Here is a 111422-nt window from a genome sequence, read left to right as displayed (position 1 = left end):
ACACTGGCAAGCTTCTCAATGTTACCGTCGCTGGCACGTTCATCTAACACAAGGTCAAACTGTCCCGCTATTACCTTTGAGAGAGACAGGATCAAAGGAGTCGAATAGCCTTGACCTACACCTGCTTCAAGAATTATGCGAGAGTCTGGAACATGTGAGCGGGCCTGTTCAAAGTAATCCAGGATAACGGCTGGAAACTCTCCCGATCTAACCTTCTCTCTAACCTTCTCAAGAACCTCACGAGGCCTCCTCCTCAAGGCAGTCCATAATCGAAGAACCTCCTCTACCTCTACGCCTGATTCACTTGCCACTTCAAGGACTTTTTTCTTTAACAGCTCCTCCTTGAAAAGTGTTGAACGTGAGTCCTTACTGACTCCTAAAACAGTCACACCACGCTTTACAGCTTGAGTTAAGAAGTCGCTGTAAGTTCTTACATATTCGAACATGAAGTCTTCGCGACCCTCGAGATCTAACTCCATTAGGACATGGATCATACGTCCATAGAGCGAGCCATCAATGAGGATAAATTCAGGTTCATCCTCTAGCGATTCAAGAGCAACAGCGTGCTCTATGTGTTCCCTCATAAGCCTCACATATTCCTCGAAATCCCTCGTGTTGCGAGGATAGAGAGCATCCACAATCAATTTCCTGAAACTTTTCGAGAAGGGTGCGAGGGCCATGCTTCTAGCAACAAGTACGACTCCTCCCCCTCTAACCTCGACTATACCAGTACTACTATCCACGGCAAAAATCTTATCGATTACCTCAAGTGGAAGTGGTAAAGGCCTCCATTTCTCTATGACCATGCGCTTATAGTTTTCAGATAGCTCTGAGATTTTTCCTGCTATTTCTTCAAGATAAGACTTCTTGAGACTAATCTCTTCTGCTAGCAGATCCAAGAATTCCGGCACGTATGCATAATCTATACAATGTGTATAAAATTGTGATGTAAAAGTTTGGTGAAAGTAAAACTATCAGATAAAAGAAGAAAAATTAGTTTTATTTTAGGCTTTCTTGTGGCAGAACCACCAGTCGTAGCACTCGATCTCTTTTTTCGCGGCCTTTTCCAATCTTTCCTTAGCTGTTTTCTCGTCGGCGGCAGGCGGAACTATTACGTGGTCACCTATTAGTTCATTGTTGGGCCAGTTCGCGGGTATCGTTACGCCGTGCTTGTCAGCAGTTTGCAGTCCTTTAATCATTCTGAGGATTTCGTCTATGTTCCTGCCTAACTCCTGTGGGTAGTACAGCATAGCTCTAAGTACACCGTTTGGGTCGATGATGAATACAGCTCGGACAGTGTTCGTGCCCTTGCCAGGGTGTATCATCCCAAACTTCTTGGCAACCTCACCTGTATCGTCAGCGATTATGGGGAACTTTATCTCGACGCCTAGCTTCTCCTTTATCCATTCAACCCACTTTATATGACTGAATACCTGGTCGATGCTTAGACCGATAAGCTGTACATTAAGCTTCTGGAATTCCTCAAATCTCTTCTGGAAGGCTACAAATTCCGTGGTGCAGACAGGCGTAAAGTCTGCTGGATGGCTGAATAACACTATCCATTTTCCTTTATAGTGATCAGGGAAAGTAATTGTTCCGTGAGTAGTCTTAACTTCCATCGAGGGTATCTTTTCTCCTAACAAGGGGATTCTTCCTTCTGACATTGTTTTCACCCTTTTTTGCTGTTCATAATACTTTTTTAGGTTTAAATAAATTTCGGTTAGGAAATCATACTTTAAAGATCGTGATCCTAATAGATAAAGGACTACCCAGTTGCAGGATTTGTTTTAAAAAAAGGAGATAGCTTAAAAGATTCCAAGGGACTGGAGAAGGTATAGAGTCGTGAAAGAGACGATAGGTACTGTTATATTGTCATCTAGCCTTACGCCTCCTATGTACTCAACTCTTTCAATAAAACTCGCCGCCAGAGCCGAAAGTACTCCTGAGAGTCCGAAATTTAAGGCGATAGCCATAGCAGCGCTCACTATGAACATTGCAAGATTTCCGCTCCAATGCTTTATCCTTCTCTTAAAGAGAGCATTCCTGACTATTCCCGTGACGCCGTCCCCTACGGCCATGAAAAGTAGCGGTAATGCACCGAACAAGAACGGGTGATTATATCCTAGCTGGTTGCCCGCAAACCAGCCTAGAGTTATAAAGATAGCCCACATGATGCAGAAATCCACTTCGTAGATATTGTCCGGGTCTTGGAACCAATACATGAGTTTACCAGTTTTATGCGGGATATACGTCAACAATGCGAGGAGAAGCCCTAAGGCGAATGGTAATGCTGGGGTTGAAAATAGGGGGTATAATGCGACAACGAGAGCCACTACTCCGCCTGCTAGTATGTGTATCACTTTTCTTGAATAATAAATGGCCACCTTATGGCTTTCTCCGCGCTTAGTAAAGAACTCATATGTTAGCTTCGCAATTACTGTTACTACGAACATTACCCAGACAAATAGTAGGGCTGCATACACTACCTCGTTTATATTTATCATAAGATGTATCAGTGTAAGATGAAAAGAACCCTCTATATAACGATTGCTTTCTAAAAATACGTCAATCGCCGAATAAACCAAATTACATTCTTAATTTCTTCCACATCACAAACACCTGGACAGATATTTATTTTAATTCCCTTAGGGTGAAAAGTCCTGGAAGATGAGACCGAAGACTCTGATCCTTAAAGTCGATCCTCAAAACCCTTCAATTAACGTGATTAGAGAAGCAGCCCGCATTCTTGCAGAGGGCGGACTTGTCGCCTTCCCCACAGAAACCGTCTACGGATTGGGGGCCGCAGCTGATATACGTGAAGCGGTACTCAAAATCTTCAAGGTTAAGAACAGACCACCAGATAACCCACTCATACTACATCTCGCTGACCCTGAGTGGTTGCCGAGAGTCTCCAGGAATATCCCCTCCTATGCCTACAAGCTTATTGAAAAGTTTTGGCCTGGACCACTAACACTGATCCTGCCAAAGGCGGAGCAGGTGCTTAGTGAGGTCACAGCCGGCCTGCCTAAAGTAGCTGTCAGGGTTCCAGCGCATCGCGTAGCACAATTACTGATCAAGGAATTAGGGAAACCCGTTGCAGCCCCTAGCGCGAATAGATCTGGAAGACCTTCTCCCACTCATGCCCGACATGTCATAGAAGATTTCAATGGCCAAATAGATGCAATAATTGATGCTGGTGAAACCCTCCATGGAGTTGAGTCAACAATACTTGACATCACCCTTTGGCCCCCCGTCCTGCTAAGACCAGGAGCCATACCTATCGAAGAAATAGAAATGACCTTGGGCGTAAAGGTAACGGTACCTGAGTTCGCTCGTGGGATACGGGAGTCAGAAGAAGCTATTGCTCCGGGAACAAAATACAGGCATTATGCTCCTATGGCTGAAATGATCCTGGTTGAAGCTGAAGATTATAAGAACCTTGATAAGCTAGTTGAAAAAGTAAAGGAGATAGCTCTCAAGAAAATTTCTAGAGGAGTCAAGGTCGGGATTTTATGCAGTGATGAGACAGCACACAGATATGAAGGACTCGGATTGGTGGTTAGTCTAGGTCCACGTAGCGACAGCTTTATCATTGCTAGGAATCTCTTTAAGGCTTTAAGATCTATGGACGAGTTAGGCGTCGAGTTTATTGTGGCTGAAGGCTTCGAGGAAAAAGGTTTGGGGTTGACGGTAATGAATAGGCTTAGAAAAGCCTCGGGTCATAACGTTGTAAATGCTGTGTAACAACAGGAATAATTTCTCGTTTTTAACTTGGCTGGAGATGTTTTAAGATGTCTACAACTTGTTCATCTGTAACTTCGCTAAAATCTTGGTAGTACATTCCTACTGCGTAGAGTAGAAGCGGCTTATGAACCCACACAAGCTCGTCACAGTATTCCCTAACAAGGCTCACTACGTCATCTGAAATTACAGGAGTAGCAATTATTACTCTTGAGGCACCCGCTCTACGTGCCGCGATCGCAGCCACTATTACTGTTGCACCTGTAGCAATCCCATCGTCAACAATAATCGCATCAAGCCCTGGTATCTGTAGCGCGAGACCACCTCTGAATTTAGCTACGTATTCCGATACACGTTTTCGTTGAAACGATATCTCCTGGTTCAAGTATTCCTCACTAATTCCTAGTTCCTCTACCAAACCCTGATTAATCCAGAGGGCGTCATACTCGCTTACAGCTCCGATTCCAAGCTCCGGGTTGCCGGGGGCTCGAAGCTTCCTCGAAACTATTGCGTTTAGGGGTACTCCTAGCTTCTCAGCTACTGCTTTCGCAGTTACAACCCCACCCCTAGGTATGCCCAGTACTATAGCTTTCTCCCAGGTTTTCCTAAGCGATAATAATTTTTCCCCTAGAAGCCTTCCGGCGTGAAGCCTATCTCGGAAAACCTCGACCATACCCAAATAATAGAAAAATCGAACTATATAGCTAATCTTAGCTAAAACCCTATCCTCTTCCTTAAACGAGCAAGATCTATTACACGTTCTCTCTTCTTTTCCTTTGTCTTCGCGAAATTCTTGTAGGCAAGCTCTAGTGACTCGAAGACCGCCTGTACAACATCCCAGCCAGAGGTAGACGCGGTATAAGAGCCTTTATCTAGCTTTATCGAAACCCGGACGTCATATCTCCGCCTCTCACCAGCTTTCTCGCGTGGCTTTAAGACTACCGAGAATTCTAGAAGATTAGCTCGCGCCGCAACGCTTTTCGCTATGTCGACAGTTTTTCTTGTGACAAGGTTTCTCTCTATAAAGTCTAGTTCATCTAACCCTTCGATTCTTATAGGTAGTTTGGCTTCCTCAACCTCCGGTAGGAGACGCCTTATAAACAGATAGGGGGATATAACACCCACAACATTTTGTTTAGGGTCCAAGACAATAGCTCCCTCGGCGATATCTTCAATGGTAGGTACACCGTCCACATTAACTGTTCTCTGAGGAGACATCATTATCTTGTGTACTGGTTGATCAAGGAAGTATTCTACCTCTCCCTTTACCTCGCCTAGCTTGTCCCTGCGAAGTGGCGTGTTGTATATAAAGTTCACAAGGTCGTATACCCTCACCGCGCCCACTAGTCTACCGTCATGGGCTACAGGAACGAGCCTAAGTCCGATCTCTGCTATAAGCTTCCTGGCTTTCTCAACGCTGTCATCGGGCTTGAGGGGCTCTATGGGGTACATTATGTGTCGTGCGGGCACCTTTGGAGCCAATTTAAGAGCATAGATTACTCGTCTTGCATGTACTACTCCAATAATGCTTCCCTTCTCGATGACTGCTAATCCTGGTAGACCTGTACGTGCAAAGATTTGTGCAATACTTACGGGGTCGGAGGGCCACTGGACGAGGGGGGCTTTCTCGACTAAATTCTTGAGCTTTGTCTCGCCGTGTGCACGAGACCTCAGGAGCGTGAAGATAGACACCACTCCCAGATATTTTTTCTCGTCGTCTACTACGGCTACAACGGGTATCTCGTTTTGCCACATCTTTTCCGCGGCTAGTGAGACTGTTCGGGCATGAGTGAGAGGTTCTAATCGGACTAGAAGATTATCGAGGGGAGGAGTAGATTCTACCATCAGTTATTAATAGGCTGAAGCTATATAAAAACCTCTTTTTAAGATAAGATATTACGTAGATAGGTATAATTTAGACGGTTTCATTAAGTTATTGTGACGAGGTTAACAGTTCAGGATGTAGACAAGTGTGTAGGCTGCATGTCCTGTATGTTTGCTTGTTCCCGAAGATTTGGGGAGGGAGGCCTTGCCAAGTCTGCCATTCATGTTTCGAGTATAGGGGGCGTTGAGAGGGGCTATAAGGTTGTTGTTTGTAGGGGGTGTGAGGAGCCGTCCTGTGAGGCTGCATGCCCTACAGGCGCACTTGTGAAACGTAAGGATGGGGGTGTTATTTTGAACTCTTCCAAGTGTATAGGCTGTGGAAACTGCCTGAGGGCCTGTCCAATTGGTGCCGTAATGTGGGATTACGAGATGAATAAGCCTATTATTTGCGTCCACTGCGGTTACTGCACGAACTATTGTCCTTATGGTGTCCTAACTCTAGCAAGGTGATCTGAATGCCAGTCCTCGGTACTCTTGGCAGGGTATTGTATATCGATCTAACCAGCAAGAAGTTCTGGACAGAGGATCGTAGCGATCTCTTCGAAGAATATCTAGGAGGAACCGGTGTCGCCGTAAAACTTCTCGAGGAAGAGCTCCCACGCAATACGCACCCCCTAGACCCTGAAAACGTCATCGTATTCGCAGTGGGCCCCTTTACCGCACTTTACCCCACAGCTTCAAAAACTGTAGCCGTTTTCAAGAGCCCACACACTGGAAACCTTGGTGAAAGCCATGCGGGCGGGAGAAGCGCTGTCGCCATAAGACTTGCCGGTTACGGGGCCATAGTGATAAAGGGAGCTAGCGATTTACCTGTTTGGGTCTCAGTTCAAGGAGATAAAGTCTATTTCAGAGATGCACGCGCGTTGTGGGGCATGTCGAGTAGCTACACGGTCGGCAGGATTATACGAGAAGTCGAGCCCGGTTCGGGCCTCAGAGCTATAATGCGTATCGGGAAGGCTGGTGAAAAAATGGTAAGCTATGCCAACGTTATAACAGAGACTTATCGGCATTTTGGTAGGCTCGGGCTAGGAGCCGTTTTTGGAAGTAAACGCCTGAAGGCTTTAGTGATCTCAGGAAAGTCGTCGATACAAGTCGCTGACAAAAGAGCCTACCGTGAAGCATATGACAAGATATTCCGCCTAATTGTAGAAAGCCCGCTCATGAAGAAGTACCATGATCTCGGAACACCGGTCAACGTCCTACAGTTAAACGCTATCAGAGCCTTGCCGTCATTTAACCTTCAACAAGCCAGCCTTGACACTGCCGAAAAGATATCGGGAGAATACCTAGCCGAAAAATATCTCGGAAGAAGAGTTTCATGCGCGCACTGCCCTGTTGCTTGCATACATCTCGCTGTACTCCGGGAACCTTACGAGGAGGAACCTTACTTCTATAAAACCACCTTTATAGGCTATGACTATGAACCTATCTATGCCCTTGGCTCGATGCTCGGCGCCCGTGAACCTGAGGGCCTATTAAGACTCATCGACACGGTAGAAGCCTACGGGCTTGATGCTATGACTACCGGAGTGGTACTTGCCTGGGCGACTGAGGCTTACAAAAGAGGTTTAATTAGCAAGGAAGATCTCGATGGCTTGGAACTCGATTGGGGGAACTACAACGTCTATATCGAGGCGGTTAAAAAGATAGCTGAACAGCCCACGGAACTATATAAAGCCATGGCTAGGGGTGTAAAGTTCGCATCAGAGCGTTTCGGCGGAAAAGAATTCGCGCTCGCTTTCTCCGGCAATGAGATGGCAGGCTATCATACTGGGCCTGCGGCATACCTAAACTACTCTTTCGGTGCTAGGCATAGCCACCTAGATAGTGCTGGCTACTCCTACGACCAGAAAACTCTCGGTAAACAGCCCTCTCCACGTGAAGTGGTCACAGCATTGTTGGAAGAAGAAGCCTGGAGACAAGTTCTAACAAGTCTCGTGATATGTCTCTTCGCCAGAGAAATATACAAGCCCAACATTATACTCGATGCCCTCAAACCACTAGGCTTTGAGCTCCAAGAAAAAGATCTAAGCGAACTTGGCAGGAAGATTTTAAGCGAAAAGTACAAGCTGAAGGTTCGTGAGGGCTTCGACCCGGAAAGTGTTGAGTTTCCAAAGAGAATATTTGAAACTCCTACACCACACGGGTTTCTGAGCGTAGATTTCATGGAAGAGGCAAAAAGAGAGTACGCCACGCTTATAAAGCAAATGCTGAGTACTTGAATACTATAAGACTATTTCCAGGCTACTTTTATCCAGAATTATCTTAGAAGTCTCTGGCTCATAGTAAACCGAGAAAGCCCTTATCCCCACCCCACTCTCATAAGCCATTTTTAAGAGCCTCGCCACCTCCGCGTCCCCCTCCACATAGGGTTTGAAAGCTGTAACTCCTCGTATACCGGCAACAAACACTATAAGCGCTTTATGGCCAATTCTGGCGAGCTCTATTAGTTCCCATATATGTCTTCTACCCCTTAAGGTTGGACAGTCGGGGTACATTGCATATCCGTCTTGCCTTAGAACCGCACTCTTAAGCTCTGTAAAAACCTTGTATCCTCCACACGAGAGGAGGTAGTCTAGTTTAGACGAGCCGACTCTTGGGGCTCTGGAAACAATTTCGCACTTAGCCCAATCAAGAAGTCCCCTTCTAACTGCTTCCTCAAAGCTCTTCATCTGTAGCTGCGTGTCTATGAGAGCCCCGCTCCCTTCTTCATCTACTGCTATCAAGCGAAACTCAGTCTTTCCCCTATGCGGTAGACAGTAAGCGGTTTTTCCCTCCTTGATGTATTCAAGTAGCCTTCCTGTATTGTTTATATGGGCTCGGGTAAGCTTCCAAGCGTGTTTAACCTCGACAACGAAGCGGTTAACGCGACGTACAATAGTGCAGATGCTTGGACTCTCAAGCTGTAAGAGCAATTTGTCACGCCTCTAAGGCGACTTTTACAAGAACACGCATCTTCTCAAGCACAATCTCCTCGTATTCACGCCCATTCAAAACTCCCCGCAAGCCGCCGAAGCCGCAGTCAGGCTTCAAAAAGAGAAGCATTTCCCCGTAAGTCTCCCTAGCCTCACGAGCAAGTTGAAGCACAGAAGAATAATCCTCTACACTGGGTTTAACAGGAGAGATAACACCGAAAGCTAGTCTCTTGGAATTTTTCGCGAGCTCGTCTCGCGTGTAATAAACCCTGTTTGAAGGAAAGTCGCTGTGCTCGTGATCTAAGAAGTCTGCATTATGGAGGCCGAGGAGAACCTTTTTCAGGAGAGGTGGTAGCCTCCCACAAACATGTACACCACGATGAACCCCACCAAGTCTGCTCAGGACGCTTTCTAAGGCTTGTTGAAGATACTCGAGAGTGAGATTATACATAACGTTTCTAGCGCCAACAATCACAGCGAGGACTGGTTCATCAACACAATAGACGTCTCCTCTTACCTCCTTGTCTAGTTTAGAGGCCAAGCCTGAAACATAGGAGACTACTTTTTCAAGCAAGTCCTTGTCAGTTAGAGCAGACCCCGATATATCGCCGACCCTTTCAAGTGACAAGGCTATTTTTGATGCTAGGGTGAATGGGCCAGTGACAGGGACTCTAAACCTCAAACCCAGTTCACGGGCAATATCCCTGGCGATAATGTAATCCGGTGGAACAATAGGCTCGGCTTCCTCTAAGTGACGCCTTAGTACATAGCCTCGCTTCTCATAGGAAACTACACCTTGCTTTACTAGTGGCTCTAAGAAGATGTATACGAAGTCTCTCAACTGCGGTAGAACTGGATATGTTATGCCGAGTTTTGCCTGATCTTCCAATGCTCGTCTAATATTTGGCTCCGAGAATTCTAGGGGAAAGCTACCTACGAGGGTAGTAGCTATCACAATGAAGTACCATAGATGGTTTTCAAAAAGTTTATTGTTTTTATGTTCTTTTAAAGCGACAGGGAAAGCTCTATTTTTCTGGGATTAGAGCTCACCCCCTTCAACGTAGAGATAAGCCCTAGCGTTACATTTTTGAATACATCCTGGACGAAGGGGTTTAATTCGACAGGCTCACCGTCAACCCTCAGGGATACCCTACTCTTGAGAACAGTGCACTCGGAAAGCGTTGCCTCGCCCCTAGAAATCGCTTCAGCCAGAGCTATACAGCTCTTGAATTTGCAGAAGCCACAGTCTAGACCGGGCGGCGGTTCGAAAGCTTTCTGCATCACTATATCAAGAAGTTTTTCAGGTTCCTTGGAGATATTGATTATAGGTGCATTTAACTCTCCCCCCATAGCTACTTCAGCTATCTTGCCAGTGTATGCTATGACGAGTGAACTTGTGAGCGCCCGTGCTTCCTCGACGCTTCTAGCCACTACTATTCTAGCTCCGGGGAAAGTGTTTTTGAAGCCTTCAACAACGAGATAATCATAGCTACGCATAGTGGAAAGATACTGCCAGAAGAGTGGAGGCTTACCTTTGATCTCGAGGCTTTCCTTCTCTGAAAGAGCAACTACATAATCAGCCCCGGCTTTGAAAAGCCTGCTCGAGTCATCATTATATAGCGTAATTCCTCCGTGTGCGTGCTTTAGGGCAGCTACCCTAAAGCCTTTCTGTTTCAATAATCTTATGAGGGTTTCAGCAACAGTAGTCTTCCCCGAGTCCTTGTAGCCAATAATTGCAACCGCTTTCATACTTTGAATGGGACAACTCAGACAACTAAATTAATTGATGTCAAATAATATACTAGTCATATGTTATCACGAGAAGAACTCGAAAGGTATGATAGACAATTACGTATCTGGGGTATTCAGGCTCAGGAAAAACTCAAGACTTCTACAGTTCTCATCGTGGGTTTAGGGGGGCTTGGATCGCCTGTAGCGGTTTACCTTACTGCAGCAGGAGTTGGCAAGCTAATAATTGTTGATTCGGAGAGAGTCGAGCTAAGCAATCTGAATAGACAGTTTCTCCATTGGACGCCTGACGTTGGATCGCTGAAAACCCAGAGCGCTCTAAAAAAATTGAAAACCCTCAACCCAAATGTGGAGATCGAACTTGTCGAAAAGCGCATAGCAACTCTAGAGGACGCCCTTGAACTCGTCAAAAAAGCTGACGTTGTCGTAGATTGTCTCGATAACTGGGATACCCGCTTCCTCTTAAACGAGGCTTGCGTCAAGCTCGGTAAGCCTCTCGTTCACGCTGCCGTTCGAGGGTTTTATGGCCAGCTAATGGTTGTAGTACCAGGTAAGGGGCCTTGTTTACGGTGCGTGTTTCCTGAAGGGCTTAAGGAGGAAAGACCCATCCCGATCGCAGGCCCTACAGCAGGAGTTCTAGGCTCTTTTGAAGCACTCGAAACGTTGAAAATTCTAACGGGGACAGGAGAGCCGCCAGTTGGAAAACTCTTTCTTTTCGATGGAACAAGGGAAGGCTTCGACACGTTAACTGTCCGGAGGAGGCCTGACTGTCCAGTCTGCTCGCGGTCCATTTAGAAGATTTTTCTCTTTTTCTTCTCTTCTTTGTCGACGCCCAGTTTCTCAGAAATTTTCTTCAATCCTTCCTCGGATTTTTCTTGAGATTCATCCTTCGAAGTTTCAGTGCTAGCCTCTTCCTTAATAATCGCTGCTGATTCCTTGATTGCTCTTGCAAGCTCAGGTATTTTCCTCGGCGCGAATAGTATTATAGCTAAAAGTATGAGCAAAAGAATTTCTGTAGGGCCGAGACCTATTGAGAACACTTCAGCAGTACCTACTGTTAATAGAAACATAAAAAGGGGAAAAACGTGCATATATAAATTTTTACCGGTTTAAAACTTTTTGAGGGAGGAAACCGAAGTGTATTGCGTCGTACATGCAAACGTCGTAACATCTTCCGCAAACTATGCATTCGGTTCGTGAAATCTCTCCTGTGCTCAAGCTATTTTCACTAATTGCTCATGTAGGACAAACACGAATACAAGCCCTGCACTTAACACACTTCTCTGTGTCTATCTTGAAGCCTAAAATCTTCTTGAAGCCAAGAGCTCCTATTACAGCACCCACGGGGCAGAAGTACTTACACCATGCCCTCTTCTCGGTGAATTCGAGGATCAAGGGAAACGTTGAAAGAGCTAATTCTGTAGCTCTAATGGTTCCAGGACCAGCTGTTGTGCATATTCCCCGGATAGGGCACATAGAGCAAAACAGAGGAGAGGCCGAAATATAGGATGCTACTGCGATGCCAGTCGCGAAAGCATACTTGTTATTCTTGTTATCAAGTCTTGGTTTTTTAAGAAGTTTGTTCTTTTAATTTTCCCTAAAGCGTCAAGTAACGTACCGATCGGACACATACCGGCTTGGGGTAAATGGAGTCCTTGGTATGGCGCAGTCCAGACCCCTTAAAAATATTTTTTTATAAAGTTTCTCGTGTCTTTATAGCCATAATCCCTGTTATAAGGGCGCTGACGCCAAATATTTTTAAGATTATTAACGGATCCCCTATAAATATACCTAGGCTTTGATATACAGCCACAGCGAGAAAACCCACCAGATTTACAAAGGCAAACGTAGTCCCTGAGAACTCGGGGGGATAAGCCTCCCGAGACATCGGCGAAATAACCATGTGTGTTGATGCTATAAGTCCCAATAGGAATGTAAAAGCGTAGAGCGTGCTTTTGGAAGGAGCTATGAGGGGTAGCAGTGCCGCGGTAAACCAAGCCAACGAGTGGAGGAGACATCCGACTATTAAGATAGGTTTTCTTTTTCGTAGCACAGTATCGCTAATAAAGCCTACTAAAGGAACGCTCAGCAGGAATGCAAGTGCCAGCAAGAATAGTGCTTGAGCAGCTTCTGATTTTGTAAGGTGAAAGTAAGTCTGCATATACTCGTATCCCCAATACGATTGGAAAGCTAGTATTGCTGAATATGTCCCGGTGTACGCTAAGGCGACAGCTATAGAGTGATAGGACCGAGCTACGACCTTTAATTGTCCGATAGCTTTCTTGAGCCCGTCCATAACTCCCTTGGTGCTGACCCCTTCATCCTCGATGCTAAATAGTGGACTTATTGAAAGAAACGCTGTGACAGCAGTTAGACCCAGGAAAAATACAGGAAGACCAAATGAGTCTATTAATGATCTGGCAGGCATAGTGGCAAAAAGTGCCCCAAGATTCCCTATTGAGAGAGCTAGACCTGTTAATGTTCCTCCACTGTTCTTGTCTGCATATACTCCTATCACTCTTTGTATGGAAATGTAAATTGCCGCTGCGCCAGCGCCTATCAGTATACGACCTATTATCATAAGTTGAGGATTCGTTGTCGAAAACAATAGTGCCCCAAGCGTCATTATACCTCCGCTTATGGCGGTATATCTCTTAACTCCTAAAGCGTCAGCTAGGACGCCTCCCGGGAGTTGCATCGACGAGTAAGCATAGAAATAAGCTGAAGCCATCGTTGAGGACAGTAAAGCAACATCTATACCATACTGGAGAGACACATGTTCAAATTCAGGCTTAAGCACGCCAGTTATGGTTCTATGTACATACACGACAAAGTAGAGAGCATAGAGTACAGCAAGTGCTGAAACGAGCCTCCTCTTCGACATGCCTCGCCTCGTCTAGAATAATTAAAAATTTTTTAATTTAACGGTCTAAAATGTCAATTCAATGCTCGTGTCTATGCCACTCCTCGGGCTCGTGTAGGTGGAAAAATGCCCGCTCAACAACCTCTGAGAGTGCAGGATGTATATGCATTCCCCTATAAATCGGCTCTGCAGACCTCGTGTCAGTATACATGAGACTGACTATCTCCTGTATTAAGAGTGATGCCTCAGGACCTATTATGTGTGCTCCTAGAATCTCAGATGTCTCCCTGTCTATAATAACTTTCACGAAGTAGTCCTCGGCCATCATAGCCTCACCTTTAGCTGTCTCTCCATATCGGGCATATCCCACGAGTATCCTGTGTTTCTTCACGGCTTCTTCTTCCCTGAGGCCAACGCTTGCCACCTCGGGCTCAGTAAAAACCGCATGAGGCACCGCGTGGTAATCGGCCTTGACCTGCTCTCCCTTGAACGCATTATAATATACGACAACACTCTCATAGTTGGCCTTGTGCTTAAACATTAGTTTGCCCGTTGCGTCTCCGAAAGCCCATATATCACTCTTGGTCGTCCTAAGATACTCATCAACTATTATCCAGCCTCCCTCGTCCGTCTTTACACCTGTTTTTTCGGGTCTCGTGACGTCGCTGTAAGAGGCTCTGCCAGAGGCGATGAGTATAGCGTCTGCCTGGATTTCTACATTATCTCCTGTAAGCTTGTTCTCAGCCACTACAATTTTTCTGTCACCTGATTTGCGGAACTCAACAACCGTGTGATTAGTACGTATATCCATGTAGTTCGATAATTCCTTCTTCATTAAGCTAGAGATTTCCGGCTCCTCTCCTGGCAAGATGCTAGGCAGCATTTCGAGAACAGTGACACTGCTACCCATCATCGCAAGGAAGAAGCCTAGTTCCAGTCCTACATACCCTCCTCCTACTACAACAGTATTCTTGGGAAGTTTCCTCAAATCCTTAAAGAAGTTGTCATTTGTGTAATAGTCAATCTCCTCTATACCGGGGATCCGCGGTATTTTAGGCTTAGACCCAGTTGATAGAAGTATTTTTTCACCCTCAATTTCACGACCTCCCACATCAACCGTGTAATCTCCTACGAAAACCCCATCAGTTAGATAAAGGTCGATCTGAGGATGATGCTTTAAGGAGTGCTCTATCTCCTTACTTTCCCGATATATCTTCTGCCAAACACGTTCCATTGTATAGGCGAAGTCGGGGGGCTCATAGGAAACCTTAATACCGAACTTTGATGCGTCTCGTATCCTCTTTATGTTCCTAGCGACTTCCAGGAGCATTTTAGATGGTATGCAGCCCCTTGTCAGACAAATACCACCAACAATGTTGTTCTCAATGATGGCAAACCTTCCCTCGTAACCCTGATTTATTAGCTCAGAAACAATATTCATTGCTGAACCTGTACCAAAAACTATAACTTCGTAGTGCTTCACCATAGCGTTAAAATAATTCCTCGTGCTATATATTAACTAATATGTTAACCCCACAAGCTAAATCATCAGTCAAACAAAAGCTGCCATTATTTTTCATCGTAGGAATCATCCTCGTAGGATTAGTCTTAGCAGTTTTTTCCCCAGGCAGTACTAGACCAAAATTCATACCTCAAGTAGCGATGATCGAGATTAGAGGAGCTTTAGACTATTCAAGCCAATCGCTTCTAGGGGTGTCAACTGGTATAGACCAGTATATCAAGCTTTTAGAGCAAGCCAGAGAAGATCCTTCAATTAAAGCTGTCATAATTGTTTATGACAGCCCTGGGGGGACGGTCTCCGCTTCCTATGATTTATACGTAGCTGTAAAGAAGCTCGCACGTGAAAAAGTGGTAGTTTCTTACGCTAGAGGAAGCATGGCTAGTGGCGCCTACATGGCTGCCAGCCCTTCAACAAAAATCTACGCAAGCCCCTCGGCTCTCGTAGGCTCGATAGGCGTATACGCGTCCACTATCAACGTTGAAGGCTTGCTTGGGAAACTTGGCATAAGAGTCTATACTTTTAAGTCTGGTGCTTTGAAAGACATAGGCTCTCCCTATAGGAACATGACATCAGAAGAGATGCAGGTAATGCAAGAAATCATTCAAGAATACTTTGCCTTATTCAAGAACATCGTCCTCGAGCACCGGAAGAATGTGGGAGAGAACGTGTTTAGTGGTAGACCCTACCCGCCCGAGGAAGCCTTAAAAGAAGGATTGATAGACGGTATAATGACGCTCGACGAAGCCATAAACAAGACAAAGGAGCTTGCCGGACTACCTCTGACTGCACCTGTTTATGAGCTGAAACCTCAGCCAACAGGGCTCCTAGGTCTTCTTTTTGGAGGATCTGGCACTAGAACCCCTATGAGTGTACCCAGTTTAATTTACCTTGCAATGTGGCCTCCACCTGAATACATTGTTCTTCCATGACCATATAACATTAGGGTTCTTTTTAACTTAAAGTTCTAGTCTGAGGAGACAGTAGAGCGAGGCAAGCATGAAGAGTAGTGACACGAACAGCGTGTAGAGATTACCTGTTATCATGGATGATGCGATTCCAAGACCAGACCATGCAGCAATCCATAGGGGACTCTTCTCCTTCGGACTAATCTTCTCCTTTTGCCCTTTTAGCGTCACCTCCCACTTTATCTTCCCCCTCAACAATCCTTTAAGCGCGTAGAACGAGAGATAAGGTGACAGAACTGCAAGTATCGCAGAAAACCTTCCCAGGTTTATAACATAGTATTTGAATAGTCCTTTAAGACGGTTTTTTTCCAGCTCGTAGAGGAGAAAGCCTTGCAATAGTCCTAGGATAGCTGCTGGTAGAAAAATACCTATAACATTCATAAACTGATAGCTGAAAGGTGTACTGGGACGCTCCAGGAGAGCCACAATAGGTGCCAACACTAGAACAAGGAAAGGTAGAAGCGTTTCAAGAGGCTGGAGCAGGTAAGCAAACATTTCCATTCTTTTATACAGAGGTAGTGGCGAGTCTAATATCCTTTTAAAGTTCCTTGAAAGAACTTCACTGGTCCCGAAAGCCCACCTGGCCTGTTGTTTTCTCAGGGAATAAAGCTTTGAAGGCACCAGTACTTGTATCTCTGAATTCTCAAGAAACCTTGTACTAAATCCGTTTGACGCTAGCTTGACTCCCATCAGAATGTCATCTTGAACAATATTGTCGCCCCATCCTCCAAGCCGAATTATGGCATCGCGATTGTATAGTGTTCCCGAACCCAGTGGGAAAACGAAAAAGCCAGCCTTAGACCTGAGTCTGTAAAGTATTAGGGATCCGAGATCTGTGAAGAAGGCCATCGTTTCGGCTACCCTGGTTTTGTCGAGTGAGTAGCCCTTCCAGGGAAGTACATAAGCTGCCTCTGAGCCACTAAGCATACATAGAGAATTTAGGGATTCTTTGTCTATAGTTCCATCGACGTCTAGTACTAGAATATAGTCGGAGGTCGAGTATGAGAAGTAATGGTCTAGCGCACCTGTCCTGCCTCCCTTAGGCTGGGAACGCCTCAAAACCTCTACTTTGCTGAATCCTTCAAGCTCACGCTTAAGTGTCTCAACGTATTGAACATCGTCGTCAGATAAGATAACCACTTTTTTCACGCATGGTGTTGACTCGTAGGCCTCCTTGTTACGTAGAAGAGTGTTTTTCACTATTTCGAGCGGTTCTCCTCGGACTGGTACAACTACCTCGATAGAAAAATCCCGTGCATCCTCTTTGACTACACTCTTATCTTTTGAGCGCGAAGCAAAGGCTATGATCATAAGGTAATAGAGCAGGACTACATAAATTGGCAAAGTCAACAAGAATACCAAGAGAAAACTTAAAGACATGTTCCCACACTATCACGGAGTGGCTCCTTCTTTGCTAGACCCTTCTCCTTCTTTCCCTTCATTAAATCTTTTTAAAGCTCTTAAAAGCTCCTCTATATAATCGCCGAAGAAGGCCCAGAGGGCAAATATTCCTATCAAGAAGCCGACCCCGAGAGCAAGACCAGCTGTAAGGGCTACCTTCACCTCGGAGCTTAAAGCTGCCAGATCCACAAAGAGTATTACTAGAATGAGCGCTGAGATCATGACGAAAAACCTCTCTGTTTTTCTCTCAAGCCCCATGGACTTGACGAGAGCATCAACCATCACGAAAGCAATTAAAGCAAGCACTACAACACTACCCGCCCTGGTTATGTAGCTTATGCTTTCCCGGTAGAAAGGCTCCCACACAGGCACATACACCCGAAGAATAAGTGCAGAAGCCGCTATAAGTATCGCAACATCAGCTAAAACTATTGAAAGGGTTGTAAGAGGCAAACGAGTACCTCCGGGAACCATCTCCCTTAATATTTCCTCAAATCTTCCAATTTTGATAAGCCAACGTATTACACCATTTACGATCTTCATTATTATGAAGGCAGCTACAAGGATTATAGCTACTAAGAAAATCTTAGGAATAGATGATGCCAGTTCATTGAGAATTAGGGTAAGCTGTTGAAGTATGTCTATATCGGGAGGCATTCTAGATCCCCGCTATCATCCAACTTAGTCTATACATGACATATAATAAAGTTAGTAATAATGCCAGCGCTAAAGTTTCCACGGCAAATTTTAGAAATTCTTTAGAAGCCTGAACAGTGAAGGTGTAACCCATCGTACTCGTTGAATAGATTAGTCGACTGTACTCGTAGGCTCTCCTCTCAGGAACAACGGCTGTTTCAGGTATTACCAGCATGGCCATTATCACACCGATCATCTTGAGGAGTGCGGCTAGCAACATGCTAACAAATGGTGTAAAAATCCCCAACGCTAAGGTTGAAGATGCCAAAAGCAGTCCTGCATAATTTGCGCCAGTCAAAAATGCTGCAGCCCTTACCCTACCGAGTTTGTTGTTTATCTCGGCGAAAACCTGCATTCCGAGGAGGTTAGCCCCCATAAATGTAAGGGATGTTAAGAATGACATCCCAACATGTATAGGTGGGAACCATATGTAAGGTATAAGTCCGGTGAGTAACGAATTCAAAGCTATCGCGACGAGGTAGGCCCTATAGGACCTCCAGAGGTAGGCTCCTATGAGACCACCTATGTTTCCGGCAAATGTTAATGCTAGTGGAATATAGAGCGGGGCTCCAAGCTGACGCAGAAGAGGACTCCAAGCCATGCCTACCAGGTTGCCTCCAGCCATGAATAAAGTTAATACGAGGAAAACGACACTTCCCTTGATTTTTGCTTCTTCCTCGAGTTTTTTCTCAACCCTTTCTTCCTTAATCTTCCCCGGAACGTTTGGTAAAAGCAACAGGGACCCCGTGCTCACAAGCCCCGCTAGGAAAGCTGTTATATATAACACATAATATATTCCGGGAGCCTTTTGCACCGCGGAAAGATATGTCATGAATAATGAGCCTAGAATGCTTGCTGCGGCTCCGGCAGCGGATCTATGGACGGAAACCTCGATGACATCATCTATCGAAAATATACTGTAGATTAGTACACCTATTAGTAAACCCACCATTACCGCTACAAGGTTTCCAGCGAGATAATTCAAGGATAAAAGATATGGGTTATATAGAAAAAAAGGCGGTAGGAGCCATAACACCCTCTCAAAGAAATGTGTTGAAAGAAGCATTATACGGAAGCGCGAGGTGGCAGCCTCTGGTCTTTTATATAATGTGTGAGCCAGAAGTAGACCTCCCAGACCCGTTGGGAGAAGAGCCATCGACACCATGTCGAGATTATAGCCACTGTAGACCATCATAGGGACGAAGAGCCCCCTTGTTATTGATACATAGAAGCCACCGAAGAATGCCTCGACTACAAGGAGAATCTTCGAAAGTATGTGCTTTGAGGTTTCCGGCATAAATTCTACCTGGCAAGTTTTATTTTTCTTTTTAAAAATATTTATCGTTATTTTTCCCTGAGAGCCTCTAGGACATCAAACACAATGTTATGTCCTCCGCTGTGCTTTAACGATAAAGCTATTGCCCGGAAGAATGTCTCCCAGGTTCCCGTATCCACCCAGTCGGCTTGTGACTCATATGCCAGAAACTTTATTTCTCTACTTAGCAAGATTTGTATTGAGTCCGTTATCTCTATTTCACCTCTCACACTAGGCTTTGTCTCCTCTATGGCCTTGAAAATCTCTGGAGGAAAAACGTACAGGCTCGTGTTGGCAAGGTTAGAAATAGGTGTTTTGGGCTTTTCAACTATCCCCTCGACTTCGTATATTCTATCCTCGATCTCCCTTCCAATAATAATTCCGTATTTCCTAGGGTCGTTTACTCTCTTGACGGCAAGAATGGGAGTGGATCTTTTCTCGTGAAGCTCCGCCAATTTTTGTGGAACATTCTCCCCGATGAAGACGTTGTCAGCAGCCGCGGCAAAGAAAAAATCATCGCCTACAAATGTCTTAGCCATGTAGACTGCATGCGCTGTACCTCGGGGGACAGGCTGATTGACCCAGGCAATATATGAGGATTCGACCTTACTGTAGAATTCCCTTAGAAGAGAAGAGTATTCCTCTTTACCGTTTCTCTCTAAGTATTCGACAAAAGCCCAGTCAGGAGTGAAGTGATCCTCTATAGCCCGCTTCCCCCTCCCTACTATAAAACAAAACTCTCGTACCCCTGCATCATAAAGTTGTTCGTAAATTTTCTGGATAATAGGCTTGAGAAATACCCTCCCTTTTAACCCTTCAAAAATCGGCAACATTTCTTTCGGCATCTCCTTACTATAAGGTACAAGCCTGGTTCCCAGTCCCGCAGCAAGTAAGACTCCTTTTTTAAGCTTAGACACATTCATCCCCTTTTTTCGATTAACCATTCACTATTAGTAAACTTTGCTTTCGACAAGTAAAATTTTTATGAAAGGAAGAGAACTTATTATTTGAAAGACTATGCCTAAAAAATTCGGAGACCTAGTATATACTCCTGAAAGCGCTAGTGGTGAGGCTATCTCAAAGGTTGAGACTCATACGCCGAAAATCGAGGCTCCCGACCAGGTGAAGTCCGGAGAGCCTTTTCACGTAAAGATAAGTGTTGGTCCCCATCCAAACACTATTCAACACTCTATCCGATGGATTGAAGTATACTTCCAGGAAGATGGGAGGGCATTTAACCCTGTCCTGTTAGCGCGTGTCCACTTCGAGCCAGAGCTTGCAGAGCCTGAAGTTCAATTGAAATTGGTGCTAAAGAAAAGTGGAGTTATTCATGCAATAGAGTACTGTAACCTTCACGGACTTTGGGAGGGACGCAAAGAAATCAAAGTTGTTTAATGTCTTAGCCCTCAAAATCTACGCATTTTTCTCGCAAGACTTCATATAAAGAGTCGAATACATTTGCCATATAAGTTAAATCGCTTTTATCGAGCTTTCTAAGTATCTTTTTAACGTTTTTCTCTTCTATTTTTGTGAATCTTCTGTCAAGCCTCAGAACTCTGAGAACAGCTTCAATAAGTTCATCTTCCCGTGTCTTCTGCTCTTTTGTGTCAGCTCTAAAACTCATGTTTAAGACTCAAGATTAATAGTTTTCTTAACCACTAAATTATTTTCTCCATTTTTGTAAAATCCCACGAAGCTTAATCTTCCTCGTGCTCGTGAACGTGTTTTTCCTGCGGATCTACAAGCTGAAACATTATATCGATAACCCTTGCGAATTCGCGTATTCTGAGAGCAACCACGCCCTCTTCCCTCTCAACTAATACATCTGTATTTGGATTGTAGCCTTTACATTCTTCCCTAATCTCTGCTCTACACACCTCCTCTATTATGGCCACAAGGGGCTGGACGCCTCTATCTAGAAGTTTGTGCATTTCACATGGATCCTCGATTGCTGTGACTACTTCCTCAGCTTTTAGATCGGTCATCGCTGAAATTATTTCTTCTGCTGTAGTTAAAGCCCCAACCCCAACAAACACAACTTCGTCCCCTACTTGCTTCGAAAGAGTTTCTTGTACATGGTTGTTGGGTGTGAAGTCTAGTGCCCAGAGTACAATCTTAATGACACTCACCCCACTAGGGACAATATATCTACTACCTTCAGATAGTCCTTTGTAATCTGTGAAACTGCCTCAACCAGGCTTTGTCCTTTAGAGACGAACTCAGACAAGATCACGTAACCATCTTCGTTGGTGTCAACCCTACTCTTTACAACTCTCTTCATCCTTAACTGGACGGCCTCATCGATTGCCGTGAAATCTCTCTCATATATGGGATCCGACTCCACGATGTAACCGAAGTCTTCGATAAAGACTTCAAAGCCGACACGAAAGTTGTGTTTAGCGTATGCTCCAGCGATGCTCTCTGTTCCCGCCCATTTTCTCGGAGCCGCGTAGAAACCATTACTGACAAGGTGCTCCGTTAGACTAACAGCTTCCCGGGAATAAAGGTCAGGTTTAAAGACCTCCACCTCAACTTCTTCATCTTCATCTATCTCGAAAACATAGTGTTTAGGTCCCAAAAACCATCCAACAATATTTACAGGTCCATATGGCTGGTTAGCCCAGGCGAAAAGGCAGAGTGACTTTCCGGGAGGCCAGTAGGCTAGGGAACCGCTTGCAACTCTTGAAAACTCCTCTCCATGAAACTCTATTCCCGTCTCGAAATACACTTCTTCCTTCCAGGTGAGAGTCTTAGACTTTATTGGAACTGCACCTTTGAGAGCTTCATAAAAGCGGGAATCAAGGACGACTGCAGGTATCTCGTAACCATCTTCAAATCTTATCGTGATATACATGAGTTTTCAATATATCCTGTTCTTTTAATTAATAAGAGTTTTGTAGAATAAACCGCTTTGATATTCTTCAATTATTCAAGTTATTTGTTGCTTGCCCCTCTTTTAATATACTTTGTTCCAGTGACAACTTCGTAATGTACTCAGCAAGGTGTGCTACTAATAGAGGATAAAACTTTGACTGAGAAGCTAGTTTGACTGAACCTTCTATACCGCGAGCATGATAAGCCACTTCTACTAAGAGCTCAGAAGCCTCAACCGGCAAGAGGTCTGTCGAGGGTACTTGTTTGAGAATGAGCTCGAATCTATCCCTAAATTCCTTGGCTAAGCCGATTTCACCCAAGTTTCTAGCCACTAGAAGAGATACATACATGTCCCTTAGAGTTTCTCCCAAAGGGAGCTTAAGTGCTAGTTCCTGTGGCTTCGGCGCTCTTAATTGAAAGTAGAGAGGATGCTTCGCTAGGCGTGATAACAACACCATCCTCCGTCTCCCGCTTCTTATCTTTCTAATGAGCTGCATAGTTTCAGATAAAAGCTGAAAATCTTGAGGCCTTGAGAGAGTAGCTTCGACTAGAAAAGAAACCCTGCGTGAAACACTATATGCACTTACTAATTCCTTGGCTCTTGAAAGCTCACCGCATCTAGCTAAAGCAAGCGAAAATCTAGCTCTACCGGAGTATCCGAGAGGGGGCAGATAATTCGAGGCCATCTCGAGTAAATATTTGTAATCCCCCTTATCGAGCTGGAAAGCGGTTTCAGATAGTCTTCCCAAGACATATACTCTTTCAAGATACTTTAGCCAAGTCACATTTGAGACCACTTCTCTGAGCGCTTTCTCGTAATACTCGGGATCATAAAGGGGCAGTTCTGCCTCGACGTATAACTTTAAGTACAAGTTTTCGACCTCAGCGAGGAAGCTATTGTAATCAAGACCCAATCGGGCTGCAGCCAAGGCTAGAGAGGCAAAAGCATAATCTTTGTATCTTTTAGGTAGTTTCTCTAACTCGCTGAGAGCATCAAGGTTTAGCAGACCAGTATACACAACTCAGGTAAGGGATAGGATATGATTTAGGGCTGACTTTACATATAGGTAGATCTACTCTAGTATTTTCAATGTATGATCAACATCAACCCATTAGCGAAAACGAAAAGTATATTCCATAGAGGGAAACCACTATCTTTATGGATTTAAAGCTCGAAGCCTGGCTTGTCGAACTCCCTCTTGTAGAGCCTTTCCGCATCTCTACCGGAGTTGCCGATAAGAGCCGAACACTGGTTATTCGACTCTCTACCCAGGATGGTCTAGTTGGTTGGGGGGAGGCGTGCCCTTCAAAGAACGTATTGGGGGAAACGTTAGATGATGTTGTGGAGGCAGTTAAGAGGATTAAGTCATTAGACGTGGACTATAGAAGCCTTGAACAAATCCACGAGTACACCTGGACCTTAGACACACCCGCTTCTTTACGTGCAGCGTTAAACATGGCGCTTGTAGACCTCTATGGAAAATACCAGAGTAAACCAATCTGGCGCCTGCTAGGAGGGTACCGTGAGTTCATAGAGACAGATATTTCTATTGGCTTGCTGGAGCCCGAAGAACAGGCGAAAAGAGCGCTAAGATATGTGGAAAAAGGCTTCCGAATACTTAAACTGAAACTCGGTTTAGATCCCGTGAAGGACGTTAAACGCGTGAGAATGGTGCGTGACGCTGTGGGCGAGGGTGTAAAGATCAGAGTCGATGCAAATCAAGGATGGAGTGTCGAGGATGCAATATGGGTTATCGACAGGATCTCATCATATGATGTTGAGCTTGTAGAACAGCCTACAAGATGGGATGATTTCGAAGGATTGAGAAAAATCAGGCGTGAAAGCTCAATCCCCATAGCCCTGGATGAGAGTGTTAAGACGCCGGGCGACGTCTTAAAGGCTGTAGAATTCGAGGCTGCAGACATTATCAATATAAAACTAATGAAGACCAGAGGATTGACTGGAGCGTTGAGAGTCGCTTACATTAGTGAGTCTGCAGGCATCAAGAATATGATCGGATGCTATGGTGAAACAAGACTGGGCATAACAGCTCACGTACACCTTGCACAAGCCCTACGGAATATATTTTACTATGACCTGGACTGCGACCTTCTCACTTCCCAGCAAGCCTTTTACGGTGGAGCGAGTATTGAAAAGGGGACGAGAAAAGCAGGTGAAGCTGCGGGTTTAGGAGAGTTCTCTCCAGACTGGGGGATGTTTGCCCGCGTTATATGATAGCTTCTCAAGCAGTCCCTGAAACCTCCCTGAAGAGGGGCCAGACCTCGTATGTCCTAGAACGAGTATAGAGGAGCAGTGTGAATGGGTTCGTTTTTATTAGAAGGAAGGGTTTTAGGCTTAGGGGGTGTAACGTTACCTCTACATTTATATCATGCCTCCTAAGAAGCTCCTCAAGCTTCTCGGTAAGCCTGACCGGGTGGAGCCCTGAAAATTCCTTAAGTAGTTCTTCTGAACAACTAAGTAGAGCTTGTCTAATAGCTATGGCTAGGGGCGAGAACTCTCCACCTGGTTCCGTGGGCTTATTACGGTGGTTGATTAGATGGCCCACTAGAGACATTAATATTTCCTGTTATTACTTTTTAATAGGGGATTTTATCTTTTTTCTAAACATATTATATTATACTACCTGGAATCAATGAAAAATATTCAAAATAATTTAGATACATATCTAATTATTGGTGATACAACTATAATAACTGAGATTAGGGCATAAATAGCAAATTGTGATATCAGAGGAAGAGAACCTGAGATGCGTGTAAGGATTAAAACTAGCGCTAAGACTATTGTAGCTAGAAGAACGCGACGGGACAGTGAAGGAGAAGGCTGTATTTTTTCTCGGAGGAGAGGGTAAAGGGAACTACCAGCCAATACGCCTGCAAGTTTGATTAGAGTGGGATCGTGGTCTACAAGGTATAGTAGAGATACAAAGATGCTGTATGCTAGTAGGGTTAAAGAAGCTCTCTTCTTTTCTAGCTTCAGTAGTCTCAGCGAGAAGAAGTATGTAAGTAGCGAGACGAGTAGGCCGAGGAAAATTCCTCCTATTATATCGCGAGGGTAGTGCACTCCTAGTGCAAGCCGCGAATAGGAGACTAGGGCTATAAGGGAGGTGCCGAGCAGGGCTATAGCTTTTTTCCTCAGATAAATATAAGCGGCAGACCAGAATGCTGTTGAGGTTTGAGCGTGACCGCTTGGGAAACCGTACCCTTTAACCTCGATCTTCCATTGATCGGAGGGAGGGCGAGGTAGTCGAAGAGTGTCCTTTAATATTATGTTTACCCAGGCGGATGATAGTAGCGATAATAGCATGATGAAGCCTAGTTCGGGTGAGAAAACTATAAAGACTATAGTCGCCAAAGCTACATATCCTTGTTCATCTCCCAGTGTTGTTACTAACTCCCAATATTTTGTCCATGATCCTGTAAAGTAGGCTAGGAACGGTGTTACAAGTAATATGATTATTATCCCATAAATGAAAGTATTGTATTTTTTCGCCTCTTGCATGGAGATTTTCTACGAGAAGGTTCATTTATTCTTTTCTACCTGTTGAAGCATAAAGGTAAGCTCCTTAACTACCCTCTCATTAACCTCTGTTCCAATTTCCCTTGAACGCCTAGAAGCCTGCTCGACCAGCTCCATCAGCGCAGCCTTTACCCCCCTCGACTCCAAAACTGTCAACCCACGTATAGTTGTTCCAGATGGAGTTGCCACCTCGTCACGCAACTGGGCAGGATGAATGTTACTGCGTGCTCTTAATAAAAGAGCAGTCCCCTCTAGCACATCTAGCACAGCCTTGTATGCTAGTTCACGGTTTAACCCAGAGGCTACGGCGCCCATCGCAAGAGCATCTATTATTTCCGCTATAAAGGCTGGTCCACTGCCGGCTAGTCCTGTCCAAACGTCGAGATACTCCTCGGGAACCCAGTATGTTGTACCCAGGGTTTTGAATAAAGCATCCACGGTGTTTTTCCTGTATCCAGAACCGTTTTCGGCTATTGCGGTCGCTGATCTCCCGACATAGGCATTCAGGTTGGGCATGGCCCTGTAGACTTCAGCGCCCTCAAGCGCTTTCTGTAATGTTGATAGAGTGACTCCAGCCATTACCGAAACAACTGTTTTGTCAACCCACACATCGAACCCTGTTTCTTTTAAAAGTTGAGGAAAGTGGAATGGCTTCACACTAATAATGATGAGATCCGATTCAAGTACGGCTTTGCGGTTCTCACGTATAGCTATGGCTCCAAGCTTTGCAGCATTCTGAAGGGTCTCATAGCTACGACCAGTAGCTATAACTTTGACCCCGTCTAGTTTTTCTGAAAGAGCCCTTATTATTATACTTCCTATCTTTCCAGCACCAAGTACGGCTATACTATCAGCATCAAGCACGAATCCTGTCAAACCTTTAAGGTTTTTAAGGCTTTCAAGCACATTTCTGAAAAAAATACAAGATACTGTCTACATCTTAGACAATACTATCTTGCAGTACCCCCCTTCTCTCCCAGTATTTTCTAAATCAGGTTTAAGTCCAGTTATACCCGAGAAGAATCCTACGAGAGGACATAATCGTCCTGGGAGTTCCAGGCCACCTACTGCCTTAGGACATATATTACAGCTCCTTGTTGTTACCTTAACATATAAATGAAGAGTATCTTCCTCCACACTGAGTTGCTCAGCAAAGCGTAAAAGCCTATTAGCCTCTAATATAGCCTCTTTTGGATTATTTGAAAAAGAATAGATATTGAGTAGTTTTTTCCCGACATTTTCCATAGCTCTTGTAACGATTGCATAGTTGAGAACCCCTTCCTCGCGTAAAGAGGCTAGCATCGAGGCTATAAAAGCGTGAAGAGGTGTAACGTTGCGTTCCTTTGGCAAACTAAGAACGCTCATCGATTATTTATAACAATTTTCATATAGATAAATTTTGTTATAAATATTTATGAAATTTGAATCGGTGATTCAGTCTTATCCCTCTAAATGTGTTTAAAGCTGTTAACGGTTTTTTCATCCAGCCTCTTGAGTAGCTCCACGACAAGCTTAACTGCGTTTTCGACGTCTGCGAGACACGCTATACTTACATGGCTGTGAATATGTCGCGTTGGAACACCTATCACTATGCTAGGCCTGCCACCCCTATAAAGGTGGAGTCTCCCAGCATCAGTTCCTCCCGATACGGCTGACAATTGGAAGGGTATCTTGGATTCCTCTGCGACCTGGATGACAAACTCCTTCAGCTTTTGATTGGGAATCATTGACCTGTCAAAGGTAACTATTGTAGGACCTTTCCCCATTTTTGCTTGCGCCTCGTTGGGCTTTATTCCAGGAACATCCCCCGCTATGTCGACTTCAGTCACAATCGCTATGTCATGGTCTACAATCCACCCTACCGTCTCAGCACCCCTTAGACCCACCTCTTCCTGAACCGTGGCGGCAGCATAGTAGGTGTTGGGATGCTCTATGTTATGTTCACGTAGAACCCTTAAAGTCTCCATAGCAATGAAAGCTCCGATCCTGTCATCAAGAGCTTTAGCCATGATCCTGTCTGGGAGACTTGTTTTCATGAAGGGCGACCATGGAACGACGGGATCTCCCACCCGAATTCCCAGACTCTCAGCCTCTTCTTTACTTGTAGCCCCTACGTCTATGTACATCTGTGAAAACTGTATGACCTTTTGTCTCTCCTCTGGCGTTAAGAGGTGTGGGGGTTTGCTTGTAATAACTCCAACTACTTCTCCCTTTCTTGTCTTGATTACAACGCGTTGTGCAAGTAGAACCTGCTCGAACCAGCCTCCGAGAGTTGTAAAAGTTACAAAGCCTTCATTTGTAATAGAGGTTACGAGAAATCCTACCTCGTCAACGTGTCCGGCAACGAGGACTCGGGGCCTTTCACTTGTACCTTTCTTTACGAGGACAAGGGAGCCAAGGTTATCCCTTCTCACATCGTCAGCGAATACTGAATAGTGTTTTTTGAATATGGTTAAGACTTCTTCTTCGAATCCTGAGGGACCTATAGCCTCAGTTGCTTCCTTCAGAAAACTCAGCGATTTCTCATCTATCTTGTAGTTCATCGCACTCATGTAACGCTGGGGGTAAATAATCGTTTCTCTACTAACTCTTTGGGGCCTGCACCGACTTTACAACTTTATCAACAAATTGGTTCCTGCAGACAGGACAACAGAAGTAGTGCTTCCTGTTCTTGTATACATAAATATATGGAGTACCTGAGATAGATACACCACACGTCTCACAATGAAGAATAGCTTTTTTAGCCGCTACCAGCTTTTCAGTCGTTCTGTCCAGTTTGCATCTAGTAAACACTAAACTTATTTTAGCCTGAGAATCGGTTTTCGAAACGTATTCTAGGAAACGAGAAAGAGACTCGAGATCAAAAACATATAATATTACGTGAATGTTCGGGAGACCACTAGTGATAAAAATTTCATCTACCTCTGGAAGTTTCACCAACTCTTCAACGGTTTCCTGAGGTTTCTCGCTCGACAAAGAGACAAGAAATACTTTTCCTCCAAGCTCGGCTTCGTCCAGCTCAAAGTGTAAGCCTTTCAATACGCCGCTTTTCAAAATCTTTTCTATTCTTGAGTGTACTGTGGGACGACTAAGTCCTGTTTCTTTAGATATCTTAGATATGGACGCCCGAGGTTCTCTCGAAAGAATGTCCAATATTTTAAGATCATTCTCATCAAGCATTATTTCCACATATGTTCAGAAACGAACCCTAAATATATTGCTTTGGAATTAGTCGTGATAAAATATATATTGAAAAATACAAAAATAAACTTTTGTGATAACAGAATTATCTATACTTATAACAATCTTTTTCATTCTAGCTCTCGGAACTATAATAGGTATAGCATACCTAGCATCAGGAAAAATGATTAAACCTCCTAGAAGAAAAGGAGAATGGACACCTAAGGATCTAGGACATCAATACGAGAATATAGAGATCCGAACAAAGGACGGCATTATATTACGAGGATGGCTTGTCAAAGGTAATAAAGACAAGACAGTGGTATTGATCCATGGTTATACTTCGAGCCGTTGGGACGAGGGCTACATGAAGCAAGCCCTCTCCATTCTGGCCCGTAATGGGTATAATGTAGCTGTATTCGATATGCGTGCACACGGTGCCAGCACTGGCGAGTTTACGACGCTGGGATACAGGGAAAGCGAGGATGTTATGCAAATAATTGATTGGCTTGAGGAGAGAAATCTTGCGTCACGACTGGGATTGATGGGTTTCTCGATGGGTGGAGCGATAACTCTAATCGTGTCTTCTCTCGACCCGCGCGTCAAAGCTTCAGTCGCCGACAGCCCATATATAGATATCAGGAATTCAGGAATGCGCTGGGTAAGACGTGTTAAGGGAGTTATTGGTATGTTATTGAGAATTTCCTACCCTCTAATAGTGTGGTTTACCGCTAGACGCGCAGGAATAAGACCCGAGAACCTCATAATGTACAACTTCGCGGAAAAGATAAAGATTCCACTACTCATCGTTGCTGGTGCTCGAGACGACCTCGTGTCACCCGACGAGATAAAGAAATTCTATGATCTTGCCCGCAGGTCAAATGAAAAGGTGGAACTGTGGCTGACCTCCTCAGCACACGTTTCCTCGATTATTGACTACCCTGAGGAGTACGAGAAAAGAATTATAGGCTTTTTTGAGAGGTGGTTATAGTGTCTGCCAGGCCACGAATCGGTACAATACTTGCCTCCTTATTCCTTCTTGTGCTCTCCTATTCCATGGGTTATTACATGTTGAACCCTATCATGCGAACACTACACGATGAAGGCCTTATTCCCGGAACCACGGAAGAAAATTGGAGGTTTTACGGGGGACTTATAGCAAGTGCGCTTCAGGGTATCGGTCTTATATTTTCCTTCCTCTGGGGAGTTCTAGCTGATAAAAAGGGCCGTAGACCCGTTCTACTTGTATTGGGACTAGTCATGTCGATAGGCCTTTTACTCGTTCCAACCTCGCGTGTCTATGACCAACTACTTGTCTACTTTCTCGTATTTGGCTTGGGCTTCGTTGGAGTAGGCCCAGTTATTTACGCTTTTATCTCGGACGCGATACCACCTGAGAGTAGGGGGAAGGGATACGCGTATTATTATGTGTCCAGCGTACTAGCAATGATTGTAGCAATCATAGTCGCAGGCGTATTGCTACCCTGGCGAATAGCTTATACTATAACGGGAATAATTGTGTTATTAACTACAATCTCTCTCTATCTTTCTTCCAGAGGTGTCACTATAGGATTTTCCGAATCAAAAAGAGAATTAAAAGCTTATAGGTTTAGGGAAGCAATACCCAGCTTAAAGAAGAAGACGGTTCTTTTAATGTTACTTATGATAGTGCCCTGGACGATTCCATGGGGCATGCTAAGCGTCTGGTCGATCGACTATATCCATACCAAATGGGGCGTACCCCTAGAAAACGCCTCTCTAATCATAGCTATGGCAACATTCTCAATAGCAGTTGGTCACATTCTGGGTGGAACTCTTAGCGATAGGATTGTGAAGAAGGGAGATATCAGTGGGAGAACAAAAATCCCGTTATTTGGGGTAGCCCTAGGTTATCTCTCAATGATCACAATGATACTATATCCCTATCCTAGGGGCATCACAGACCTCTCAGCTTTACTACCGCCCTCGTTGCTCGTGTTATTCGGCATGATGTTTACCACATTCGCGTACCCTAACATCAACTCGATAATAAGCGAGGTCGTCATACCTGAGCACAGGGGCACGGTTTTCGCCGTCTACAGCATACTCAATAACCTAGGCTGGACCATCGGTCCTACGTTTTACCCATGGCTTATAGGCTCGGTATTCAGATCCGCTGATACTATTTCTTCAATGACAACCTCAGCTGCCTTCACCGTGTCGTTCTGGCTAGTAGTGCTACTCATCTGGGGGCTAATACACAAAACCTATCCTAAAGACAGGGTATAGAAGCCAGCCTATTTTTCCAGCCTCTCCACCTCTAGTATCTCAAGACTGCTCTCCCATTCATCGTAATACATGTTCCTCTCTTTAGATTCTACCTCTCCTCGTTGATTGTCAACAGGATCAGATCTAAAGTATTCCTTTGGAGGGTCGAACTGAGTCGAAATATCAATGTTCGCCGCAAGCCTATACCCCTCAATAGAGCCAAAATAGAAAGAGTTTCGCCAACCATCACCTTTATTCTTATTCCCGAAGCTCGGATCCACGTAAATCCACCCATAAGGCTCTATATGGATTTGTGCCCAGTCGTGCATCCCTGGACGAACCGGGTTTAGATACCAGCCCGATTGCCAGCGCGCAGGTATCCCAGCTATCCTAGCCATCGTTATGAAAAGTATTGCCTGCATACCGCAGTCACCGCGTAAATTTCTTGCAACGTACTCGCTTATCGAATCGTAAAGCGAATAATCCCAGGCGTAGGTATAGCGAACATTAGATGTTATCCAATCCCATATCCTTTGAGCTTTTCTAAGAGGGTTTGGCTCATCCTCGATGATTCTCTTTGTAAGTTTAATCAGGTGGTCGCTGAAAACAATGTGAGGGGGCTTCTCAACGGTATAACGGGACAAGATTTCTGAGTTCTGAGTAATACTAGCCTCATTTGGATTTAGTTTTACATAAAACCCGTAGGAGGTAAACTCGTAGACGACTTCAAGTGAATCCAGCGTCTCCTCTAGCTCAAAGTATATGGTTCTTTGCGGGTGCATAGGAGGTGCTACGTGCTTGAATGCTGGATCCGAATGCAAAATTCTAACTTCGCGATTTATCCCTTCCTCACGGGGTATCGGTATCCAAACACGGAGTATGCCAGGGTAGCGTCTCCTGTCATGAATTTTTAGTGAAAATCGAATTTTGTATTTTAAGGGCAATACATATCTCTCGTCTGTATCCTCTGAAAACTTCTTAACCCTCTCTGCCCGCCAACGTAAAGCCTCGCGCTCAATGGCCCCTAACTCACTCTCCCCTCTTCTCCTTCTGCTACCGAGCTCAGGACACAGCCAGAACATGTTGGGCACAAATCTCTTATGAACCCTCACGTGACCATTCGAGATTATATGATCTACACAGCCTCTTCCAATAAGATCCTGGAATTCCTGAATTGATAGAGAAACAAGTTCGCCTGAGGCGAGGTGGAAAGCCTCCTCTAGACTATAGGGAAACTCTTTCTCGAGAAGCTCTAGCCTTAATAATTCGAATTTGAGCCTTAGCTGTTGCTCCCCTCTTGTCCGAGATAATAATTCCTTGATTACGAGTATAGCTTTTTCGTGCTCCCCGCTCTCAATTAACGTTTTAAGATCAGTTTGAAGAGGCATCTTTAGAAAATCAAGTATGTTTTCCTTTGATGAACTGTCATGCATAGGTATTTTTTCCATACATTAATATAAATCCTGCTCTAATTATCCAATTTTCCAAACGAAATACTTAATAATTGAAATTAATAATGTAAATAGGGATAAGCATCAGGATCTCCCTCTTGGGCCCTCCAGGAGTAGGAAAAGGAACTTATGCAACCATGCTCTCAGCCTTTTTCAACATACCTCATATCTCGACAGGCGAACTATTACGGAGAGAGGTATTTTCAGGGTCTGATATTGGAAAAGAGGTCTCAAAATACATGTCAAAAGGCCTCCTAGTTCCAGATCATCTCGTCAACAGGGTTCTCTTCCAGCGACTCTCGAGCTCAGAGTGTAGTGGCGGATTTATTCTAGACGGTTATCCTCGTACGTACTCGCAGGCTGAGACGCTAGAAGAGCATTTTCCGCTAGACACAGTTGTATTCTTGGATGCTCCACTTAAAGTTATAGTTGAACGGCTCTCAGGTAGGTTATACTGCCCTAGATGCGGTGAAATTTATCATTCTCAATGGAAACCTCCCCTAAGAAAAGGTAGATGCGACAAATGCGGGGAGAATCTCATAAGGCGTGAGGACGATAGAGAGGAAATAATAACGAAACGTTACAATGAGTACTTGAGTACAATATCCCCTGTTCTCTATTTCTACAAAGGACGTGGAAAACTCTTCTTTTTCGACGCGAGTGGTGATGCTCGGCAGTCTATACCACTGCTTCTTCAAGAACTAAGTAGATTGTTCCAGAAGAGTAGAGCTTTACCAGCAATACCATGAGTGAAAATCAAGCATATTTATTAGGTAACACAATAGAGAAATAAATAATTATGACAAGTAAAGGGCTTGGAAGGTTCCAGGTAATGGCTCTTCTCCAAGCAGCAAGATATTATGTATTGACGGGTGACCGTGAAAAGGCTTTATCCTTTGGGCTAAATCGAGCCATATTCTATGCATGGGCAAAGAGGCGAGGAGTACCCGTGGCTTCCACAAGGGAAATACCAGGAGAGACACCTAAGTCGCTTGAAAGAGAAACTGTTAGAAGCGTAGCTTATGTCGGAGACGAGCAGGCATTTCTCGGCAAAAACGGATGGTTCGCTATTGGAGGAAAAGAACAAACACCTGAAGACTTTGAAAGAGAAATCGTCCGAAGGATTGAATCTGTCATGCCTTTCGAAGAGGCGTGGAAGCTCGCCTTGGAGTACGTGTCAAGTTTTGACAAGGAGGTACTGCTCTCACAGAAGGATTTTTATGAGAAGGTATACCTTCCTGTTAGGGACACCTTCCCGGAAGTTAAATTAAAGGATAGGGGCAGACAAACGACTCTATTTTGAATCAGCCTCCGCCGTAAGCCTCATCTTTCGGCCCTAGCAAACTTCATCCTTAAATAAATCTACATGACGAGGCTATATTAAATGTATTTCCTCGTCATCTTCGTCCATCTTAAAAGCGTTGAGAAAAGCCCCCCAGATGAGAATATTTTTCATTGCTGCCTCGACCCTAGCAGGATAGTAGTTTTCAAGTAGTTTCTCGAAGTCTTCTACACTTATCCTCTTCTTTTTTGAGACGAGATCCACTATTTCGCTTAGAGGTTCGATGCGTTTCAGTGCATTCCTTAGCAAGTACTTCAGGCTTTTAGGATCACTTGAGGCCACCCTTTTCCCCAGCTCGGTTAGCGTTAAGTTTCCACCCTCAGATTTCACCAGGCCTAAAGCTTCAGCAACATCTATCGCTTTTGGCAAGACGTGTATATTCTCCCTGAGTACGTCTCCTACATACATGGAGTCTACACTACCCCCCAGACCGTGTAAGACCTCGACAAGCCCAAGGACATGGTCGGGAGTTACGTCAACGGGAAGCAATATTTTACGAGGCTTACTACTACTTGGATCCTCGGACACTTACCTCTATCACCTTCTATTAAATAATTATACCGAGCTAGATTTTTTAATTTTTTGCACGCATTGAATTTAAAGTTAAAGTGGTGGACAGCGTGCCTCTCTACACAATGCTCTTAGCAGCAGCAACCGCGAGCCTTTTCAGAATGCTAGCCGCTTATGTTCTATCCGTCCTTACAGCTTTGCTCATTGGAAGCGCTATGGCAAAGAACAAAACAGTGGAGAGCATCCTTTTACCGATATTGGATATTTTACAATCGATCCCGATACTAGGCTTCTTCCCAGCAGCTCTAATCTTATTTGTAACATATTTCCCTGAGAGAATCGGTGTAGAGCTGGCATCCATATTCTTGATCTGGACAAGCCTTGTCTGGAACATGATATTCGGGGTCTACTCCTCCGTCAAATCCCTCGACCCTTCATATGATGACCTAGTGAAGGCTTATAATTTTGGGCACGCTGCCCGCTTCTTCTTTATATATGCACCTGTCTCCCGTAGGTCTCTTATAGCAAACAGCCTGGTATCATGGGCTGGAGGATGGTTCTTCTTAACATCAGCAGAAGTAGTATCGCTTGGTAGTTCCGAGTATAGAGTGACAGGCCTCGGAAGCTTTATAATAGAGCAGTTCAATTCGGGCAACCTATTAGGATTTTATCTGGGAGTAGCATTGTTATTATTGATAATCACCCTAACCTACTTCTTGATTTGGAACCCGGCTGCCTCCAAGAATCTCGGCTTAAATTTGCCTAGCTTTACAGCGGTTTATGACAAGATCCATGATATTGTTGCAGCCACATGGGGGGGATTGGGTGAGTTGTCTTTAGTCGTTGAAAAAAAACTCAAAAAGTTCGAGAAAATATTGGGGTTTTTAATAAGGCTCTCAATCTTAGTAGCTTTAGTGATTTTTGCCCTAAACATTATAGCGGGCCTGGGAAGTATTGGGCTTCCTAACTTTCTACCGAAGATGCTAGCTGTCCTCTATGAAATACCGATAACGCTTGCACGTATCGTGTTTATCCTACTACTATCCCTTTCGTTATCGTTGCTTGTCGCATTTATCTCGTATAGAAATGTCCTCTTAGGTGGGGCCTTATCAATTATTGGCGAAATCTTAGCCTCCATACCAGCCATTATTTGGTGGCCCTTGCTAGCCGCAATCGCACTTGGTTATAGTTATGGGGCTTACATAGTATCCCTGATAGTCTTTCTGCAGGGAGCTTTTTGGTATCTTTATTACAACATAATTGTATACGGCCTTTCAAGCATCAGAAAGGACCTTGAAGAGCTTTCCTCGGTTTATAAAATACGTGGAGTACCTTTCATACGATATGTCTTCGTGCCCTCCCTTCTTCCTTCAATCGCAACTGGAGCCTTGAGCGCTTGGGGTGGTGCTTGGAACGCCAGCGTGGTGGCAGAGTATGTTGTGGTGGGTGATCACAGCATTGACATAGGAGGCGTTGGTGCACTGCTTAACAGGCTAGCAATACAGGGAGACGTTGAGGGACTAGTAGTTTCAGCCCTTCTTCTTTCATCAGTAATAGTCTTAATCAACAAGACTTTATGGTCGAGGTTTTTCAAATATATAGAGGGCAAGTACGGGGGGGAAGATTAGTGAGTGGAATAAGTAGAGGCAAGGTTATTCTTTCACTCAGGAATATCACGAAGTCATTCACAGAGGACTCGAAGACTTTGAAGGTTATTGATGGAATTTCCGTTGACATCGGAGAGGAGTTCGTAGCTATACTAGGACCATCTGGTTGCGGGAAGACGACGCTTCTCAGGATTATAGCAGGACTCGAGAAGCCAGATGGGGGCGAGATTATTTTTACCTCAAAGGATGCTAGAATAGGATTTGTTTTCCAGTTCCCGACCTTATTACCTTGGATGAGTGTCCTCGAAAATGTGGCACTCCCGCTGAGGGTGAATGGCTTATCATGGCAGGAGGCTAAAGAGAGAGCGCGTAAGTATTTATCGCTAGTAGGTTTAGCTTCCTTCGAAGACTTCTATCCACGTGAGCTCAGCGGAGGCATGCGACAAAGGGTTAATCTCGCACGGGCATTGGCCATAGAGCCTGTTCTTCTACTTATGGATGAGCCTTTCTCTGCTTTGGATCCTTTGACTGCCGAGTCTCTTCGCTCCGAAGTTTTAGACCTTTGGTTGTGGGGGGTGACTTCAGTTAGAACAATCCTTATGGTGACCCACAGCGTCGATGAGGCTATATTGATGGCTGATAGAGTGATAGTTTTAACGGCAAGACCCGCCAAAATAGCAGGAATTGTTGATATTAACCTTCCACGCCCTCGGGATAGAAGATCAGCAGATTTTCAAGCACTCGAAGACAAGGTGTACGAACTGATAAGCTCATAAGAGAACCCGAACCATCCGCTTTTTGAAGAACTCGCAAGTCAGCGACCAGAAACCTCTTCATCTTTCATGACGGGGAGTTCACTCATCATCCACCTCTATATGGAGAAAAATTATAAAAATTTAACAAGTGGGTAAGCCATGCTCGGACAACAAGTTTAGAAAGTTTTTACATCTCCTCTTCATTCCTTTCCTTTTCGAAGATTCTTAGCCCCAACTCGCTAGCCAATTTCGAAGATTCTTCTTCTAACCGCGACATGGTATCTGAAAGCTCTTCCGGGCTTTCAGCAAAAACAGTGAAAGCTATGGGGACACCTCTTGTTCCAAGAAACCTAGCATCTAAACGCATGAAGACATTCTTCTCCTTCTGGTGTAACCTTTCCACTATTTTTTCCGCAGCATCTATGCTTCCATCTAGATATAGGGCAAAGGTGACGGAGTATTTTTTACCCGTTTTCTGTCTAAAGAAGTCTTGGATGCCCAGCTCGAAGCACTCAACCGCTTCTTCAAACCGAGGAGGCGTCGCAGCTATGAACTTGTCATCTGTTAGGCTGAAAGCCACAAAACCGGGAACAGCTCCACGCTCGTTCTGAATAACATAGCTGAACTCAGGCATTACAGCCTTATCCTCGAGATCTTTAGGGATCTCCATCTTATCAGAGTAATAGTTGCGGATAAGCTCGAGGGCTTCCTGGTTCACCTCCACGCCTAGTTTCAGGATTTCAGCGATTTTTGACGCTGCTCTCTTATCCCCTGCTGCCCCAACAACAATAATTGCGTCGTTTTTTTCGAAAATCCCTCCCAGAGAATCGAGGTTTTCAAAGTTAAGACTATATGTGGCTACTTCTACACCTATGGCTTTCAAGTAACCCTCTAGCCACCACCTTGCAGAGTCTGGTTTAGATACATTGTTCAAGAGAATTATCGCAGCCTTCACTAACTAACCCCCCGGCGGGCAGTCTTGTCTAGAATCTTTTCTAATGCCTCGTTTGGAGAGCTATATTCTATAAGATGGAAGTTTTTCATAGTTATCCCCCTTATGAGGGAGGAGAGGCTTTCAACCCTGTCTTTCTTCACTAGAGCCACCACTGTCTTGCCTTTAAGGAGAGCGTAAGCTATCTCAAAGCCTACACCGAGGCTAGGATAAGAAACCTCGGCTATAAGAATATCAGCCTCATCTAGCAATCTGATATCTCTTTCAAATACCTCCTGATGCGACATACCCTTATCATTATCAAGTACGTCCTCTATGACATGCTTGGTTAAAACCATTAATCCGTTATCCTCCATTAGTTTGACAAGCTCTCTAGACTCGTTTAGAGCTCCCCTTACACCCCTCATTGGAGCCGCAAAATAAACCTTCTTCATGTCATACCACCTAAGGCTTAAGATTCATAGTAAAAACAATGCTTGGATTTACAGTGATCCCTTTGCTTCTATAGACTTAGCTTGCGGCCATTTTAAGCTAACAGGAAGCTTGGTAGTTTCCTTAATGCTTTCAAGCACCACTGAAGTATAAGTTTTCTCGACACCTTCAAGGTTTCGTAGCTTGTTAACCACGAAATCGCCTAATTCGTCGACGCCTCCCACACGTACCTTCACGAGAATATCCCATTCACCCGTAATAATGTGTACCTCCTGCACCTCTGGGAAACGGCTTATCTCGTTGGCAACTTTTTTCTGATCAATGCCCTGGCTTCTAGCGAAACTTACAAAGATAAACGCAACCGTCGGAAACCCAAGCTTTTTCGGCTCAAGGACTGCCCTGTACGCCTTTATGTAGCCTTCCCGCTCTAAACGTTTAAGCCTAGCATGTGCGGTGGTGATAGGGGATCCTATCTTCTTGCTAAGCTCCTTTACTGTCAATCTAGCGTTCTCCTGAAGGACCTCGAGTATTGCGACATCCTTTTCATCAAGCATTTTTTCAACGGGTTCTAGGAGAATTGTAGTAATTATATTTTACGTTTTCCAATTTTTTAGAAAGGTTACCGAGGGGAATGGTCATCAAAGATTCGATAGATTTTTTCAAGATCCATGAGGAACATATCCTCGCTTCCATAGCCCCTGCTCCTTTTAATTATTTTTCTAGCCTCCCGATAAGCTAGCACGGCAGCCCGATACCTAGCAACCCTTTCTATTTCCGCGAGTATCCTCTTCACAACCTTTAACGCTTTCAAAACAGTCATTTCGCCCGGAATATCTATGATAAAAGATACTGTGTAAGCGTCATCCGAGAATTCCTCGTAGAGGTCTCGGACAAAGCCAGCCTCTTCTGCCTCCTCGAGCGTCGTGGAGAGCGCTTCCATGTATGCATAAAACCCTATATAACTTTCCCATGTTTGAGCCCACTCGTTAAGCTCAATTAGCACAACGCTGTTACTGACTTTTACATCAAAGAAAAGAGTTGGAGAGTAGCGTAATGTATATACTATATTCTCTTGAATCCTTTCAACCGGCTCTATGAATACTTCATTCGGAATGTCTTTCAGTCTTAGACGCCTCAACCTCCAAATCGGCACTGGGACTGTGTCTCCTATTCCCTCATATATACTCCCATCAATATCGAGATACAGTATATCCCCCTCTTCTGAAAAAAGCGCCTTTATTCTCCCCTTCGAAACAAGCCTGGAGGGATTTAAGTGTTCATTCTCCATGTAACCGCTGACCTTGATTCCTGAAAGTATATAACGACGTATAAAGGTTTTGTCCCTGAGAATCCCTTAAGGATATAAACGTTAAAGAAAATAAGCCAGGACTAACTGTTACATCGATGAAAAGCACGGTTGAAGCAGTTTTCTTTGACATGGGAGGAACTCTTGTCTACGATACCGGTTTTCAGGAATTATTGGGAAAGCGCCTCGCATCTTTTGTCGAAAAGCATTATCAAATCCTACTCAGCGATAAGGAGGCCTTAGAACTCTGGAAAGAGACCGCTATATTGCCCGGGGACCTTGAAGCCTGGGACCTTGTTAGAGCGATGTTTTTCCTCCGGAGGCTTGGAGTAACCCCTAAGCCTGAGGCTGTAGAGAAGCTATACAGCGAAGTCCTGGAATCCTATGTGGAGGGCTTTCGGCTAGATCCAGAGGCCTTGCACGTAATAGATGCGCTTAGCAGTAAGGGAATAAAGATCGGCATCATCTCAAACGTAGGAAGCTATGAAATCCTTTCTAGAAGACTACGTGAAGCCGGCGTGATGAAATATATAGACGTGATCGTGGCTTCTCAAGCCTTCGCTTTCAAAAAACCCTCACCACAGATTTTTTTCTGGGCTTCTTACCTTATCGGTGCTGAACCTTCAAAGTGCGTACACGTAGGAGATGATCCTATAGCTGATATAGAGGGAGCTAAAAGTGCAGGATTCAGGACTATTCAAGTCTTAAAATATGCTAGGGGCGATTCAAAGAGCGCTGATGCATTAGTCCAGACCATTGGAGACGTTATTCATGTCATTGAAAGATGGCTTAACTCCCCATAATGTTTACTCTCCAAGATGTTCACGAAGCCGGAAAGGGCTTCTCCTAGGGACTCGGCGAACACTATGAACACCATGGAGCCCTCCCTTGGATGCGTGTTCCCAAGTACCTCTCTACACAGCTTGACCGCGTAGAAACATAAATCTTCCTCTATGGGTGGCACTCGAAGTTTACCCTCATGGTAGGTTAGAATCAAAGCCCCTTTAGCGCCACCTCTCACTGCTTCATCTCGTAGCTCTAGAATTTTCACCTTACCTGTATATGGAAGGATTGTTTCCGCTATGACCGCAACCTTGGATCCCAACTCGTCAGCTTCACCGAGAAATAATCTCGTAACTCCCTTTTTTAGTAAATAATACTCAAGCTCCTGTAAACCCTTCGCTGAAAGCTTCGTTCCAGCCCTGCCCTTCACAACCCATTTATTTGTAGAGAGCTGGGAAAGCAGCCCCCTGAGTCTCCCTTCTCCTAACCCTAGAGTCCTAGCTAAGCTAACCCTTCCCGAATATCCTTGATTAACATAGAGAAAAAGCATTACGAGTAACTGGCTTCTAGAACTTCCAATGCTCATAACTCCATACAATAACATCTCCGTCAGCCAATTTATACTTATCAGAGGCCACTTCTCCTGGTACGAGCTCTCCCTTATTAGGGTCGTATCTGTACCACATCCACGAGTACCCCTCACTCTTCGAAATAATGTTCTCTTGAACCCCGTTGACACTGGTTACGTACGCCCCCCAAGAGCCTAGTTTATACTCAACCCGTGCAACGGTAACTAGGGCTGTAAGAGCCGTAGCACCTCTAGGGAGCAACGTACCGTTATACCATGTCCTCGTGCCGTTACCGTAAACAATACCGATGTTTACTCGGACATACTTGTTGCCTATAACGCTTAATTCACGGCTTAACGATTGGTTCTCTAAATACAGATAGCTTGCAATTGATGTTGCAATTAAGGCCCATATCAACAACACGAGCAAGAGTATTTGGTTCTTATTGATGCTCACAAGAAACATGGATATTTAGCCATTTTTTATATTTTTCGCCGTTTCAGCCCCTCGTATAAAGCTACCACAAGAAAGGCTGTTACGAACTCTGTGAGAGGCCCGACACCTATAAGATAGCCTCCCATGACAGGCAGAAAGAGACCAACTATGCTCACGAGAATTGCCTCTTGGAGCCTTACGCCAAATAGGATGTAAAGGACGACTGAAGAAAAAATATCGAATAAGAAGATAGACAAGAAAGTTGATATGAAGAAAACAACCTTATCCTTTCTATCGTAAATAAAGTGTGGATACAAAAATGCAGTAAAACCAGCTAGTATGGAGTTTATCAGTGTCCAAATCCCTGGAAATATTAACAGATCTGAAAGAAAATAGGAAAGGAAACCGACTAGAAAACCTACGTGTGGGCCATAAAGGGTAGAGGCTAATAAGGCGAACGCTAGCGGTATGTTCACAAATTGTACAGTAGTTGCAAGGTTTTTCAGAACCCTCAAAGCTATGCTCAACGAGACAAATATGGCTACAAGGCTTAACTCCTTTGATTTCATTTCTAAATCCTGGACAAAAATCCAATATTTATGCTTTTTTAGATCTTGCTCAAGACTATTCATTTTATTCTTCGGTCATGCTTAAAGAAAGAAACCTTAAGATTATTTCCCGAGCCATTGTAAAATGTTGTTGAGTTGTTCTTCTGTCATACATGGATGCTGCTGCAAACATCCTTCTATAATGAGTCCTTTCTGGGTTGTGTTATTCCAGAATATTAAGGTCGGCGTACCGGTAAAGCCTAGGCTTGTTAATTGCTGCGAATCCTGTAGAACTAAGTTTTCTGTCGTGCTTGAGCATTCCAGTGCTTTTTGGACTAGTTGCTGTGGTAGATACTTTAAGGCGATAAGCTTCGTGTCGTTTATAGTTGTTGAAATACCCTTCTTGTACAATTCTCTGGTGATGTTGAAATATACCTCTGAATCACCTGTTAAGTTATAGACACAGCGGGTAAATGCATGCATGCTTGTGACCTCGGGGTGAATTATGAGATCGACGAAAACCATTCTAATCTTTCCCTCTCTGACCAAAGACTGGAGATACCCCCCTAGATTTGTTATAAAATCCGCGCAGAACGGGCAATGATAGTCTTCAAGAATATATAATGTTATAGCGGAGGGAGATCCAAAGTTTATGCCTTTGTCCAAGAGGGGGTCAGGCGATACTCTTGTCTCGAGAATTGTTAAACCTAGATAACTTGCCAGGGCACGCTGGGTTTCGTTCGTAACAGTGTATATGTTGTTTTTGAGCCTGACAATATAGCGTACTCCTTGGGAAAGGTTGTAATCCGACTTGAACAAAATTGTTGGAGCATATGGAACTTTTACTCCTGCCTCGTCAGGTTTTAGCCTTGTCACCTTTGTAATGTTAGCCACAGCCACCTCTGACAACAAAGTTTTAAGATCCTTGTCGGTGAGGTTGATCTTTGCGTAGGGAGCATCGCTCTCTACTATTAGCGCCTCGGCGGTAACACCGTAGGTCGTGTTGACACCCTGGTAGTATGCGAAAGTTGCTGATATGGTTGGAGCTAATATATTATAATCTCCGATTTTTCCAACAGTATATGTTTGAAGGGACTGTATTTCCCCTTTATATAGGAGCGCGGGATAGATCCTTAGCTTCTGAGGAAGGGAACTCGCTGGAAGAGTACACACAGGAGTGTTTATAATGTTTATACCATATTGGTTCAATACAGTCTTGAAAGCTGATGTGATCGCGTCCGCCGCGTTTTTCTGTTGTTCTGTGACATACACATATACGAGTGAGGGTGTTGGGCAACTTTCTGTTATAGTCCGGGAGGATACTGTAAACCCCCTCATCAAGTATAAAACACTCAGAATTCCTATGAGTACCACGACTGAAGCGATAATTAACAGTAAATTTTTCCTCTGCATTCAAGTATCAGTCCTCGTGGGCTAGCTATAAACCGGAAAGAAATAAACTTGTCTATACATCTATGCCATTTAAAAACGATAATATATATAAATTTTTTCACGAATATTTTTACATGAGTAAAATGCTATCCAAAAGAATAGAGAGGCTTGATTATCCCATTAGAAAATATAATGCACTGGCGAGGAGTCTTGAAGAAAAAGGCGAGAAGGTCATATACTTGAATGTTGGAGATCCGCTTAAGTATGACTTCAGAACGCCCCGCGAACTAATTGAGGAGGTTTACCACGCGATGATGGAGGGACACAATTATTATGCTTCTTCAGAGGGCGTAAGAGAACTACAAGAGGCAATTTCCTTTAAAGAAAAAACGTGGAACGATGTGGAGATAGAGCCTCGTAATGTTTTAGTGACTAGTGGCGTCTCAGAGGGAATAAACGCACTGTTTGCAGCCCTGGTTAACGAGGGTGATAAAATAGTTATTCCTGATCCAAGCTACCCGTTATACATAAGTTTCGCAGACTTCTATAATGCAAGAAAAGTATTCTACCCTGCTTTAGAGGATCAAGGATGGATCCCAGATACTGACAAGCTTAGAAGCCTTTTAGATAAAGGAACCAAGTTCCTAGTCTTAAATAATCCTCACAACCCGACTGGCGCAGTTTATCCTGCAAGGATAATCAAGGAAATCCTAGACATAGCTGCGGAGAACGATATACCTGTTGTAAGCGATGAGATCTATGACGCGCTTGTCTTTGATGGTGAGTTTGTAAGTGCAGCTAAGGTTGCTAGCCCAGATAACATCATCATTGATCTAAACGGTTTTTCAAAGACTTTCCTCGCCACAGGCTGGAGATTGGGTTACATCTATCTCAAAGGACCCGAAGAGAAAATAATGCAAATCCGCTCAGGGATACTTAACTTTCTCATGACCCGCCTTTCTGCCGTTACCCCGATGCAGGTAGCCTTAGCCCGTTTTGCAAGGAAAAGTCCTCATCACCTTGAGGAGTTGAAAAGGAGACTTAATGAGAGAAGGTTATATACTTATAAGAGGCTAAATGAGATCCCGGGCTTCCACATGCCAGTAGCCCCACACGGGGCCTTTTATGCGTTCCCGCGTGTGGATCTGCGGATGAGCGACGAAGAATTCGCCAAGGAGTTGCTAGTTCAGGAAAAGGTATTTGTAGTGTATGGCTCTGGATTCGGGGAGAAAGGTAGAAATCACGTAAGGCTTGTTTTCCTACCGCCCATTGAATTGCTGGATGAAGCCTTTAAGAGAATCGAGAGATTTATGAGAAAAAATCTGAATGCTTAAGGTAAAACGCTTACCTCTCTTTTCCTAGCTATCGCCTTTAACTCTTCGTCATAGGTTGTGAGAACAGCTCCCATCCTCTGCGCTAAAACTAGAATAATGTAGTCATTGATCATAGTAGGATCCGCGTTATCCTCCTTCATCCACTCTAACGCTTTGAGAAATACTTCGCTATTCTCGCTTACATAAATAAACCTTGAGTCGCTGAAGTACTCCTCTAGCTTCTCGCGAACTATCTCCAAGTCTATCTTAAACTTAGTCAGCAACAACCATAGATACTCATGGACGACGATAGAGGCAAGGTAGATCCTATCCGCCTCATCAAGAATTCCCGAGGCCTCGGCATGCTTTTCGCTGTCCTCAAATGTGTCATGAAGTAAAACATCCGTGTCAACGACTATCCTGCTCACGTCTCCCATCTCGCAACCACCAACTCATCAAGGGCGTCCTTTATTAACTTCTCCATCTCAGATGTCGTGATCTGTTTCCCGAGTTTAAGGGGAACCCTCTTAGCCCTGAAGCGCAGGATGAGACTGGCCCCTTCACGGGTAACCATTACATATGAGCCTGGCGTCGCACCTATCTCTTCAAGTAGGGTTCTCGGTATTTTTAGACAACCATCCTCTCCAAGCTTTACGATGTATCGTTTACGTATTGGCACGGAAATATCCAGGAATGCCCCTTTTATATATCTCGCTATACGAGGAAATAAATTTAAGATTCTTTTAAGAGTATTCAGCGGAGGAATATTGTGGCATCCGAGACAAGATCATTTGAAATTGAGGGAATAAAATTTTACATTCTGGAGGGATTCCAGGAACTTTACAGAGTGCTAGCTTCCTTAGAAAAAAACCCAAAATGGGACGTACTAGCTCTAGATCAGTACATGACTGTAGAAATAGTTTCCCTAGGGGACAAAGTGAGACTTGCTATGTATGCTGAAGTGGATGGCAAAAAGCTCCCACCTGACATAATGCAGCAAGAGGAAGTGGAAATTGAAGTAAGGGAAGAAAAGATCATTCTAAAATCATTCTACGAATACCCGGCCATGAGCAAATACACTGCGATGGCCATAGTAAAAAGGATTAACTCCTTCAGGGAAGTCTTATCCTCCATCTTAAGTTTTTAATGACGGGAAGAAACTAAAACGGCTCCAAGGAATTACAAACCTATCTAAGACAGGTGAAAATTTTAGGGATGTATTTCAATGGTTAGCTGTGGGGTTAACTAAAGAAACGTTTAGTTGTTATGAAAGAAGAAAATATTACCGAGAAAGTGTCATAGTTACAAATCCTTATAAAGGAGAGAAATCAAGGCTATGCGAGAAAATATTGTGTCTAGGATAAGGTATGAGCCTGCCCGTGACGTGGAAAGTTTAGCGCGTGATATAGTTAGCAAACTAGGGATGAACTGGATAAGACTTGATAATGTTGGATTTATTAGAAGCTATGGTTCGAGAAGCTCTGCCGTTGCCCGTATTTACGGTCTCCCACGAGTTTTCCAGTCAGCATTTGGACTGGAGCCCTTGTACGTGATAGAGGTCATATCAGAAAAATATGATAGCCTGCAGTTCGAGCGTAAAGTAGAGGTCTTGATTCATGAGCTTCTTCATATCCCATCTAATTTTTCAGGAGGACTTCGGCCTCACGGGAGAATTGTTAACGGTGCTAGAGTGAAAAAACTTGCTAGAATTTATTTTATGAAGAAGGGTTCTTAAAGAAGAACATCTGTTTCGACTAATACATCTTTTCTTGTCTTCTCTAGAACCATCAAGGTTCCCTGTATATTTCTGATCAGCTTTATAATCCTGTCCGTATCAGATGATGAGAGCTCAGGTGAAGTAATTTCTAGCCCCACACATTTTTCAGACAGCTCATATACATTATAGGAAAGGATATCTCCTAACGATTCCCTAAAAACTCCAATTATGTCTCCAATATTCTTATCTATCGCGTATAGAGGAATTACAATTCTCATCCCAGATTCTTCTATCCGAATAAAGATGGGAGAACAAGCACCAGGACATGAGTAGAGTATAAGCGTCTTCCCGTCCTCTGAGATTATATTGAAGTACCCCTTGTTCTCGAGCTCCTCGCTAAGGAGCTCGGCCATAATTTCGGGTTCGGTCGTACTCATACTCAGTTAATAATTTTAGTTATTAACCTAGTATTTAAGCATTTCCAAACAATACCTAGGTGGAAAAACTCTCGATGTCCGGGAGGGGAAAGTCTCCTTTCTGTCTGTAGTGTTCTATAACCCTTGTACTAATCCAAGCTGTCTGCTTTTCTTGAACCACAAGAAGGGAACCATACGGCATATCTGCGTTAGTGACGTTTAACACTTCATGAATTAAGGGTTCCATATAGTTCGGAGGTTGTCCCAGAACTGCTGCGCTGGACTCTCCGACGAGACCCTCATACATGTATGGAGCTTGGACTAAAACCCTAGCAGCGGTTAAGCCCTCTTTTCCACCAAAGAGGTACAGCTTCAACGGGACTAAACTTGTATTTAATCGAAATAGTGTACGATTATACGACCATAGGGATACAACATGGGTTCTGTAATGATAACTCATGAGCTGCCTGCTTGGCGGCTTTAATGCGAAGTCCTGTTTAACCATTTCAGATACATCACTGAGTTTCGTAAATGCGTATCTCATCTTAAAGTAAAGAATTATTAAGTCTACCCAATCCACCCATCTTTTTTCATGTTCAGTAAGAGCTGTACGGGACTCGACCAGTGCATCTTCTAAGCCTTCTTCCCGTGGAAGAAGTATACCCAGCTTAGAATTGTATTGAGTAAGTTTCCCAGAAGCTGTCCAGTGCCGTATCTCGTATGTAGAGATAAATTCGATTGGCTCCTCGGAAAAATAGGAAATATAATCGTTTATAAGTTTCACGGGAACCAATGCGCTTACTGCTTTGTAGCGTTGTCTTCCAAGCAACGAATACACTGCCCTTGTGTAAACCGGTACACTCTTTATGGGCTTGTCTGGGAATAGTAGAAAAATTGGTTTTAATCCCACCATATCGCAGTATGGAACAAATGAAAATAGGATCCCTTTCCGGGAAAGTCTTCTCACAGTATCTATCACAGTACTGTAAGGTAGTCGTGTAGTCTCCGATATCTTTGCTATGGTTAACGCACTGGTAGAAGCTTTTACAACCTCCCACTCGTTGGGATTCAGCTTTAATGCAAGACCACTCCTTGCTATAGCAGGTAGGATTTGATTGTCCAATAACATCTTATCCTATTCTAGCACTCCGTTATAGCGTTTTATAAAAATATCTTTTTTAACATTTAAAATAGTTGAAAATTCACGATACGTGACCCACAGGCCTTCTCGAAAGATTTATTGGTAATGGATTCGCCTATATTGGACAGAGATGATTGATCGAGCAAGTAGGGGAAAGAGGTGCCCACAGGGCTATTTCACAGGCAGGCTAGCTGATATACTTAAGAGAGGCGTCAACGTTGACGAGCTAGAGGCTCTGGCATTAGAAATCATCATTACTGAGACTTACTTAAAGAAGATATTAGAAAGGATATCCTCGGATGAAATGATGGAGGAGATTCGTAGTGTTTTAAAAGAAATTGAGGACGCTAAGAAGATGATTTATAGGATATATAGGTATCGTATGTTTGAAGATAAGAAATCAAGGGTGGCATTATGGAGGTAGAGGCAGGTTTTGAAAGAATGATTAATGAGGCTTCGAGGGATATTAAAAACAATTTATTAGACCCTCAGCAGATTAGGAGTCTGGGAATGATCCTGCTTTCCATCGGTCTATTAAAGGATGAAAACTACTTTTTCGTTCTCAGTAATGCTCTATACTCCCTAGCAGATGCAATGGCCTCCTTCCTAAGAGTTTCCTCCATGCCCCTATCATTAGAGTATAGGGACAGAACCGAGAAGATTCTCGAGGATATAAAAAATATGATAGCTCAGGCCCTTATCGATATGTCTCAAGCAGTAAAGTCTCACAACTCGTGTAAAGCAATGGAGGCGGCAGCTGTTTTACTAAAACTCTCCTATAAGCTTAACAATATGAGTGAGAATTTAAAGAATATAGCAATAGTTACTCCCGCAGAGGAATGAATACATGGAACCTATCGAGCTAGAAGCAAAATTTAGATGCAATAATATCGATGCCTTGCGTGAGAAGCTTCAGCACTTGAAAGCCATCTATCTTGATAAGGTTCTAATGGTTGATGTTTACTTCCAACATCCATGCCGCGATTTCCGTGCTACTGACGAGGCTCTCCGAGTTAGGTACCTTAAATCCCAGGAGAAAAGAGAAGCACTTGTTGAGATGACTTATAAAGGACCAAGAGGGGAAGGGTGGGTTAAGACACGAGTAGAGCTTGGGGTTGTTGTTGATAATTTTGACTCACTTCTAACGATCTTAAAAAAGCTTGGCTTTCACGAAGTCGCCCGAATAAAGAAAGATCGTGAATTTTATCTATTCAACGGTGTCGAAGTCTCTCTTGACAAGGTAGAGGACTTGGGAAGTTTTGTAGAGTTAGAGGATAAAGGTGCGGGCGAAGAGGGTATTAAAAAGGTGGCGGAAACTCTCGGGTTGAAAGAGCTCGTACCTGAAACATATCTAGAACTTTATCTGAGAAAGCAGCGAAGTGTGATTGAATAATTTAGTGTACTAGTCGTTTCACAGTAGAATAAACATGTAAGAGTATAAGCGTAGTAAAGAACGCATCATAGAGAATTTGCGAATTATTTTGGTCAAGGAAAACCGTTAGGAAACTTAAGCTTGTTCTGCGAAGAGAAAAGTATGCGACAACGATTGAGAGAAACCTGAGAAAACCGTAGAAAATCCCAGAGGTCTTCTTAACATCCACGTGCAGAGCTAGTGAAGCTACAGCTGACAGAGGAGGAATTAATTGTTCAGATCTCTGAATATAAAGAACTGTTAAAAGCACAACAACAATATCCCCTACTTGGAACTTAGAGTTGGGAGGAATGGAAATCCAGAAACTCGTGGAGAATAGGAAAAGCAAAGCTGCTAAGATGACCAGAGCCGTTATCCCTTCTATAGCTAGACCCTTGGCACTTCGCTGCTCGTATACCACTTAGACCACTTCGAGATTTACTTCTTAGTCACCCTATAAAGTTTCCCCCGTTTACTCAAGATCAATTTTTATATATATTGATGCATTCCCCCATACGGTCGATAAGGTTATGTCGAAGTACGATGTTATTATCGTAGGTGCCGGTATAGCAGGTCTAACAGCCGCACTGTATGCTGCACGCCAAAAACTCAACACTCTCGTTTTAAGCGCGGATCTTGGCGGACAGCTCCTTCTAACCCAGGAGATTCAAAACTTCCCTGGATTTGTCAGCATTGGTGGCCTGGACCTCGTAAAGCGTGTAGAGGAACAAGCAAAGCTTTACGGCGCTCATGTAATCTTCGACGAAGTAGTGGGCATAGAGGAGAGAAACGGGGTCTTTGCGCTGAGAACGGCTATGGGAAACATTTTCGAGGCTGATGCTGTTGTACTTGCTTTCGGTAAGTCCCCGAGGGAGATGGGTGTTCCAGGTGAGAAGGAATTCAAAGGAAGAGGCGTTTCATACTGTGTAATCTGCGATGCTCCGCTCTATAGGGGGAAAACAGTGGTTCTTGTGGGATGGGGTATCCACAACTATGAGAACATTATCAGGCTTCGGGACTATGCAAGCAAGGTCTTTTGGGTTTTTCCTGGTGAGAAACCGTTTGACGATGAGGATCTTCTACGTGAGGCTTTAAGCAAGGGAAACGTGGAGCTAGTACCCAGATCCATACCTGTCGAAGTTAAGGGATCTAGAAAAGTTGAAGCATTAGTCGTTAAGGACAAGAGCACTGGAGAAACAAGGACACTACAGGTAGACGGGGTCTTCGTCGAAATGGGTTACGTAACAAAGACCGATTTCCTTAAAGGCTTCGTGGAACTCAACGAAAACGGAGAAATTAAGGTTGATAAGATGTGTAGGACTAGCCGTCAAGGAGTTTTCGCAGCCGGTGATGTAGCGGAAATGCCTCACAAACAGGCAGTTATAGCTGCCGGGATGGGCGCCTGTGCGGCTCTAAGCGCCTACGCTTACGTAATGGAGAAGAAAGGAAAGAAGATTGGGAGTGTAGCTGACTGGAAGCACGTGGAGATTCCAGGTAAAAAGGAGAGTAAGGGTCTTTCAATAAAGCTTCGTTAAAAGAGATATTCGTAACCCCAAAACCTCTTCTTATATGTTCCCTTTATGTTTAGCTTGTAACCACACTTGGGGCATCGATTATCCTCTGTAAGGCTCCACCTCGTTATAAAGAAGCCTTTTCGCTCTATAACTTTATACCCGCAATTAGGACAATATGTATGCTCCAAGGGATGGCCCCAAACGTTTCCTATGTAGACGTGTTTCAAGCCCTCCTCTCGCGCTATATTAGCTAGCTTGTCAAGCTTCTCGACTTCGGTAGGCGGATAATCTATCATCTTGTAGTGTGGGTAGAATCTGAGCAGGTGGAAGGGAGTTTCATCGCCCAGGTTCTCGTATATCCAGCGGGCGAGTCTTCGGATGTCAGCCTCCTCGTCTCCTACCATAGGGACAACCAGATTCGTCACTTCGACGTGGATCCCCTTCTCCTTCATTAATAGGAGTGTTTCATAAATGGGATCGGGTGAGGGAACACCCATAAACTTGCGGTAAAACTCAGGATTAGCACCTCCTTTGAAATCCACAGTTGCAGCGTCCATATAAGGGGCGAGAACCTCTAATGCCTCGGGAGTAATGTAACCATTTGTTACCATCGTGTTGAATAGTCCCTTGCTCTTCGCGATCTTAGCGGTATCAAGCATAAACTCATAGAATATCGTTGGCTCGTTGTAAGTATACGAGATACCATCAGCTTTCAAGCGCAAGGCTTCCTCCACGACTCTCTCAGGTGTGTAGTGCATCCCGTATAGTCCTGATTCAAGCCTACTCTGACTTATCTCCCAGTTTTGACAAAACTTGCAGAAGAAGTTGCAACCTGGGGTTGAGATTGAAAAAACAGCGCTACCCGGATAAAAATGAGAGAGAGGCTTCTTTTCTATGGGATCTAGGTTAGCTGCCGTTAGCAAGCCGTACACGTACGTGTATAGTTTGCCATCAACATTCCTCCTAACGCCACAGACCCCAAACCGATTAGGAGCTATTATACACCGACGGCTACAAAGATTGCACCTCACGTATCCGGGTTTATCAGGCAGTTTTTCCCAAAACAAAGCTTCCTTTACGAACGGTTTCGACAATTCGCTCATTACAGAATATTATCAGCTCTTCCCCCGTTTAAAATTTTGCATCTGGCTTTAATCTAGTCAAGCCATACCATGCTGAGACCTCCTCCAACTCCGCTTCGACTCCAAATTTTACTAGATCATCCAGGTTATTTTTAAGCGAGACCATCTTCGAGTCATCCCAAGCAAAGCCATTTAAGATTAGGCGAGGCTTTCCATTCTCACGCCCTATTTCTCTGTAGCTTCCCCTCGTTTGCTAAAACGACACCCCAGCCTCAAGTAATTCTAAATATCTCGGGCAATAACTCCACCGCATTTTCGAGCAATTCTCCCACATTTCTGGAAAAGCATGAGAAAATTTTCTCAGAGTCCATGGCTAATGCCAGGACACCTAGCCTGAGCAAAATGTCTAGCGTTATCTTTATCTTTGAAAAAACTAAATCCACTCTAACAGGTGGACTTTTACAAAGAATACTAGAGTTATAGAGATACTTCTCGTATTCAAATAACTCAAGATTTCTCCCGAACCACATAAGGGAGATGAACTGTGCTGGGGACTGGGGTCCGCCTTCAAGGATCCTCACCCAGCTGAGAGCCCCTTCGCGAGTAAATCAATCCAGAGATATGAGATCCATCGCGGCAAGAGTCCCGCTTCTCCCAATCCCAGCTCTACGATGTATTAGTGCGTCATACCCGTTATCAACCCTATTCTATAAGCCTCGATGACATCGATGTGAGTGTTTGCAGGTGGGGTGAACGAGAAGTCTTGAATCGGGAAAGAGATTCTGCGTCTACCCTCGGGCAAATCATAACAGCATTCGTCTTCAATTAGGTCAACTACCAATGCTAGTTCTTGCTGTGAAGGTCTTTTCATATCTTCTCTAAGGGGACGTGACGGCTAATAAACGTGAGGCCTTAGAGTTCTAAACGTAGGCGCAAGACTGGTCTGATGAAAAGTATTTATCTCATTTTCGCACTAGTCTAAGCGTGTTCGAGGACATTGCAGATGATATCCTGAAAAAAGCTTCCTCTGAAGGGGTTCCTTTCGCCGAAGTAAGGTTCGAGTATACTAATAGGGAGTTTATCCAATATGTTAACGGTCGAATAGTCTCCCTTTCAGCTTCTAGCTCGAGAGGGGCTGCGATAAGGGTTCTAATAAATGGAAACTTCGGTTTCTCTTCAATCACGGACCTCAAAAAGGACAGCTTGGAGCAAGCACTTTATCAAGCAATTAAAGCTGCTAGAGCTGCAGGAAGAGGGAATAAGAGTCTGGCTGAACCCCCACCAGTGGGTAAAGAGTATGCTTTTAAGGATATTAGAAAACATCCTTCCAACGTTGACATAGATGAGAAAATTGATTTGGTTAAAAGGGCCTATGCTGTAGCAAAGGAGGGTGGAGCCTCTACCGCTACCTCGCGCTATGGAGCCTATTATGGAGTGGTAGAGGTTTACTCTACGGACGGAATAAGTGTTTCATCTGAGAGACTTGTAACGGGAATTTCGGCTAGCGTTGTACTGAAGGAAAATGGGAAAACGGGAGATGGTTTCGAGACATTTGGGGCTTCAGCGGGCCTCGAGTATTTTGAGGGAGAGAAATCTCCCGAAAAAGCTGCAAACAGGGCTCTTGAAATGGCTCGTTTTGCTGTTAAAGCACGTAGGGCGCCTGCTGGAGAACAAGTAGTTATAACCAGACCCGAGCTAACTGGTGTGTTTGCTCACGAGAGCTTCGGTCATCTTACAGAAGGTGACGGTATTTTTGCAAAGACTAGCCCGCTCACCGGAAGACTCGGTGAGAAAATAGCAAGCGAGTATGTTACAATTATTGACTCTGGCATGGATCCTCGGGGCGGCTTTGCTCTCATGGTCGATGATGAAGGAATACCGACTGAAAAGACGTTTCTTGTAAGGGAAGGTATCCTTGTAGGGTATCTTCACAGTAGGGAGAGTGCTGCACTGTTGAACATGAGGCCTACAGGTAACGGTAGAGCCCAGAGCTTTTCACATGACGTCATAGTCAGGATGAGAAACACGTTTTTTGAGGGAGGTGACTGGAAAGAGGATGAAATCATAAGAGAGACGCGTCATGGTCTTATCCTTGACAAGCCCGCTGGCGGACAGGTAGAGGAAGATGGAACCTTTACATTTAATGCACGTATAGGCTTTATCATTGAGAACGGTGAAATAAAAGAGCCTGTTCGGGACGTGGTTCTAGCGGGAAACATTCTTGAAATGCTCAAATATATTGACGCTGTGGCAGATAACGTTGAAATATCCACGAGTCCTTTCGGGGGATGCGGGAAATTTGGACAGATGGTTCACGTGGGGGATGGAGGACCCACTCTCAGAGCAACCAGACTATTGGTTGGGGGTGAGTAATTGTGTCTGACTACGAGTATTTATTGGATCGCGGAATCAAACGAGCGATTGAACTAGGGGCAAGCGAGGCAGAAATAAGCATGGCCGTCTTATCTTCTAAGACGGTTAAATCTGAGGGATTATTCCCTAAGGTACTATCCAAGACAGTTTCCGAGGTGTGGGTTAGAGTTGCTGTTGGGAAGAGGGTTGCCATAGCTACAGCTACATCCTCAGAATGGGAGGATCTAGAGAAAATTGTCTCTAAAGCAGTAGAGATGGCAGAAAAAGCCGAGGAGGATCCACACTGGGAGGGATTACCCGATCCCGAGAAACCTAAGCACAGCTGGGTAGGCTTCGACGAGGGGGTATCAAACCTAGAGATTGAACAGCTAGCCGAGACGGTGAGAGATTTAATTGATGAAGCCGCGCATTTAGATCCTCGTCTCAAGGTAAGTTCTGTAGGGGGGTCTACCGAGGCATGGAGGACTTATACTTACAACTCTAGAGGGGTCAAGGCTGAAGACCATGGAACTGAAATGGGTCTCTATGTCGCCCTTAAGTCTTCTGACGGTACAAATGAAGGCACTGGTTATGGCTGGATCAGTGCTAGGAGCTTTATATACGACACTGAGCCCATCATCGAAAAGGCAAAGACCTTGGCTCTTGACACGCTTAAAGCGGAGAAGCTGGGACAAACCATAACCGGCAACGTGCTTTTCAGAGCAGAGCCTTTATCCAGCCTACTCTCATACTTGGTATTACCTGCGTTTAATGCCATGAATGTACTGGAAGGCTTCAGTCCACTTAAGGATAAGTTAGGACAAAAAGTTCTAGGAGAAATAACGATCATTGATGACGGAACCCTTCCCGGAGGGTTGTCAACTACTTTATTCGATGCCGAAGGCGTTCCCAGACAAAGAACAACACTCGTCGAGAATGGTGTGATAAGATCTTTCCTTCACAATACATATACGGCTAGACGGATGAAGATATCCTCAACAGGCAATGCTAGTAGAGGAAGAGGAGGAATAGGTATCTCGAGCTCTAATCTTGTTGTTAAGGGTGGTAAGGATACCGAGGAAAGTTTACTCTCAGACTCAAAAGTTGTTGTGGAGGGCTCTCTCTTAAGCGTACACACAGTTAATTATATCACGGGGAATTTCAGCGTTGTCGCGTCAAACCCCTATTTGGTTAAAAACGGAGACCTTGTTCCTATAAAACCCATCACGGTGTCAGGAAACATATACTCTATAGCTAACACTTTGAGACCGGCTCGCCATGTAAATAACACCTATACTGGAATTTACACCCCTGATATTTTATTCGGAAATATAACTGTCTCCGGCTAGTCGTTGTCTTTTTACTTCAACCTTTTGCCCCGCTAGCTACTATGTCAAGCCTAAAAGTCCAGAGATCATATAGCCTCCTTGGAATCTCCTGTCCCACGACTTGTTCATCTACGACCTTCCAGTACATTCCGCAATTATTGCAAATATTGAGAGTAAACCTTTTTTCCTTGTCCATACCCACAACAGTAATTTTTTCCTTGTCATCGTTCCCGCAGTAGGGGCACTTTCCGGCAGGATACCCCCATTCTGTTCCGCAAAACTGGCATTTTAGGTGAGCATTACCTTTTTCATCCAGGTATTCGAGCCTCGTATAACCGCCACAAACAGGACACTTTCCAATGGACCATGATGAGAAGTCCACTTGTTGTGACAACTCCTTTGACAACGCCTGGAACAGAACCTGCAGAACCCATGCTGAGACCGCCTCCAATATCTCATGGTCGACACCTAGTTCATCAGCTTTAGCATGAAGGATACCTGTGTTTCCGTGCAACAGGCTCTCTCCGATCTCAACCATGCTTAGTTGTTTATCTTCCCAGGCTTTTTCGATTATTTCTAGGGATTTGGATGCATCTGGCAACTCTGACTTAAGCAGGGAGGATATACTCTTCAAGGTTTCCCCTAGTTCAGTCTCGTCCAGACCTAGATCCACTGCTAGGAATGCAGGCTTATTTTGGCTGAGAACTTCCTTAATCTTCTCGGTGTCAAGCTCGGTGTATTTTCCATAAAATCTACGTTGAAGAGTTTCCTGAAGCGCCATAAGCTTTACATATGTTTCAAGAGAAGAAGGATCTATTGGTATGTCTTTATATATTTCTCTCGCCTTTGCAATCAAAATATTTTCTTCCATTATATCCCGACGCTTTATAGCAAGAGTAGAATACACAAGTCGTATTGAAATACTTAACGATAAAGGAACGTTAAAAGAGTTTTTTGAGATCCGGGGAACCTTGCAGAAAGAAAGCTACGGCCTCTCCTTTTTGTACCCCTACAGCGCGCGCTATGACTTCACATTTTGCTACGAGCATTATAAAAACTGGTTTGCTAGGAGGTTTTAAAAGGAAAGCCTCATAGTTGGCCATTCCTTTAGATATTATGACATCGGCCCACTCTAGTGCTTTGACAGCTTCTTCTGACACGTAGCCGGGTATAACGCCGGGAAAATCACTTCCTGTGCTGACTACTTCGCCGAGACTATTGAAGCCGTATTCTAAGGCCTCCTTATACGTGATATCGTTCTGGTAAGGCTTTCCCTTGACCACAATCTTGAGTTCAACGCCCATACGTTTAATTTCTCTAATAAGTAGTGTGTCTAAAAGCGCCTCACCACAGTTATCTAAGAGGAATGTTACTTTGCTGCTCTGCAGCAATCTCATGTAGAGTTTCTCGGACTCATCAATTGCTAGCCTCAACCCTCTTATCTTTTCTCCTAGAGCTTCAGGCTGAATACCAGAGGGTGTCCCGGGATCCACTAGGTTTGCCGCGATACTGGCTTTAACAGCGTAGTGAAAGCGCTCGAAGCCGATTTTCTCCTTAATTTCCCTTTCTATGACGCTTAACAGCTCTACTGCTACCTGATGCGACCTTGTTTTGAAGGAAGTATAGGGATCCTCGGAGCCCATAAGCTCTTTGACTTTCCTGAAAGCTTGCCAGCTCAAGAGCGTGGTGGATGTGTCTGGAGTGACTATCTGAGAATAGTAGTCCAGAAATGATTTTAGCTTGAGTATTTTCTCATGATCGGAGAGACTTGCGCTTGTAATTTCCTTTGCCCTAACATCAAAGATACATTGGATGCACTCAGGCGCAATCTTCACAAAACTGAGAACCCCGCTATAAATAAATAAGTTGGGGTCTCGCCCTAGGAATAATACCCTGATCCCTCATTCTGAAGCGAAAAGTTTTTCAATTATTGTTTAGCCACATGAAGTGGTTTCAACGAGCAACATCAAGGTCATAGATACTCCGGCAGCTAAAGTTATTCTCTCAAGGCTTAGGGACAAAAATACCTCTAAACAGGAATTCCGGAGACTATTATTCAAAGCAGGATTCATCTCCGCTGTCGAAATTTCCCGAGAAATCCCCCTGAAAGAGTACACAATATCTACACCCCTCAACGTCGAAACGAAGGCCTTCAGGTTTGAAGAAATAAGTGTAATCGGGGTGCTTAGAGCAGCTCTTCCAATGGTTTGGGGCATGCTTGAGGTGTTCGAAGAGGCAGATGTAGGATTCTTATCTGCTAAAAGAAAAGAGGCGGAAAGCGCTCCCCCCGATTATCGGATGGATGTGGATATAAGCTACGAGTCCATACCTTCAAAGAATGCGGTAATTGTAATAGTTGACCCGATGCTGGCGACGGGATCAACCCTTGCGAAAGTTATTAAGCGGGTGAGACAAAAGGTGAATCCCTCTCGCTTCATAGTCTCCTCCCTGATTTCCACAAATATAGGCATTCAAAGAATACTTCAAACGGATCCCTCATCCATTATATACACTTTTGCCGTAGATCCTCAACTCAACTCGAAAGCCTTTATCGTCCCTGGACTCGGAGATGCTGGTGACAGGGCATTCAATTAGAAACTAGACGGCAAGCCTCACGTGCCAAAACACTAGGCTCAGAGATTATTTTCACTTCGGCCAACTCTCTCGTATCAAGGTAGGGCGTGAAACCGGCAAGCTTATCCGTCATAAGTCCTGTATTACCGAGAACTAGAACAGGCTTACCTTCAAGGTATGCAGTTACAGCCTCCTGAAAAGTTCCAGCTTCGCCTCCTAGAATCGTGAGTACGTCGACGCTTCTAACAAAAACTACGCTTCTGAGTCTATATCCCATACCAGTTCTGATGACTAAGACTTTTCCAGGGAACTGTTCGTACTCACGTTCTATCGGTGGAAATAGAACAACTTGCACATCATTAGCGAGAGCCTCTTCCACTACCACCTTCATTAATCCCCAATAGCCCCCTAGAGCCAGATAGACACCGCTACCGCAAAGGCGTGCCAACTCTCTAACAAACTCGCGAGCCTTCGAAATAAGTTCTCGGGAAGGCTCTGTGCCTAGACACGCTACGCCTATCACTTTCAATTCCCTCACCTCTACCCTGTTAACGACCACAGCTTTTGGGCTAGATTTTTCACATCATACATTGCTGTCCCAAGTGGAATGTTCTTGTAAAAGAGAATTATTATCCGGTCGAAACCAAATTTGCCATATGATATTCCATAGTCTTTACCCTCAGCTACAAAGTACCTCGGAGATCCCGCCAGGAGCTGCTTGAAAGTCGCGGCTATAAAATTCACCGCGTTGATTACGACCTCTCCCGCCTCCTTCTTTACTTCACCAATCTCTAAAACGTTTCCGCCAAAAACTATCAGTGCCCCCTGATATCTAGGATTTCCAGTAAGGAAACTTTGAACCTCTAGTTTAACTCTCTCAATTACTTCCTCCATATAATGCCTAACAGCAAAAATAGCTCCTTAACATTAAAGCTTAACCATGATGGATCTACTTCAGCTAATCAAGCTTTCTTCACAAGTCTGAACCAGAAACCCTCATCATCTGATATTTTACTGTTAATGCGGGATTTATAAGTTCCGCAAGTCACCTTTAGGTTTGTTTTCTGTAAAAGAGAAGCCCTAAAACTGATATTAAGATCGTACTCAGCCATACTATCCAGTCGTTAAAGCTTACAGCTATGAAAAATACTATCAAGATATCTGCAAGCAGGGGTAACACCGGTAGACCACGGATGCTTAATGGAATTTTAAAGTATCTTCTCTTATCGGGATTCCGCACTCTTAGAGCAATCACAGACATGTTCACTAGGATGAATGCGATCAGGACTGAAAGACTGGCTGTTTTACCGACCAGGTCTATTAATTCATACTGGAAGCCCCCGAAGGATAACCTCCACCCCGTAACCTGTGGAAGATAGTCTGTAAAGAGCACGAGGAAAATAGATAGGGCACCGGTAAATATGACGGCAATACCTGGCGTTCGACGCCACTTGTCTACATTACCAAAAGAGGAGGCTATCACGCCTTCCTTGGATAGTCCATACACAAGCCTGGAGGCTGATACAAGAAAACCTAATACAGTGTTTGTTGTCGCGAAGAGGGCTATAGCTGACAGCAGAGAGTACACTGGAGGCCACACGCGTGCGGCGGCCTCAGCTAGCGGTGCCTTGCTGCGCGCCAGTTCGTCCCAGGCCATTAGACGCACAACAGCTAGGGTAACCAGGAGGTAAACCACCGTCGTAACGGTTATTGCGAGAACAATGGCTTTTGGCACTATTTTTTCTGGATTTTTTGTCTCCTCGCTGAGAGTTGGCTGGTATTCAAAACCTGTATACGCGAAGTAGAATATAGAGGCTCCCACCATTACAGCCAGGATCGGATTAACACTGGGATTAAAAGAGAGATAGTTGGGAGAACGGACCGGGAATAGGAAGCCCAAAGCCGCCACGAGTAGCAGCCCGGATGCTTCTATAAGGGTGAACACTGCTGACAAAGCGGCACTCTCCTTGATACCCCACCAATTGAGAAAGGTAAGGAACACTAGAAGAATTATCGTGACAGGAACCATGTTCGTAGAGGACATCCCTGTTACGCTCAGGAAATATCCTGCAAACCCTAGACCAGCAGTAGCAGCTCCTGCTACGCCTCCGAAGAATATAAGCCATGCAGATATGAAGGCTAGAATTCTTAGATCAGGAAAAGCTTTCTCGATGTATGTATGGGTGCTAGCAGCTGTCGGAAACATCGATGCGAGTTCTGCGTAAGAAAAAGCGGTGGAGAGGGCAATTAATCCTGAGAAGGCCACGCTAATCCATACTGCATCTCCCACAAGACCCGCTGCACGCCCTACCAATACATAGATGCCGGCGCCGAGGATGAGCCCTACCCCGAATAGGGTTGCATAGCCTAGTCCAAGCTCTCTCTTTAGTTCCGTCATACGATATGTTGATTCGTCTCTATATTAAATGTTCTATTATGAATATATGAGAAAATAATACGGAGTTTCTTTAAATTTTATTTGAATTATTCCTTGAACTCCGCTGTAATAGCCTCAGGATAACTACCGGTCTCTTGCCAAATTCTTAGGTCTTTAGCTATTATTTTCACGGGCTTCCCGTTTTGTAGCTCAAGAACTATTTTACCTGTTATAAGCTTGTTCGTTCCTATTTTTTCCTCAAGGACGAAGCCCAGTTTCTGAACAAGCCTGGTAAGTTCTCTGCGGTATTCTTGGATCACGTTTCGGTTCTTAGCCCCGATGGCACCCCATAGATACTTAATGAAGCTTACACCGGTGGGGTTTACTGGTCTTATAACCTCGACTTCAATTGTTTCACTCATACAAGATTAAAATAATAAGCAAAGTAAATATACTTAGTGTTTTTTACCAGAGGACCCGCGTTATTTTCAAGTTGTCGCTAGCTTCCTTAATCCTAAGCCAGTCCTCGATACTCATCCTCCAACCCGCGCCTCCCGCATTACTTTTAACTTGCTCTTCGTTCTTGGCCCCTGGTATTGGAACAACGTTTGGACTGGACATTATAAGCCAGTTGAGTGCGACCTGTGAAGGCTCCCTACCATACTTTTTCGCAACATCTATCAGGACCTCTACGACCTTGTAGACATTCTTGAAGTTCTCAGGATGGAAGACGGCCTCGCCCCCTCTAACGTCCTCGAATTTAGGTAGATTTTCAGGAGTATATTTTCCTGTGACAGCCCCTTTTGCCAGTGGACTCCATGCTAGAACCGTAAGCCCCTCGCGTTCAGCATATGGTATAAGTTCCTTCTCAGCGTCTCGCTCTACAACGTTATATCTAATCTGCAGGGAGACCACGTCCTCGGTAGATAAGCAGGATCTCGCCTCTTCAACGAGAATCGGGGGGAAATTACTGAGCCCGAGGTACCTAATCCTTCCCAGGTGGACTAATTTTTCCAGGGCCCGCATATACTCGCAGGTGGGGAAGTTGTGCCAGCAGGGGGGCCAGTGAACCTGCATTAGATCAATCGTTTTCACCTGGAGTCTACTGATGCTTTTCTCGACAGCCTTGTAGACGTCGTGCTCGGCCAAGAAATCCCCCGGAATCTTTGTGGCAATTAGAAAGTGTTCCCTAAGGTTGAGCTCTCGGAGCGCTTTCCCAATAAACTGTTCGCTCATCCCTCTCCCATAGACTTCAGCCGTGTCAATAAGGTTAATCCCCTGGTTGGCAGCCTCGATAATGACCTTTTTAGCTATCTCGTACTCAGTTACTCCCCAGCTCTCACTAAACTGCCATGCCCCAAGACTTATCCTAGAAATCTTTTCCCCTGTGTTACCAAGGAATGTGTATTCCACGGAAACCGGTAATATCTGCGAGATTAAATAAGTTTCGTGTATAGGGGAAGTTATAACTTTACAAGAAGAGGGTACTCGGTACCCGAAGCCAGAACAATTCTAATCTCGTGCAAAACTCCTATAGGGTCTACTTGGACTCTTAGGGTAGCCGCTTCTCCAGGAGTTACAACTATGTTCTGAGGATAATACTTGCCGTCTGCTTTAACCGCAACTATACTAACGGGTTTAGGCCCTTTATTCTTCACCTGAATGCTGATGGTTTGGTTGCCTAGAATGACATAACTGATATCAATTAACTCGGTTTGCATGTAAGGGGAAGTGATATTAGAGACAAAAAGTGCTAGGGCAATGGCGACGGAAACTGTAACTCCGATGAGAATTATGATTTCCAATACCTCCATATTGTGTAGTCTTAAGGAACGTATTTTTAAATTTTTATCTAAGAAAGGGTGGAATAACGTGTTGCTTAAGCTCTTTTATTTTCAATCCAAGAAGATTATTTTTTATAGGCAACATATTAAGTAATTTTTTAGAAAAATTTATATAAATCTTTAAGAATGTAAAAACCGAGCTTGAATGTCTTCATACTTAGAATGGATGTTGAAGGTCCTTAAAGAGTCCATCGAGCTTGCAGGCCTCCCACAGGAGACTTACGATTATCTGAGCAAGCCTGACAGGATCCTTATGGTTAAAATACCTGTCAAAATGGATAATGGTAAACTTGTCGTATTTGAGGGATATAGGGTTCAACATAATGATGCTCTCGGACCCTACAAGGGAGGTATAAGATTTCACCCTGAAGTAACTTTGGAAGAAGGCATAGCTTTAGCAATGGGTATGACTCTTAAAAACTCTCTCGCCGGCATACCCTATGGCGGTGGCAAGGGTGCGGTGAAATGCGATCCTAAAATGCTGAGCTTGCGAGAACTTGAGCAGTTAAGCCGTGGTTATGTTAGGGCTATAGCATCGATTATTGGACCGGAGCAGGACATCCCAGCTCCCGATGTAAACACTAATCCGCAAATAATGGCGTGGATGGTTGACGAGTACAGCAAGCTGAAAGGCTACAATGTTCCAGCTGTTTTCACCGCTAAGCCGCCGGAGCTCTGGGGGAACCCAGCTAGAATTTATTCGACAGGCTTTGGAACAGTCATCGCTGCTAAGGCTGCAGCCGAGAGGTGGCTGGACGGTTTCGAGGGTAAAACTGTAGCGCTACATGGATTCGGTAATGTTGGACAGTACGCCGCCCTATGGGCGACCCGCCTAGGAGCCAAGGTCATTTCTGTAAGCGATATAACGGGAACAGTTTATGATCCCAACGGTATAGATCCAGAGCTTGGGATGAGGGTTGTTAAGGAGACTGGAGGGATAATTAACTATCCAAAGGGCAACAAGCTCAACGATCCTGAGGCCTCCCTATATGCGGAGGCTGACATCCTGATCCCAGCTGCAATAGAGAACTCGATCACAGAGCGCAATGCAAACAAGGTAAAGGCGAGACTTATAATCGAGGCTGCAAATGGCCCTACAACGCCGGAGGCCGAAAAGATACTCTACTCTAGAAAAGACTTCATAGCCGCAGTACCCGACATCCTGGCTAACGCCGGAGGCGTTATAGCGTCTTATCTTGAATGGGTGGAAAACCTTCAATGGTGGTTCTGGGACGAGGAGGAGACTAGACAGAGACTCGCCTCTATAATGGAAAAGAACTTTAAGCGAACCGCGGACCTCTGGGAAAAGCTGAAGGATGAAAGATCAGATAGGCTAGTGACGATGCGCGACGCGGCTTTCGTCTTAGCTTTAAGGAGAGTGTATAACGCGATGAAGCTAAGAGGATGGCTTTAAAACCGTCCAGTTAGCAAATCTTTATTAAGCATCTCTTCATTTTCAATTCTTGATAATCATGTCCGAACAACCACCTCAACTTCCTCCACCTCCACCACCGCCACCTCCTCCTAAACAGCGACCCTTAGGTATCACTATTCTCTCTATCCTTGGGTTTATTTCTGCAGCACTATTCATTCTAGCGGGAATTTCCTTCATCGTTCTCGGACCATTAATCACTCATGAGCTTACAGCCATGGGCGCACGAGCATTTGTGATAGCCGTGGCTGGAGCTCTCGGATTCTTCTTCTTGGTATCTGGAGGCATAGCATTCCTTGTAAGCTGGGGCTTATGGAACGGTAAGAGCTGGGCATGGTGGCTCAGCGTAATACTGGGTATACTTTCATTGTTGTCTTCACTCGTAAACATTGCCATGGGTGAGATCACCTCGCTTGTATCCTTGGTGATAAATGCGGTAATCCTGTACTATTTCTTCAAGCCGCACGTTAAGGACTTCTTCGGAGTCAAAGTTTCCTTCTCGACCTAAATTTTATTTTTTTAAAATATTCGTTTTTATCTGATTTTTTTATAATGAGTTTAGCGTGGACTTTTTAACGTGATTGCGTAGCTATAATTGAACCGTGAAGAGGCTGGCCGCGCCTGAAGACGTGATGAAAACCTAGGAAAAGGATTGAACTAAATACTATTTAAAAGCCGATCAGGTTTCTCATGCACAGGTGATTATAGTGACCTCACCTCAAGTTAACGTGACAGTTAACCTCAAGGGTGAAACGGTACTAATACCCCTTTCGAGCGAAGCCAGCATAAAAATTGAAAACCACGCGAGAAGAAGGGTTCAGGTGGATTTGAACATCGAGAAGATAGAATGGGGTCTTGAACACTCGATACTTAAAGTCGAGTTCAAAGATAAAATACTATACATCGGCTCTAGTAGTCCAAGAATTCAAAAACAGAGTTTCAGCTTAGAACCCGGTGAAAAATCAACACTCCAATTCAAAGTGATAACTCCTCCACGTCTCGCCAAGACTTCTCCCACAACTATTAGACTGGAGGTAAACTTCCGGAACGACGAGGAGAAGACGCTGCCCGTCATCCTCGAACCCACTGTGCCAAGGTCCAAGACTTAGAATAATCGTGTCACTGCGCTGAATTATAGCATAAACAAGATATATTTTAATATGTCTATCATCCTTTATACATGATGTATTATGGGTGAACCAGTTAATATTCCTGAAGAGAAGCTCTACGAGATGCAAGCCAGGCTTTGCAAGTTCATGAGCCACCCCCTTAGACTCCAGCTAGTCAAACTGCTCGAGGATGGAGAAAAAAGCGTATCAGAGCTTGTTGAGCTTACCGGGCAGCCGCAACCCGTTGTCTCCAGGCACCTTGGATACCTCCAACAGCTCGGAATCATCGCGTCGGAGAGGAGGGGAAACAAAGTATACTATAGCTTAAGGTACCCGGAACTATTCCAGGCCTGCAAGCTCCTCCGGAGCGTCCTCATAAAGATACTCGAAGAGGGCCACAGCCTAGCCCTAGTTTTAGAGTAGCATCCTTGAAATGCAAAACAGCTTCTCCCTTGAAATACAAGCGTAATACGCTGTTTTGTGGACGCAAAACTGCAAGACCCCCGAGAACATCAAAAATCCAAAAAACCCCCAAAAACGAGGAAAACCTCCGCCAAAAACCTTGATAAAACACGCAACACGGTACGGTTTAAAGAAACCTTTAAAAAATAAAACCATTCACCAAATCACCCATAACATTAGAGCTTTCTGAGAAAGCAGTGAGGTTAAAGCCAATCCTTGGGTATTTTTTCCTGCTCCTCCCTAACCCTCTGGATTATAATCTCGGATCTTTCCAGGGTATAGATCCACGCCCTATGAATCCTATCAAGAACTTCAGCGGTAAGTGGGTATGACTGGGGAACGAAGACCCTACCTATACTTGAGCGTTGAAGAATCCACTCGCGGAAGTGGTTCTCACCCAAGCTTTCCAAAGTAGTTCTCGAGATGTTGCCTCCTCTGATCCAGTAGAGGTCCCTGATATAATTTCCAGCTATTATCCTATGAAAGCTTCTTTCGTTTTCTTCCGTGATCTTCAAACCACTGAGGTACTTGTAAGCCATGCTTAGGAAGTTTCTTTGTTCCGGAAGAAAGAAAGCGCCACTAGCCGAAAGCAGAAATTGCTCCGAATGGAGGAGCACATCGAAGGAGCCTTTCAAGTAAACAATGGAAGAGGTTAGATATGAGGAAAGAATGCTTTTAATGAGCCTATCAAGCGCGCTTTTTTCATCTTCTATGAGTATAGATCCTGCCTTTACTAACTCTAGGATCTCCTCGTCCACGAAATACCCCTGGAGTACTACTTTACCAGCCTTAGCGAATGCTGGTACGGCGAAGACTCCCGCTTCAAGTGCGGATAAAGGGTTAGTTTCAGTGTTGACAAATTTTACCGTTTCAAGGAGTGAATTTTGCTCCAATAGTTGATATACATGGAAGGAGTCTGAGCATCTTGGGTGTGCGTAGATTGTTATCATGAGTAGTTGAGTATGGTCGGCTAAAATTATCCTTTTCGTTATAGGTGCTCGGGAGATAAAAAGAGATTTTACTGGGAAATTTATCTATTTTATACAGTGATTTCCGTAATATGAAATACGTAATACGAATTTCATATCACGGAATTTATAATACATGATATACTATACATTATGCATCTTTCGTTTTCTTCATTGCTAAATCTCAATATGTTTTCTGATTTTTTCGGGGTAACTTGCATTTTCTCGATTGATTATGTGGTAGAATTCTATTTTAAACTAACATTTACGTTAAAAATATGGGAATTTATTTTAAAGATTATGTTTTTTAAACCGAATATTTTCATAAACATCGATTATAATATAATCGTAATATGGCCGTAAACTCTCGACTTCATCTCAAGGGCTAAGTTTTATTTCACGCAGGGTCCCATAGTGTATGTGACTGGATCGATTATAATCCGAAACGCTGAGTTCATCTTGACTATGGATGGAGTGAATGGCTTGCTTAGAAGACAATCCATTTTAATCAAGGATGGAGTTATAGAAGCCATCGGAGACTACGCTACTATAGTATCAGCATACGGACAGCCTGACGATGTGATTGATGGGCGTGAAAAAATTGTGATGCCGGGGCTCATTAACGCCCATACTCATATCGCTATGACTGGTTTCAGGGGGCTCGCGGCTGATGCTGGCGAGGTCATCTACAAGGTTTTTTGGCCTTTGGAGAAGAGTCTTACCCCGGATGTCGCATACAGGCTGGCACTTTTAGGCGCGTTAGAGGCGGTTAAAAGCGGTGTTACCGTTATTGCCGATCACTATTTCTTCATGGATGAGATCGCTAAGGCTGTTGAAGAAGTAGGTATCAGAGGTTTTCTGGGCCATACATACATGGACATAGATGGTCCTTTCGTGGGAAGTGAGGAGTTGCGTAAGGCCCTTGACTTTGTGGATAAGTGGAAGAACCACGAGCTTATAACGCCTGTCCTCGCGCCCCATGCAACTGATACCGTGCATAGAGAGAATCTGGTCTTCCTGGCCGAAAAGGCGAAAAACGATAAGCTATTTCTACACTTACACTTGGCACAAACCCAGAGGGAATTTAAGGTAGTGCATGAGAGGACTGGCTTTACTCCCGTTAAATATGCCTTGCACTTGGGTCTTCTTGGTGGCAGGACTATAGTGGCTCATGCAAACTATGTTCTTAACGAGGAGAAAGCCCTCCTTGCACACTCCGGAAGCATAATAGCACAGTGCCCTACAACCTATCTTCTCTCAGGGACGAGGTTCCATGCTTATGATTATTGGCAGCTTGGGGGAAACATAGCTATAGGCACTGACGCCCCCTGCTATAACGATAACACTGACTTCTTCGAAGAGATGCGGCTACTCATCTTCGGTCAGAGACTGTTGGCCGAGAGGGTCGGTTTATGGAACGCTTACGATGTCTTGGAAATGTCTACGCGATCCACTGCACGGCTTCTAGGGCTTCGAACAGGCATAATTAAGAGGGGGTTTGAGGCTGATCTAGTCTTGCTTGACATCAAGAAGCCACATTTGAGACCCGCCTTTAACCCGTACGCTCTAGTCGTATACTCGGCCACTACTGGTGACGTTGACACGGTTATCGTTAAGGGAAGAATTGTCGTTAGAGGCGGGAGACACGTGGGTCTTGACGAGGAAAGAGTAATTCATGGAGGCGAGGCAGCCGCGATGTCCCTCCTTAGAAAAGCTTTGAACGAGAATCCAGAGCTCGAGAATTTGCTGAAGGTAAAAGAAATATAGTCGATTAAGTTTTTCAAGTTATGGCCAAACCCCTCCACATACTAGCTAAACCCGGGGACGTCGCGCCCCGCGTTATTGTGTCAGGCGATCCCGCCCGCGTCAAACAACTTTCAACGATGCTTGAAAATGCAAGACTAGTAAACGAGAATAGAGGCTTTCTAGTATATACTGGGAAGTGGAAAGGTGTAGATGTTTCCGTGGCGACACACGGGATAGGGGCCCCATCCGCTGCGATCGTTTTCGAAGAGCTGATAATGCTGGGAGCGAAGCTTCTCGTAAGGTTTGGCACGTGCGGTGGGTTGATGCGCGAGATGAGGGTAGGAGACATGGTGATAGCTACCGGTGCCTCTTATGCTCCAGGAGGAACCTTGAGCACGTATTCTAAGAACGACTGCATGGTAGCAGTTCCCGATTACGATGTGCTCCGGCTTCTTGTAGAGAAAGCAAAGGAGCACAACCTCAGGTACTTTGTAGGTCCCGTTATCAGCAGCGACAACTTCTATGCTGGAGTCGAGTTTCTCAACGAGTGGATTAAACGAGGAATGATCGCCGTGGACATGGAGGCGGCAACGCTTCTCGTCCTTTCGAGAATACGTGGAGTTAAAGCTGGAGTATCATTTGTGGTCAGTGATGTTATCGGAGAAGTGTACGCGAAGATGGCTACAGCGGAGGAGTTAAAAGCTGCTGTGGACAAGGCTGCACGTGCCGTCTTGGACGCTGTTGTTTCGATTCCTTTATAGAATTTTAGATAATCATGAACATCATCGATTTTTCTCTGAGAAGACTCGTTGATCTTTATAGCCTAGCCTCATCGCTGACTGGTGATTCTGCTCTCTTACTTTTTCCGTCATGTAGGCTAGCTGTCCCTCGCAGTGAGATACACGAGGCTACGCTAAACTATGCACATATCTTTATCTACAAGGACTACGAGAGATTTGAGGAATTTCGTGCAGGGGGTTCAGAACGAGTCGTGGACATAGGTGGATACCTGGGCCTATATAGCGTGAAGAACCTGAAAGCTGGAAAAAAAGTTAAGGTAACTGTTGTGGAGGCGAACCCAGCTCTTTGCAAATACATTTACTGGAATCTTAAACTTAACAAGGTTGATGAAAGAGCAAAAGTTCTCTGCGTGGCTGTTGGTAAGAGACGAGGATGGGGCTGGTTTTACCTGGGAGAAAGTTTGGTGAACTCTTCTCTTATTAAAGGCTATGTAGAGGATTTTTCAAGGGTTGTAGGCAGGTTAAGAGTCTTTAAACTGACCTTGATGGATGCCCTAAAGATGTCTGGATTTAAGAAAATAGATCTCTTAAAGTTAGATGTCGAGGGCTCTGAGGGGGATGTTTTAGAGGAGTCTACCAGAGCGCTTGAGGAGTTTGACGTTGAGAAGATAGTTGTAGAGATTCATGAGGGTTACTCTTCATTAAAGCGGCTCGGCAAGGTCCTAGAGGAGAGGTACCGGTTAATCGTTGTAAATGACGGGGAGACGCCGCATCAAAGCTTCCTTTACGCGTTGAGCAGACGGTAAGCCTAAAATATGGATTATTATAAGATTTTTCTATGCCTTTTCATATAAAGGTTGATAGGGTTCCTCCCAGGGTTCTCGTGGTTGGAGACCCCGGTCGTGCAAAGCTTCTTTCCCACACGATATCAAACGCTGTCCTGGTCAACGAGAACAGGGGTTTACTCGTATATACAGGAGGATGGAGGGGGGTTGAAGTTGCGATAGCCACGCATGGAATGGGAGGAGCGGGTGCTGCGATTGTTTTTGAAGAATTAATTCAGAGTGGGGCTAAAGCCATAGTACGCCTAGGTACCACTGGAGGCCTTAGTAGTAGGGTCTCTGTCGGTGATCTCGTTGTTCCCACAGCTGCTCATTATTACCATGGGGGTCTTTTTAGGCAGTATTTTGGAGACTTGAGTGTATCAGCAGCCCCGGATCTCGAGCTTGCATGGTTCCTGTTTTCCAAAGCCCAACAAAGAGGTTTTCCTGTCCACGCTGGACCCGTTGTAAGTAGCGACGCCTTCTATGCAGAGGATAAGGCCATAGCTGAAAGGTGGGCAAGCCTTGGAGCATTGTCGGTTGAGATGGAGTGCGCAACACTGTTCACTATAGCCATGTTGAGAGGCATTAAGGCAGCTGCAGTACTTGTAGTCAACGGGCACTTGCTTGAAGAAGACAAGAGGATCGTTTCCGAGGAGGAAATGCTTGAAAGAACTAGGATGGCGGGTACCCTTGCACTGGATACACTTGTCTCTATTAAGGTGTGAGGCTTGACTTGCGAGCACTTTCACGCTTACAAGCGCCTTACTGAGACTAATGTAGCCTCAAAACTCATGCGTGAGACTCGCCGCGTTCTAATATACGGAGCGTGTGTAAGGGACGAATACCCCGAAATATACGAGAGCTTTTCGCAGGGAAGAACGCCGCTGGCTGTGTGTCTAGAGTCAGAACACTTTAACGTTGTGGCTCTAAAGGTGGCCTCCATGTTTGCACGTGTGAACCTCGAGGAGGTGGTTGTTCTGACGGTAGACGGGTCTCCCCATTGTGTAGGGTTGCATCATGCTGTTGAAGAAGCTGCTAAGGTGTCTGGTAAAGACGTCATGATAAGGCATGTAGTCATAGAGGAAGGTTCGCCTATTGAGGTGAGTAATCAAGCTGTTAAAACCGCGAGATATCTCTCTAGGGTTGAGAGGCTTATGAAAAAGAACTTATGAAAAGAAAAAGATATAGCGTTCAAACGTTAAAATGATTCTGTGGCACAACAGAGAAAGTGGAGCGTATTTGTGGCTATCGTCGCAGTTTTTTCTGCACTCTGTGCAGCTATAACTGCTATTGTTTCTGTTCCGAGTCCCACGGGTTATACGCATATAGGTGACACGGTCATTTATCTAGCCGCTTTACTCTTTGGCAGTCAAGTCGGGGCTGCTGTTGGTCTAATCGGACCAGTGATTGCTGACATAATAGTCGGGTATCCAAGATGGTACGTAACCCTAGTGGCTCATGGTCTACAAGGTTACATTGCAGGGTTTGCTAAAGGCAAGAGTTTTCGGACAAAGGTTATGCTCATGATAACAGCTGGTCTGGTTATGAGCTTTACATACTTTGTTGTGAATGTATACGTCAAAGGCTTAATCCCGGCCCTGACATCTCTTATTCGAGATATATTGGGGCAGACACTTGTCTCCGTACTTCTTTCGGCTTTACTTGTTAGACCTCTCGAGAATAATTCAGTCATTAGGAAGGTCTCACAAATGATTTAACCTGCTTTCAACCTGAAATTAACAGCAGCATGTATGAGCAGGCACGATGAAGCGGTTTGGAAGGACAAGCCGACCGTCTTTTCGTTTCTTGGAGTTTATTTACTTTACTCCCTGCCCCTCCTAAGCTTAGTACTTGCTCATCTTTTATGGCTGGGTTTGCCTGCAGAGTTTAAGACGCAGCTCCAAACACTATCTCCGATATTGCTATGGATTACAATGCTACACTTCCCCTCCAGCCTTATTTATGTTTCAGCTTTTCTAATCTCCACCGCTTTAGGCGTGTTAAACTGGATAGTACGGGTAGACATTAAGCCACTTGTCTTCACTCTGGGAGGCTTCGTTGTAGTAGAGGCTACCAGGAGGCTTAGCATAGTACCCGGGGATTTTAACACCCTCATCCTCCTATTCTTAGCTTATTCTTTGATTGGAGTCCTAGGTGTAGATCTATACCGGAGAAGCTTCACTTATTACGTCTTCCCGGACACAATTGTGATAAAAGGCGGCTTCGTAAATAAATGGGAAAGAGTCGTTAGAAAAGATTTTGTTAGCGATGTTGTAGTCATAGTACCATTTCTCGGACACCTTTTTGGCTACGCTCACATATTACCTGTTACCCAGAGCCAGATAGGACTTGGAGACACATTCAGCCTTAGTGGAGTCTCAGTTGAAAAAAGAGGGGTGGGAGTCCTGGTTGGAGGTGGTAAGAGAGTTGTGGGTGTAGAGCCCAGACCCTGGAATTGTATTTTTGGAGTGAGAAATTATAACGACGTGAAGAGGGCTATTCTAGAGCGATAATTCGAGAGGCACTTTAAAGATAAAAGATGCAGATATGGAGAGAATGAGTAGTAGAATCACCGCTAAAAGGAATAAAACATCTAGAATTGTTATTGTAGTTTCTTCAATAAATGTCCTTGAAGGGTACCTGCCAAAGCCCCTGGATTCCATCGCAATGCCAAGCATAACAGATCTCCTAACGACTAAATAGAGAAGAGGGGCTGCCACAGAGATTATTAGCTGCCAGGGCCTTGAAAGCTTCAAGTAGCCTTTCATTTTCCTGAAGGCTACCATGTTCTCTAGATCTCTCCTTACCAGTGGAAACATTCTAAGTGTGACAAAAGTCATGTAGGAGTATATATAGGGCACTTTTAGTTGCAGCGTCAGAGCTGAGGCAAGCTCTTGGGGTCCTGTTGTCGCGACAAAGAACATGGAGTAAAGGATAATTATGAGTATTCGAGCTGACAGTAGAAGCGTCTTATACAGCGCCAGAGAGGGTTCAAGCCCAATGTTTAAAGTGAACAGAACATAAGTTACCCATGTATAGCCGATGAGTGTAGAAGCTACCCCCGTAAGAATAAACTTATGTATTTTTGGTCTTGAGAGAAAAACCAGTAGGAGTGAAACAGCAAGGTTTACGATAGTTGTAATGATATTCTGAAATAATGCTACTGTAAAAACTGCTACCGTTACCGCGAAGAGTTTCACGACCGGGTTGATTTTTCTAAGCAATTCCGTACTCTTACCTGTCATATGTTGAGAACACCGCGTTTCGCATTTCTCGCATAGCGATTTCTATCTGCTCAGAGCTAAAAGCTTCTCGAAAAACGGGTGGCGGGGAGAAGTTAAGACCCTCCCAGACCCTTTGCTGCTTAAGTAGATCGCTAAAAAATCCTTGAAAAATAATCTTGCCTTCTGAAAGGCCTATAAGTCTAGCATTGAGGAGGGGAAGAACCCATGTATCGTGTGTAACCATTATCACTGTTTTTCGCTTATCAAGCATGCTTTCAATCCACTTTAGGACAGAAACGGTGTGCCTTAGATCCAAGCCAAATGTGGGTTCATCGAGTAGAAGAATTGGCCTGTCAAGAAGCTCCATCTCGATAAGAGAGATCAATCTCTTCTCACCCTGACTAATCTCGTACACACCGCTTTCAGCCAGATGGCTTAAACCTCTGTCCTCGAGTGTCTTCATAGCGACCTTTAAGGCCTTTTCCCTTGAGAGTCCTCCTGCGATTAGGCCAGACACAACCTCTTCGATCACCTTGCGTTCTGTAAACTGGTGTTCAGGTATCTGTGAGACATAGGCAACCTGCGAAAGTGCTGGTCTCCTACCCAGGACAATTACACTTCCTGAGTATCTCTTTATAAGCCCGGCAATTACCCGCAAAAGAGTAGTTTTTCCGCTACCGTTGGGGCCCACAATGATTAAAAGCTCTCCTCTGCTGACTTTAAAGGATACATTCTTCAATACGGCCTTCTGATCAATAATCACGCTGAGTTTTTCAGCCATTACCACAGAGTCCTCTCGAGTGGTATTAGCTCTTGAAAAATCTACTACTGGTTTAGATAATTCCGATCTATTTTTAAGGGTAGAAAAAGGCAACCAGATACCGGCCTGAGTAAGACTTTCAAAGGGTATCTTCTCAAGGAGCTCGTTAAAATTGCTTGCTAGTATGCCTCTCCCATTATTTAGAAAAAGTATTTTATCGATAAGTCCCTCCAGGTAGTCGAGGCGATGCTCGACTAGAATTATCGTACCACCCTCACTCTTATACCTCCTTAATATCTGATATATTGCAAGTGATGACTTTGGGTCTATGTGGGCTGTAGGCTCATCCAATAAGAGAACTTTAGGCTTGAAGCATAGAACGCTAGCCAGGGCAAGCCTTTGCTTCAAACCAGTTGAAAGGGTATCTGTCTGCTCGTTTTTGTATGGTGCGAGGTAGGTGTCCTCAAGGCATTTCTCCACCCTTTCAAATATGGACTCCTTCGGATACAGGAAGTTTTCGAGTGGAAAAGCAACTTCTTCAAATACGGAGTCCATTATTATCTGCGCCTCTGGATCCTGAAAAACGATACCAACGTCCCCAGCTATTCCCCTCAAGCCCTCGGAGGCTGGATCGTGCCCGACTATACGTATGTCTCCCTCAACTTTCCCTACTATAAGTTCGGGAATAACACCGGATAAAGCGAGTAAAAGGGTAGACTTTCCTGAGCCTGTGGGACCTAAAACTAAGAGAGTTTCCCCACTCCTCAGTGTGAAGGAAACATCCCTTATTACTGGGAATTCTTTAAACCCTAATGAGACGCTGAGGAAATCGACTGAGACTGTCTCCAAGTGACTTCACCGATTTAGCCACCTCAAAGGGGTCAAGGATAGGAGTTGATCTAGCCACAGCGTCGATTACCGCTTTAACGAGTATCCCCGCGAATATTCCTCCACTGACGAAATACAGAGACCAGAAGACTACTCTCTGCTCGGGGGTTAAGGGCTCAGCTATCCCGTATAGGATAGTGTCAGCAGGTGCCGCCCAGAGAGCAGGCATGGCACCAGCCAATGTCATCGTGACCCACCCCCACCTTTTGTACCGTGTAGCCATGAAGGTTAGCTCAGAGAGTAGACCTTGCATGAATCCATAGAGGAGAACTGTCGAGGAAAACTGGGACCCGTATGCCATTTCCATTATGGATGCTAGAACCTCGCCTAGCAGAGCCACTCCTGGCTTTCTTATTATGTATGCGGGGATGGTTGCTCCTATAAACCACATTCCATATATAATCGGGAGGAAGAGTAAACCTAGGATTAGCTTTGTGGCATCCCACACGATGTTCGACCATACAAGAAAGATAGCCCCTATTACCGTGGATATCGCTGCTGTGAAAACAAGTTCAACTACTGTTAACCGTGTTTTCATTTCAACCGCTGATTAAAATCTATAATCTGGTTATAAAGTTTTCTCATAAAATGTGAAATTTAATGTTATTTTCTATAACCTAGTTATGAGGAAGATGGGATATATGCAAGTGTTATATTTTACGTATATTTTCTTTCAAGCGAAGATTTATAACCTAGTTTTATATGAGAGACTATGTATATCGATGTTCCCGGAGGGAATAGCCTTCAATATATTCGTCCCGGGTTTTCGCAAGATCCTAGTAAATGAACTGAGAAAAAGAGGTCTTTCGCAGACCGAGATTGCAAGAGCGCTCGGGGTTACCCAGGCAGCTGTTAGCAAGATGATGAGAAACAATAGGAACTCTATCATAAGAGACATGGAATTATTGAATGTGCAGATATCCGAGATAGAGTTGATAGCTAGAAAGATCGCTGATTACGTCGCCAAGGGTGAAATAAACACTGCCGGGATGTTGGCTAACAGGTATTGGCTTTTGATTCTGGCAGGAGGAGATGCTTGCAAAGCTCATGAAAAGTATGGTTGGAGAAGAAGTGAGTGCTATATCTGTACAAAAATGGTTTATCCAGACCTTGATGTGAGTAAGGGTCTAGCTATGGCTGATATTGAAAGAGCTCTCATGATCTTGTCTTCCTCAAATGAGTTCCCTTTTTTAATCCCAGAGGTTTTATCGAATCTTGCACTGGCTATTCCTGGTGCTAAGGGTCTGTTCGATGTCGTCGCGATTCCTGGTAGAATCTCACCTGATAAAAGGGGTGGTATTCTGTACAGGAAGCCAGAGTTTGGGGCTAGCCGGCATTTAGGAGGTGTTCTCTTGTCCATCGATGGGAAATATAGGGCAGTGATGAATATAAAGTATGATCGATTTGTAGAAGAAGCGCTCGTGACGATGGACTTGAAGTTTAAGGAGTTCAGTAGTAGTGAGTATCCTGCGGCTAACCCTGTAGCCGCAGCAGCACCCGTACTTTTCGATGAATGCCCTGACTGTCAGATACTTGTGGATAATGGAGCGGACTATATTGAGCCAAACGTGTACATTTTTGGGAGACGTGCCGTAGAAGTTGCTAATATAGCGGTATCACTAGCTGAAATCTATGTAACTATTCTTAGAAAACATAATCTACAATACTCTCTTCTATCGCAATAGTTAAGCGTGAATAAATATTAATAACCCTTTAAACTACTTTCTTTTGACTAAGAATGGGGGAAGGATCTTTAGGGGACCTCTCCGTGGGTTCTCCTCGTGAGAACGCCATTCAACTACTCAGGATGCTGGGTCTTACAGGCCTGGAGGCCGAACTATATTTGATTCTCCTGGAGAAAGGACCCCTTAGCGCTCCCGAGATCTCGGATTATCTTGTTAGGCATCGTCCTCAGATTCATGTCGCTCTTACACGCCTCTCCTCTAAAGGTTATATAGAGGAGCTGGGGGGCCGTCCAAAAAAGTATCGGGCTGTTGACCCTCAATTACTAACTAGTATGTTCATGCGGGAGTTTAACGCTTTAACGACGAAGGCTCTTGAATACATGAAGAGTATTTCTAAACCTTCTTTCGAGGAAAAATTCGGAGTCTGGATTATTCGGGAACCCGAAGTAGCGAAGAGTAGGATATCCCAAATGCTAGACGAGGCTAAGATTGATGCTCTCGTGATGGGGGATATCAAGTTCATACATCTTCTGAGCGACAAGATCGAGGCGGCAATTAAACGGGGTGTAAGCGTATATGTCCTTAGCTATGCTCTGGGGGAGCGGGGAGCTAAATTTATCGTTGAAGATATGCCGTTCCTTAAAAAGCTACGTGTAGCTATCTCAGGGGACATAGTGGTAGTTGTTGATTCTTCCCTAGGTGGCGTCCTAAAGGCTAGACCGACTCTACCACTCAAACATGGCTTTCTTCTAGAAGAGAGAACACTGGTTGATTATCTGTCTCACGACTACGTCAATAGATGGGTAAGCTCTAAGGTCGTTGTAGATGATAAATTTAACTTTCCTTTAAGGTTCACTTTTCATCGCATGGCTTTGTATGAAACTAGGAAGCTACTTCTCGAAAACAAGAAACTCCGACTGATTTCCGAAGGATATGAGGTAGATACTGGTGCTAAAGTGAAGGTGGAGGGACGTATTGTAGACGCTGTCCTAGACTTGCCGGCCGGTTATGCTCACTTTAAAGTCGATACAGGAACAAGCATAATACGGGTTGGAGGACTAGACGCTATAGCTGAAGAGGTTGCTGGAGAATACTTTGAAATACACGAAGAGACGGGCTGAGGACAATCATATCGAATACAATATAGAATACAACATAAGTTCGGCTAGGGAACGTGGAGTTAAATAGGTGATCCATAGTTTTCTGGCTGGGTAGAGCTCTTCTTCCCTAAGCGTTTCCTTTGAGTCTAATCCAAGCCTCGGTTGTCCACTCCGGATACGACGAATGGAGTCAAGGACGTCCTCCATGTAATCCTTACTAATCACACCAGCCTCGTACTTTGCACGTGTCAGGCTTTCCACCGCGTTGTAAGTCGCCTCAGCTATTTGTACACGTGTCATCCATTCAGTTTCATAATTAAGCATCAAGTACCAGTTAGGTGCTGTAAGCAACTCACGGTGCTCTTCTAAGGTGTGTTTCAATATACGGTAACCGAATTTTCGCGGCATATGGAAAGCAATACTACCAGGGTCTACGAAAGGCGCCAAAGGCGCTACAAATGCGTCTACGGATCTTCCTCCTATTTTAAAGAGCTCAAGATAGAAGTCGCCTAGTGCTTGGACGTTTAAGGGTGTTTGCATAGGTAGCCCCACCATGAAGTACATATCTACCCTTGTAAAGCCAAGCTCCCGAGCATTCCGTACAAACTCCTTGAGGCTAGCGTTTCCGTAAGGTCTCCCATAAGCTTTCCTTACCCTCTCATCATGAGACTCAGGTGAAATTTGAAGATACACTTTGTCTCCGGTTTTCCTATAAAGATTCAAAATATCACGAGAAGGAGGTGTGAAGAACTCGAAGAAAAGCTCTATATCAGTTTTTTCTTGTGCAAGCAAACTCGTGAACTCCTCTATGAACTTTCTTCCGAGGAGTTGGAGATCATTAACGAAAAATATTGGAGCCCTCAGCCTCTCTGTGATCTCTTTGTACTCCTCAAACAAAGTCCTCGGGCTTTTAACTCCAAGCATCTTTCTACGGAATATCACATGGTAAGTAAAATTGCTTCCACCGCAAGCTAGGCAGTTTAATGAACATCCCTTGTATGTGATTACAGCTGTAACAGGGTGCTTTAGGAAACTGCTCCAAGGTAAAGAGTTTTTTAAGCCGCTCTTTATCATAACCTTAGAGATTATCTTGTAGTCTGGTTTCAGGTCATCCAGCTCAACGGGAACATATTTAAGGCCTGTAAATTTCAACTTGCCCTCTTGCCTGAAAGCAAGATTAGGGATGTTTTGAAGACGGGCCATTTCACCCTTCTCCAAAGCTTGTACAAGCTCGAAAACGATGGGCTCAGTAGTGTCGCCTAGAACAACGACGTCGACAAATGGGTATTTTTCAATTATTTCGCGCCAGTAATAGGTTGCTGATAAACCACCTATAATGATCGGAGCTTGATGAAGCTCCTTTACAAGCCTTGCTAATTCGATTGCACCATGAGAGTGGACAAGCCAGTGAATGTCAAAACCATAAACAGATGATTTGATGGTCTTAAGGAGGTGTGGAACATCCAGGTCAGGCTCGTTAACCATTCTTGCAGCTACATTGTATAGACCGACTCTTACCCCCCTTTTCTCGAGGTAGGAGGCTAGATAGAAGAAGCCTGCAGGATACATATCAAAGATGGGCTTGGATGGAATGACATCACTTATAGGACCATAATGGACGCGTTTTAAATCACGAAAGTCGTAAACACTTGGAGGATGTATTAGGACAAGATCATAGCTACGCGTCATGAAGCCCAGTAGAAATCAAAATCAAAACATATATTTTTTAATTATGTAAAAGCATCAATTAAGAATCTCAGAGCATAATATATCATTGCTGTAATGAGAACAAGCTGTATGAGTTCTAGGATTTTCTTGTTTGCTCTTAGACCCTTGCTAGCCATATAAGCCAGTAAAGAAAGCCATGCATAGTCCATCCATACGTGCACTGCATAATACTCGAGCATTCCGGAGAGACCTGGGGAATAAAGGTTGATATCCGCTATTATTTTTACACCTACAGTTCCCCACCATACTAGGAAATAGGGGTTAAATGCTGTAAGCATGAGCCCTAACAAAATGGGGTTTACCGCCATTCCCATAGTCTTCACAGTTTTTCCCTCCGCGTGCTCACCTGCGAGTAAGTCTCGTAGAAACATTACGGCAAAAAACAGAATTATGAATCCTCCCGCAATGGATAATAATCTACGAGTCGTTGGGTTAAGAAGGAAATTATAGGTCCCTACGCCTAAGAGGACAAACAAGGGTAGTTCAAAGAACATGTGACCCAAGGCCGCTTTAAAACCATACTTCCATCCATGAATACTACCTCCTATTATAGCTGAGGAGGACAGAGGACCTGGCGAAACCACACCACCAGCAGTTAGTGCTACAACCTCCACGGCTAGCGATGGATCGATCATGTTCGCTGCAAACTGATTTCTAGGACTATTTTAGTTTTCTCATGTATTTTCCGAAATTATTTCTTAAGGGATTATTTCCACCGTGTTATTGAATGGAGGGTAGAGGAGATCTTCAGGGGAAATAACCCCGCTGTCAATGCTCTCAATTATTGCTGGAACCGAGGCAAGAACGAGTTTTATAAGCGTCTTTGTAGCTTCACATACTTCCCTAAATCCTGAGTCCCCCCAATATCTTTCTCTATATGCGTAAAGACACCTTCCCCCACAGTAATTGAAATAGGGGCAACTTATACATGGCTCCAAGATCGGTCTTTGCATTAGTTTAAAGCCTGTTTTAACGTCGCCCAGTAAAGCCCAGTTCTCAGAGACTGCTATTGGACATGCCGTTATTTTTCCATTCGTTAGTATTGACACTGAATTAACTCCGGAGCCGCAGGGCGGAGCGTTATAGACGTTTCCAAAGATGGCTTGTGAGGCAATGGCTTTGAAAGGCGCGATTCCCAGAACCTTTCCCTTCTTTATCCGGGTAATCCATAAGCTCATCAGTCTCCTTAAACCGGGTTTATAGCTGTTATCTCTCCATTCTGTGAAGTTTCTCCACCTATCGCTCCAGACTACGTCTAGTTGCCAGTGAATATGGTTGAATAAATTAAGAGACAATAGATGCGATACATCCTCGTATATGTCTGTATCTTGTGTCACAGTCATCCTTGCTATGACGTCGCCTTGAAATCCTATTTTTCTAAGATGCTTTGCCGCTTCCAAGACCTTCTCATAGACACCAGCACCCCTATGCTTGTTTGTAATCTCTCGCCTCCCATCAATGGATAGTAACACTGTATCAAATCTACGCCAATACTCGTTCGGGAGCATGTGGTACAGTAATCCATTCGTTTGTATCACAAAATGCTTAGCCTTAATATTATCCAATATCCAGATTACCTTCTTGTAATTTAGCAGGGGTTCCCCACCATAAAACGCAACCACTGCCTCGTCATCTTTCTCAATTAGCCTCTTTAGGTTCGCCAAATCATACTCTATTTCCCAAGGAACTTTCTCCCTGGGAAAACTACCTCCACAATAATCACATTTTAGGTTGCACTGGCCCGTTGTAAACACGATGTAGAGCACAGAGGTAGCTCTTCCTGTAACCGTATAAATTTATCTCGAGGCTGAAAATTTCACGGCGAGACTTTAAGCCGAGGAGGATAGCTGTCAGCCTGAACCCATCGAGCATCTCCAGAAACTACTTCTAGGAAATACCCCTTAAGTCTGAGAGAGGAGGGTTCTTTCGGACAAAAAATAAAAGTTCCTCCACCAACACCCGATTTTTCGAAGACCGCTACGGGTGGCATTGAGAGATAATCTGCGAAAACTCTAACGTTGAAGACTGAGGAAGGATAAGTATAGACTTGAAGGGACACACATTCACCGATGCTGGTCTCTGTTTCATTCCATCCAGCCCACAGAAAAGGTGATTTGCCCGGCATGACTAAATCCGTTCTTCGAGTGAAATTTAACGGATGAAGATTTAGAAGATATAAGATGAAGGGATCTGGAACCCATGAGTAAATCACCTCACATTTGGAGCCCAGTCCACCAGACACACTAGCATTTAAAGAGAAAATGTTTGTGAACCTGGGCGTGAGTGTCAGATTAAACGCCTGGCCTTCGCCTCCAGATAAACCTGGGCAATTGAGCTTGAGCTTGAAGCTATAAACCCTGACCGAGAGAAAGTAGGGGTTAGGGAAGTATATTCGGATTCCCAAGAGTGTGTTTTCCTCGGTTTCTCCATACACCCTGCTAACCTCTATGAATACTGGTTCAACGGAGTAAATTACGTAAAATTCCATTAGCTCATAGATTATGAATATTAACAGGAAGACTGAAGCAATATGCTTTAGCTTCATTTGTTAAGATATTATTGCTTCGTCGTTAAAATAGATTTTTGGTTTTTAAAACCGATTTAATAGATCTTCTATACAAGAGAGTGACTTCTCGTATTGCTCGCATTTAAGGATCGTTAGACCGGCTGTACCCTCATACTTCAATCTAAGTTCAATGAGTTCGCCCTTCTGTTGGTGAAATCGAATTCTTGCTTTTTTATTAAAACTAGAGACTTCTAAAACATAGTCGCCCTCTTCCACTGATCTCTTGGTATGGTAGCCTCTTTGTTGAAGTGTCTGCTCAACGATCTCGAGAGCCTTTAAAGGTTCCATCCTCACCCCCAATAAGTAAAAAATTTTACACATGCTTAAATATTTGTCCTCATTTCGAGAAGATGTATGTCAGTCGCAGTTTTTGGAACAGGACTTATAGGCTCGAACATAGCTAGGAGACTCCTAGAGAGGGGATTTAGAGTTTCTGTCTGGAACCGTAGTTACGAGAAGGCAGCCTCTCTCGGCCAATTCGGAGCGAGGGTAACGAAAAGCATACGGGAGGCCCTTGAAGGGGCTGAGATAGCTTCAATAAATGTTTCAGATGACAACGCATCTCTCTACGTCTTGGAAAACATATTGAATAACCTCGGAAATGATCTGGTAGTAGTAAATCATTCAACCGTAACACCCTTGCATTCTAGAAGGGCATATGAGATGAGTACAAGGAAAAATTGTCCATATATTGCTCTACCTATAATGGGTGGCCCGAAGGAAGCTATGAGCGGCGACCTTGTTGGAATCGCCGGAGGAGACTATGATAAACTCGTGACCCACAAAGACTACATTGATGCGTTGTTCAGGAAAGTTCACGTTGTGGGCAGTCCTGAGGAGGCCTCGGCTGTAAAGCTCGCTATTAATAGCGTTTATTTCTCTGCAATGATTGGGCTCGCAGAGGCGCTAGTCTTAGCTGAGGGCTGGGGGGTGAGCCCTGAAAAATTTTTCGAGATAGGACAGGATCTATGGATAAAAAGCATTATTGAGAGATATGGTTCGAGATTAATAGTTGCTGGATCTGAAAAAGGAATATCTTTACCTCATATCTCATCCATGGCTCAGCTGCTTTTAAGCGCTTCTATGCGAAAGGCTATATCAGAGGAGGACTATACGCGTGTTTACAAGTTCCTAAAGGGGCTCGTCTAGATGAGTGCTACCTCGTACCACCTGTGAACTTTTATTGCGAGGTAGTCAATAATCCTAACTGGGGAATAAATTGCCTTCTTTACCAGAAAGGATGAATGGGCCTCAGAGAGACTGGCTTGCGTCTCACGGGGTACTCTACCAACAGCTATCTCGGCATCGATCCCAGTGACTGCCTCTGGTGGAACATTATCGAACCCCCTAAGATTCAATTTCTCGTCGAAATACCATCTCGCAAAAATTTTTCGCTGCTGATTCTTCGTAACTAGGACAGCCGTATAGGTCTTCGAGGGCTTTACAAGGTTGTCATCAATGTAAATCACAGCTTTTTTGAGGCTTCTACGCGACACGGACTCGGCACTTGATCTGCGAATACTCAGGTAGAGATCTCGGATAATGTCTTCTACGGAAAGATGTACGTGTTTTCTCAATATCTCGGGAGGTATCTTTTCAACGGGTCTCTCGCTAATGATCTCAACAAGCCTCCTGAAATTTTTACCATAAGCAAATATGTATTCCCAAGGCGGCTGCCACCAATACTCGAACTTGTATATTTCATCGAGTTCAGAGATTCTCTCTTCAACCGTCCTAAAATTTTGATCAAAGTGGATCTCGGCCTTAACCTCTGGCTCATCTCCATCAATGCGCGCTACATAGGCAACACCCCAAGTCTTCTTTTTTACAATACTTCCCGGAAGGATGGCAAGAATAGTATTCTTTATTAAAGGCTCCTCCTCTGGCTTCCCAGCAGCTAGCTTTAAGCACTTAACAAGCGACAAACTATCTCGAGAATCATACTCCTCCTGCATCTTTACTCGCTTTTCGTCAACAAAGGGAAGATTGAGGTAAGAAGCCAAAACCTCTGCCGATGCCCCTCCAACGACATAATATTCGCCTTCCTGGAAATCTAAACTTTTAGGACACTCGACGGGAAACCAATCTTGCGAATAGCACTTCACAGGTTGTAATTTCTCGTCGAGGTATATCGTAGTTGGCTCCTCCTCACTTATAAGTAAAGGCGTTACTGGCGAGAAAAATGGTTCGGGAAGATAGATCACTCTCATGACCATTATCCCTATCTCCTAGCCGCCACTAAGGCTAAAAATCCAGGTCCCTTGCTTGTGTATATATTAGTAAAGCGTTGCCTCTGAAGATCCTCAATTATTTTCTCAGGCTCAGGATACTCTGGTACATCGAAAAGTTTGAGAAAGGTTTTCAAACCCTCTCGCTGGTTAATGGGTAAAATAAGGGACAAGTTCCCTTTACGCTTTAAGAGTTGAGAGGCGAGCGACAATATGTTGGGCCATCCCAGTCTCCAAGCATCCAAGGAGCCCACATATAAAAAGTCTAAGGACTCTTTCAGCCTGTTTATCTCGTCAACGTTACTTAGGAGGAGTCTCTCGTCGTTCATCGCGTAGCGTCGAGAGTACTCGTCGAGTATTTCACGGAATAAAGTGTTTTCGATCAGGTTCGCCTCAAAAAGGAGTATCTGCTTACCTCCAAGCCTAGAAGATATCTTTGCTGATGTGAGGGGGATGATGCTGTTGATCTCTGCAATCTGTGGGGAGGAAGGTAGTTTCGACATATCTATAACCCACTCATGAAGCCTTTTGAGAGGTAGAACCTCATAGAAGATCTCACTCAAGAAAACATGGGGTCTCCAATCTCCACTTAGATAAACCCTCGTTAGTGTCGTTGAAGCATATCTAAGAAAATCTTGTAACTGTTGAACTTCCGCGTCTAGTGAAACATTTCTCAATCTTTCCGTAGCACTGTTAATCAACATGGGAAAATCCTTCTTGATAGTCTCGAATATGCGAGCCTTGGGATGTTTTAGTTCCTCTAGAGTTCTATACGTATCAAACATTATCCTTAGAGCAACATCATAAATTATGCTTTCAGACATTACTCTATCACCAGATCCAGCACTCCTCTCCTGTATAGCGAGAGGAGAGCCTCAGCATTGACAAACAATACTTGAGGATTATCTTGTCCTAAAGCCTCACTGACCTTCATCTCGTTTTTTTCAATAACCTTCGAGATGAATGCTCCACTATATTTCTCGTAGACAAGAGTTGGTCTATACTTCTTGAAGAGCAAAGCCTCAGGTAGTCGCGGTCTTATCGTGATAGTTGAGCCGTTAGCTACGAGCCAGAAAACCTGCTTAGCATAGGCGAAAGGCTTTTCCTCCAACATTATATCTAGAATTCTAAAGGTGTTGACATAGTCTAATGGAGCCGATGAATACGAATTCTCTAGAACGTCTAAGAGAATTTCAAGCCATCCGCGGAGTATTTGATAACTAAAGTCTCGTTGGAAGTCCACCTCCACGATAGTATCCCTACCTGAAATCTTAAGTGCCGCAGTTGTAGCCGTGGTAAATGAACTTATTCTAATGTTGAGCTTTCTTGACTCTACGCGAAAACCAGAAATATTCCTCAAACCCTTCAAATCGTCTTTCGCAAGGAGTATTTCATATAAGCCTTTTTCAGGAGCCTGTAATGTTAAAAATACTCTTACCCCTCTTTCTTCCCCGTTCCTGTCAAAATATGCTATTAAAACGTGGTCAAGATGGGGATAGGCTACTCCTGCTAGCCCTAAAGGATTAGCCTTGGCTTCTTCTATAATATTAGGTGTTAATTCTAAAGGGATTTCCGCTCCGCACCGTGGGCAGCGCACCTTAACAGTCCTAATGACTTGAGCCCTGCTCATATTCTCGCCTTTTATCTAAAATATATTTTATCAAAAATAAAAATGGATCCTCAACTTCAATTAATTGCTTCGCGGATACCTCAAAATATCCTAAAAGGTTATGTGCACGAGCATACTCCAAAGCTGTCTCACGGGGGACCATTCTAAGCGATTCAAGATCCTTTTTGTTACCTACTAGAACTGCTGGGATAGGGCCCAGGGTGTCCTCTACAACTCTACGCCAGTTCTCAATCTCTATAAATGTTTCCTCCCGTGTAATATCGAAGACATATACGACGCCCCTTGCCCCTCTTAGAAATGCTGGGGCAAGGAAAAAAAACCTGTGTTCGCCGCCAAGATCCCATATAGAGATAGTAACTTCTGTCCCATTTACCCATCTTAGTTTTTTAAAGAAGTGCTGAATACCTACCGTTATCCTTTCTGACTCATTGAATGAGCCACCAGTAAAAACTCTTGCTAGACTGGTTTTACCCACTCCACCAGGACCACATAGCGACAGTTTTATTACACTTGTCGACACTATGCCTCAACACCCATCATTTTTGAATAATTTATATTTTTGACCCTTAGAAAACAGTATTTCTTATTTTTGTTTATTTCTAGCTTTCAAGCCATGACTTTATGCGCTCAATTCCTTTCTCAATATCCTCCTCCCTTACGGCAAAAGCAAACCTAAGATGTCCCTTGCCCGCATCCTTTGAAAACGCTGTTCCCGGTAGTACTACTACTCCTTTCTCTTCTAATAATCGATCTGCGAGTTCTCTTTCATCTTTAAGTCCCTTTGCTTTTATAATCTCTGTAAAGTCTGGGAATATGTAGAATGCTCCTTCAGGCTTGAAGACGTGAACACCTTTTATACTGCCTAGATGCCGGTGGATCAGGTCACGTCTCTTCCTATACTGGTTTAATATGGGTTTAAACCATTCTAAGCCGTCCTGTAAAGCTTTCGCCGCCGCTATCTGCGCAAAAGTCACTGGACACGAGTACATGTTGTTTGCTATCACGGAAAGCTTAGATATCAGATCCCTGTTAGCAACAACGTATCCCAGCCTCCAGCCGGTCATCCCGAATGTCTTTGAGAAACCGTTAACATAGTAAACGACGTCCCTCCAGTACGGGGTCTGGAGTGTTGAAAAGTGTTTACCCTCGTAAACGAAGTGGTCATAAATCTCATCAGAAACAATGACGAAGTTTTTCTTATATGCGAGGTCCACGAGTGCCTCAACATCGCGCTGATCCATTGTAGATCCAACAGGGTTCTCGGGATAGTTTAGCACTATCATTCGGGTTCTATTTGTGACCAGTCTCTCTATATCCTCGTATCTTATTTTGTAGTTGTTTCCGCGGTGAAGCCTAAGGAAAATTATATTGGCTCCAATAAATCTCGCAACGGATTCATATAAGGGATAAGCGGGATCTGGAATAATCACCTCATCTCCAGGTTCTAGGAGTGCAAGCATCCCTATGAAAATCGCGGCTTTTGCTCCAGCTGTTATGGCCACTTCCTCCGGTTTAACGTCCACTCCGTATTCCTCGTTTATGAAATCTGAGACAGCTTCTCGCAGCTCTGGCATACCCAAACTTGGACCATAACCGTTAAATCCTGAATCCATAGCCTGCTTCGCGTATTCTATAACATGGGGTGGGGGCTGAAAGTCAGGTTGACCAATCCCGAAAGATATGACATCTACACCTTTTTTCTTAAGCTCGAGGCTGCGAGCAAGATATACAAAGGACTCCTCGGCTCCAAGCTTACTCGAAATGTGGCTTGTTTTTAAAATCGGCTTGGACACGTGATATCTGAGTTTCAGAGGAATTTAAGCTTTACATTCTTAAAAACTAAAACGGTATGTGGAAAAAGATTCTTAAAAGAAATTTTTCACGCCATTGCACTAAAAAACTTAATAAAGAGTTTGGGAAAAATTAAAATGATCAACCATGGAGGAGCTTGTTAAAAGCATAGACCAAATCCTGAAAATGATCGATCAGAGCATCAATGAGAAAAAGATACCTGAGGCTATGAGAACTTATGTTGAGCAACTTGAGAGAAACATGAGGTTATTCCTTGACGTTGCCGAGATTAGCGTTCAGGAGAATACCATTCAGTCCCCAATAAGTCCAAGCTCTAGGGGGGCAATGTTCAATTTGAGGAAGGCCTTCTATGCAACGTTAACGAGGCTGGCGCGGGAACAAGGTGTTGACCGGAATAGAAGCCTAGAGGAGTGGAGAAGAGTTGCTGGAGTTCTGATAGAAGAGACGAGGAAGAGGGGGATAATTGAGGCCCCATGCAAGATTGTTCTAACCTATACTATCGTTTCCGATTCCAAGTCAAAGTATATATCTTTTAAGAGCGCGCGGATCTTCTACTTTGAACTAGAGGACATAATAAAGTTAGATCTAACAAAGTAAAGAGCCGTTCCTAGTAAGGCGGATCGGTATCCTTGAAAACATAAGGTGGGTGTGTGGTAGCGTAGAGTATCTCTTGGACCTCCATTTCTCCCAAGATAATCTCGGATAATTTTATAAAGGACAAGAGATCACCCCTTTTCCTGGTTTTCTTAACTTGGTTTTTTAGGTATGGATGTTCGTCTATAATCATCCTTGAAAGTTCCTCGAAAATCTTTCTCCCCTCGCTGTTCATCTGATCGTTAGAGAAGTATATGTTGCGGTTGAGCAGGATTTTTCTGGTTAAATAAACAATGTCCCTGCCAAAACGCACGCTAGCATGAAGATGAAGAAAAATAAATTCGTTTTCATTTAGTCGGGACTACTTTACCCTAACCCTATATGTACTCCCCATGGACTCAATGATTATGGCTGGTGGAGGCGCTATGACCTGTTTGACACGTAAGCTTTTGCCTGCAAGTTTTTTCAGAAAATCCTCGAGTGTTAGTTCTTCCATGTTTTTCCCTAACAAATAGGCACCTCATCACATCTTGTAGGCTTTCTTTCAAAATATACGAGCATAAGAACATATTACCAATATTATACGCATTATTTATTAACCTGAAGGGAGTCCACCACCTGTGTGCGGGATAGTCGGGGTCGCCGGCGAAAATATTAGCGCTGGGTATCTTCTAAGAGAATGCTTAAGAAAATTAGAGTACAGAGGATATGATAGCGTAGGTATCGCTACTATAAATGATGGCAAAATCACAGTTGCTAAAGGTGCGGGAAAGATAGACGAGGTCGACCTTAGGCTTTGCCTGCAATGTCTAAGAGGTAATATCGGAATAGGCCACACTAGATGGGCTACTCATGGACCACCTACAGATAATAATGCACATCCGCATATTGACTGCAAAGATAGGGTAGCCGTGGTACATAACGGAATCATTGAAAATTATCTCGAATTAAAGGAAGAACTTATGAGAAAGTCGCATGAATTTAAGAGTCAAACGGACACAGAAGTAATAGCGCACCTTATTGAGGATTACCTTTATCAAGGATTAGAGCCCTATGAGGCTTTTAAAAAAGCGGTTGAAAGGCTTAGAGGAAGTTACGCGTTGGCCGTCCTAATAATAGACACACCAGATAGGATCTACTTTGCAAGGCGATACTCGCCACTTATAATTGGGGTAGGTGTGGATATTGTTTTTCTAGCCTCGGATATCCCCGCTTTCCTAGAATACACGCGTAAAGTTATACCTCTAAATGACGGCGAGATTGGATATGTCTCATCTAAAACAATTCATATTGAAGATATGAGTGGCAGAGTAGTAGATATTCCAAGTAGAATTCTTGAAGTGGATTGGTCCCCAGAATCTGCGAGAAAAGAGGGATACCCGCATTTCATGCTAAAGGAGATTCACGAACAGCCACGTGTGATCGGGGATACCATCTTTGGGTTCAGCAAAGATTATGAAGCGGCTGCGAGCACTCTTGCATCTAGCGGAAACATCTTTATAACAGCTGCTGGCACGAGTTTTCATGCGTCCCTATATTTCTCGCTTTTGACAGCTAGATTGGCTGGAAAGAAGGTTATACCGTTTATATCCAGCGAGTACGAGTCCTATGCTAATTTGGCGAACAAGGAAGATGTCCTGGTGGCTGTCTCACAGAGTGGAGAGACAATAGACACTCTAATGGCTTTGAGATCCTTCAAAGAAAGAGGATGCAAAATAATATCTTTAACAAACGTTATAGGAAGTGTGATATCACGGGAGAGCCATCTTCCAGTCTACATGAAGGCTGGTCCAGAAATAGGTGTTGCTGCAACAAAAACGTTTACTACACAGCTAACAGCCCTTACCTGGCTATCCTCACTTGTGTCCTTCTACACAGGTAAAATTGGGAGAGACGAGTTATCTGAGATAAAAGGAAGAATAATGAAACTACCCGATCTGGCTACTAGAACTATTAGTCGAAGCGAGGGTTGGGCTAGACGTCTAAGTCAGGTTATCTCGAGTAGGCATAGTGTTTATTACCTGGGGAGAGGTCTAGGGCTTCCTATAGCTCTCGAGGGAGCTCTGAAACTCAAAGAAATAGCATATGTCCACGCTGAGGGGTATCCCGCAGGAGAAAGCAAACATGGTCCCATTGCTCTTGTCGAGCCAGGATTCCCAGTTGTGTTTGTGTCAATAGAGAAGAATCTTGAAAGAAAGCTTGTTGGAAACATTGAGGAGATGAAGGCTAGAGGAGCATTTACCATCGGTATTTTTGGAGAACAGTCTGAACTCGTAAGCAGAGTTGATGAAAGAATTATAGTACCCTCAAGTGATGAACTGTTACTACCAGTCCTAGAGACTATTCCGTTGCAACTCTTAGCCTATTATGCAGCCGTGGCTAAAGGTTATGACCCTGATAAGCCTAGAAACTTGGCCAAGACAGTTACGGTGGAGTAGAATGCGTGTAGTCGTATTGACGGGAGGACAGACAAAAAGGATGCTACCCTTAACAGAGGGTTACTCCCGTGCTCTGCTTAACATAATGGGAAAACCTCTCTTCATGTATCCACTTCAGACGGCTTTAAAGGTTGTAGCTGGCAAGGGCTTGGTAGTAACCTCATCCGATACACCTCTTGGCGAGATAATCAGACATCTCCAGGCAACAGGATTATCCGCTCATGTATCTGTTAAGACCCAGCAGGAACCTGGCATTGAGGGAGCACTTTTAGCCTCTAGAGAGTTTACCGAGGGAGAAGAATGGTTCATGCTTGCTTACGGTGACGTAATAGTCAATGAGGAGGCGTTTAGACTTGTTCTTGATGTTCACGCAGGGAGTGGTAGACCTTCAGCACTACTTATCCCCAGCTCGAACATCCAATCTTTTGGATCTGCTATAGTACGCGAGAACATGATCACAAGGTTCCTTCCAGGAGGATATAGCGATGAGACGAGCTATGTGGTGGGAGGGATTTTCATTCTACCTTCAGAGTTCTTTTCACTTTTAAAAAATGACTCGTCGTTCTTTGAAGCTCTTAATCAGCTAATCGAGAAGACTGGCGTGTATGCAGCCTTCTGGACGGGGGACTGGATAGCTGTCGACTATCCCTGGGATCTTATAAACGCCTTATACAGCCTGATAGATAAGAAGTGCGGGAAAATAATAGCACCGAGTGCCAAGGTTTCTCCTACAGCCATCCTTGAAGGATGCGTAATAATAGATGAAGGAGCTACTGTGGATCACTATGCAGTTATAAAGGGTCCTGTGTACATTGGAAGGAACTCCTTTATAGGTATGGGAGCTTTCATTAGGGAATATACTTCGATCGAGGAGAACGTTGTTGTCGGGGCTTACTCTGAGATAAAGCGTAGCGTTCTACAACCTTTCTCTACAGTGGGTAGCTTTTCGCTGATCACCGATAGCGTTTTGGGGTATGGGAGCGTGGCTGAACCCCGTACAACGGTTATCAGCATGCTACCTGAGAACTTTACCGCAGTACGCGAACTTCCATTACAAGGTATTGTCGGTAAGAAGAAGAAACTAGGAGCCTTTGTATCTCCATACGCACGCATTAAGTCTGGAACTGTATTGGGACCTGCTGTTAAAGTTCACAGGGATGGGCATATTGAGGGCGTGCAATGAGACCAAAGATTACAGTAATTCTTACAGCTTACCGTGAACCCGAGAACATCCAACAACTACTAGAGTTTTTCCTGCAAAACTCTTTAGGCGATACGATCGAAGTTATAGCAAGCGTCGACGAGCCTAGTGAAAAGTTGAAAGAGATATTGTCTATGTATCGGGAAAAGATAGTTCTTTCAGTAAGTGATGTTAGGAGGGGAAAGGTCGCGGCGCTTAATGATGCCTTATCGCTCGCTAGAGGCGAGGTCCTTATTTTCTTGGATAGTGATGTCACCATAAGGGATTCAGCATTCCTAGACGCACTACTTAAGGAAATCGAAAAATATGACGTTATGGAAATAAAGAAGATTTCTAAGAATAAAGGGCTGATCGGAAAACTCATCTATTACGACTACCTTTCCTTCGGAATTGCAAGTTACATCTTCGATAGAAGGGTAAAGCGTTGTGCTGGACTCAACGGCGCAGCCTTTGCCTTCAGAAGAAATGCTTTGAAGGAGCTTGGAGGATTTAAGAACTGTCTTCTAGAGGACATGGATATAGGGTTTAGGAGCTTTTATCTTAACTTACGATACAGGTACTTTTATTCTTCCTATGTTGTAGTAGATCCTCCATCAAGTGTACGTGAATGGATAAATCAAAGACTAAGATGGTCCCAGGGGGCATGGTTATGGTTAAAGGAGTACTTTCCACTCTTATACAAAGGTAGCCTATCGTACCCGCTTGAATCTCTCTCAGCCCTAGTGGTAATGTTTCCTTGGATATTTATTTTCATGGCGGAGATTCTTTTATTTTTCCCAGCAATATCCGGTTTCCTCGTTACCTTATGGCACTTGGGTCTTGGTTTCTTTGCCCCACTTCTACCGATAGTTTACTTGGCAGATGCTGTTTTAGCATTTCTACCTCCTCAGATATATTTCACCATTCCATACTTTCTCGCTTATTCCACCATCGTTTACGCGTTCGGTCGAAGGATAGGATATGAGGTAAAACCATTGTGGCTCACTTTGTATTTCTTCTTCTATTCACCGATCTGGTCATCTATAATGATGGCAAGCTTTCTTAGAACTTTTATCTTGAAAAAAGTGGATACTCGAGACTGGAAAATTTAAGTTTAAACTCTCTTACTGTAATTCGGTGATGATGGAAGAGACGGCTGATAGCGTGACGAATAAACTAGAGGCTGAGCATCCTCCTATGCAATTTAACAAGGCAATGATCCTAAGTATTGGAAACGAGCTTCTCATAGGGAAAGTTTTGAACACGAATGCCCACTGGCTTTCAGGAGAGCTTACAAAAATGGGGTTCATTGTAGATTCTATCGTTATTGTTAAAGATGATGTGTCTGAAATCGCATCGGCATTTCTTTCAGCAATTGAGAGAAAAGTCCAGCTGGTCATCTCTACAGGGGGCCTTGGACCTACTTTCGACGATAAAACAGTTGAAGGGTTAGCTCGAGCTTTCAGCCTACCGCTAGTGTTGAACGCTGAGGCGCTCGCCCTTGTAAGGGAGAAGTATTCTTCGAGGGGTTTGCCTCTAACACCAGAAAGAATTAAAATGGCGTATCTTCCCTTGGGATCTAAACCGTTGGATAACCCGGCTGGTACCGCACCGGGAGTTTACCTCAAATACCGTGGAGTTCACTTCTTTGTTCTCCCGGGACCACCTCGCGAAGTTGAGGCCGTTTTTAAGACGAGTGTACAGCCGATTATTGAGAGGGAGTTTCAGAGAATTGATTTTTATGAAGCACTTTTAACGATCAAAGGTATTCCTGAGTCTGAGTTTGCCCCTTTCGTAAAGGACGCTGCCGAGAGGTATAAGTCAGTATATGTAAAGAGTCATCCTAAGGGCGTGGAGCTAGGTTCTCCTGTTCTCGAAATACATCTTATCACTTTTGGTATCGAGAACATGTCACAGCTTCGATCATGCTTTGAGTACATACTCATGAGTGCTAAGAAGCTGGGCGGGGAAATAATTGTTTTAAAGGAGCCGGGCGTCAAATTATAGAATATTTTTTATCTATTATGTAGGCTGAAACTGCCAGCACTATTAAGAAGATACCAATGATAAGAGCTGGTGAAGGATAATATTTATAAAGCTCTATCAAAGGCCCAGATTCTAGGAGAAAAACAGACCATAGAAGCAAAAAGCCCCTGTCCCTGCATTTATCTGCTCGGCACTTTACCCCAAACGCCCTGAACAGTAGGGATAGCCCGGAAACTGTTATTACCAGCGGGAAGACTTCGTAGCCCGTGATTAACCCAAGTCCTATAATGACGAAAGCGAGTCCCCATGAAATCAGTATGAGCAATGTTGCTAAATTCATCTGCTCACCTAGGTAAGGGGATTACCACAGTAGGGACAGAATTTTGCGTTCAATGGGACGTCGTTTCCACACTTAGGACATTTCTTAGTCAGGGGTGTACCACAATTGTAGCAAAATCTTGCTCCGGGCGGGTTTATGGTCCCGCACTTGGGACACTGTATGCCGGTCTGTTGTGGTTGTTGCGGCTGCTGTTGAGCTACAGCTGGTGCAGGAGGCTGCTGGGGGGCAGGCTGAGGGTATAAGAGCGGAGGAATCACTACCATGCCTGTCCCAATCGAGGCTCCAGGTGATTTACCCAGCTCTTGAGCTACGCTTTTTATCGTGTCCATACGCATAACCTCTGTAGCTGTCCCTGTCTGAGTAATCCAGAAAATCCTGTCGCGGTACTCGGGTGTCGTGTCCAGTCCCTCCATTTTTATGTCGATGAGCTCTAAGCCTATACGCCTGAAGGGTTCTAATAGGTCGAATTTCAGCTCAGCTGTAACCTTGTCAATATTAGAGAAAACCTCAGCGAGTTTGTATTTGCTGAGCGAGGCCATGGCATTTTCTAGAAAATATCCTCTTAGAAACCTGTTTACAGACTCTGTGTCGTAGGCTCTCTGAGCGCCAACAACCTCTACCACAAAAAGTTTGGGATCAGCGACTCTAAACCAGAAGCTCCCATAGAATTTCAAAGGCGCCAGATCCTGCGTTTGGGTCTGTCCTCCAAACTTTCCTTGAAATTGTTTAAGATTAACAAATATGATAGTAGCCTTGAATGGAGTCTCCGAATAAACTATCTTGTAAGCTTCTGCAAGTAAAGGAATATTAAGAGTGGATAATACGTGACGCCCAGGACCCAAAACGTCATATGCTTTTCCATCTCGAAAGAACACTGCCGCCTGGTACTCTTCGACTATGACGACCGAGCCTAGCTTTAAATCCTCATTTGGATACCTCCATACGATATCGTCCGGTGAAGGGTTTACCCATCTTATCACAGGAAGTGAACCTTTAGACACTACTCGCTCACCACTGTCTTAAAGAGGTTTTCACGTTGATTTATGTCGTCCTCCATTTGCCTCACGATATCTATGGCGTTATTTATTTTCTCCATTAGTTCTTGATCCGTAACAGTAGAGAGTTCGAGAACTTTCTCCATTACTTTTGATGCTTGAGTTAAGAGTTTGTAGTCTAGTTCGAGGAGTGTTTGAAGTTCCTTCTCGCGAATTTTCACGCGGTCGAAGAGGCCGGAGTATCCATAACTTGCATGCTTTATCATCTGAGAAGCTTTCATGAGTTCGAGTCTCAAGTCGTCGAGCCTTAGAGCTGCTGAAATATTTTTCTTTTTTACAGCCGAGATCAAACGCTCTACTCTAATCCTAGCATCATCCAGTATAGAGGCGATCTTGCGCCTTACAAGGGCATCGTCCTCGCGGATAAGCTCCTTTTGCTTGTATCCTCGGAAACCTGGAACCATTAACTCCAGCTTCTCGAGTAGAGTAGTATCTTTACTCATCTAAACCATCAACAGAAAATGAGAAAAAGCAAATATATTTTTGATGTATTCCTATTAGGTTCCTAGCTGCTTTATTGTTTTACCCTGCCAATGAATCTGTAGACAGTAGTGCCACAGTGAGGGCATGTGCCCTTGTAAGCAAGCCTGCCGTTCTTAAGAGTTACCTGCTGAGGGTTCTTCATTTCGACCTGTTTGCGGCACTTAACGCAGTATGCCATGATTTTTTCGGGCATTGGTTTTCACCAAGACTAATTTCCTATTGGAGGTATATATCCTTTGCGTCTCAAAATTCTCTTCTTTTGTATAACGGTAGTATTTATTTCGTTATTTTTAAAAAGAGATTTATTTCTTCAAAAGGTATTCGTAGCTTATTTTAAACAGAAATTTTATAGAGTCTGCTAAGACTCCCCTACAACAACACATTTATTGACGGTGTCATACATATTAACTAGGAGTGATTTTAGATGCAAGCGCCCTGTGAAATAATAGGGAAAAAAGTACTACCAAGCATAAGGGGGATCATTGTAAGATACATGTATGAAGAACTGGGCTTGACACAAATTCAGATCGCGAGGTTGCTCGGCGTCAGCCAGTCAAGCATTAGCAGATACATTAATCAGCAACGTGGAAAGTGGACAGCAATGTCAGCTTCTAAAGATCTTGAGGAAAAAATACAAGAGGTAACAAAGCTGCTTATCGACAAGAAAATCAATCGAGAAGAGATATTATGTGAAATATGTAGATACATAAGAGCTACTCACCCCGAAGTTCTTGCAGAATCTTCTCGTATTTTTCACGGGAATCTTTGAATTCGTCGCTAGTTAAAACATCTCTTTCTGAAATATAATCTAAGCGTAGAGAGGTAGCATCAACTATTACTTTCTCGCGACGTGCATCTCTCAATAACTCCTCTTCTTGAGGATTTTCAAAGTATAGGATTCTATTTGAGGCAAGTGAGGTCAAAAGCATTGAGGCAAGATTCTCAACCTTCTCAACTTTGTTTTCGGCCGATACTACCACTACAGTGTCAAGATAAGGAGTGAGCTTTAGAGAAAATAGAAGAACACCTATCTCGTAAGCACGCCTTGAGTTCGCATTTTTTAAGCCGACGACTACTGTTCTATACGCGTCGAAGCTTAGAAAGCTTAGATAGGAAACATCGGGAGCGAGAAGCCTTACATACTCCGTCATTAGTTGTTCTCGCAGATTGTTAAGAGCATACTCGTCACTAAGGTATGGATGCGTTATCGACGTATAAAATACGGGTTCAGGCTTGTGCATCAGGGCTTTCGCACGTACTAAAGGCATTGGAAAACCTCCATAATATCTCATGTCTTCATAGAGCATTTTTCCTTCAGGCCTAACATCGCCCGGCACAAGCTCTCCTAAGATAATCGTCTCGGCATCAAAAGGTACGTAGAGATTTCCATCTACCCTCATTAGGTTGACCGGTCCTCCTGATAAACCACCTGCGAGCAGATATTTGTTAAACCAAGGAAGCCAATCCATTTTCGAGACGAGTTGAAGGTAAGGCGAAACACCGATTATTATCGCGGCGTTAATCGCCTCACTATGTTTTGTAGACTCCTCTAGAAACATAAAAGCTTTCGATGATCTGGGTATGTGAACGAGTAGGGTCTTCTCATCTATAACCTGGACTGGTTCTGAGAATAATATTGTTTGGCCAGTCTTCGGATCCGAGAGTAGAATAACTGGGTTTTTGATAACCGGGTGCTCTTCTCGGGCTGTATGTCTTACTGCTGGCAGACCTGTGAGGTCAAATTCAAGTGCCGAGCGTCTTAGGAATCCCTGGCTTCCTACGACTCTCGGGTATACGTCGGAGATCCAGGCAAATGAGGCTAAAACGCTTATCTTAGAGGAAGGGTCTAATGATACGTTAAGAAGGATCGAGATAAGCCTCTTAAAATTTTCAACTATTAGTGATGTACTGTTGTGAAAAGATATATCTATCTTGCCCAAATAGATATTCGTCGTAACTGGGTACTCCTTATCCACTACATCTTTAAAAAGTAATGCTTTCGACGTTTTACGAGCTAGGTTGACGGTAAACCAAGGAAGTTCGTAGTCGGCTAAAACGCTCTCCTCGATTTCAATCAAATGCTTACCGTTCCTCAAAGTCTCCACAAGGTCCCCTATGCTCACCTCTCAGCACCTGAGAATCTTTCATTCTGTCAATAGCTTATATGAAATCTATCCTCCCTTCTAGACTCCTCTCTAGGTGCAAAGAGGAGAGGATTTAACTTGCCTTCCTCAGCTAATTTCAATAACATGTCTCTGAACTCTGAGGTATGTTTTATATCGAGTTCAAGAAGTTTCTTTAAAATCTCCCAAACATTTCTCTGTATGTCTAAGAGCATCTCTCTAGGCATATGACCTACTATAAAGGGATCCTGCAACCACTTGTCAAAAGCCTCTATTGTTTTAACCATGTGGGTGAATGCCGCACGAGTAGCCAGTATCAACTCCAGTCGATCCGCATTGACAAGGTCAGTCTCTATTGAGCGCGCAGAGTCCAGGAATGTCTTCTGAGCTTGTACCCAGTTAGTTAGGTTGCTTGCGAACAGCTTTATAAACTCACCCACGTTATCCACGCGTTCAACTAGTAATAGTGTCTAAAAAACTTGCTGTGCTAAAACTTGACATTATCTTTCAAAGGTGGGTCTCGTTGGAGTGAAACTTATTCTCTCGAGTAGCATTTTTCTGCCAGCTATCTTGCCGATACCAATAACTTTGGATGATGCTAGCATCTTTTCAACACTCTGTATCTTCACTGAACTGGAGGAATATACTGTAAACAGCGGATCCCCGGGTTTAACTTTATCACCTATTTTTACGTGGAGTAGAACCCCAGCTCCCTTGTCAAGTGGAGCGCCGGCCATCTTACCTATAAGTGCAACCAAAGGATTATCGATATAGTATACAAAACCTTCTTCTTCAGCATAATATGTGTAAGTTTTATCTCCGACGGGCAACTCCTCGGGCTTTATCTCAGGGTTCCCTCCCTGTGCCTCTATTATTTGTCGAAGTTTCTTTTCAGCCTTTCCGGAGCGTAGAGCCTCATACGCCACCTCATAACCGTTTTGAATCCCCACCATCTCAAGCAGTGTACCTGCTAGGGTGACCGCCTTATCTACAAGATCCATAGGTTTAAGCGTAGATAAGGCTAGAAGCGCTTCCCTTGCCTCTAAGCTCGGACCAACAGCATAACCTAAGGGCTCCTCGGCATAGGTTGCTACAGCCTGAAGCTTAAGGCCAAGCATGGATCCAAGCTCTATGAAATCATATGAAATCCTGCGGGCCTCCTCAATGGTGCGAGCTTTAGTCCCCCTGCCTGTGGGTATATCGAGCACTACGTGGGTAGAACCCACTGCAAGCTTCTTAGCCAGGATGGACGGCACAAAGAAGGGGTCTATCCCTAAGGGGTATTCGACACGAATAATTATGTCGTCTGCAGGAGCCAGGTTTAATGCCCCACCCCAAACTATGCAGCCGTTAGTCTTCTCGATTACACGGGTCATTTCTTCTATTGAGAGGTTCACGGGGGCTAGGGCTTCCATCCTGTCTGCTGTCCCGGCTGGTGACGTTATTGCTCTGGAGGATGTCTTTGGTATTGTGAATCCCAGCGACGCTATTATGGGAACTACTATGAGACTTGTCTTATCTCCAGGGACTCCCCCCAGGCTATGTTTATCAAGAATTGTTTGTCTGTTCAAGGATAATCTCTTCCCGGTTTCAACCATGGCTACTGTTAGATTGTAGGCTTCATCTATTGAAAGACCTTGGAAATGAATAGCCGTTACCAGTGCGGCAAGCTCTACTTCGCTCAAAACTCCCTCGACTACATCACGCATAAGCTGTAAAGCTTCATCGAAAGTTATTTTACCTCTTGAAAGCTTTTTACGGAGAGTATTCAGAGACTTGGGAGGTTCCGTAGGCTCGACCTCAACAAGATCTCCCTCATTTACCCCAAGGGTCTTAGCTACGTTTAAGTAAAGTCCTACCGAGTCGTTTGGAAATTCCTTTGCAATGTTGACCGCCGCAATGATACTTTTAGTTTTGGATTGGACACGAACCCTATCGTTTGGTTTAAGATCGAGTTTTCTTGCTAAAGACTGGTCAAGCACCACCGTGTGATGAATACTCTCATAAGGTAGCAGTTTAGTTCTGAGCTCCATATGCTCATCACCGATGAGGGTTCATTTTATCCCCATTCTTATTTATATATTTATCGAAATAAGTTTTAACTAGTACTGTGCAGGAAATAAAAATGATGCTGAAAGGATGGAATGGGAGGATATTATGGATTGACTTATCCAATAGGAAGATCAAGATACATGAATACGATGGCTCATTCGCCCAAAAATACATAGGTGGGAGAGGATTTGCTGCACGTATATTGTGGGATTACCTTCCCCCAGGACTAGATCCTTTCTCACCACACAACTTGCTTGTGATAGCAACAGGGCCTATAACAGGTCTTCCCGGCCCAAGCACTGGAAAACTCGTCGTTGCAGCTAAGAGTCCACTCACACACGGTTACGGAGACGGAAATATTGGGAGCTTGGGAGCCGTTTATATGAGATACGCTGGTTACGATGCTCTAGTGGTAACAGGGAAATCCGAGAAACCTGTCTACTTACACATTTACGATGGGAAAGTCGAGTTTAGTCCGGCTGAAGACCTCTGGGGCAGAGATACATTTACCAGCGAGAGGATACTCCGAAAGAAACATGGGAGAAACACAGGTATACTTCTCATTGGGCCGGCTGGCGAAAATAAGGTAAAGCTCGCTACGGTTATGTCACAGGAGGGTAGGAGCGGTGGTAGGCCAGGCATAGGAGCGGTTATGGGTAGCAAAAACTTGAAAGCTATAGTGTTTTCAGGAGATAGACTTCCTGAGCTCCACGATCCAGAGGAGTATAAAAAGCTAGCAGCCGAGGCATATGCAGAGATTAAGAAGAAGCCGGCTTATTCTTTCTGGATGAGACAGGGAACCATGTCAACAATACAATGGTCGCAGGCTAACGGCGTACTACCAACCTATAATTTCAGTGAGGGTGTCTTCGAGTTTAGCGAGAATATCGACGGGAATGCAATGGAGCGGATGAAGAAAGGGCAGCGAGGATGCCCTAACTGCAACATGCCCTGCGGAAATTATATTCTAGATGATACTGGAGAGATCTCTGAACTTGACTACGAGAATGTAGCCATGCTCGGTTCCAACATAGGTCTTAATGACCTGGCCAAGATCGCAAGGCTTAACAGGCTTGCCGACATGTGGGGAATTGATACTATTGGCCTTGGTGCCGCTCTGGGTTTTGCAGCGGAGGCCTCTCAAAGCAAAATCATAGAGGAGAAGATTGATTTCGGAGACTTTAACTCGATGCTTGAATTATCCGAGGATATCGTTTATCGGCGGGGCCTGGGCGACCTGCTTGCAGAGGGCTTAGAGCACGCCTCACTCAAGCTTGGAGGGGATGAAATTGCTGTCCACGTTAAGGGACTTAGTGTTTCTGCTTATGACTGCCACGCCGCACCGGCCATGGCACTATCATATGGTGTAAGCACAGTGGGAGCCCATCATAAAGACGCATGGGTTATATCATGGGAAGTAGCACACGGAAGGTTCGAGTATACACGTCAAAAAGCGTTCAGGGTATTCGAGCTTCAAAGAATAAGAGGTGGGGTTTTTGAAATGCTGGTATCATGTAGGTTGCCCTGGGTTGAGGTAAGTCTAGAGTTGGACTGGTATGTAAGGCTGTTTAACCTCGCTACGGGGCTATCCTGGACTTGGGACGATTTTCTGATAGCTGCTGAGAGAGTATTAACTTTAATCCGAGCTTTCTGGGTGAGAGAGTTCCAAGCTGAAGGTAAAGGTTGGCATAGAGGCAGGGACTATCCACCTAAGAAATGGTTTACACGTCCGCTAACAAAAGGGCCATTCAAGGGAGCAAGACTGGACATAGATAGATACGACGAAATGCTGGGTGCCTACTACTCGTATGTTGGGTGGGATCACAGAGGCATTCCTAGAGCGTCCACGCTTGAAAGGCTAGGATTAACGGACGTATGCAAGGATTTAGAAAGTTTTATACAGCTAACTTACTGAGGGGGTATGGGAAAAATCAAGATACTTTATTATGGCTTCGTAACGGAGCTAGTCGGCAAAACCTTTGAAGAATTGGATGTAAGTGAAGAAAAGACTTACACCCTAAAAAGTATCCTAAACCCTATACTTCTTCCGCATCTCGGTAGAATCTTTTTCCTGGTAAATGATAGGCCTGCAGAGCTAGAGCATCCTATAAGGGTGGGGGATGAAGTCAAGGTACTTCCCCATATCGGAGGAGGTTAGAATAACCTTATACATCACTGGATAGATACTTACAAGATGCAAGACGCTCACTGCTGTAACTTATGGCTTGCAGTCATTAGAAAGCTGGTTGAAAAGCTCAGCCTTACAAGGGGCCAGGTCGCAGTAGCATCAGAGCTCTTTGCCCGTGAAGTCTTCAAGGACATGAAAGCGTCTTCCATTGATGAGGCGATCGGCATTGTACTCGATAAGGTACAACTTAAAGGCTATGTTGAGATTGAGGGAGAGAGCATTAAAGTGAAGGTACAGGGAACAGATTGTCAATTGAGAGAGTACTGTCCTCTTCCCTTCTATGTGGCAGCCGGTATCCGTACGCTCACGGGCAGAAGAGTTTATGCAATTAGTGAGAAACTTGTCGAGTTCAAAGAGGGATTTTGTATTTTTGAATTGAAAGAAGTAGAGGAGCCTAAAGCATAACCCTTATTTCGACGGGATCTCCATCTCTCAGCTTTAACTCTGAACGTAATCTCACCTGAGATATCACTTCTAGAATTTCATCTCCATGCTTGGTTTTTTCAATATCTAGGACTGCGCCGAATACAGATACTCCATTGGCACTAATCACAGCCTTATAGACTGTGACTCCACAGAAACTTTTACCATTCAAAGTAGAACCCGGAATGTATATTCCTTTTCCTGAATTCCTTACGAAAACTCTCTTCTTCACTGAGTCCTCATCGAGCCTCACATTAAGCGTTCCAGGGAAGGGTTCAAAGCCTAGAGCTTCCTTGAAAGCTTCAACATACTGTGGAATGCTAAGATAGTACGCACCCTCGCCCAAACCAGGAACAACTTTACCTCTGAGCTCAACGGTTAAGCCTGAGTCAAGTATCCTCTTTAAATCCCCATAGATGCTCTCTAGTAACTCTCTCCCTCGAGGCGTTATCTTGAAAGCGATAAAACGCCCTAGAGGCACACGCTCAATATACCCCTCATCCTCAGCATATTTTAGAATCTTCCGAAATCGCCATGCAGAGATATCTAAAGATTTTATTATTTCTGTCCGACTTATCCTTTCAGGAAAGTTGAGACAGTTCCTCTTAGCTAGTTCTAGGAGCAATGGGAAAATCTCGTATTTAGTGAGATTAGACACGACTTGATTATACCCCCCTGGTTTTTATCTGTAACTTTTCCTAAGTACAACATGAAACTTTTGAAAAGAAAACGCTAAGTTAAAACGATGAAGTCACGTTTACCCTCAATGATTTTAAAAACAATCATTAGGAGGAAGCCAATCAATATAATTGTGTAGGCTAGCGTTGATAGAAAACCCGAGAAAGCTAAAAAACCTGTTACCAACGTTACGTATGATGGCGCTACAAACAGCAACCCTAGCCCTCTGCTTCCTTCCTTCCGGTAAAACTCATAAATTCTTCGTAAAAATGAAACAAAAAAGTAGGAAGATGCTATTAGCGGCGGGAATAAGAAGACATTCGGAGAATTAAACAATAGAGAAATAATTGTCGCTCCAATAATTGTGATCAGAAGTACCCGGATGCTCTCCTCTGATACAGCTATAGCCTCGTCAAGTATATCATCTAGCCTGTAGTACATAACCTATCCTAGTAAGGTCCCAATCCATGGAATAACAGTAACACTTTATTTAATGTCTTGGTATGTTTAACATACTGTCGTATTATGGCTGAATACGCTATAAAGATATTATCTGTAGGAATACCAATTGAACATATTGAGTGGCTAGAAAACATGCTGAGACTTATTTTCAATGCTTCGATCGTCACAGATTCGAAAACGATTACTTTAGGCTCGCTGATAGGGGTTTATTCAGAGGAGCGAGAACAGCTTCAGGCTGATAAACTTTTAGATTACCTCTCCGAGAAAATAGGCGTTTTACCCCACCAAAGGGTGCTGGTAGTGATTGATGGAGATGGATTCGTCGAGGGATTGAATTTTGTTTTCGGAATAGCTAAACCGAATTGGGGGGGAATAGTATTTACAGAAAGGCTTAAGCCAGATCTTTACGGTTCTACAAACTCTGTTCAACTGTTTCGTGCAAGATTGTTAAAGGAAAGCCTACACGAGCTCGGACATAGCTTTGGTCTGCCTCACTGCTCGCGGAACTGTGTTATGCGTTTTAGTAACTCGGTGTATGATGTAGATAGCAAGCCCGCGACTTTTTGTGCGCAATGTCAGATCAGGCTTAACTTAGAGGCGCCTGGATTGCTTAGAGCAAGATAATTCTATGAAATTCCAAACAAAGCCCGGAGTATAGGAGTTGATTTGATGAACTCGATAGAGAGGGATTCCCATATAACTCCTGGAGGTCGTGGAAAGGGTGTGGATGTAATCAATACACGCGTAGGAGTTATTATAAAATCTGCTGGGACGTCATGAGGCAGCATTGGGATCTTCTTCTCGATAACCTGAAGGTCGTGGACAATGGTTACTATGGGCGTTCGTTCGGAGATAACGTGAAGTTCGCGGAGTATTCCATATTCTAAGTCGTAGAGCCCGTCGCCTCTTCCAAGTCTTGCACCGTTAGTATTTACAGCCACGCTACCTATGAACACAATATCTATTTTCATATTCTCAGGCCATTTAATCTTCTCGCCCATGGCAAGGGCTCCTCTTAGTGTCGATGCATATCCTAGTCGGTGAGGGGGTATTTTATCAGAATCCAGTAAAACATAGCCTTTTAACCCGGGAAGGGAGAGGATTACCTGCTTCCCCCTCCTGAGTGATTCCTCGCGTACAACTCTCATTGGGACGTCAGGAGTGGTGTAGATCACCGATGATGTTCTGAAATGTTCTAGTTTTACGAGTTTAGTTTGCACGCCGGAGCTTCCAATGAAGCCTGGTATTTTTCCATAACAAGGTCTCGGGGTAGTGACTACTTCATATTTTTCGAGGGTAAGCCATGTTTCCCTCCGAATATTCTCCTTTTCTTTCTGGTAGTTAGGACGCCGTTCTGCCATAAAACTCAAGGTTAGAGCGAACCTTCATAAATTAACGTTTCTGATGCCAGAACTTAGTTTCTAAGGTAATTAAGGCTCCGCGATTCTAGGATCATCAATTTGTCCTACAACTATGCGATCGGTTTAATGCGAGGATTCTATATACTAAGCACGTGTATATAATGCTCGATGACAACACGCAACGATCTTACAAGCAGTTATTACGTGACAAATAGGGGTGACTATACTTCGATCACAAAAGTTATCTCAGTTAAACTTCCTACAGGTCTCATTGATGCATTGGACCAGCTTATCGAGAAGGGATACTTTCAGAATAGAAGTGATGCGATTCGAGAGGCAATCAGAAAACTCCTTAGCAGTTACAGGGAGATGGACACTGCTAGATTCGATCGAGGACTTCACTTAGGTATCCGTTAAAAATAATTTTTATCCTATTTTTGAGCCGATCTTTACTTCTTTTTCCGGTACCAGCAGAACTGGTTTTCCGTCGTCTATGGCTGCTAGTAACATCCCTTGAGACGTATAGCCCATTAGCGATTTAGGCTCGAGGTTTGCAAGAACAATTATTTGCTTGCCAACAAGCTCTTCTGGCTTGTAGTATGGACGTAGACCTGCTACTAGCTGCCTGACCTCGCTTCCAATATCCACTTTTAAGAGAATAAGCTTATCACTTTTCTGTATAGCTTGGGCTTCAAGAATGCGACCAACACGTATATCGAGCTTCTGGAAATCAGATAGTTTGATTGTTGACATACCATATGGTTCTTGAAATAGAGGTTAATTTTTATTTCGGATATACTCTTGAAAATAGGGGGCTTGAATTGGGTGAAGAAATAGATAGAAAGATCATATTCACTGAAAGTGATCTTATTCTTCTCGCTCTGCTTGAAGGTGAAAAGAAGATTACCGATTTAAGGCCATCCACGGGCCTCTCAACAACCTCCATCTATAATAACATCAAGAAGCTCCTACAATATAACCTTGTAGAGGAAGATAGGAAAGGAGCTCCGGGTAACAGGATTTTACGTCTCACAGAAAAGGGGCACAGAATTGCAACGCTTTTAAAACAGTTAGATGAAGAGCTCAAACCCAAGGTCGTTGTACTCAAGCCTGAATGAAAAACAATTTAAACTCTGATTCCGATTCTTCACACAATGCCCAAACATGCTGTTTTAATTATTGATATGCTCGAAGAATTTGTCCGGGGTCGTCTACGGGCAGAGAAAGCCGAACAGATAATCCCTCACATAAAGAGATTGCTTGATTATGCACATAGTAAGAACATCCCTGTTATACACGTGATAGATCAGCACTATCAGAACATAGATTTTGAGGAAAGATTATGGGGGCCCCATGCCTTGAAAGGCTCTAGTGAAAGCCGCATCGTTAGTGAGTTAACCCCATCTCCTGGAGACTTTGTTATTCCAAAGAGAAGATACGACGCTTTCGAGTACACGGACCTTGACCTTCTGTTACGAGAACTAGGAGTTGACACGCTGATAGTAGCAGGTATACACACTCACATATGCGTGCAGCAAACAGTCATGGGTGCTTTCTACAGGGGCTACAGGGTCATCGTACCTTTAGAGTGTGTGGCCGCAGCTAGCGATGAATGGCATAAGGTTGGCCTGCAGTATATGCAAAACTTCGCGGGAGCGGAGCTTGTTGGACTAGATACTCTGCTTAAACGGCTTGAGGTTGAACTACGGGCAAATCAGGTTGAAATCGTTTAAAGTCCTGAAAAAGCTCCCCAAACCTTCTCATAGTCTCTCTTTAATCTTTCACGAGATACATGAGCGTAGACCTGGGTTGTATTCAGATTAGAATGGCCGAGAAGTTCCTGTATCTCGCGGATGTCCAGACCACTTGCAAGGCTTATGGTTGCAAATGTGTGGCGCAAAACGTGCGGTGTGACACGTTTTCCTAGGCCTGCCTTCTTACCTAGATTTCTCAGTATTCTCTCGACTGTAGTGTAATGTATGTGATGATTGGGATTCTTTGAAGATGGGAAAAGCCACTCAGAGCTGTTACGGCTTAGCTCCTGCGCTAGGAGTCGAGTGACGCCGGGTGGAAAGTACACGTAACGTTCCTTGGAGCCTTTGCCCTTGACTCTTATAGTGTTTTTCTCGAGATCTATATCTGATTTTTTAATGTTTACAAGTTCGGCAACTCTCAAGCCTGTCGTATACAAGAGGAGCACGATTAGCTTCTCCTTGGAGTCTTCCGCTACTTCGAGCATTTTTTTAACTTCCTCGGGTTCTAAGTATCTAGGGAGTTTCTTCTCGCGTCTTGGGAGTTCGAAGTCTTTCAAAACATCTTTCTTCCCTATAAATTCGAGGAACCTTTTAATTGCAACGGCAGCCGTGTACAAGCTATCTGGCTTCCAACCTCTTTGGCGCAGATGAGCTAGAAAGAGATCTATGTCGTAGACGCTTACTTCCATTACACTTTTACTTCCGAGAAAACCGATAAATCTTTCAAGAATACTGCGGAACGACTTTATAGTCCTCTCAGACCTGTTCCTAGCAATCAAATGAGATATGTAAAGTCTCACCAGTTCATCATTAGAAAGACCTGTTGCTTGATTTGCACCGCTCATTTTATTCCTTCAACCCCAGTTCTTCAGGACTCCGGGCATATGCTTCAAGATGGGCGGCTACATATATAGGGGCGCCGGCTCTTAAAGCCAGTGCAACGCTATCACTAGGCCTGGCGTCTATGAAGATCCTCTCAGAGTTTCCCTCTTCTCCTTTTCTCAGTACTAAGGTTGCAGTATATACCGTGTTGTTAAGCAAGGCATCTATTGTCACCTTTTCAATCGTAACTCCCAGTGCTTCAAGAATATTTATTAGAAGATCATGCGTTAGAGGCCTCTCCATCTTGACTCCAGATAGAGCATTTTGTATCGATAATCCTTCACTGACACCGATGTATATGGGCAGCATTTTACCTTTCCACTCAGCTGCTTCGAGTAGCATCACGAATGCTGCTCCTGATGACTCGATAACTACAGGGTAAACCCCTACAACTTCAGCCTTCAAATAACGTTCGGCTTCACCACCACTCAATTGCCTCACCTTGCATCTCCTGGAAAAATGCTGGATTAATCCTTACAACAACAAGGTTCCCTTTAAACCTGCTAAGCTCCTTAACCTTCTTGATAATTTCGTTTACTATGAAAATAGGGTTGGATTTCACGAATCGCAGTACCTCTTCGCTATTTTGACTCGAAGCGACTTTAAAAAGAACTTCCTTTATGATCATGTCGGCCATTAGATTTGTGAAACATACTTCCCCAGAACTTATAAGTGAACCTATCGCAAACTTCCTGAAAGTAATAAGGTCTCCTCCAAGCGTGCTGAGTAAAGGAGAGACTTTGTCTTCTAATTCCTGGTAAGCTTTATTGTTCGCCTCATCATCACCCATGACTAATTTTACCCTTTGTTTCCACTTGAGAACCCATACTTCAATCCAATCCCTTAGAATTTTATCTATTTCCAAGGGATTTTGATCAGCCAAACGCGAAATATAGTTCAAAGCTTTAATAGAGAAGTCACTATCGTGTAAGAAGTCATTCATTACCGAAATATAATTGATGAAGTCTTGTGCAGCTACATCGCTCATAAAATCTGCCTCTTGTTGTGAAAGCTCTGAGAAAACATTTAAGAGATAATGAGATATAATGGACTTCAGCGTAGAATACGACATCCTCCCCTCCATGATATTACACACACCTGCAACTCCTTACGCAAAGGTTCCTAAAAAAGATATTCTATTCTCGAAGTAATCTTACAGAAGGTGAGGTAGACCTATAAGTGAAACTATTAAGCTCAAGATGTATATCAGGATAGCAATTACAGCAGCACCCAGCCAACCGACCCCGAAGAGCTTTCTAAGTGCATACAACCACACTATAATCGCTAGTAGATTGCCGAAAGGTATTCTTATAAGGTTGAAGAAAGCGAAAATTATCTCGCCTATAAGAGCAGCAATTAGAGCCCCGGTTATGTTTTCTCGTTGCTGTTTACCAGGAAAGATCTTCAATGCAATATATATTATCACAGCACTTACTATCCACGAAATGAGAAACTCGAGAAGAGTTCCAAAGGAAAGGGTCAAGGCCGTCACCGCAAATATATTAGTAAAACTTCTATTTTTATTTTTCTAACCAGAAGTAAGCGATATATAAATGAACTGTGTATTCAACATTAGATGATGAGGCGACGGTAACAGGACGAGTGACGAGTCTTCTCGCGACTGATGTAGACTCAAACAAAAAACTGTGAGCCCTGATCGTGTCTAAACGTTTAGCTTGAACCGTGCATCGGCAATCTTGACCCAATCAGAGGAGACAAAGGTCGGGTTAAGATCCATTTCGGAGATAAAAGAGGAAAGCTGAGTAAACATTATGGATGCCTTGCTAATAATATCTGCTAAGAGATTTACGTTGGCTTTAGGCAACCCCCTATACCCCTCGAGTAACTGGTAACCTTTGATCCTACGAATCATCCCCAGGGCCTGTTCAGGAGTTACGGGAGCTATCTCAAACACAACATCTTTTAGAACCTCTACTAGTATTCCGCCTATCCCAAAAGCTATCACGGGACCAAACTGTTCATCCTTTAATCCTCCTATTATTACTTCTTGAGCCCCTCGGACCATCTCCTGGATTACAAATCCGTTTATTCGAGCATCTGGATGGCTCCGGCGGATTCTGGACAACATATCCTCTATTGATTTCTTTAATTCATCTGCGTCCCTTATACCCACCTTCACTGCCCCCGCCTCAGTCTTGTGAACAATGTCAGGACTATCTATTTTAAGAACTACAGGGAAAGAGAGACCTTTAATTGCGGTAGCCTCCTCAGGGGATTTAATGTAAACATAGTCTACGACGGGTAATCCATAGCTCTCTAGTATTTGGAGAGATTCAGAGAGGGAGAGAAGGGTTCTTTTATCCTGTAACGCTTTCTCGATTATTGGATGACTCACAGGTATATCACTTTTTATAGTATATTAAAACTTTCTTTAATGCCTTTGCAGTGTCGATAGCATCTTCAGCTGTCATACCCGCTAGAGTCGGTAGTGTTACGACGCTTCGGGCGGCAAACTCCGCTTTGGGAGAGAGGCCAGCCTTGTATGTGATCTTAGCTCCATAGAACGGGCATGACCATGGACATCCATTACCGTAAGCATTCAGGTTCTGAAATAACGGGTTCTCGTATATAGTTCTAGGATAGGCTACTAGTGCGAGAAGGTTTTCCTTTCTTACGGCCTCAACTATTCGGTCACGATTTACTCGCAGGTTTTCCAGCTTTAAAAGTACCTGATAGATGTGCCACGTATGTTTTACGTGCGGTTTAGGTTTAGGCAGTAGTAAGAGGTACCCATCTAGTGATTCCAGCTCATCTGTGTAGATTTTAGCTATTTCCTCTCTTGCATGATTCAACTCGTCAATCCTCTTTAACTGGCCAAGGCCCAGTGCAGCCTGTAACTCAGTCATTCGGTAGTTCCATCCGAGAATGGTGTGATAGTATCTTTCCTCAGAACCATGCTCGATGAAAAGCTTTGCACGTCGGTAAAGGAGTTCGTCTGACGTCGTAATCATTCCTCCCTCTCCTGTCGTCATATTTTTGGATTGATAGAAGCTAAAACCTCCAATGTTTCCTATGGATCCTACCTTTCTTCCTTTATACTCGCTTCCGATAGCCTGTGCACAGTCCTCTATGACGGCTAGATCGTGCTCCCGGGCTATTTTCATTATTTCATCCATTTCGGCGGGGTGCCCAGCCAGATGGACAACGAGTATCGCCTTAGTTCTGTTTGTTATCTTGTCAGGTATCGTTTCTGGGTCAAGATTCAATGTATCCAGCTCTATATCCCCGAAAACCGGAATCGCGTTGTTGTGAAGGATGGAGGTGGCAGTTGCCACAAAGCTGAAGGGCGTAGTTATAACTTCATCTCCGGAACCAATCCCTAAGCTTGCCACGGCAGTGTGGAGCGCGGCTGTTCCATTTATAAGTGCGAGGGCATGCTTAACCCCTATGAATCTAGCAAAAGACTCCTCAAACTCTCTTACATACTTGCCTAGACCAGAGGCTAGTCTTCCGGATTCCAATACGGATAAAACTAATTGTTTTTCGTATTCGGTGAATGAGGGGTAATACTCTTTAAAATGTTCACGCAGCGGCTTGCCTCCTTCGATGGCTGGTACTTCCATGCTTTGTCGCTTAGCTTTATGGAGTACGAGGTAATTAAGGGTATTTTCGAGCAATTTAGCCTGTTTTTATAGAGGCTACTAGCTCCCCTCTTGCGTTATAGATGTTTATCCTTACTAGACCTTTCAGCTTAGTTGATTCAATCTTAGGCATGAGAACGCGCTCCACCTGAAAGAAACCTGCCAGATCATCCATGTAAACTGATACAAGTATAGGAACGTCCTCTGCTGGAGAGATTTCAACATGCTTAATGTTAAGAGCCGATAGGGAATGCATGTCAATCTTACCCATCTTGTAGGGCAGTCTGGCTCTTCCTTCAGACATGTCTAATCCATCTGCGAGCTTCACTATACTGGCCTCCATCGTTAATGCTCGCACATCATATTCAGTGCTGAATATTGCCGAGAGTATCTCTTGGCGCAACATGTAACGCCTTCCGCCAATTTTCGGAAATATTTGTTGAAGTATCCTATCAACTATATCTTTAGCTAGGAGGCTTCCAACCATTTCATGGTATTCGCGGTGAATAGAATTACCAACATCATGAAGGTAACTTGCAAGGACGAGTATCGCTTTTACCTCATCGATGCTTTTAGATGTTCCATCCTGCAAAGTACTCATTCCAATATTTCTGTTTAGCAATAAGTTTAGTATCTCTAGCGCCACACCTGCAACTATTCTAGCGTGAACCGGGCCGTGATCATTGAATCCAAGACGTTTCACTGCGTTAATATTGCTCATTTCGAGCAGAGCTATTACCTCCTCGTCGCTTTCTAGAGTAGAAACCAGTCGGTTTACAAAGGGGTCTGCTTCCGTCCATTTACTAAGGATATTCTTAGATACGACAGTACCATGTGTCAAAGGCAAAGACACAGAATGCCTTATCTTAACATCAGAA

The 111422-nt window shown here is 44.1% G+C and carries 138 protein-coding genes (1 of these 138 only partly in view); 51 read left to right on the top strand and 87 right to left on the bottom strand.

Translation table 11 applies throughout. The features are described from left to right. The 3 genes from MA03_RS01575 to MA03_RS01565 all read right to left on the bottom strand — a co-directional run. On the bottom strand, positions 1–911 hold the 5' portion of the coding sequence (locus MA03_RS01575; RefSeq protein ID WP_052883594.1) for a DNA double-strand break repair nuclease NurA. Its footprint begins 427 nt before the window's first position; only the first 911 of its 1338 coding nucleotides appear in the window; its start codon is at positions 909–911; its stop codon lies off the left edge, out of view. Between the two features lie 93 nt (positions 912–1004). Beyond that, the gene (locus tag MA03_RS01570) at positions 1005–1664 is read right to left on the bottom strand and encodes a peroxiredoxin (protein WP_052884855.1); all 660 of its coding nucleotides are present in this window, start codon (positions 1662–1664) and stop codon (positions 1005–1007) included. Positions 1665–1805: 141 nt separating this feature from the next. Then, positions 1806–2504 (bottom strand): diacylglycerol/polyprenol kinase family protein, encoded by a 699-nt coding sequence (locus tag MA03_RS01565; RefSeq protein ID WP_052883593.1) that lies wholly within the window; start codon positions 2502–2504, stop codon positions 1806–1808. Between the two features lie 163 nt (positions 2505–2667). Between MA03_RS01565 and MA03_RS01560 the strand changes: the two genes are divergently transcribed. Further along, on the top strand, positions 2668–3744 hold the full coding sequence (locus MA03_RS01560; RefSeq protein WP_052883592.1) for an L-threonylcarbamoyladenylate synthase: 1077 nt from the start codon (positions 2668–2670) through the stop codon (positions 3742–3744). 22 nt (positions 3745–3766) lie between these two features. Here MA03_RS01560 and MA03_RS01555 read toward each other — a convergent pair whose 3' ends face one another. Then, on the bottom strand, positions 3767–4414 hold the full coding sequence (locus MA03_RS01555) for a phosphoribosyltransferase (RefSeq protein WP_052883591.1): 648 nt from the start codon (positions 4412–4414) through the stop codon (positions 3767–3769). A 41-nt stretch (positions 4415–4455) separates the two neighbouring features. Further along, entirely contained in the window at positions 4456–5586 is a 1131-nt protein-coding gene (locus MA03_RS01550) for a CBS domain-containing protein (RefSeq protein ID WP_052883590.1), read from the bottom strand. Between the two features lie 93 nt (positions 5587–5679). Here MA03_RS01550 and MA03_RS08575 point away from each other — a divergent pair, with 93 nt between their 5' ends. Together MA03_RS08575 and MA03_RS01545 are read left to right on the top strand one after the other, a co-directional pair. Beyond that, positions 5680–6075 (top strand): 4Fe-4S dicluster domain-containing protein, encoded by a 396-nt coding sequence (locus MA03_RS08575; RefSeq protein ID WP_236944904.1) that lies wholly within the window; start codon positions 5680–5682, stop codon positions 6073–6075. Positions 6076–6080: 5 nt separating this feature from the next. Continuing rightward, positions 6081–7847, top strand: a complete 1767-nt coding sequence (locus tag MA03_RS01545) for an aldehyde ferredoxin oxidoreductase family protein (RefSeq protein WP_052883589.1) — start codon at positions 6081–6083, stop codon at positions 7845–7847. A gap of 3 nt (positions 7848–7850) precedes the next feature. On the opposite strand, the gene sfsA is transcribed toward MA03_RS01545, so the two are convergent. Genes sfsA through mobB form a run of 3 tightly spaced genes read right to left on the bottom strand, consistent with a single transcriptional unit; the run spans position 7851 to position 10289 of the window. Then, a complete protein-coding gene (sfsA, locus tag MA03_RS01540) occupies positions 7851–8540 on the bottom strand; it encodes a DNA/RNA nuclease SfsA (protein WP_052883588.1) in 690 nt (229 codons plus the stop codon). 4 nt (positions 8541–8544) lie between these two features. Continuing rightward, positions 8545–9495 (bottom strand): uroporphyrinogen decarboxylase/cobalamine-independent methonine synthase family protein, encoded by a 951-nt coding sequence (locus tag MA03_RS01535; RefSeq protein ID WP_052883587.1) that lies wholly within the window; start codon positions 9493–9495, stop codon positions 8545–8547. A 50-nt stretch (positions 9496–9545) separates the two neighbouring features. Continuing rightward, the gene (gene mobB, locus MA03_RS01530; RefSeq protein ID WP_052883586.1) at positions 9546–10289 is read right to left on the bottom strand and encodes a molybdopterin-guanine dinucleotide biosynthesis protein B; all 744 of its coding nucleotides are present in this window, start codon (positions 10287–10289) and stop codon (positions 9546–9548) included. A 60-nt stretch (positions 10290–10349) separates the two neighbouring features. Here mobB and MA03_RS01525 point away from each other — a divergent pair, with 60 nt between their 5' ends. Continuing rightward, positions 10350–11084 carry a HesA/MoeB/ThiF family protein gene (locus MA03_RS01525; protein ID WP_052883585.1) on the top strand — a complete coding sequence of 245 codons (735 nt, stop codon included), beginning with the start codon at positions 10350–10352 and terminating at the stop codon, positions 11082–11084. On the opposite strand, the gene MA03_RS01520 is transcribed toward MA03_RS01525, so the two are convergent. From MA03_RS01520 to MA03_RS01505, 5 genes are all read right to left on the bottom strand, one after another. After that, on the bottom strand, positions 11081–11359 hold the full coding sequence (locus MA03_RS01520) for a twin-arginine translocase TatA/TatE family subunit (protein ID WP_191118646.1): 279 nt from the start codon (positions 11357–11359) through the stop codon (positions 11081–11083). The two genes, MA03_RS01525 and MA03_RS01520, sit on opposite strands and share 4 nt — an antisense overlap. A 31-nt stretch (positions 11360–11390) precedes the next feature. Next, positions 11391–11507: a 4Fe-4S binding protein gene (locus tag MA03_RS09050; protein WP_191118645.1), complete on the bottom strand. Its 117-nt coding sequence runs from the start codon at positions 11505–11507 to the stop codon at positions 11391–11393. 18 nt (positions 11508–11525) lie between these two features. Further along, positions 11526–11765, bottom strand: a complete 240-nt coding sequence (locus tag MA03_RS08565; RefSeq protein ID WP_191118644.1) for a 4Fe-4S binding protein — start codon at positions 11763–11765, stop codon at positions 11526–11528. A gap of 217 nt (positions 11766–11982) precedes the next feature. Then, positions 11983–13173: an MFS transporter gene (locus MA03_RS01510; protein ID WP_052883582.1), complete on the bottom strand. Its 1191-nt coding sequence runs from the start codon at positions 13171–13173 to the stop codon at positions 11983–11985. 58 nt (positions 13174–13231) lie between these two features. Further along, on the bottom strand, positions 13232–14638 hold the full coding sequence (locus MA03_RS01505) for a dihydrolipoyl dehydrogenase (RefSeq protein ID WP_191118643.1): 1407 nt from the start codon (positions 14636–14638) through the stop codon (positions 13232–13234). A gap of 38 nt (positions 14639–14676) precedes the next feature. Here MA03_RS01505 and sppA point away from each other — a divergent pair, with 38 nt between their 5' ends. Further along, positions 14677–15603, top strand: a complete 927-nt coding sequence (gene sppA, locus MA03_RS01500) for a signal peptide peptidase SppA (protein ID WP_052883581.1) — start codon at positions 14677–14679, stop codon at positions 15601–15603. A 27-nt stretch (positions 15604–15630) separates the two neighbouring features. Here the strand turns inward: sppA and MA03_RS01495 are convergent, their stop codons facing one another. From MA03_RS01495 to MA03_RS01480, 4 genes are read right to left on the bottom strand one after another with little or no spacing between them, the layout of a single operon-like run. After that, positions 15631–17019 carry a glycosyltransferase gene (locus MA03_RS01495; RefSeq protein WP_191118642.1) on the bottom strand — a complete coding sequence of 463 codons (1389 nt, stop codon included), beginning with the start codon at positions 17017–17019 and terminating at the stop codon, positions 15631–15633. A 12-nt stretch (positions 17020–17031) separates the two neighbouring features. Further along, entirely contained in the window at positions 17032–17697 is a 666-nt protein-coding gene (locus MA03_RS01490) for a mechanosensitive ion channel family protein (protein WP_052883579.1), read from the bottom strand. A gap of 1 nt (position 17698) precedes the next feature. Continuing rightward, positions 17699–19033, bottom strand: coding sequence for a hypothetical protein (locus MA03_RS01485; protein WP_052883578.1), 1335 nt, complete (start codon positions 19031–19033; stop codon positions 17699–17701). A 47-nt stretch (positions 19034–19080) separates the two neighbouring features. Beyond that, positions 19081–19968: a UTP--glucose-1-phosphate uridylyltransferase gene (locus MA03_RS01480; protein WP_191118641.1), complete on the bottom strand. Its 888-nt coding sequence runs from the start codon at positions 19966–19968 to the stop codon at positions 19081–19083. 100 nt (positions 19969–20068) lie between these two features. Between MA03_RS01480 and MA03_RS01475 the strand changes: the two genes are divergently transcribed. Further along, positions 20069–20446 (top strand): class II SORL domain-containing protein, encoded by a 378-nt coding sequence (locus MA03_RS01475; protein WP_052883576.1) that lies wholly within the window; start codon positions 20069–20071, stop codon positions 20444–20446. A gap of 4 nt (positions 20447–20450) precedes the next feature. Here MA03_RS01475 and MA03_RS01470 read toward each other — a convergent pair whose 3' ends face one another. From MA03_RS01470 to MA03_RS01455, 4 genes are all read right to left on the bottom strand, one after another. Continuing rightward, entirely contained in the window at positions 20451–20675 is a 225-nt protein-coding gene (locus MA03_RS01470) for a hypothetical protein (RefSeq protein ID WP_052883575.1), read from the bottom strand. A gap of 73 nt (positions 20676–20748) precedes the next feature. Next, a complete protein-coding gene (locus MA03_RS01465; protein WP_052883574.1) occupies positions 20749–21180 on the bottom strand; it encodes a hypothetical protein in 432 nt (143 codons plus the stop codon). After that, entirely contained in the window at positions 21177–21905 is a 729-nt protein-coding gene (locus tag MA03_RS01460) for a cyclophilin-like family protein (RefSeq protein ID WP_052883573.1), read from the bottom strand. The genes MA03_RS01465 and MA03_RS01460 overlap by 4 nt, the downstream gene beginning before the upstream one ends. 67 nt (positions 21906–21972) lie before the next feature. Continuing rightward, complete coding sequence (locus tag MA03_RS01455) at positions 21973–22944, bottom strand: hypothetical protein (RefSeq protein WP_052883572.1); 972 nt, start codon at positions 22942–22944, stop codon at positions 21973–21975. Positions 22945–23084: 140 nt separating this feature from the next. Here MA03_RS01455 and MA03_RS01450 point away from each other — a divergent pair, with 140 nt between their 5' ends. Beyond that, complete coding sequence (locus MA03_RS01450) at positions 23085–24161, top strand: mandelate racemase/muconate lactonizing enzyme family protein (RefSeq protein ID WP_052883571.1); 1077 nt, start codon at positions 23085–23087, stop codon at positions 24159–24161. Positions 24162–24168: 7 nt separating this feature from the next. Here MA03_RS01450 and MA03_RS01445 read toward each other — a convergent pair whose 3' ends face one another. From MA03_RS01445 to MA03_RS01420, 6 genes are all read right to left on the bottom strand, one after another. Further along, complete coding sequence (locus MA03_RS01445) at positions 24169–24501, bottom strand: HAD family hydrolase (RefSeq protein WP_052883570.1); 333 nt, start codon at positions 24499–24501, stop codon at positions 24169–24171. 89 nt (positions 24502–24590) lie between these two features. Continuing rightward, positions 24591–25445, bottom strand: a complete 855-nt coding sequence (locus MA03_RS01440; RefSeq protein WP_052883569.1) for a phosphatase PAP2 family protein — start codon at positions 25443–25445, stop codon at positions 24591–24593. Positions 25446–25466: 21 nt separating this feature from the next. Next, complete coding sequence (gene proC, locus MA03_RS01435) at positions 25467–26327, bottom strand: pyrroline-5-carboxylate reductase (protein ID WP_052884853.1); 861 nt, start codon at positions 26325–26327, stop codon at positions 25467–25469. 69 nt (positions 26328–26396) lie between these two features. Further along, positions 26397–26828: a hypothetical protein gene (locus MA03_RS01430; protein WP_052883568.1), complete on the bottom strand. Its 432-nt coding sequence runs from the start codon at positions 26826–26828 to the stop codon at positions 26397–26399. 83 nt (positions 26829–26911) lie between these two features. Continuing rightward, positions 26912–28006 carry a M42 family metallopeptidase gene (locus MA03_RS01425; RefSeq protein WP_236944903.1) on the bottom strand — a complete coding sequence of 365 codons (1095 nt, stop codon included), beginning with the start codon at positions 28004–28006 and terminating at the stop codon, positions 26912–26914. A gap of 40 nt (positions 28007–28046) precedes the next feature. Further along, entirely contained in the window at positions 28047–28643 is a 597-nt protein-coding gene (locus MA03_RS01420; RefSeq protein WP_191118640.1) for a winged helix-turn-helix transcriptional regulator, read from the bottom strand. 94 nt (positions 28644–28737) lie between these two features. Here MA03_RS01420 and MA03_RS01415 point away from each other — a divergent pair, with 94 nt between their 5' ends. Then, the gene (locus MA03_RS01415; RefSeq protein WP_052883565.1) at positions 28738–29634 is read left to right on the top strand and encodes an alpha/beta hydrolase; all 897 of its coding nucleotides are present in this window, start codon (positions 28738–28740) and stop codon (positions 29632–29634) included. Then, a complete protein-coding gene (locus MA03_RS01410) occupies positions 29634–30911 on the top strand; it encodes an MFS transporter (protein ID WP_236944902.1) in 1278 nt (425 codons plus the stop codon). The genes MA03_RS01415 and MA03_RS01410 overlap by 1 nt, the downstream gene beginning before the upstream one ends. Before the next feature lie 8 nt (positions 30912–30919). Here MA03_RS01410 and MA03_RS01405 read toward each other — a convergent pair whose 3' ends face one another. Next, positions 30920–32323, bottom strand: coding sequence for a transglutaminase-like domain-containing protein (locus tag MA03_RS01405; RefSeq protein ID WP_191118639.1), 1404 nt, complete (start codon positions 32321–32323; stop codon positions 30920–30922). A 116-nt stretch (positions 32324–32439) separates the two neighbouring features. Here MA03_RS01405 and MA03_RS01400 point away from each other — a divergent pair, with 116 nt between their 5' ends. Continuing rightward, positions 32440–33090 carry an adenylate kinase family protein gene (locus MA03_RS01400; RefSeq protein ID WP_236944901.1) on the top strand — a complete coding sequence of 217 codons (651 nt, stop codon included), beginning with the start codon at positions 32440–32442 and terminating at the stop codon, positions 33088–33090. Between the two features lie 50 nt (positions 33091–33140). Beyond that, a complete protein-coding gene (locus tag MA03_RS01395; RefSeq protein ID WP_052883562.1) occupies positions 33141–33644 on the top strand; it encodes a hypothetical protein in 504 nt (167 codons plus the stop codon). Between the two features lie 72 nt (positions 33645–33716). On the opposite strand, the gene MA03_RS01390 is transcribed toward MA03_RS01395, so the two are convergent. Then, positions 33717–34211, bottom strand: a complete 495-nt coding sequence (locus tag MA03_RS01390; RefSeq protein ID WP_236944900.1) for an AAA-associated domain-containing protein — start codon at positions 34209–34211, stop codon at positions 33717–33719. Between the two features lie 83 nt (positions 34212–34294). Here MA03_RS01390 and MA03_RS01385 point away from each other — a divergent pair, with 83 nt between their 5' ends. Both MA03_RS01385 and MA03_RS01380 read left to right on the top strand, forming a co-directional pair. Continuing rightward, positions 34295–35821, top strand: coding sequence for an ABC transporter permease subunit (locus MA03_RS01385; protein ID WP_052883560.1), 1527 nt, complete (start codon positions 34295–34297; stop codon positions 35819–35821). Next, positions 35821–36576 carry an ABC transporter ATP-binding protein gene (locus MA03_RS01380; RefSeq protein ID WP_236944899.1) on the top strand — a complete coding sequence of 252 codons (756 nt, stop codon included), beginning with the start codon at positions 35821–35823 and terminating at the stop codon, positions 36574–36576. The genes MA03_RS01385 and MA03_RS01380 overlap by 1 nt, the downstream gene beginning before the upstream one ends. 166 nt (positions 36577–36742) lie before the next feature. Here MA03_RS01380 and MA03_RS01375 read toward each other — a convergent pair whose 3' ends face one another. From MA03_RS01375 to MA03_RS01360, 4 genes are all read right to left on the bottom strand, one after another. Continuing rightward, positions 36743–37510, bottom strand: coding sequence for a molybdopterin-binding domain-containing protein (locus MA03_RS01375; protein ID WP_052883559.1), 768 nt, complete (start codon positions 37508–37510; stop codon positions 36743–36745). Then, positions 37510–37941, bottom strand: a complete 432-nt coding sequence (locus tag MA03_RS01370) for a nucleoside 2-deoxyribosyltransferase (protein ID WP_052883558.1) — start codon at positions 37939–37941, stop codon at positions 37510–37512. The genes MA03_RS01375 and MA03_RS01370 overlap by 1 nt, the downstream gene beginning before the upstream one ends. Before the next feature lie 48 nt (positions 37942–37989). Next, entirely contained in the window at positions 37990–38493 is a 504-nt protein-coding gene (locus tag MA03_RS01365) for an Lrp/AsnC family transcriptional regulator (protein ID WP_052883557.1), read from the bottom strand. Positions 38494–38558: 65 nt separating this feature from the next. Continuing rightward, positions 38559–39227, bottom strand: coding sequence for a hypothetical protein (locus tag MA03_RS01360; protein WP_052883556.1), 669 nt, complete (start codon positions 39225–39227; stop codon positions 38559–38561). A 116-nt stretch (positions 39228–39343) separates the two neighbouring features. Here MA03_RS01360 and MA03_RS01355 point away from each other — a divergent pair, with 116 nt between their 5' ends. Continuing rightward, complete coding sequence (locus tag MA03_RS01355; RefSeq protein WP_052883555.1) at positions 39344–40048, top strand: HAD family hydrolase; 705 nt, start codon at positions 39344–39346, stop codon at positions 40046–40048. On the opposite strand, the gene MA03_RS01350 is transcribed toward MA03_RS01355, so the two are convergent. From MA03_RS01350 to MA03_RS01335, 4 genes are all read right to left on the bottom strand, one after another. Continuing rightward, positions 40015–40614: a DUF4443 domain-containing protein gene (locus tag MA03_RS01350; RefSeq protein ID WP_052883554.1), complete on the bottom strand. Its 600-nt coding sequence runs from the start codon at positions 40612–40614 to the stop codon at positions 40015–40017. The two genes, MA03_RS01355 and MA03_RS01350, sit on opposite strands and share 34 nt — an antisense overlap. Beyond that, positions 40595–41053, bottom strand: coding sequence for a DUF4430 domain-containing protein (locus tag MA03_RS01345; protein ID WP_191118637.1), 459 nt, complete (start codon positions 41051–41053; stop codon positions 40595–40597). Before MA03_RS01345 ends, MA03_RS01350 begins: the two co-directional genes overlap by 20 nt. A 26-nt stretch (positions 41054–41079) precedes the next feature. Continuing rightward, complete coding sequence (locus MA03_RS01340) at positions 41080–41601, bottom strand: ECF transporter S component (RefSeq protein ID WP_191118636.1); 522 nt, start codon at positions 41599–41601, stop codon at positions 41080–41082. Between the two features lie 102 nt (positions 41602–41703). Continuing rightward, the gene (locus MA03_RS01335; RefSeq protein ID WP_191118635.1) at positions 41704–42993 is read right to left on the bottom strand and encodes a DsbA family protein; all 1290 of its coding nucleotides are present in this window, start codon (positions 42991–42993) and stop codon (positions 41704–41706) included. A 113-nt stretch (positions 42994–43106) separates the two neighbouring features. On the opposite strand from MA03_RS01335, the gene MA03_RS01330 reads away from it, so the two are divergent. Continuing rightward, positions 43107–44306, top strand: coding sequence for an aminotransferase class I/II-fold pyridoxal phosphate-dependent enzyme (locus MA03_RS01330; protein WP_191118634.1), 1200 nt, complete (start codon positions 43107–43109; stop codon positions 44304–44306). On the opposite strand, the gene MA03_RS01325 is transcribed toward MA03_RS01330, so the two are convergent. Both MA03_RS01325 and MA03_RS01320 read right to left on the bottom strand, forming a co-directional pair. Continuing rightward, the gene (locus MA03_RS01325) at positions 44303–44722 is read right to left on the bottom strand and encodes a PIN domain-containing protein (RefSeq protein WP_052883549.1); all 420 of its coding nucleotides are present in this window, start codon (positions 44720–44722) and stop codon (positions 44303–44305) included. The genes MA03_RS01330 and MA03_RS01325 overlap by 4 nt on opposite strands. After that, positions 44710–44964 (bottom strand): hypothetical protein, encoded by a 255-nt coding sequence (locus MA03_RS01320; RefSeq protein ID WP_052883548.1) that lies wholly within the window; start codon positions 44962–44964, stop codon positions 44710–44712. Before MA03_RS01320 ends, MA03_RS01325 begins: the two co-directional genes overlap by 13 nt. 90 nt (positions 44965–45054) lie before the next feature. Here MA03_RS01320 and MA03_RS01315 point away from each other — a divergent pair, with 90 nt between their 5' ends. Together MA03_RS01315 and MA03_RS01310 are read left to right on the top strand one after the other, a co-directional pair. Continuing rightward, positions 45055–45432 carry a hypothetical protein gene (locus MA03_RS01315; RefSeq protein ID WP_052883547.1) on the top strand — a complete coding sequence of 126 codons (378 nt, stop codon included), beginning with the start codon at positions 45055–45057 and terminating at the stop codon, positions 45430–45432. A gap of 204 nt (positions 45433–45636) precedes the next feature. After that, positions 45637–46020 carry a putative metallopeptidase gene (locus MA03_RS01310; RefSeq protein ID WP_236944898.1) on the top strand — a complete coding sequence of 128 codons (384 nt, stop codon included), beginning with the start codon at positions 45637–45639 and terminating at the stop codon, positions 46018–46020. Here MA03_RS01310 and MA03_RS01305 read toward each other — a convergent pair. Further along, positions 46017–46439, bottom strand: coding sequence for a hypothetical protein (locus MA03_RS01305; RefSeq protein WP_052883545.1), 423 nt, complete (start codon positions 46437–46439; stop codon positions 46017–46019). The two genes, MA03_RS01310 and MA03_RS01305, sit on opposite strands and share 4 nt — an antisense overlap. Positions 46440–46494: 55 nt before the next feature. Continuing rightward, complete coding sequence (locus tag MA03_RS01300; protein ID WP_052883544.1) at positions 46495–47547, bottom strand: hypothetical protein; 1053 nt, start codon at positions 47545–47547, stop codon at positions 46495–46497. Between the two features lie 142 nt (positions 47548–47689). Between MA03_RS01300 and MA03_RS01295 the strand changes: the two genes are divergently transcribed. From MA03_RS01295 to cyaB, 3 genes are read left to right on the top strand one after another with little or no spacing between them, the layout of a single operon-like run. Beyond that, positions 47690–47983 carry a hypothetical protein gene (locus MA03_RS01295; RefSeq protein ID WP_052883543.1) on the top strand — a complete coding sequence of 98 codons (294 nt, stop codon included), beginning with the start codon at positions 47690–47692 and terminating at the stop codon, positions 47981–47983. Continuing rightward, positions 47974–48402, top strand: coding sequence for a hypothetical protein (locus tag MA03_RS01290; RefSeq protein WP_052883542.1), 429 nt, complete (start codon positions 47974–47976; stop codon positions 48400–48402). The genes MA03_RS01295 and MA03_RS01290 overlap by 10 nt, the downstream gene beginning before the upstream one ends. A gap of 4 nt (positions 48403–48406) precedes the next feature. After that, on the top strand, positions 48407–48952 hold the full coding sequence (cyaB, locus tag MA03_RS01285) for a class IV adenylate cyclase (RefSeq protein WP_052883541.1): 546 nt from the start codon (positions 48407–48409) through the stop codon (positions 48950–48952). A gap of 1 nt (position 48953) precedes the next feature. On the opposite strand, the gene MA03_RS01280 is transcribed toward cyaB, so the two are convergent. After that, the gene (locus tag MA03_RS01280) at positions 48954–49391 is read right to left on the bottom strand and encodes a hypothetical protein (protein WP_052883540.1); all 438 of its coding nucleotides are present in this window, start codon (positions 49389–49391) and stop codon (positions 48954–48956) included. A gap of 109 nt (positions 49392–49500) precedes the next feature. On the opposite strand from MA03_RS01280, the gene MA03_RS01275 reads away from it, so the two are divergent. Next, a complete protein-coding gene (locus tag MA03_RS01275) occupies positions 49501–50505 on the top strand; it encodes an NAD(P)/FAD-dependent oxidoreductase (RefSeq protein ID WP_052883539.1) in 1005 nt (334 codons plus the stop codon). On the opposite strand, the gene amrS is transcribed toward MA03_RS01275, so the two are convergent. The 3 genes from amrS to MA03_RS08560 all read right to left on the bottom strand — a co-directional run bounded on the left by amrS (position 50502) and on the right by MA03_RS08560 (position 52437). Continuing rightward, complete coding sequence (gene amrS, locus MA03_RS01270; protein ID WP_052883538.1) at positions 50502–51587, bottom strand: AmmeMemoRadiSam system radical SAM enzyme; 1086 nt, start codon at positions 51585–51587, stop codon at positions 50502–50504. The genes MA03_RS01275 and amrS overlap by 4 nt on opposite strands. Positions 51588–51838: 251 nt before the next feature. Continuing rightward, positions 51839–52147, bottom strand: a complete 309-nt coding sequence (locus MA03_RS01265; protein ID WP_052883537.1) for a hypothetical protein — start codon at positions 52145–52147, stop codon at positions 51839–51841. A gap of 95 nt (positions 52148–52242) precedes the next feature. After that, positions 52243–52437 carry a hypothetical protein gene (locus MA03_RS08560; protein ID WP_191118633.1) on the bottom strand — a complete coding sequence of 65 codons (195 nt, stop codon included), beginning with the start codon at positions 52435–52437 and terminating at the stop codon, positions 52243–52245. Between the two features lie 113 nt (positions 52438–52550). Here MA03_RS08560 and MA03_RS01260 point away from each other — a divergent pair, with 113 nt between their 5' ends. Next, positions 52551–53939, top strand: a complete 1389-nt coding sequence (locus tag MA03_RS01260) for a TldD/PmbA family protein (RefSeq protein WP_052883536.1) — start codon at positions 52551–52553, stop codon at positions 53937–53939. A 2-nt stretch (positions 53940–53941) separates the two neighbouring features. Further along, a complete protein-coding gene (locus MA03_RS01255; RefSeq protein WP_052883535.1) occupies positions 53942–55267 on the top strand; it encodes a TldD/PmbA family protein in 1326 nt (441 codons plus the stop codon). Between the two features lie 16 nt (positions 55268–55283). Here the strand turns inward: MA03_RS01255 and MA03_RS01250 are convergent, their stop codons facing one another. Together MA03_RS01250 and MA03_RS01245 are read right to left on the bottom strand one after the other, a co-directional pair. Further along, entirely contained in the window at positions 55284–56153 is an 870-nt protein-coding gene (locus MA03_RS01250; protein WP_191118632.1) for a formate dehydrogenase accessory protein FdhE, read from the bottom strand. A gap of 34 nt (positions 56154–56187) precedes the next feature. Beyond that, positions 56188–57081 carry a damage-control phosphatase ARMT1 family protein gene (locus tag MA03_RS01245; protein WP_052883533.1) on the bottom strand — a complete coding sequence of 298 codons (894 nt, stop codon included), beginning with the start codon at positions 57079–57081 and terminating at the stop codon, positions 56188–56190. Between the two features lie 112 nt (positions 57082–57193). On the opposite strand from MA03_RS01245, the gene upp reads away from it, so the two are divergent. Continuing rightward, the gene (gene upp, locus MA03_RS01240; protein ID WP_052883532.1) at positions 57194–57841 is read left to right on the top strand and encodes a uracil phosphoribosyltransferase; all 648 of its coding nucleotides are present in this window, start codon (positions 57194–57196) and stop codon (positions 57839–57841) included. Here the strand turns inward: upp and MA03_RS01235 are convergent. The 6 genes from MA03_RS01235 to MA03_RS01210 form a co-directional block, all read right to left on the bottom strand. Continuing rightward, on the bottom strand, positions 57834–58343 hold the full coding sequence (locus MA03_RS01235; protein WP_236944946.1) for an SLOG cluster 4 domain-containing protein: 510 nt from the start codon (positions 58341–58343) through the stop codon (positions 57834–57836). The two genes, upp and MA03_RS01235, sit on opposite strands and share 8 nt — an antisense overlap. A 17-nt stretch (positions 58344–58360) precedes the next feature. Continuing rightward, on the bottom strand, positions 58361–58714 hold the full coding sequence (locus MA03_RS01230; RefSeq protein WP_052883530.1) for a hypothetical protein: 354 nt from the start codon (positions 58712–58714) through the stop codon (positions 58361–58363). Between the two features lie 157 nt (positions 58715–58871). Further along, positions 58872–60218 carry an APC family permease gene (locus MA03_RS01225; RefSeq protein ID WP_052883529.1) on the bottom strand — a complete coding sequence of 449 codons (1347 nt, stop codon included), beginning with the start codon at positions 60216–60218 and terminating at the stop codon, positions 58872–58874. A gap of 86 nt (positions 60219–60304) precedes the next feature. After that, complete coding sequence (locus MA03_RS01220) at positions 60305–60619, bottom strand: hypothetical protein (RefSeq protein ID WP_052883528.1); 315 nt, start codon at positions 60617–60619, stop codon at positions 60305–60307. A 43-nt stretch (positions 60620–60662) separates the two neighbouring features. Next, positions 60663–61610, bottom strand: coding sequence for an aldo/keto reductase (locus MA03_RS01215; protein ID WP_052883527.1), 948 nt, complete (start codon positions 61608–61610; stop codon positions 60663–60665). Between the two features lie 50 nt (positions 61611–61660). Further along, the gene (locus MA03_RS01210) at positions 61661–62011 is read right to left on the bottom strand and encodes a hypothetical protein (protein ID WP_052883526.1); all 351 of its coding nucleotides are present in this window, start codon (positions 62009–62011) and stop codon (positions 61661–61663) included. Positions 62012–62186: 175 nt separating this feature from the next. Between MA03_RS01210 and MA03_RS01205 the strand changes: the two genes are divergently transcribed. The 4 genes from MA03_RS01205 (at position 62187) to MA03_RS01190 (ending at position 65005) form a co-directional block, all read left to right on the top strand. Beyond that, the gene (locus MA03_RS01205; RefSeq protein ID WP_052883525.1) at positions 62187–63455 is read left to right on the top strand and encodes a Glu/Leu/Phe/Val family dehydrogenase; all 1269 of its coding nucleotides are present in this window, start codon (positions 62187–62189) and stop codon (positions 63453–63455) included. Positions 63456–63513: 58 nt separating this feature from the next. Beyond that, entirely contained in the window at positions 63514–63981 is a 468-nt protein-coding gene (locus tag MA03_RS01200) for a hypothetical protein (RefSeq protein WP_052883524.1), read from the top strand. A 199-nt stretch (positions 63982–64180) separates the two neighbouring features. Further along, entirely contained in the window at positions 64181–64582 is a 402-nt protein-coding gene (locus MA03_RS01195) for a hypothetical protein (RefSeq protein ID WP_191118630.1), read from the top strand. A gap of 81 nt (positions 64583–64663) precedes the next feature. Next, entirely contained in the window at positions 64664–65005 is a 342-nt protein-coding gene (locus MA03_RS01190; RefSeq protein ID WP_052883522.1) for an ArsR/SmtB family transcription factor, read from the top strand. 242 nt (positions 65006–65247) lie between these two features. On the opposite strand, the gene MA03_RS01185 is transcribed toward MA03_RS01190, so the two are convergent. Continuing rightward, positions 65248–65994 (bottom strand): thioredoxin domain-containing protein, encoded by a 747-nt coding sequence (locus MA03_RS01185; protein WP_052883521.1) that lies wholly within the window; start codon positions 65992–65994, stop codon positions 65248–65250. Between the two features lie 438 nt (positions 65995–66432). Between MA03_RS01185 and MA03_RS01180 the strand changes: the two genes are divergently transcribed. The 7 genes from MA03_RS01180 to MA03_RS01150 are packed head-to-tail and all read left to right on the top strand — an operon-like array spanning position 66433 to position 71835. Beyond that, positions 66433–67779 carry an amidohydrolase family protein gene (locus tag MA03_RS01180; RefSeq protein ID WP_052883520.1) on the top strand — a complete coding sequence of 449 codons (1347 nt, stop codon included), beginning with the start codon at positions 66433–66435 and terminating at the stop codon, positions 67777–67779. A 20-nt stretch (positions 67780–67799) separates the two neighbouring features. Next, entirely contained in the window at positions 67800–68519 is a 720-nt protein-coding gene (locus MA03_RS01175; RefSeq protein ID WP_052883519.1) for a purine-nucleoside phosphorylase, read from the top strand. Positions 68520–68533: 14 nt separating this feature from the next. Beyond that, on the top strand, positions 68534–69304 hold the full coding sequence (locus MA03_RS01170; RefSeq protein WP_052883518.1) for an FkbM family methyltransferase: 771 nt from the start codon (positions 68534–68536) through the stop codon (positions 69302–69304). A 32-nt stretch (positions 69305–69336) separates the two neighbouring features. Beyond that, positions 69337–70047, top strand: a complete 711-nt coding sequence (locus MA03_RS01165; RefSeq protein ID WP_052883517.1) for a purine-nucleoside phosphorylase — start codon at positions 69337–69339, stop codon at positions 70045–70047. 3 nt (positions 70048–70050) lie between these two features. After that, positions 70051–70494, top strand: a complete 444-nt coding sequence (locus tag MA03_RS01160) for a hypothetical protein (protein WP_236944897.1) — start codon at positions 70051–70053, stop codon at positions 70492–70494. A 39-nt stretch (positions 70495–70533) separates the two neighbouring features. Further along, a complete protein-coding gene (locus MA03_RS01155; RefSeq protein ID WP_052883515.1) occupies positions 70534–71040 on the top strand; it encodes an ECF transporter S component in 507 nt (168 codons plus the stop codon). A gap of 33 nt (positions 71041–71073) precedes the next feature. Next, positions 71074–71835 (top strand): PH domain-containing protein, encoded by a 762-nt coding sequence (locus tag MA03_RS01150; protein ID WP_052883514.1) that lies wholly within the window; start codon positions 71074–71076, stop codon positions 71833–71835. Here MA03_RS01150 and MA03_RS01145 read toward each other — a convergent pair. Genes MA03_RS01145 through MA03_RS01135 form a run of 3 tightly spaced genes read right to left on the bottom strand, consistent with a single transcriptional unit; the run spans position 71824 to position 74732 of the window. Further along, entirely contained in the window at positions 71824–72567 is a 744-nt protein-coding gene (locus MA03_RS01145) for an energy-coupling factor transporter transmembrane component T family protein (protein ID WP_052883513.1), read from the bottom strand. The two genes, MA03_RS01150 and MA03_RS01145, sit on opposite strands and share 12 nt — an antisense overlap. Beyond that, complete coding sequence (locus MA03_RS01140) at positions 72557–74155, bottom strand: ABC transporter ATP-binding protein (protein ID WP_052883512.1); 1599 nt, start codon at positions 74153–74155, stop codon at positions 72557–72559. Before MA03_RS01140 ends, MA03_RS01145 begins: the two co-directional genes overlap by 11 nt. Continuing rightward, positions 74109–74732, bottom strand: a complete 624-nt coding sequence (locus MA03_RS01135; protein WP_052883511.1) for an ECF transporter S component — start codon at positions 74730–74732, stop codon at positions 74109–74111. The genes MA03_RS01140 and MA03_RS01135 overlap by 47 nt, the downstream gene beginning before the upstream one ends. A 184-nt stretch (positions 74733–74916) precedes the next feature. On the opposite strand from MA03_RS01135, the gene MA03_RS01130 reads away from it, so the two are divergent. Together MA03_RS01130 and MA03_RS01125 are read left to right on the top strand one after the other, a co-directional pair. Further along, complete coding sequence (locus tag MA03_RS01130) at positions 74917–75879, top strand: thiamine-phosphate synthase family protein (RefSeq protein WP_191118629.1); 963 nt, start codon at positions 74917–74919, stop codon at positions 75877–75879. An 83-nt stretch (positions 75880–75962) separates the two neighbouring features. Then, on the top strand, positions 75963–77000 hold the full coding sequence (locus MA03_RS01125) for a TrmB family transcriptional regulator (RefSeq protein ID WP_219731642.1): 1038 nt from the start codon (positions 75963–75965) through the stop codon (positions 76998–77000). Between the two features lie 6 nt (positions 77001–77006). Here the strand turns inward: MA03_RS01125 and MA03_RS01120 are convergent, their stop codons facing one another. From MA03_RS01120 to MA03_RS01100, 5 genes are all read right to left on the bottom strand, one after another. Further along, positions 77007–78668: a TIGR04190 family B12-binding domain/radical SAM domain protein gene (locus MA03_RS01120; protein WP_052883508.1), complete on the bottom strand. Its 1662-nt coding sequence runs from the start codon at positions 78666–78668 to the stop codon at positions 77007–77009. A 41-nt stretch (positions 78669–78709) separates the two neighbouring features. Next, positions 78710–79342, bottom strand: a complete 633-nt coding sequence (locus MA03_RS01115; protein WP_052883507.1) for a LysE family transporter — start codon at positions 79340–79342, stop codon at positions 78710–78712. Between the two features lie 63 nt (positions 79343–79405). After that, positions 79406–80473 carry a TIGR04084 family radical SAM/SPASM domain-containing protein gene (locus MA03_RS01110; protein WP_191118628.1) on the bottom strand — a complete coding sequence of 356 codons (1068 nt, stop codon included), beginning with the start codon at positions 80471–80473 and terminating at the stop codon, positions 79406–79408. A gap of 50 nt (positions 80474–80523) precedes the next feature. Beyond that, entirely contained in the window at positions 80524–81252 is a 729-nt protein-coding gene (locus MA03_RS01105) for a hypothetical protein (RefSeq protein WP_052883506.1), read from the bottom strand. 45 nt (positions 81253–81297) lie between these two features. Further along, a complete protein-coding gene (locus MA03_RS01100; RefSeq protein WP_052883505.1) occupies positions 81298–81561 on the bottom strand; it encodes a hypothetical protein in 264 nt (87 codons plus the stop codon). Positions 81562–81627: 66 nt separating this feature from the next. On the opposite strand from MA03_RS01100, the gene MA03_RS01095 reads away from it, so the two are divergent. Then, on the top strand, positions 81628–82422 hold the full coding sequence (locus tag MA03_RS01095; RefSeq protein ID WP_052883504.1) for an NAD(P)-dependent oxidoreductase: 795 nt from the start codon (positions 81628–81630) through the stop codon (positions 82420–82422). Here MA03_RS01095 and MA03_RS01090 read toward each other — a convergent pair. From MA03_RS01090 to MA03_RS01070, 5 genes are all read right to left on the bottom strand, one after another. Then, positions 82419–83489 (bottom strand): hypothetical protein, encoded by a 1071-nt coding sequence (locus MA03_RS01090; protein WP_052883503.1) that lies wholly within the window; start codon positions 83487–83489, stop codon positions 82419–82421. The genes MA03_RS01095 and MA03_RS01090 overlap by 4 nt on opposite strands. Positions 83490–83494: 5 nt before the next feature. Then, positions 83495–84325 (bottom strand): hypothetical protein, encoded by an 831-nt coding sequence (locus tag MA03_RS01085; protein WP_052883502.1) that lies wholly within the window; start codon positions 84323–84325, stop codon positions 83495–83497. Then, a complete protein-coding gene (locus tag MA03_RS01080; protein ID WP_052883501.1) occupies positions 84325–85131 on the bottom strand; it encodes a hypothetical protein in 807 nt (268 codons plus the stop codon). The genes MA03_RS01085 and MA03_RS01080 overlap by 1 nt, the downstream gene beginning before the upstream one ends. Beyond that, on the bottom strand, positions 85109–85651 hold the full coding sequence (locus tag MA03_RS01075) for a Rab family GTPase (protein ID WP_191118626.1): 543 nt from the start codon (positions 85649–85651) through the stop codon (positions 85109–85111). Before MA03_RS01075 ends, MA03_RS01080 begins: the two co-directional genes overlap by 23 nt. A gap of 79 nt (positions 85652–85730) precedes the next feature. Continuing rightward, positions 85731–86924 (bottom strand): pyridoxal phosphate-dependent aminotransferase, encoded by a 1194-nt coding sequence (locus tag MA03_RS01070; RefSeq protein WP_191118625.1) that lies wholly within the window; start codon positions 86922–86924, stop codon positions 85731–85733. Positions 86925–87069: 145 nt separating this feature from the next. Here MA03_RS01070 and MA03_RS01065 point away from each other — a divergent pair, with 145 nt between their 5' ends. After that, positions 87070–87540 carry a hypothetical protein gene (locus tag MA03_RS01065; protein ID WP_052883499.1) on the top strand — a complete coding sequence of 157 codons (471 nt, stop codon included), beginning with the start codon at positions 87070–87072 and terminating at the stop codon, positions 87538–87540. Positions 87541–87550: 10 nt separating this feature from the next. On the opposite strand, the gene MA03_RS01060 is transcribed toward MA03_RS01065, so the two are convergent. Both MA03_RS01060 and MA03_RS08970 read right to left on the bottom strand, forming a co-directional pair. Beyond that, positions 87551–87850 (bottom strand): hypothetical protein, encoded by a 300-nt coding sequence (locus MA03_RS01060; protein ID WP_052883498.1) that lies wholly within the window; start codon positions 87848–87850, stop codon positions 87551–87553. 48 nt (positions 87851–87898) lie between these two features. After that, entirely contained in the window at positions 87899–88033 is a 135-nt protein-coding gene (locus tag MA03_RS08970) for a hypothetical protein (protein ID WP_257719665.1), read from the bottom strand. A 124-nt stretch (positions 88034–88157) separates the two neighbouring features. Between MA03_RS08970 and glmS the strand changes: the two genes are divergently transcribed. Genes glmS through MA03_RS01040 form a run of 4 tightly spaced genes read left to right on the top strand, consistent with a single transcriptional unit; the run spans position 88158 to position 93162 of the window. Further along, positions 88158–89975, top strand: a complete 1818-nt coding sequence (gene glmS / locus MA03_RS01055; protein WP_052883497.1) for a glutamine--fructose-6-phosphate transaminase (isomerizing) — start codon at positions 88158–88160, stop codon at positions 89973–89975. A 1-nt stretch (position 89976) separates the two neighbouring features. Then, a complete protein-coding gene (locus MA03_RS01050) occupies positions 89977–91158 on the top strand; it encodes a sugar phosphate nucleotidyltransferase (protein ID WP_052883496.1) in 1182 nt (393 codons plus the stop codon). Further along, on the top strand, positions 91155–92267 hold the full coding sequence (locus MA03_RS01045) for a glycosyltransferase (protein WP_052883495.1): 1113 nt from the start codon (positions 91155–91157) through the stop codon (positions 92265–92267). The genes MA03_RS01050 and MA03_RS01045 overlap by 4 nt, the downstream gene beginning before the upstream one ends. A gap of 31 nt (positions 92268–92298) precedes the next feature. Then, complete coding sequence (locus MA03_RS01040) at positions 92299–93162, top strand: nicotinamide mononucleotide deamidase-related protein (protein ID WP_191118623.1); 864 nt, start codon at positions 92299–92301, stop codon at positions 93160–93162. On the opposite strand, the gene MA03_RS01035 is transcribed toward MA03_RS01040, so the two are convergent. The 4 genes from MA03_RS01035 to MA03_RS08550 all read right to left on the bottom strand — a co-directional run bounded on the left by MA03_RS01035 (position 93152) and on the right by MA03_RS08550 (position 95212). Then, positions 93152–93481, bottom strand: a complete 330-nt coding sequence (locus tag MA03_RS01035; protein WP_052883493.1) for a hypothetical protein — start codon at positions 93479–93481, stop codon at positions 93152–93154. The genes MA03_RS01040 and MA03_RS01035 overlap by 11 nt on opposite strands. An 8-nt stretch (positions 93482–93489) precedes the next feature. Next, positions 93490–94482 carry an SPFH domain-containing protein gene (locus MA03_RS01030; protein ID WP_052883492.1) on the bottom strand — a complete coding sequence of 331 codons (993 nt, stop codon included), beginning with the start codon at positions 94480–94482 and terminating at the stop codon, positions 93490–93492. After that, entirely contained in the window at positions 94482–94979 is a 498-nt protein-coding gene (locus MA03_RS01025) for a hypothetical protein (protein WP_052883491.1), read from the bottom strand. Before MA03_RS01025 ends, MA03_RS01030 begins: the two co-directional genes overlap by 1 nt. Before the next feature lie 71 nt (positions 94980–95050). After that, positions 95051–95212: a DUF5679 domain-containing protein gene (locus MA03_RS08550; protein WP_191118622.1), complete on the bottom strand. Its 162-nt coding sequence runs from the start codon at positions 95210–95212 to the stop codon at positions 95051–95053. A gap of 231 nt (positions 95213–95443) precedes the next feature. Between MA03_RS08550 and MA03_RS08545 the strand changes: the two genes are divergently transcribed. Then, on the top strand, positions 95444–95788 hold the full coding sequence (locus tag MA03_RS08545; RefSeq protein ID WP_191118621.1) for a transcriptional regulator: 345 nt from the start codon (positions 95444–95446) through the stop codon (positions 95786–95788). Here the strand turns inward: MA03_RS08545 and MA03_RS01020 are convergent. The 3 genes from MA03_RS01020 to MA03_RS01010 are packed head-to-tail and all read right to left on the bottom strand — an operon-like array spanning position 95733 to position 99175. Further along, positions 95733–97142: a UbiD family decarboxylase gene (locus MA03_RS01020; protein WP_052883490.1), complete on the bottom strand. Its 1410-nt coding sequence runs from the start codon at positions 97140–97142 to the stop codon at positions 95733–95735. The two genes, MA03_RS08545 and MA03_RS01020, sit on opposite strands and share 56 nt — an antisense overlap. Positions 97143–97171: 29 nt before the next feature. After that, the gene (locus tag MA03_RS01015) at positions 97172–97582 is read right to left on the bottom strand and encodes a DUF2153 family protein (RefSeq protein ID WP_191118620.1); all 411 of its coding nucleotides are present in this window, start codon (positions 97580–97582) and stop codon (positions 97172–97174) included. 60 nt (positions 97583–97642) lie between these two features. Continuing rightward, positions 97643–99175 carry an AMP phosphorylase gene (locus MA03_RS01010; RefSeq protein WP_052883489.1) on the bottom strand — a complete coding sequence of 511 codons (1533 nt, stop codon included), beginning with the start codon at positions 99173–99175 and terminating at the stop codon, positions 97643–97645. Positions 99176–99252: 77 nt separating this feature from the next. On the opposite strand from MA03_RS01010, the gene MA03_RS01005 reads away from it, so the two are divergent. From MA03_RS01005 to MA03_RS00995, 3 genes are read left to right on the top strand one after another with little or no spacing between them, the layout of a single operon-like run. Further along, on the top strand, positions 99253–101109 hold the full coding sequence (locus MA03_RS01005) for an aldehyde ferredoxin oxidoreductase family protein (RefSeq protein WP_236944896.1): 1857 nt from the start codon (positions 99253–99255) through the stop codon (positions 101107–101109). 6 nt (positions 101110–101115) lie between these two features. Next, complete coding sequence (locus MA03_RS01000; RefSeq protein ID WP_052883488.1) at positions 101116–101352, top strand: MoaD/ThiS family protein; 237 nt, start codon at positions 101116–101118, stop codon at positions 101350–101352. Positions 101353–101388: 36 nt separating this feature from the next. Further along, the gene (locus MA03_RS00995) at positions 101389–101787 is read left to right on the top strand and encodes a hypothetical protein (RefSeq protein ID WP_052883487.1); all 399 of its coding nucleotides are present in this window, start codon (positions 101389–101391) and stop codon (positions 101785–101787) included. Here MA03_RS00995 and MA03_RS00990 read toward each other — a convergent pair. Continuing rightward, complete coding sequence (locus tag MA03_RS00990) at positions 101777–102463, bottom strand: DUF120 domain-containing protein (protein ID WP_052883486.1); 687 nt, start codon at positions 102461–102463, stop codon at positions 101777–101779. The genes MA03_RS00995 and MA03_RS00990 overlap by 11 nt on opposite strands. A 74-nt stretch (positions 102464–102537) precedes the next feature. Next, a complete protein-coding gene (locus tag MA03_RS00985; protein WP_052883485.1) occupies positions 102538–102924 on the bottom strand; it encodes a hypothetical protein in 387 nt (128 codons plus the stop codon). An 84-nt stretch (positions 102925–103008) separates the two neighbouring features. On the opposite strand from MA03_RS00985, the gene MA03_RS00980 reads away from it, so the two are divergent. Further along, positions 103009–103569 (top strand): archaemetzincin family Zn-dependent metalloprotease, encoded by a 561-nt coding sequence (locus MA03_RS00980; RefSeq protein WP_052883484.1) that lies wholly within the window; start codon positions 103009–103011, stop codon positions 103567–103569. A gap of 2 nt (positions 103570–103571) precedes the next feature. Here the strand turns inward: MA03_RS00980 and MA03_RS00975 are convergent, their stop codons facing one another. Next, positions 103572–104306, bottom strand: a complete 735-nt coding sequence (locus MA03_RS00975; RefSeq protein ID WP_052883483.1) for a 5-formyltetrahydrofolate cyclo-ligase — start codon at positions 104304–104306, stop codon at positions 103572–103574. A gap of 168 nt (positions 104307–104474) precedes the next feature. Between MA03_RS00975 and MA03_RS00970 the strand changes: the two genes are divergently transcribed. Then, a complete protein-coding gene (locus MA03_RS00970; protein ID WP_052883482.1) occupies positions 104475–104723 on the top strand; it encodes a ribbon-helix-helix domain-containing protein in 249 nt (82 codons plus the stop codon). A gap of 9 nt (positions 104724–104732) precedes the next feature. Here MA03_RS00970 and metG read toward each other — a convergent pair whose 3' ends face one another. Beyond that, entirely contained in the window at positions 104733–105059 is a 327-nt protein-coding gene (gene metG, locus MA03_RS00965) for a methionine--tRNA ligase subunit beta (RefSeq protein ID WP_052883481.1), read from the bottom strand. 5 nt (positions 105060–105064) lie between these two features. On the opposite strand from metG, the gene MA03_RS00960 reads away from it, so the two are divergent. Then, positions 105065–105424: a winged helix-turn-helix transcriptional regulator gene (locus MA03_RS00960; protein WP_052883480.1), complete on the top strand. Its 360-nt coding sequence runs from the start codon at positions 105065–105067 to the stop codon at positions 105422–105424. A 36-nt stretch (positions 105425–105460) separates the two neighbouring features. Further along, a complete protein-coding gene (locus MA03_RS00955; protein WP_052883479.1) occupies positions 105461–106039 on the top strand; it encodes a cysteine hydrolase family protein in 579 nt (192 codons plus the stop codon). Here the strand turns inward: MA03_RS00955 and xerA are convergent. The 7 genes from xerA to MA03_RS00920 all read right to left on the bottom strand — a co-directional run bounded on the left by xerA (position 106036) and on the right by MA03_RS00920 (position 111145). Then, positions 106036–106905, bottom strand: a complete 870-nt coding sequence (xerA, locus tag MA03_RS00950; RefSeq protein WP_052883478.1) for a site-specific tyrosine recombinase/integron integrase — start codon at positions 106903–106905, stop codon at positions 106036–106038. The two genes, MA03_RS00955 and xerA, sit on opposite strands and share 4 nt — an antisense overlap. A gap of 1 nt (position 106906) precedes the next feature. Then, on the bottom strand, positions 106907–107374 hold the full coding sequence (locus tag MA03_RS00945; RefSeq protein WP_052884846.1) for a bifunctional nuclease family protein: 468 nt from the start codon (positions 107372–107374) through the stop codon (positions 106907–106909). Then, positions 107361–108026 (bottom strand): hypothetical protein, encoded by a 666-nt coding sequence (locus tag MA03_RS00940; RefSeq protein WP_052883477.1) that lies wholly within the window; start codon positions 108024–108026, stop codon positions 107361–107363. Before MA03_RS00940 ends, MA03_RS00945 begins: the two co-directional genes overlap by 14 nt. A 69-nt stretch (positions 108027–108095) precedes the next feature. Beyond that, positions 108096–108434, bottom strand: coding sequence for a hypothetical protein (locus tag MA03_RS00935; RefSeq protein ID WP_236944895.1), 339 nt, complete (start codon positions 108432–108434; stop codon positions 108096–108098). A gap of 171 nt (positions 108435–108605) precedes the next feature. Next, positions 108606–109298, bottom strand: coding sequence for an acetate--CoA ligase family protein (locus MA03_RS00930; protein ID WP_052883476.1), 693 nt, complete (start codon positions 109296–109298; stop codon positions 108606–108608). 7 nt (positions 109299–109305) lie between these two features. Continuing rightward, a complete protein-coding gene (locus MA03_RS00925) occupies positions 109306–110526 on the bottom strand; it encodes a DegT/DnrJ/EryC1/StrS family aminotransferase (protein WP_052884844.1) in 1221 nt (406 codons plus the stop codon). A gap of 55 nt (positions 110527–110581) precedes the next feature. After that, a complete protein-coding gene (locus tag MA03_RS00920) occupies positions 110582–111145 on the bottom strand; it encodes an HD domain-containing protein (RefSeq protein WP_236944894.1) in 564 nt (187 codons plus the stop codon). Positions 111146–111422: the final 277 nt, after the last annotated feature.

Source organism: Thermofilum uzonense (genome assembly GCF_000993805.1).
Lineage (GTDB): Archaea > Thermoproteota > Thermoprotei > Thermofilales > Thermofilaceae > Thermofilum > Thermofilum uzonense.
This window is presented reverse-complemented; position numbering and strand designations above follow the sequence as displayed.

Excerpts from the sequence above, each read along its gene's own strand:
- MA03_RS01570 (WP_052884855.1), bottom strand. The coding sequence starts at position 1,664 with ATGTCAGAAGGAAGAATCCCCTTGTTAGGAGAAAAGATACCCTCGATG.
- MA03_RS01565 (WP_052883593.1), bottom strand. The coding sequence starts at position 2,504 with ATGATAAATATAAACGAGGTAGTGTATGCAGCCCTACTATTTGTCTGG.
- MA03_RS01560 (WP_052883592.1), top strand. The coding sequence starts at position 2,668 with ATGAGACCGAAGACTCTGATCCTTAAAGTCGATCCTCAAAACCCTTCA.
- MA03_RS01555 (WP_052883591.1), bottom strand. The coding sequence starts at position 4,414 with ATGGTCGAGGTTTTCCGAGATAGGCTTCACGCCGGAAGGCTTCTAGGG.
- MA03_RS01550 (WP_052883590.1), bottom strand. The coding sequence starts at position 5,586 with ATGGTAGAATCTACTCCTCCCCTCGATAATCTTCTAGTCCGATTAGAA.
- MA03_RS01545 (WP_052883589.1), top strand. The coding sequence starts at position 6,081 with ATGCCAGTCCTCGGTACTCTTGGCAGGGTATTGTATATCGATCTAACC.
- mobB (WP_052883586.1), bottom strand. The coding sequence starts at position 10,289 with ATGAAAGCGGTTGCAATTATTGGCTACAAGGACTCGGGGAAGACTACT.
- MA03_RS01525 (WP_052883585.1), top strand. The coding sequence starts at position 10,350 with ATGTTATCACGAGAAGAACTCGAAAGGTATGATAGACAATTACGTATC.
- MA03_RS01520 (WP_191118646.1), bottom strand. The coding sequence starts at position 11,359 with ATGTTTCTATTAACAGTAGGTACTGCTGAAGTGTTCTCAATAGGTCTC.
- MA03_RS08565 (WP_191118644.1), bottom strand. The coding sequence starts at position 11,765 with ATGTGCCCTATCCGGGGAATATGCACAACAGCTGGTCCTGGAACCATT.
- MA03_RS01510 (WP_052883582.1), bottom strand. The coding sequence starts at position 13,173 with ATGTCGAAGAGGAGGCTCGTTTCAGCACTTGCTGTACTCTATGCTCTC.
- MA03_RS01505 (WP_191118643.1), bottom strand. The coding sequence starts at position 14,638 with ATGGTGAAGCACTACGAAGTTATAGTTTTTGGTACAGGTTCAGCAATG.
- sppA (WP_052883581.1), top strand. The coding sequence starts at position 14,677 with ATGTTAACCCCACAAGCTAAATCATCAGTCAAACAAAAGCTGCCATTA.
- MA03_RS01495 (WP_191118642.1), bottom strand. The coding sequence starts at position 17,019 with ATGTCTTTAAGTTTTCTCTTGGTATTCTTGTTGACTTTGCCAATTTAT.
- MA03_RS01490 (WP_052883579.1), bottom strand. The coding sequence starts at position 17,697 with ATGCCTCCCGATATAGACATACTTCAACAGCTTACCCTAATTCTCAAT.
- MA03_RS01485 (WP_052883578.1), bottom strand. The coding sequence starts at position 19,033 with ATGCCGGAAACCTCAAAGCACATACTTTCGAAGATTCTCCTTGTAGTC.
- MA03_RS01475 (WP_052883576.1), top strand. The coding sequence starts at position 20,069 with ATGCCTAAAAAATTCGGAGACCTAGTATATACTCCTGAAAGCGCTAGT.
- MA03_RS01470 (WP_052883575.1), bottom strand. The coding sequence starts at position 20,675 with ATGAGTTTTAGAGCTGACACAAAAGAGCAGAAGACACGGGAAGATGAA.
- MA03_RS01460 (WP_052883573.1), bottom strand. The coding sequence starts at position 21,905 with ATGTATATCACGATAAGATTTGAAGATGGTTACGAGATACCTGCAGTC.
- MA03_RS01450 (WP_052883571.1), top strand. The coding sequence starts at position 23,085 with ATGGATTTAAAGCTCGAAGCCTGGCTTGTCGAACTCCCTCTTGTAGAG.
- MA03_RS01445 (WP_052883570.1), bottom strand. The coding sequence starts at position 24,501 with ATGTCTCTAGTGGGCCATCTAATCAACCACCGTAATAAGCCCACGGAA.
- MA03_RS01440 (WP_052883569.1), bottom strand. The coding sequence starts at position 25,445 with ATGCAAGAGGCGAAAAAATACAATACTTTCATTTATGGGATAATAATC.
- MA03_RS01430 (WP_052883568.1), bottom strand. The coding sequence starts at position 26,828 with ATGAGCGTTCTTAGTTTGCCAAAGGAACGCAACGTTACACCTCTTCAC.
- MA03_RS01425 (WP_236944903.1), bottom strand. The coding sequence starts at position 28,006 with ATGAACTACAAGATAGATGAGAAATCGCTGAGTTTTCTGAAGGAAGCA.
- MA03_RS01420 (WP_191118640.1), bottom strand. The coding sequence starts at position 28,643 with ATGCTTGATGAGAATGATCTTAAAATATTGGACATTCTTTCGAGAGAA.
- MA03_RS01405 (WP_191118639.1), bottom strand. The coding sequence starts at position 32,323 with ATGCATGACAGTTCATCAAAGGAAAACATACTTGATTTTCTAAAGATG.
- MA03_RS01395 (WP_052883562.1), top strand. The coding sequence starts at position 33,141 with ATGACAAGTAAAGGGCTTGGAAGGTTCCAGGTAATGGCTCTTCTCCAA.
- MA03_RS01370 (WP_052883558.1), bottom strand. The coding sequence starts at position 37,941 with ATGAAGAAGGTTTATTTTGCGGCTCCAATGAGGGGTGTAAGGGGAGCT.
- MA03_RS01365 (WP_052883557.1), bottom strand. The coding sequence starts at position 38,493 with ATGCTTGATGAAAAGGATGTCGCAATACTCGAGGTCCTTCAGGAGAAC.
- MA03_RS01360 (WP_052883556.1), bottom strand. The coding sequence starts at position 39,227 with ATGGAGAATGAACACTTAAATCCCTCCAGGCTTGTTTCGAAGGGGAGA.
- MA03_RS01355 (WP_052883555.1), top strand. The coding sequence starts at position 39,344 with ATGAAAAGCACGGTTGAAGCAGTTTTCTTTGACATGGGAGGAACTCTT.
- MA03_RS01350 (WP_052883554.1), bottom strand. The coding sequence starts at position 40,614 with ATGAGCATTGGAAGTTCTAGAAGCCAGTTACTCGTAATGCTTTTTCTC.
- MA03_RS01340 (WP_191118636.1), bottom strand. The coding sequence starts at position 41,601 with ATGAAATCAAAGGAGTTAAGCCTTGTAGCCATATTTGTCTCGTTGAGC.
- MA03_RS01335 (WP_191118635.1), bottom strand. The coding sequence starts at position 42,993 with ATGCAGAGGAAAAATTTACTGTTAATTATCGCTTCAGTCGTGGTACTC.
- MA03_RS01330 (WP_191118634.1), top strand. The coding sequence starts at position 43,107 with ATGAGTAAAATGCTATCCAAAAGAATAGAGAGGCTTGATTATCCCATT.
- MA03_RS01325 (WP_052883549.1), bottom strand. The coding sequence starts at position 44,722 with ATGGGAGACGTGAGCAGGATAGTCGTTGACACGGATGTTTTACTTCAT.
- MA03_RS01305 (WP_052883545.1), bottom strand. The coding sequence starts at position 46,439 with ATGAGTACGACCGAACCCGAAATTATGGCCGAGCTCCTTAGCGAGGAG.
- MA03_RS01300 (WP_052883544.1), bottom strand. The coding sequence starts at position 47,547 with ATGTTATTGGACAATCAAATCCTACCTGCTATAGCAAGGAGTGGTCTT.
- MA03_RS01295 (WP_052883543.1), top strand. The coding sequence starts at position 47,690 with ATGATTGATCGAGCAAGTAGGGGAAAGAGGTGCCCACAGGGCTATTTC.
- MA03_RS01290 (WP_052883542.1), top strand. The coding sequence starts at position 47,974 with ATGGAGGTAGAGGCAGGTTTTGAAAGAATGATTAATGAGGCTTCGAGG.
- cyaB (WP_052883541.1), top strand. The coding sequence starts at position 48,407 with ATGGAACCTATCGAGCTAGAAGCAAAATTTAGATGCAATAATATCGAT.
- MA03_RS01275 (WP_052883539.1), top strand. The coding sequence starts at position 49,501 with ATGTCGAAGTACGATGTTATTATCGTAGGTGCCGGTATAGCAGGTCTA.
- amrS (WP_052883538.1), bottom strand. The coding sequence starts at position 51,587 with ATGAGCGAATTGTCGAAACCGTTCGTAAAGGAAGCTTTGTTTTGGGAA.
- MA03_RS08560 (WP_191118633.1), bottom strand. The coding sequence starts at position 52,437 with ATGAAAAGACCTTCACAGCAAGAACTAGCATTGGTAGTTGACCTAATT.
- MA03_RS01230 (WP_052883530.1), bottom strand. The coding sequence starts at position 58,714 with ATGGAGGAAGTAATTGAGAGAGTTAAACTAGAGGTTCAAAGTTTCCTT.
- MA03_RS01225 (WP_052883529.1), bottom strand. The coding sequence starts at position 60,218 with ATGACGGAACTAAAGAGAGAGCTTGGACTAGGCTATGCAACCCTATTC.
- MA03_RS01220 (WP_052883528.1), bottom strand. The coding sequence starts at position 60,619 with ATGAGTGAAACAATTGAAGTCGAGGTTATAAGACCAGTAAACCCCACC.
- MA03_RS01210 (WP_052883526.1), bottom strand. The coding sequence starts at position 62,011 with ATGGAGGTATTGGAAATCATAATTCTCATCGGAGTTACAGTTTCCGTC.
- MA03_RS01205 (WP_052883525.1), top strand. The coding sequence starts at position 62,187 with ATGTCTTCATACTTAGAATGGATGTTGAAGGTCCTTAAAGAGTCCATC.
- MA03_RS01200 (WP_052883524.1), top strand. The coding sequence starts at position 63,514 with ATGTCCGAACAACCACCTCAACTTCCTCCACCTCCACCACCGCCACCT.
- MA03_RS01190 (WP_052883522.1), top strand. The coding sequence starts at position 64,664 with ATGGGTGAACCAGTTAATATTCCTGAAGAGAAGCTCTACGAGATGCAA.
- MA03_RS01185 (WP_052883521.1), bottom strand. The coding sequence starts at position 65,994 with ATGATAACAATCTACGCACACCCAAGATGCTCAGACTCCTTCCATGTA.
- MA03_RS01175 (WP_052883519.1), top strand. The coding sequence starts at position 67,800 with ATGGCCAAACCCCTCCACATACTAGCTAAACCCGGGGACGTCGCGCCC.
- MA03_RS01170 (WP_052883518.1), top strand. The coding sequence starts at position 68,534 with ATGAACATCATCGATTTTTCTCTGAGAAGACTCGTTGATCTTTATAGC.
- MA03_RS01165 (WP_052883517.1), top strand. The coding sequence starts at position 69,337 with ATGCCTTTTCATATAAAGGTTGATAGGGTTCCTCCCAGGGTTCTCGTG.
- MA03_RS01150 (WP_052883514.1), top strand. The coding sequence starts at position 71,074 with ATGAGCAGGCACGATGAAGCGGTTTGGAAGGACAAGCCGACCGTCTTT.
- MA03_RS01145 (WP_052883513.1), bottom strand. The coding sequence starts at position 72,567 with ATGACAGGTAAGAGTACGGAATTGCTTAGAAAAATCAACCCGGTCGTG.
- MA03_RS01135 (WP_052883511.1), bottom strand. The coding sequence starts at position 74,732 with ATGAAAACACGGTTAACAGTAGTTGAACTTGTTTTCACAGCAGCGATA.
- MA03_RS01130 (WP_191118629.1), top strand. The coding sequence starts at position 74,917 with ATGTTCCCGGAGGGAATAGCCTTCAATATATTCGTCCCGGGTTTTCGC.
- MA03_RS01120 (WP_052883508.1), bottom strand. The coding sequence starts at position 78,668 with ATGACGCGTAGCTATGATCTTGTCCTAATACATCCTCCAAGTGTTTAC.
- MA03_RS01115 (WP_052883507.1), bottom strand. The coding sequence starts at position 79,342 with ATGATCGATCCATCGCTAGCCGTGGAGGTTGTAGCACTAACTGCTGGT.
- MA03_RS01105 (WP_052883506.1), bottom strand. The coding sequence starts at position 81,252 with ATGAAGCTAAAGCATATTGCTTCAGTCTTCCTGTTAATATTCATAATC.
- MA03_RS01100 (WP_052883505.1), bottom strand. The coding sequence starts at position 81,561 with ATGGAACCTTTAAAGGCTCTCGAGATCGTTGAGCAGACACTTCAACAA.
- MA03_RS01095 (WP_052883504.1), top strand. The coding sequence starts at position 81,628 with ATGTCAGTCGCAGTTTTTGGAACAGGACTTATAGGCTCGAACATAGCT.
- MA03_RS01090 (WP_052883503.1), bottom strand. The coding sequence starts at position 83,489 with ATGGTCATGAGAGTGATCTATCTTCCCGAACCATTTTTCTCGCCAGTA.
- MA03_RS01085 (WP_052883502.1), bottom strand. The coding sequence starts at position 84,325 with ATGTCTGAAAGCATAATTTATGATGTTGCTCTAAGGATAATGTTTGAT.
- MA03_RS01080 (WP_052883501.1), bottom strand. The coding sequence starts at position 85,131 with ATGAGCAGGGCTCAAGTCATTAGGACTGTTAAGGTGCGCTGCCCACGG.
- MA03_RS01065 (WP_052883499.1), top strand. The coding sequence starts at position 87,070 with ATGGAGGAGCTTGTTAAAAGCATAGACCAAATCCTGAAAATGATCGAT.
- MA03_RS08970 (WP_257719665.1), bottom strand. The coding sequence starts at position 88,033 with ATGGAAGAACTAACACTCGAGGATTTTCTGAAAAAACTTGCAGGCAAA.
- MA03_RS01050 (WP_052883496.1), top strand. The coding sequence starts at position 89,977 with ATGCGTGTAGTCGTATTGACGGGAGGACAGACAAAAAGGATGCTACCC.
- MA03_RS01045 (WP_052883495.1), top strand. The coding sequence starts at position 91,155 with ATGAGACCAAAGATTACAGTAATTCTTACAGCTTACCGTGAACCCGAG.
- MA03_RS01040 (WP_191118623.1), top strand. The coding sequence starts at position 92,299 with ATGGAAGAGACGGCTGATAGCGTGACGAATAAACTAGAGGCTGAGCAT.
- MA03_RS01035 (WP_052883493.1), bottom strand. The coding sequence starts at position 93,481 with ATGAATTTAGCAACATTGCTCATACTGATTTCATGGGGACTCGCTTTC.
- MA03_RS01025 (WP_052883491.1), bottom strand. The coding sequence starts at position 94,979 with ATGAGTAAAGATACTACTCTACTCGAGAAGCTGGAGTTAATGGTTCCA.
- MA03_RS08550 (WP_191118622.1), bottom strand. The coding sequence starts at position 95,212 with ATGCCCGAAAAAATCATGGCATACTGCGTTAAGTGCCGCAAACAGGTC.
- MA03_RS08545 (WP_191118621.1), top strand. The coding sequence starts at position 95,444 with ATGCAAGCGCCCTGTGAAATAATAGGGAAAAAAGTACTACCAAGCATA.
- MA03_RS01010 (WP_052883489.1), bottom strand. The coding sequence starts at position 99,175 with ATGGAGCTCAGAACTAAACTGCTACCTTATGAGAGTATTCATCACACG.
- MA03_RS01000 (WP_052883488.1), top strand. The coding sequence starts at position 101,116 with ATGGGAAAAATCAAGATACTTTATTATGGCTTCGTAACGGAGCTAGTC.
- MA03_RS00995 (WP_052883487.1), top strand. The coding sequence starts at position 101,389 with ATGCAAGACGCTCACTGCTGTAACTTATGGCTTGCAGTCATTAGAAAG.
- MA03_RS00985 (WP_052883485.1), bottom strand. The coding sequence starts at position 102,924 with ATGTACTACAGGCTAGATGATATACTTGACGAGGCTATAGCTGTATCA.
- MA03_RS00980 (WP_052883484.1), top strand. The coding sequence starts at position 103,009 with ATGGCTGAATACGCTATAAAGATATTATCTGTAGGAATACCAATTGAA.
- MA03_RS00975 (WP_052883483.1), bottom strand. The coding sequence starts at position 104,306 with ATGGCAGAACGGCGTCCTAACTACCAGAAAGAAAAGGAGAATATTCGG.
- MA03_RS00970 (WP_052883482.1), top strand. The coding sequence starts at position 104,475 with ATGACAACACGCAACGATCTTACAAGCAGTTATTACGTGACAAATAGG.
- metG (WP_052883481.1), bottom strand. The coding sequence starts at position 105,059 with ATGTCAACAATCAAACTATCTGATTTCCAGAAGCTCGATATACGTGTT.
- MA03_RS00960 (WP_052883480.1), top strand. The coding sequence starts at position 105,065 with ATGGTTCTTGAAATAGAGGTTAATTTTTATTTCGGATATACTCTTGAA.
- MA03_RS00955 (WP_052883479.1), top strand. The coding sequence starts at position 105,461 with ATGCCCAAACATGCTGTTTTAATTATTGATATGCTCGAAGAATTTGTC.
- xerA (WP_052883478.1), bottom strand. The coding sequence starts at position 106,905 with ATGAGCGGTGCAAATCAAGCAACAGGTCTTTCTAATGATGAACTGGTG.
- MA03_RS00940 (WP_052883477.1), bottom strand. The coding sequence starts at position 108,026 with ATGGAGGGGAGGATGTCGTATTCTACGCTGAAGTCCATTATATCTCAT.
- MA03_RS00925 (WP_052884844.1), bottom strand. The coding sequence starts at position 110,526 with ATGGAAGTACCAGCCATCGAAGGAGGCAAGCCGCTGCGTGAACATTTT.
- MA03_RS00920 (WP_236944894.1), bottom strand. The coding sequence starts at position 111,145 with ATGAGTACTTTGCAGGATGGAACATCTAAAAGCATCGATGAGGTAAAA.